The sequence below is a fragment of the Microbulbifer zhoushanensis genome, from assembly GCF_021729055.1.
In the GTDB taxonomy this organism is placed as follows: Bacteria; Pseudomonadota; Gammaproteobacteria; order Pseudomonadales; family Cellvibrionaceae; genus Microbulbifer; species Microbulbifer zhoushanensis.
Genome location: NZ_JAJSAO010000004.1, coordinates 115,344 through 230,686 on the forward strand (window position 1 = coordinate 115,344; position 115,343 = coordinate 230,686).

Sequence of the window (115,343 nt, forward strand, 5' to 3'; positions counted from 1 at the left end):
CGACCGAAGACCACCAGGTCGAGCAGGGAGTTACCGCCCAGGCGGTTGGCGCCGTGCACGGATACACAGGCGACTTCGCCGCAGGCAAAGAAACCGTCAATCACCTGGTCGTTGCCGGCGGCATCCTGGGTCAGGGCCTGGCCGTGCACATTGGTGGGGATACCGCCCATCATGTAGTGACAGGTGGGTACCACCGGGATCGGTGCCTTGACCGGATCCACGTGGGCAAAGGTCTTGGCCAGCTCGCAGATACCCGGCAGGCGGCTGTTCAGCACTTCCTCGCCCAGGTGGTCGAGCTTCAGGAATACGTGATCGCTGTTGGGACCGGCACCACGACCCTCCAGGATCTCCAGCACCATGGAGCGGGCCACCACGTCACGGGAAGCGAGGTCCTTGGCGTTGGGAGCGTAACGCTCCATAAAGCGCTCGCCATCCTTATTAATGAGATAGCCGCCTTCACCGCGGCAACCCTCGGTCACCAGTACGCCGGCACCGGCGATACCGGTGGGGTGGAACTGCCACATTTCCATGTCCTGAACCGGGAAACCGGCGCGCAGGGCCATGCCGACACCGTCGCCGGTGTTGATGTGGGCGTTGGTGGTGGAGGCGTAAATGCGGCCGGCGCCACCGGTGGCAAATACAGTAGCCTTGGACTTGATGAAGACCACCTCGCCATCCTCGATGGACAGGGCGATCACACCTACAACCACGCCGTCCTGGTTCTTCACCAGGTCCACCGCGAACCACTCATTCAGGAACACGGTGTTGTTCTTGACGTTGTTCTGGTAAAGGGTGTGCAGCAGCGCGTGACCGGTACGGTCAGCCGCCGCACAGGTACGGGCAGCCTGGCCGCCGCGACCGAAGTCCTTGGACTGGCCGCCGAAGGGACGCTGGTAGATGCGGCCGTTCTCGGTACGGGAGAACGGCAGGCCCATGTGCTCGAGCTCAAACACGGCCTCGGGACCGGTGGAGCACATGTACTCGATGGCATCCTGGTCGCCGATGTAGTCAGACCCCTTCACGGTGTCGTACATGTGCCAGCGCCAGTCGTCCTGCGGGTCAGCACTGGCAATCGCGCAGGTAATCCCCCCCTGGGCGGATACAGTGTGCGAACGGGTCGGGAACACCTTGGTGATGACCGCGGTCTTGAATCCGGACTGGGCCATTTGCAGGGCCGCGCGCATACCCGCGCCGCCACCGCCGATTACGATCCCGTCAAAGGAAATGGTTCGCATGTTCGCCATAAATTACACACCCCACAAAATTTCAATGCCCCACACCGCGTAGATCACGGCCAGCGCGCCCAGGACTACCTGTGCCAGCACCCGCAGAGTGGTGGCCTTGGGGCCCATCATGCGGTTGGTAATGTAGTCGGTAACCACGGACCAGAGGCCGATCCAGGCGTGCGCGACGGTGGAGAGAAGCGCGACCAGACTGAAGATCCGCATCCAGCGCTGGTCGAAGAGCGCCGACCAGCTCTCGTAGCCGAAGTCGTCGCTGAGAAAGATGAAACCCACAATAAAGAGGGTATAAGCCAGCAGCACCACTGCCGTGACGCGCTGGTACAGCCAGTCAAAGACGCCGCTGCGGCCAAAGCTTGTAACCGTAGTTACCATAACCATACTCCCGTGAGCAGAATAAGGATTACACTGAGTACCAGCACCGCTACGGCGCCGCGACGGCCACCTTCAAGGCTCTCGCCGATCCCCAGGTCCATCAGCAGGTGACGCGCACCCGCCAGTGAGTGGTAGATCAGTGCCGCCAGGGATGCCCACAGCAGGAGCTTGGCGGGAACACTGCTGAACAGCGCTGCCGTATCGGCAAAGCCCTGCTCAGAGGCCAGGCTGGCATCCAGCATATAGAGGAGCAGCGCAACCACAGCGAAGAGAACCACGCCGGAGACACGATGCAAAATGGAAACCAGTGCGGCAGCGGGAAGCTTGATAGTGGAGATATCTAAATTGACAGGTCTGTCTTTGTTCACAGGAAAAACACCTTGTTGCCCTGAACGACCGGGCGCCCGTTAGCTTTTCAATGGAGGGGCGAACTGCTTGCTGGACGTTTCACATCCAAACTGGTGAAGCCTTGTCCAGAACGGCCTTACCATGGCGCAAGCCGCGCGGATTATAGGCATTTGATGGTCAAAACACAATGAAACTGCGCCCCGGCCCCGGCGGCACCCACCGGCCCGGCCGGAAGCATCCCCCGCCAGCATGCCCGGGGAGCCGGCGCCATTCTAACCGAAGATACTGGGAAAACAGCGCTGCAAAAGCAGCCGAATTCTCTCTTTAGTCAGTGAAAGACCGAATATCCTGCCGTTAAGCGACCAGCCGTCCACACGTTTTGGTTTGACAAATGGGGGGCCGCCACTTAAGTTTGGCCCCGCCGAAATGACCGCTAGGCCTCTGTGCAACAGGGAATAAGGCGGCATAAGAACAGTTTTAGGAGTCCGCAATGTCCGATAAAAAAGCGCATCTCACGGTCGACGGTATCGACGGCAGTATCGATATGCCGGTCCTTTCCGGCACCCTCGGCCCCGATGTTGTTGACGTCAGCAGCCTGACCGGCAAGGGCTTGTTCACCTATGACCCGGGCTTTGTCTCGACCGCCGCCTGCGAGTCCAAGATCACCTACATTGATGGTGCCAAGGGTCAGCTGCTGCATCGCGGATATCCCATCGAGCAGCTGGCAGACCAGTCCGACTACCTGGAGACCTGCTACCTGCTGATGAACGGCGAGCTCCCCTCAGCAGAAGAGAAGAAGAAGTACGTCGACACCATCATGAACCACACCATGGTGCACGAGTCGATCGTCAGCTTCTTCAAGGGCTTCCGTTACGATGCCCACCCGATGGCCATGATGTGTGGAGTGGTCGGTGCCCTCGCCTCCTTCTACCACGACTCTCTGGACATCAATGACCCCGAACACCGTCGCATCTCGGCCCATCGCCTGATCGCCAAGATGCCGACCCTGGCCGCCATGTGCTACAAGCACTCCAAGGGCCAACCCTTCATGTACCCGGATAACAGCCTCGGCTATGCCGAGAACTTCCTGCATATGATGTTCGGCAACCCGTGCGAGCCGAGCAAGGTGGACCCGATTGTGGCCAAGGCCATGGACGTGATCTTCCTGCTGCACGCCGATCACGAGCAGAACGCCTCCACCTCCACGGTGCGCCTGGCCGGCTCTTCCGGTGCCAACCCGTTCGCCTGCATCTCCTCCGGCATTGCCGCCCTGTGGGGCCCGGCACACGGTGGCGCCAACGAGGCGGTACTGAACATGCTGCAGGAGATTGGTGACGAGAGCCGCATCGACGAGTACGTGAAAAAGGCCAAGGACAAGAATGACCCCTTCCGCCTGATGGGCTTTGGCCACCGCGTCTATAAGAACTTCGACCCGCGTTCCCGTGTGATGCAGGGAATCTGCGACGAGGTCCTGAGTGCAATGGGTGCCGAAAACGACCCGCTGCTGCGGATCGCCAAGAAGCTGGAGAAGATCGCCCTGGAAGACGAGTACTTCGTCGAGAAGAAGCTCTACCCGAACGTGGACTTTTACTCCGGCATCATCATGAAGGCTATCGGTATCCCCACCGACATGTTTACCGTGATCTTTGCCACCGGCCGCACCGCCGGCTGGATCGCACACTGGAACGAGATGATCTCCAATCCCTACAAGATCGGTCGTCCGCGCCAGCTGTATACCGGCTACACCGAGCGCGACTACGTGCCGCTGGACCAGCGCTGATAGCGACAGGCAACGATTGAAAAACCCGGCCCCTGGCCGGGTTTTTTTATGGCGGCAAGGGCTGGCGCCAGGCTCGCTGCCAGCACTGTACCAACCATCTCCTCCGACCCTGATCAACTTACCTTCCAGCCCCCCGATCCCACCAGTCGCGAACTGGCCCGCTGAAGCTCCTTTCTCAACTGTTAAGAGTGAAGGCACTCAGAAAAGTGCACCATAATCAGGCACAGCACCAAAATTCTGTGACTTGGTTCTCATGTGAGGCAGAAAAGTGGAACTCTGTTCTAAAAAACTGTTTCATCTATACGCCGTCACGGCAAAATCCGCTGTCCACAGCCATCAGTGGCACTCCGGTTCAACAACACTCCAAAAAGACCAAAAAAGGCCCAGACTCATGTTTCGCATCTTTTCCGGCAAATCCCGCAACGAGTCAGCTACTCGGGATGACCGCTATTCAAAGAACAGCACTGGCGGGACCAGGCAGGGACGGACAATCAACTATGACCCCGCACTGATCAATAGACTGAAGGGTGACCATCATGAATTGATCAGCATCTTCCAGCGAATCTGGTCAGAGGGGTATGAACGGCAGGACTTCCGCAAGCTGGCGCAACACCTGACCACATTCAAGTCCAGGTTCCAGGCCCACCTGATCAAGGAAAATGTGAGCTTTTACGTATACCTCGAGCAATCGCTGTCAGAGGACCTCCACACGCGCCAGATCGTCAAGGATTTCCGCACGGACATGAATGACATCGCCAACGCAGTAGTGCAGTTCTGTAAACGCTACTCGCACGAGGCTTTCACCCAGGAGATGGTGCGGGACTTCAAACGCGATTATGAAAAAATCGGCGAGGCCCTGACCCGGCGGGTCACACTGGAGGAAAAAGAACTCTACACGCTGTACCAACCCTCCTGAATTCGCTGGGAACACTACAGCACCCCGGCGCACCTGCACGGCGCCGCGGGCTGTAGTGGCCCGGGCAAATTCCGCAGCACGCCGCGCGGGCTGTGTCACATCCCAGCTGCCTTTCAGACTCCCATTCAATCCGGCCCGTCCTGCCCCTCCGGACGGGCTGCGTTGATACCCCCATCACAAGCCCCGGGTAAATTATTTCACAGTGTTTTATAAAACAGGCCGGCTATGGACCTTCACTGGATTTTGTTTAAATATAGTGGCACTAAAATTCTCCAATAAACAAAATAATTAGAACAATAGATCTCAAGAGGGGCGCGGGGCTCCAGAATAATAATGAAGTACAAGACAGGATTGCGCATGGGGAACGGGCTATATGGGGGAAGGTATGGCTGAACTCGAGGATGCACCTCTACGGCAACAATTGCGGGAGCGCACCGGTTCGGCTGAGAGTGACTACCCGATTTATGTGGTGGTGGGTACCGGCCCGGTGGGTGTGCGCTGCGCACAGAAACTGCTTGAACTCAGTGACGATGCACAGGTGGTCATCTACGGTGCAGAGGCCGAATCCCCCTATAACCGGGTAAAGCTCTCGCAATACCTCTCCGACCAGGTGTCCCTGGAAGATCTGAGCAACCCCATTTGGGGCCAATACGACAGCAGACTGGCCGAGTTTATCGACCGGCGGGTTGTCGCCATCGACCGGGCAGGCAAGACCATCACGGATGCAGCCGGAAACATCCAGCCTTACGATAAGTTAATCCTTGCCACGGGCTCCAACCCGGCTATTCCACAGATTCCCGGGACCGATTTCCCAAACGTCTACCCGTTCCGCAGCCTGCGAAATACCGAAGACCTGATCCGGCTGCGCGAGGGAAACCAGCATATCTGCGTAATCGGTGCCGGCGCCCTGGGGCTCGAGGCGGCTGCAGCGTTAAAAGCGCAGAATAACCGTGTCACACTGCAATCCCGGGCAGGCCTGCTCGGCGGACTACTCAATGAAGAAGCCGAGACATACCTGAAATCAGCACTTGAGGCACTGGGTGTGGAACTCCGGGTTGGTGAGGTGCCAACTGCCATCACGGGTAATGAAAAAGCATCCGAGCTGCATTTTGCCGGCCAGCCTGGATTGGCCGTTGACGCCGTGGTCCTGTGCACTGGCATCCAGTCAGAGATCACCCTGGCCCAACAATGCGGCCTGGATACGGCCCGGGCAATTGTCGTTAACCAGTGGTTGCAGACATCCGACCCGGATATCTATGCAGTTGGCGAGTGCGCTGAGTTCGAACAGGAGGTGTACCAGTTCGTCCGGCCTGGCTACGAACAGGCAGAGAGTTGCTGTGAACACATCTGCCAGAGGCACAACAACCGACTGCAGGCCACTCCATACCGGGGTAGCTACCGGGACATCCAGCTGAAAATCGCCCATATTCCCTGCGCCATCATCGGTGACGTGGATGGCGATGAATATCATATCTATCGCAATCGCTTTAAAGGGCTCTATCGCCAGCTGTTTGTCCGGGATGGGCGCCTGTGTGGTGCTGTCTACATCGGCAGCTGGGATGAAGCCAGCCAGGTGCGACAGGCCGTCGCTGCCGCAGAGGTCGTCACGGCACGCATCACGAAACGTTTTGGGCGGGATGGACACCTGTGGCAAAAGTCGGCCGCCAGGGGGATCAGGGAGCAGCCCGAGCATTACCTGGTTTGCCAGTGCAATGGCATCAGCAAGGGAGAACTCTGCTCTGCCATCTCGCACGGCAAGCGCAACCTGATGGACCTGCAGCAGGCGACTACAGCCGGCTCGGTATGCGGCAGCTGCCGCCCGCTGATAGCCGAGTTGCTGGATGTGCCCGCCCCCAACCTGGTGATGCGCCACGCGCGCGGAATCCTGGTTACCTCATTTGTATCCCTGCTACTGATTACGCTGGCCGTATTCATGCCGCCGGCACCAATTTCGGAAAGTGTCCAGTCAAGCTGGTATTGGCAAAAACTCTGGTACGACAACTTCTGGAAGCAGGTCAGTGGTTACAGTCTGCTCGGCTTCTGCCTGCTCACCGCGTCACTGAGTCTCCGCAAACGCTGGAAAAAATTCACCCACGGGCATGTTGATCACTGGCGCTACGCCCACAGCCTGATCGGCTGTGCGGCACTGGTGGTTCTGGTGGTGCACACCGGATTCCGCCTCGGGGAAAACCTGAACCTGGCGCTGATGCTGGTTTTCCTTGCAGCAACCACCACCGGAGCCCTGGTGGGGGTATTTATGGCACGCAACCACCACTGGACGGATATGAAACTGCGCGAACACCGAAAGTGGTGGTCACGCGTGCACTACGCCCTGCTCTGGACACTTCCGGTTCTGCTCGCGTACCACATACTGGCGGTGTATTACTTTTAGATGAAAAGCTATCAATTCAAATTCTGGCACTTTGGACTGCTGGTGACCCTGGCAATTGGGTCTACTGCTGCGTACAACCTCGAGTACTCGGACAAGACCCTGTTTGTCAGCGGTGAAATGAGCCACGGCCACCACCAGATCGAGCTCGCATGCACCAGCTGCCACGGTGACGGCTTTGCCGGGCAGGAGGCCATGCAACAGGCCTGCCTGGATTGCCACGCCGATGAGCTGGAGCTGGCCAATGACTCCCATCCGCGCAAGAAATTCCTCGATCCACGCAACGCACCGCTGCTGGCCGAGCTGGATGCGCGCCGCTGTGTTACCTGCCATACCGAGCACCAGCCGGAAACCACCAGGGAGATGGGAGTGACCCTGGCCGGGGATTTCTGTTTTCACTGTCATAACGATATTGCCGAAGAACGCAGCAGCCACCAGGATCTCGCCTTCGACAGCTGTGCCAGTGCCGGCTGCCATAACTTCCACGACAACCGCACCCTCTACGAGGACTTCCTGATTGCACACGTGGGGCAGCCGGCACTGCTCCCGGATGCGCAGCTTCCGGCACGCACGGCAATGCAGTCATGGCTTCGGGAAAATCCGCACAGGGAACCGCTGCGACTGCAGCAGGCAGACCTTGATGCCGGCGAACCGCACAAAGGCATCTCCGACTCCTGGGTGGCAAGTAGGCACGCGCAAGCGGGGATAAACTGCAGTGACTGTCACAGTAACGGTCAGCTGCAGTTTTCCAGCCGCGAAATTGTCGAGCAATGTGGCAGCTGCCATGCCGGGCAACGGGATGCCTTCACCAGCGGCAAACACGGAATGCGCTTGTCAGCGGCACTGCCGGAGGACTTTGCGCACAATGGCGCGATGACCCCGGCAGAGGCGCGCCTGCCCATGCGGCCGGGGAGCAAAGGTGCACTCACTTGTATCAGCTGCCATGGACCCCACGAGACCGATACCCGCTTTGCCGCGGTCGAGGCGTGCCTGGGCTGCCACAACGACGAACACAGCCTGGCCTACCGGGAGTCAGGCCACTTCCAGGCCTGGCAACAAGGTGAAGCCGGCGGGGTCAGCTGCGCCAACTGCCACCTGCCAAGGGAAGAGCATGATGGTGAAATCCTCGTCAACCATAACCAGAATCACAACCTGCGACCGAATGAAAAAATGTTGCCGGTATGCCTGAACTGTCACGGCATCGAGTTTGCACTGGCCGCGCTTGCCAGTGAGCGTGTCCTGAAGAGCAACTTTGGCTTATCACCGACAACAGACCACGAAACATTCAGCCTGATCCGCGATCGTATCGCCCGGATCAAATCCAACGAGCCATCCCGTTAGGAGGGAATCCATGCGCATTTTTGCCTTCATCTTAGCTCTAGCCACACTGTTAACCGCCTGTGGCGAAAAAACAGGGATTGCACCCCAGAGAATGGCGGATGCCATTTTCGCGGTCATTGAAGCAGACCGGGCCAGCTATACCAACAATGTGGTCAATCGCCTGCAAAACGAGGAAGGGGTCATCAAGGCCGAGGAGCACTGGAAGGACAAGCAGGCCCTGCCACTTCCGGCCCAGATGCTCCGCATGGGCGCGGAACGGGTGGCAGAACAGGAGGCCGGATTCAATTATGCACTGCTCTCACTCTGGGCCATCAACAAGCAGAACGCGCCGCGCACCGACCTGGAAAAACAGGGCCTGGAATTCGTGATGGATAACCCCGGCCAGAACTTCTACGGCACGGAAAACCTGGGCGGCACCGAGTATTACACCGCGATCTATCCTGACGTCGCTGTTTCACCGGCCTGCGTTAGTTGCCACAACGACCATATCGACAGTCCCCGCACCGATTTTGAACTCGGCGAAACCATGGGCGGCGTGGTCATCCGAATCCCGCTGTGAAAACAGCCTGACCGCACCGAGAGGCTCCGGTACAGCCCGAGCCACACGAAAAAGGGCACCCTGGGGTGCCCTTCTTCTTTTTCCATCCTGTGAGAATGGGATCAGTTACAGCTGGCCTCGCCTATATCTTCCCAGACACTGGCCACGCCGGGCTCCTCGCCCTGGGTCCACCACTGGGCACGGTAACGACGGCCATTGTAGTTAACCTCGTCACCACCGTTATAGGCCTTTGATGCGCTCCAGGGCACCTCCACATCGCTGGCCAGTGACCAGTCGGCAGAATCGAGGCCCGGTTTCGCCTGGGTCCAGTAGTTGGCTTCCCAGACCAGGTCCTCGTGGCTGACCAGGTCACCACCCAGGTAGGTGGAACCGGAAGCCCACGCCGGGTAACTACCCGCATTGGGATCAACAAGCTCGCAGCTGCCCCCACCGCCGGAACCGGAATCGGTCACATTGACCGTCACGGTGGCACTGGCAGAGTCGATACTGTCCGAGACCGTTACCGTAGCGGTATAGCTGGTGTCGCTGCCCACCTGCGGCGCCGTCAGGGTGACAGTGGCGCTATCGCCATTGGCCACATTGAATGCCGGCGCACTCCAGCTGTAGGTGAGGCTGTCACCATCGGCATCGCTGCCCGTGGCAGTTACCTGCACACTTTCACCTTCGACTACCGTCACACTGGCCGGCGCGGAGACCTCCGGTGCCGTATTGGACTGGGGAGGCAGAAGGGTTACGGTAACCTGGTCGGTATCGGTGAGATCGCCGTCATCGACGAACACCTCGAATACCAGGCTCTCTGCAGAGGCAACCTCGGCGGCAGAGAAGCTGGCGGTAGCGCTGCCGGCATTCTGCAGGCTGACGGCGGTACCGCTGACCTGGGTCCAGCTGTAGGTCAGGCTGTCGCCATCCACATCGCTGGAAGCACTGGCATCCAGGGTGACGGTGTCCGGAGTCACTACCGACTGGTCGGCCCCGGCATTCGCATCCGGTGCACGGTTCGGCTGCGGCGCCCGCACCAGTATCTCCACGATATCGCTGTCACTCAGGGGTTCCGCATCGCTCACCGCCAACTGGAATGCCAGGGTTGTGTCGGCTGAGACATCCGGCGCAGTAAAGCTGGCGGTTGCGCCGGCAGCCCCCTGCAGCTGGACAGTAGTGCCGCCCGTCTGGGACCAGCTGTAACTGAGTGGGTCACCGTCCAGGTCATAGGAAGAGGTGCCGTCGAGACTGACAACAGCGCCCGCATCCACGACCTGGTCAGCGCCTGCATTAGCCACCGGTGCGCGGTTGTTGGTGCCGCCCCCGTGGCCCAGGCTCTCATGCATGGCATTGAGGATATCGCCATTATCCGCATCGATTTCCCAGGCGAAGAGACCGGCGAGCCCGTTACTGCGCACATAGGCACCCTTGGTCGCCACCGAGGTGGCGTCGTCGTAGGTGATCAGGTCGCCGTTGGTGGGATTGAAGATGTAGGCACCCTGGGCAGTGCTGTCGTAATGGTATTCATACCCACCGCTGGCCAGGCGCGCGACGATATCGCGGTAGTCCACCACGCCGGCTTCCCAGGTGCCGGAGACTGGCCCGGTGGCGGTACCGGTGAGGTGATTGCCTCCGCTCCAGCCGGAAACCCCGGTCCAGCCACGGCCATACATGGCGGCACCAAGCACCAGCTTGCCCGGGGAAAGCCCCGCATTGAGGACTGCATTGACACCGCTACTGGCATTGAAGTTGTCCGTGGGATCCCAGCTCGGAGCATAGAGTGCGGTCTGGTGACCCAATGAGTCATTACTCCAGGCCCCGTAAAAGTCATAAGACATCAGGAAGATGTAATCCATGTACTGGTCGACGGCACCGTAATCGATCCGGGCAACCTTGGCAGAATCCGCACTGACGGCAGAAGTCAGCTGGTACTCGCGGCCGGTCTCCTGCTCCAGCGTATCGAGCATGGCGCGCAGGTCACGCATCAGGATACGGTAGGTCTCACCATCCTCGGGTGCACCCAGTGCCGTGTTGTAACCACCGCCGCCGGGGTATTCCCAGTCGATATCCACGCCGTCAAAGAATTTCCAGGTACGCAGGAACTCTTCCACCGAATCGACAAAGGTCTGGCGCTTGGTGGCGTCACCGAGGAAGTAGAACGGGTCTGTCAGGGTCCAGCCACCAATTGAAGGCAGGATCTTCAGGTCCGGGTAAGCCTGCTTGAGGGCCATCAGCTGGCCGAAGTTGCCCTTGTAGGGGCTGGAGAAATCCTGGCCCGACTGGGTCTTCTGCACTGCTGCATAGGGATCGTGGATACCCACCTTGAAGTCTTCCCGTCCACTGCAGGATCTCTGCAGGGCCTCGAAACTTCCGGAGATGGACTTGAGGCTGTCATTGATGCCATCGCCACCGCAGATGGGAATAAATCCGTAGAGAATATGGGTCAGGTTGTAAGCGGGAATCTTGTCCACCGGGAACTTTCGACCGTAGACGCCCCACTCCACAAAATACGCGCCCACCACAGAATCACTGGTGTTGGCATAGGGCTGATTGTTCTCGGCCACGGCGGTCTCGAGGGGGTCCAGGCCACTGCCATCAGTGTCCGCCACCACGATTGGGGTGGCAGACGAAGCGCTACAACCGGTGTCGTCACACAGCGCAACCTGCAGGTCATACTTGCCGCCCTGTGAAACCTGCAGGGTGGCAGAGCCACTCTGGCTACCAGTGCCGGATGCCGCCTGCTCCAGTAACACCTCACCATTCAGCAGGTACTGGACCGTATCGCCATCGTCACCGGAATACTTGGTCCATGAGACCGGGACCTCGGCATAGTCACGGATAGTGACAATTTGCTCATAGGCGGTGGCGGTATCATCCACTTCGACCAGTGCGAAGTTGGTCTCCATCCACTCGATCTGTGGCGCGCCGGGTGCGGCCAGTGCTGTCGACGTGCCGGCCAGTCCGAGCGCAAGCAGCGCCCGGCGCCAGCGGGCCGGGTTGATTCTTGTCATGATTTTCACCTTGATGCGTTTTTATTGTTTCCGGGTCGGGCTTCCGAGCCCGCAAGAGCAAACCTCACAAAATGACACCGCTGTCATTAAATTCCGGAAATATGACAGCGATGTCATTTAAGTTTCACCGTATCTTCACATCGGTATCTTTGCCAGCCCGCAAAGCCATACTTGGGATTAATTTCACGGTCTGGTCGTGAATTGCGACCAATCAGCGTCCGGTTATGTAACAAGGGGCATGAAAATTCTTTTTGACCGAGCTTTCCGGGACATATGTTCCCATTGGGGTTCAATCACATGCTGTTTGCTTCAATTCCTGTATGTGGTCGCACAGGACTCGAGGGCCAGCGAAACAGCGGTCCTGAAGTGATACGACGAAAATCCTGATGGGATAAATACAGGGGGAACAAAGGGAGTACAGCAAAGGCAGCCTGGAAGTGAAAAAGTGGAACCCACAAAGAAATAGCGGCCGAATTCATTTCGACCGCTCCCTCTCTTTAAGCTGGTTGGCTCTACTCCCGCTGTTCACCTCGCTGAAGTCGTCTCAGACCAGTGGTCACCCGCTGTGGGTCTATTTACGGGTTAGTCCAACCTCCAGTTACGGACCGCTTTTTCTTGCCGCTTCGCCCTTTAAGGAGGGTCGAAGCTTCTTACCTAGGCACTACATATACTAGTGTGACAGCACCCTTTTCCCCACCCGGAGATAAGCCGCCATGCCCTATCGGAACCGCAACGAATTACCGGAAAGCGTCCGTAATGTACTGCCAGAAAAGGCCCAGGATATTTACAAGGAAGCCTTCAACAGCGCCTGGGAGGAATACGCCCGGCCAGAGGATCGCAGGGAGGGCAAATCGCGGGAAGAGGCAGCCCACGCGGTGGCCTGGTCTGCCGTCAAGCAAAAGTATGAGAAGGGGGGGGATGGCAACTGGCACCGGAAATCGTGACCGGATTGCCGGTCACTTATCCTGCCAACCAACGCTGGTGATATTCAGCCTGCGCTCTCATAGCCACGGGCATTCCCGTGGCGCAACGGGTCGATCAGTCCGGTCAGGCCCTCGATCTTGATCTCCAGCGCCAGGGCCATCAACCGTCCCAGGCGTCCCGCCGGAAACTCTTTCTTGGCAAACCAGAGCAGGTACTCCTCCGGCAGGTCAATCAGCACACGGCCCGAGTACTTGCCAAACGGCATGGGGGTCCTGGCAATGTCCACCAGGTCCTGCTTATCGAACATCCTGAGCCCTTGCTTGTGTCAGTGGAAATACCATTATCCGGCATCGACACCCGCATACCAAATTGGGAGCGGCCGGGACGCCACCATAACATGGGCCTGTGAATTGCTATCCCAGCAGGATCAGGAGTCACTTTATGGCTATGCAATCTTTCAGGCGTGCGGGACTCGCATCCCTGCTCGCCACCGGCCTGGTTTTCACAGGCTGTGCGAATATGAGTGATACCGACCGCCGTATCGGTACCGGCGCAGGCATCGGCGCTGTCACTGGCGCCCTGATCTCGGGCGGTCGTCCGGGCGGCACAGCGGCGGGCGCCGTTCTCGGCGCCGGGGCGGGCTACCTCTACGACCGCAACAAGAAACGGTATTACTACTACGACCGCCACGGCCGTCGCATCTACCGCTAGTCCCCTCCGTAAATAAGAGATCCGGGCATGGGCGATCATGCCCGGGCTCTTGCTGTTATCACCTGACACCACCCACCATTACCCGCTCGATCCCCTGTCGGGTTTGGCTTAGCCTGCAATGACAATCGATGCAAGGTGCCAGTGGCATGCCGGCTCTCGCCGGGGCCGGGTTTTCCTCGATCACGGAACTGTGGGAATATGAATGTCTTGCGGACGGGCTTACCGTCGCACAGTTTTTAGACAACTAATAAAGATTCCTGAGGAAACGCCGTGAGAACAATAAAGCGATCTTCCATGCTGGTCCTGCCACTGGCCGCAGCGCTGTTGGCAGCCTGTGACAAACCCGCCGGCGACAAGCAGGCCGCCGCGGAAACCGGCAAGCCAGACACGGTAGTGTCCACCGAGGGCATGTGGATGCCGAGCCAGCTGCCGCAGCTGAGCGGCAAACTGAAAGACCTGGGTCTGGAGCTGGACCCGAAAACCATGACCGACCTCACCGAGTTCCCCATGAACGCGGTGATCAGCCTGGGTGGTTGTACCGCCTCGTTCGTCTCCCCCGAGGGGCTGGTGGTCACCAACCACCATTGTGCCTATGGCTCCATTTCCTATAACTCCACCGAAGACAACGACCTGCTGGAGAACGGCTTCCTGGCCAAGTCCCTGGACGAGGAACTGCCCGCGGCACCGGGTTCCCGGGTGTACGTCACCGTCGATATGAATGAGGTGACTGACAAGATCGATGCAGCCCTCAGCGAGGATATGGATGGTGCCGCGCGCTTTGCCGCCATTGAGGACGCCAAGAAAGGCCTGGTATCCGCCTGTGAATCCGACCCCGGCCACCGCTGTGAGGTCTATAGCTACTATGGCGGCGCCAGCTACTACCTGATCAAGCAACTGGAAATCCGCGATGTGCGCCTGGTACACGCGCCCGCCTCTTCCATCGGCAAGTTCGGTGGCGATATCGACAACTGGATGTGGCCGCGCCACACCGGCGATTATTCTTTCCTGCGCGCCTACGTGGGCCCCGACGGCAAGCCGGCGGATTACGCCGAGGACAATGTTCCGTACCAGCCCAAACATCACCTGACAGTATCCACCGAGGGCCCACAAAAGGGCGACTTTGTCATGGTGGCCGGCTACCCGGGCAGCACCAACCGCTACCGCACTGCGGCGGAGGTGGACAGCAACTTCAACTGGTACTACCCCACCATGCAGAAAGTACTGGCGGAGTGGTCTGAAACCATCAGCGAGGCCAGCGCGGGCAACAAGGATGCGGAGCTGAAGTACGCCAGCCTGGTGGCCGGCCTCAACAACTACTCCAAGAACTTCACCGGAATGATGGAAGGCTATGGCCGCAGCGACCTGCTACAGCGCAAGCGCCAGCTGGAACAGGACCTGCAGGCCTGGATCGAGGCCAACCCGGAATCCGCCGACAAGTACGCCTCCTTACTGGCGGACCTTCAGGCGCTGATCAATGAGAAGCAGTCCACCCAGGAGCGCGACCTGGTACTGCGCTATATGGACCGCTCGGCCATGCTGAGTGCGGCGCGCAAGCTGTACCGGCTGAGCCTGGAAAAGCAGAAGCCGGATATGGAGCGCGAGCCGGGTTACCAGGAACGTGACATGACCCGCTTTACCGAGGGCATGAAGCGTATCGAGCGCCGTTTCCACCCGGAAGTGGATCAGGCCATCTGGACCTACTTTATCGAGCGCTACAACGCCTTGCCGGCAGAACAGCGCATTGCCAGCTTCGATGAATTCCTGGGCGACGACGCCAGCGGCGATGCCCTGCAGGAAAAGCTGTCCGCGATGTACGAAGACACTGGCCTGACCGAAACCCAGGCGCGCCTGGACTGGATGGAAAAGTCGCCGGAAGACTTCCGCAACAGCGAGGATCCGTTTATCCAGCTGGCTGTTTCCATGTATGAGGACATGCATGCAATCGAGGAAAAGGACAAGGCCATGACCGGCCGCTTTGCCCAGCTGCGCCCACGCTATATGGACCTGCTGATTGCCTACTACAAGGAACAGGGCAAGCCCGTCTACCCGGATGCCAATGGTTCACTGCGCGTGACCTATGGCCTGGTAAAGGGTTACACCCCGCCGGCGGGCACTGTTAAGGCACCCGAAGACGGTAACGATGGCAAGGACAGCTTCGTACCCTTCACCACCCTGCGCGGTATCCAGGCCAAGTACACCGGTGAGGACCCGTTCGACGCACCCCAGGCCCTGCTGGATGCCATCGAGGAAAAAGCCTATGGCCGTTTCTACGATGAGAAGCTGGACTCAGTGCCGGTAAACTACCTCACCACAGTGGATATCACCGGCGGCAACTCCGGATCCGCTACCATGAACGGCAAGGGCGAACTGATCGGCCTGGCCTTCGACGGCACCTACGACAGCATCAATGCTGACTGGGACTTCAATGACAACACCCGGGCAATCCACGTGGATGTGGAATACATGCTGTGGGTAATGGAAAAAGTGGACGGCGCCCACAACCTGTTGGAGGAAATGGGTGTGGCGGAGGAATCGGTTGCGGCACAGGCCGCTGACTGATCACCCTGCCCCGCAAGAACGAAAAAGCCGGCGCATGCGCCGGCTTTTTTTGATTGTCGTCAAGCAGTTCGAGAGTCTGGTAGGTGAGGTCGACAGTAACGGCCGGTTTACCTGGCCGGTTATGCCCTAGAGCAGTTTGGTTTTGGTCTTGCCACAACGCTGGCAACGATACTCGGTTACCAGCTTGCCCTGTTTCACATCGAACTTCCGCTCGGTGACCACCTGCCACTTGTGAAAACCATCCCGGCACAGGCTTTTGCCCTTGTGCTTTTCCCAGGCGGTCTTCTTCTTGAACTGGATTACATCGCCCATAAAGGTAAATCTCCCCACAGGAGAACAATTATTACAGGAGCCTGCCCTGGCACACCAGGCACAGCCCTGGCGCCACCGGGACAGAGCATTCCCCACCCACAAGGGCGAACACAAGGTTCGCCCCTACGTAACGCGCTGGAGCCGACATACACCTATTGGGCAATGCATAACCTGTAGGGGCGCACCTTGTGTGCGCCCGCTCCCGGTATTCCGGCACATGGACGTCATGACGGCCTTGATCCGATCCCGGAATCCACAAACCACCGCGCCCCCCCGAGGGCGAACAGAAGGTTCGCGCCTACAACGGCAATGGAGAAAATGGCCTGCTGGTGGGCCACGGGATTATGCCACCTCCCCGGCCGCGTGCCCGGAAGCCCAGGCCCACTGGAAGTTATAGCCGCCCAGCCAGCCGGTCACATCCAGCACCTCGCCGATAAAGTAAAGCCCAGGCTGCGACTTGCACTCCATGGTACGCGAGGAGACCGCATTTGTATCAACACCACCGAGGGTCACTTCGGCTGTGCGATAACCCTCGGTACCCGCAGGCACCAGCTGCCAAGTCTGCAGTTTCTCGCCAATCGAAGCCAGCTCTGCCGCACTGAACTGCTTCAGCGGGCGACTCTCGATACCCTTCTCAGCGAGGAAATGCTGGACCAGTTTCCTGCTCCACAGTGTCGCGAGTACCGTGTGCAGGTGTGCCTCCGGCTTTTCGGTCCGCTGCTCATTCAGCCAGTGCGCCAGCTCCCGGTCCGGGGCCAGGTCAAAGCTGACGGCCTCGCCCTCCCGCCAGTGGCTGGAGATCTGCAGCACGGCCGGGCCACTCAGCCCGCGGTGGGTAAACAGCATCTGCTCATGGAAACTGCCGTTGCCGCAGCTTGCGGTCACCGCCAGGGCACTGCCGGGCAGGTCTTCCTGCCGCTGCAGCTGGCGCTTGTGCTGGGTAAAGGGCACCAGGGCGGCGCGAGTGGGCACGATACTGAGGCCGAACTGCCGGGCGATGTCGTAGCCAAACCCGGTGGCCCCCATGGTTGGAATCGACAGGCCGCCGGTGGCAACCACCAGGGATTCGCATTGCATTGTGCCAAGGCTGGTATTCACCCGGTAGCCAGTATTCACCGGCTCAATACTTTCAATGCTACAGCGGGTGCGAATCTGCGCCTGGGCCTCACGGCACTCCGCCAGCAGCAAGTCAACGATATCCCGGGACCTGTTATCGCAGAACAGCTGACCCAGGGTTTTCTCGTGATAGGGGATCCCGTGCTTCTCCACCAGCGCGATAAAGTCCCACTGGGTATAACGGGCCAGTGCCGACTTGCAGAAATGCGGGTTGCGGCTGTAGAAGTTTTCCGGCGCGGTGTACAGGTTGGTGAAATTGCAGCGTCCGCCACCGGACATCAGGATCTTCTTGCCCACCTTGTTTGCGTGATCGACTACCAGCACGCTGCGGCCACGCTGGCCAGCCACTGCCGCACACATAAGACCGGCTGCACCGGCACCAATCACCAGTACATCGACCTGTTCGGGCAGTGGGTTGGGACTGGCTTCACTCATGGGGTGGGGAAAGCAGAAGGGACCGGGCACGGCGGGCACCCGGCGCAGGAGCAGGCCATCAGGCCCGCGGCAGGGTCACGCCGCGCTGGCCCTGGTACTTGCCGCCGCGATCCTTGTAGGACACATCGCAGACCTCGTCGGACTCGAAGAACAGCATCTGGGCCACACCCTCGTGGGCGTAGATCTTCGCCGGCAGGTTGGTGGTGTTGGAGAACTCCAGGGTCACATGCCCTTCCCACTCCGGCTCCAGCGGCGTCACATTGACGATGATGCCGCAGCGCGCATAGGTGGACTTGCCCAGGCAGATGGTCAGCACCGAGCGCGGGATGCGGAAATACTCGACTGTACGCGCCAGGGCAAAGGAGTTGGGCGGGATCACGCAGGAATCGCCCACCACGTCGACAAAGCTGTTCTCGTCGAAGGTCTTCGGATCCACCGTGGCGGAGTGCACATTGGTAAAGATCTTGAATTCCGGGGCACAGCGCACGTCGTAGCCATAGCTGGAGGTACCGTAGGAAATCAGGCGTTCACCGCTGCCATTGTGGCGTACCTGGCTCGCCTCGAACGGCTCGATCATGCCATTCTGCTCGGCCATCCGGCGAATCCACTTATCGGATTTGATACTCACTCCGCCCCCCTCATTTGAATCGGCTGTGCTTGTCGTTGTGCAGGTCTGTAAAGAGGCGGAATCATAGCCGGTTTGAACTGTGCAAAAAAGTGTCAATCGCGACTGGCTGGCACCGGAATGCCGCCTTTGCCTGTCCCGGGGTAAGTCCCGCCCACACCGCACCTTCCCCGTCACCACCGGACCTGGTGATGGAACTGGTGGAAATCCATGCCCGATCAAGCCCCATACCCTTGTTGGGGCAGCCCGACTACTGTATAAATCAACAGTACATACTGTACAGATATACAGAAACAGCTCCCAAAGGGACCAGATCGCGAGGGCAGATATCGTGAGCAGTGCCGAAAACCTTATACAAAACAAGCAGTTAACTGATCAGCTCAAGCAGCAACGCCTGGACCAGCTGCTGGCGCGGGCGGATATCTGGCAGGCGGCCAATGAGCATCACCGCCGGCGTAACGGCATCGCCACCGGCTACAGCGGGCTCGATGCCCTGCTGGCCGGACACGGCTGGCCCCGTGGCGCCACCACCGAACTGCTGGTGGACCAGTCCGGTATCGGCGAGCTCAGCCTGTTGCTACCGGCACTGGCGGAACTCACCCGCCAGGAGCAGATGGTCGTGCTGGTCAACCCGCCCCATATCCCCTATGCCCCGGCGCTGGCCAGTGCCGGGGTGCAACTGGAAAAGCTGTTGATCCTGCATCCCCGGGGACCGCGCGACACTCTCTGGGCCATGGAACAAACACTGCAGTCTGGCTGCTGCGGCGCCCTGCTCAGCTGGCAGGAACGACAGCCGCCCGCGGACAGGGACCTGCGCCGGCTGCAGGTGGCCGCACGGGATGGGGAATGTCTGCACTTCCACTTCCGCCCGCAATCCTGTGCCAGCAGCCCCTCACCGGCCAGCCTGCGGCTGCAGCTCGCAAGCGACGGCGACCAGCTGGCCCTGAAGCTGATCAAACAGCTGGGCGGCCGCTCGGGACAGCAGCTGCACCTGGCCCGGGCCGCGGACCTGACCCGCCGCGACGGGCCACTGCACTGATTGCCGGGAAGAGTATAAAGCTCTCTGCAGGAGCGGCCCATGGCCGCGAAAAAACTCTCTGAATAACCAATGCGGTAAGACACGACAGGGAAAATACAATGCTCTGGCTCTGCATACAGTTCCCCAACCTGCCGTTAGAGGCACTGACCCGCGCCCAGCAAGCAGGGCCTGATGGCTCTCCCCGCGCGGTTGTGGAGAAAGAGCAGGTGGTGGACGTCAACAGCAGTGCCCGCGAGCGCGCTGTCACCGGCGGACTGACCATTGCCACTGCCTGTGCGCTGTGCGCGGACCTGGAACTCCTTCCCCGGGATACCGAGCGCGAATCACAGCTGCTGCAGGAACTGGCCCAGTGGGGTTACAGCTTCACCCCGGTGGTTTCCCCCCGCGCGGCATCCCCGCACAGCGATGATGGCAGCTTCGCCTGCCTTTACCTGGAACTGAGCGGCTGCCTGAAAGCCAATGGCGGACTGGAGCCGCTCCTGCAGCAGTTGCGCAGCGAACTGCAACAGATGCATATCAGTGCCTTTATGGGCCTGGGGCACAGCCCCAGTGCTGCCCATATGCTGAGCCAGCTGGAAGAGCACAGGCAGTGGCTGGCCGGGGCCAAGGCACCGCCCTCTCCCCAGCAATGGCGCCAGTGGATCAGCTTTGCCCCCGGCAAACTGCTGGACAGCGACCACAAGACCATAGCCAAACTCTATGCCTGCGGTATCAAGCGGGTCAGCCAGTTACTGGCCATACCATTGTCTGAGGTGGGGACCCGCTTCGGGCGCGACTTTGTCAATTACCTGGCGCGCCTCAACGGCACCCGCCATGACCCGGTCCCCAGTTACCAGCCACCGCCGGAGTTCCACAGTGAGCTGTTTTTTCCCAGCCCGCTGGATAACAGCGAGCAGCTGCTGTTTCCCGCCGGCCGGCTGGTCCGCGAGCTGTGCCAGCAATTGCAGCGGCGACAGCTCTACAGCCAGCAGCTGCGCTGGAAACTGGATTTCGGGCAACAGAGTTGCAAGGTGCTCAGTGTGGAAATCTCGCGACCGCAACTGGATCCCCAGCGCCTGATCGCCCTGACAAAGCTGCAACTCGAGCGGCTCACCCTCGAGCAACCTGTACAGGCAATCGGCCTGACCTGCGACAGGCTGCAACCGCTGGGCCAGGATTCGGTGGACGATGACCTGTTCGGGGAAGCCAGCCGCGTGCAGCGCAGCCACCAGCTAATCGACAAGCTCAAGGCGCGGCTGGGCCACCAGTCACTGTCAGGCGTCACCCTGAAGGAGAGTCACCTGCCGGAGCAGGCATGGCAGAGTGCCGACAACCTGGTGCTGAACAGCCGCAAACGCGGCCACCAGTTGCAACCGGTGAATGCACCGCGCCCCAACTGGCTGCTCCCGCGTCCCGATCGCATCCAGTGCCGCAACCAGCGCCTGTTCTACCGCGGCGAGCTGCGCCTGCTGCAGGGCCCGGAACGCATTGATGGCTACTGGTGGCAACACCGCCGCCACGCCCGCGATTACTACATTGCCCGCGGTGACGAAGGTGCACTCTACTGGGTCTTCCAGGACCTGACCTCGGAGGCCTGGTACCTGCATGGGGTTTACGCGTGACCCAGGTATAAACCTGCCGGCCCCAAGCCTGACCCCGCTCAGGAATAGTCATCACGCTCGGTGGAGCGTAGAGCTGGCGCTCGACGAACGTCCGACAGAATCCATTTAAATACAGGATTGAATACTCGCACAGGGGGAGGTGCAGAGACCAAGACAGCCAGAATTGGTATGCAGTACGCCGAACTCTTCTGCCAGAGCAACTTCTCTTTTCTCCAGGGTGCTTCCCATCCCCAGGAACTTGTTACCCGTGCCCATGAACTGGGCTACCGCGCCCTGGCCATTACCGATGAATGTTCCCTTTCGGGCGCGGTCCGCGCCTATAAACAACTGGAGGAACTGAAAGCTGATGGCAGCAACCTCAAACTGATCTGCGGCAGCTACTTCCGCTTATCTGACATTAATTGTGAACTGGTATTACTGGCACCGGACCGGCAAGCCTACAGCGAGTTATGCCAGCTGATCTCTACCTCCCGCCTGCGCGCGCCCAAAGGCCAGTACGAGACCAGGCTCGACGACCTGCTGCGGATAACCCGGCAATGCATCGCCATCTGGCTACCCCGCCACCAACCACTGGAAATACCTGCAGGCCTCAAGAGTCATTTCCAGGGTCGCCTGTATATCGCCTTCAGCAACCAGTTACTCCCACGCCAGAACGAACATAACCGGGAACTTCTGGCCTTTGCCACCGGGCAACAACTGCCACTGGTGGCCACCAGTGCGGTGCTGATGCACTGTCGCAGTCGCAAGCCCCTGCAGGATGTACTCAACGCCTGCTACCACAACTGCACTCTCGACGAACTGGGCTACCGACTGGAGCAGAACGCCGAGCGTTACCTGCGCCCGCTCGATGAGATTGCCAGCCTGCAGCTGACAGGAGCAATTGCGAACACCATTGAAATCGCCCACCAGTGCCAATTTTCCCTGGATGAACTGCGCTACCAGTATCCGTCGGAGGTACTGCCTGCCGGTAAAAGCCCGGACGGGTACCTGCGGGAACTGGTGGAGGCCGGCAAGGAACTGCGCTGGCCAGGGGGTCCCGAACCACATATTGCCGCACAAATAGAAAAGGAACTGGCACTGATCGCCGAGCTGGGGTACGAACACTACTTCCTTACCATCCACGACATCGTCCAGTTCGCGCGCAGCCAGCATATCCTCTACCAGGGCCGTGGCTCGGCCGCGAATTCGGTAGTGTGCTACTGCCTCTTTATCACCGAAATAGACCCCCACAAGATCGGCCTGCTGTTCGAACGCTTTATATCCCGCGAACGCGACGAACCGCCGGATATCGACGTGGACTTCGAGCATGAGCGACGCGAGGAAATCATCCAGTACATCTACCGCAAATACGGCCGCGAGCGCGCCGGGCTGGCCGCCACCAAGATCAGCTACCGTTTCAAGAGCGCCCTGCGGGATATCGGCAAGGCCCTGGGGCTGGGCAGCGCCACCATCGAGCAACTGATTGCCGAGCGGGCCTGGTGGGACACCATGGAGGATTTCCCCCGGCAGATGCAGAAAGTGGGGATCGACCCGCGGGGCAACGCCGGCCGCATGCTGCCGAAGCTGATGGCACAGGTCCGCGGTTTCCCCCGGCACCTGTCCCAGCACGTGGGCGGCTTCGTAATTACCGAGCAACCCCTGCATACCCTGGTGCCGATCGAGAATGCCGCCATGGAGGACCGCACCATCGTCCAGTGGGACAAGGAGGATATCGAGGACCTGAAACTGATGAAGGTGGACATTCTCGCCCTGGGTATGCTCACGGCCCTGCGCAAGTCGCTGACCTATATCGGCCTTTACGGACCGAGAATGCAGCTACGGGACATCCCCACCGAGGACCCGGGCGTCTACGAGATGATGTGCCGGGCAGATACCGTGGGGGTTTTCCAGATCGAGTCCCGCGCGCAGATGAGCATGCTGCCGCGGCTGCAGCCAAGGAATTTCTACGAGCTCACCATCGAGATCGCCATCGTGCGCCCGGGGCCTATCCAGGGCGGTATGGTACACCCCTACCTGAAGCGCAAGCAGGGACTGGAACCGGTCAGCTACCCGCACGAGAACCTGCGCCCGGTACTGGAACGCACCCTGGGCGTACCCATTTTCCAGGAACAGGTGATCCAGCTGTCCATGGTGGCCGCCGGCTTCAACGGCGGCGAGGCCGACCAGCTGCGCCGCGCCATGGCCAGCTGGGGCAAGAACGGCAATCTTTACCAGTTCCGGGACAGGCTGGTGGCCGGCATGCTCGCCAACGGCTACCAGGCGCAATTTGCCGAGCAGTTGTTCGAGCAGATGAAGGGCTTCGGCTCCTACGGCTTCCCCGAGTCCCACTCAGCCAGCTTCGCGCTGCTGGCCTACTTCTCAGCCTGGATCAAGCACCACCACCCGGCGGCCTTTTACTGTGGCCTGCTCAACAGCCAGCCCATGGGCTTCTACGCCCCGGCCCAGCTGGTCTACGATGCCCAGCGGCACAATGTGAAGGTGCTGCCTGTGGATGTGCTCTACAGCCACTGGGACCACCGGCTGGAATTCGCCGATAACCACGCTTCAATGCCGGAATCCAGCAAAATATCCCTTTCCAGGCCAGCACCAGACTATAGTGGCGGCACACCCATGTTGCGCCTCGGCCTGCGCCTGGTAAAAGGCCTGGAACAGCAGACGGCGGATACCATCACCGGGCTGCGGCACGATCACCACATCACTTCCCTGGCCCAGTTCCGCAGGCTCGCCAAGCTGCACAGCGACCAGCTCGGCCTGCTCGCCAGCGCCAACGCCTTTCACAGCCTGACAGGGAACCGCTACCTGGACACATGGCAGTCGCTGGACCGGGAGGAGCAAGCCCCCACCAGCAATCACATTCCATCCAATAGCCTTGAAGACAACAGTATTAGTGACTATTCCAGTACCGGGCTGACATTGAGGGAACACCCGATCGCCCTTTTACGGAGAAAGGAACGGTTCCGCTTCTGCCGCAAGGCACGCGATCTGGTTTACTGCCAGGATGGTGAAGCGGTTAACGTGATTGGGCTTGTCACCTGCCGACAGCGACCGGGCAGCGCCGCTGGAGTGATGTTTTTAACGCTCGAGGACGAAACAGGGGTTGTTAACGTGGTGATCTGGGAGAATGTTCAGGAACGCTACCGGGCAGAAATTAAACAGGGATATACTTTGCAAATTATGGGCAGGGTTCAAATCAGCCGTGCCAACACAAAAGCCCAACCTGTAATTCATTTGGTTGCACAACAAATCCAGTGCCTGGCGTGGAGTGAAATCCAGGCAGTGAGGAGTTTTCGGTGAACCCTGCAGAAAAGCTCCGAATCATGCGCTGCCGACTACGGGGAAATGATCAGCTGCACCTAGGGAGCCGGGGAGACCCCAGCCAGCCGCTCTTCCATCCCCTGGGATTGCATAAACTCCACGACCGCGGACTTGAGTTGCTCCTTGTGCCCGTCAGCAATCGCAGCACCTGCAGCGACCCATACAAGGACCTGGCCTTCCCCGGTAATCGCCAGTAAGGAGCTGGCCCCGGGCACATACCCCTCCTGCACGCCGGCAATAGCCTCGCCATGGCTATTGAACTGCAATTCAAAATTCCAGGAATAGCAGCGGTCAACGCCACCCTTACCACACCCCGGAACTAAAGGCCCGTTCAGCAGTTTCCCGGCATCATTATGGAAATGCTCCCATACCATTGCCGCAAAAGCATCAGGTGGACCTATCAGGCCGGCGGCGGAAGATAATGCCGAAAAATCCAGCCAATTCACATACTCCCGGCCCAGCTTGAAATCATTGATGAAATCATAATCCGGCTCTTCCGGTAGATATTTCCCGTCCACAAAGTCCAGCTTTGTGCCCGATAAGTAATGTTGCTTTACATATTGGCGATAGGGAACGCCTGTCACCCGGGAAATGACCTCCCCCAGCAGACAATAAGAAACGTTACTGTAAACATGGTTTGTGCCCGGCCGCCCCGCCAGGCGCACCTTTTCAAGCTGGCGGAAATCATACGGGCACCATGGGGTCTCCCCCTGCTTCACCATATTGTCCGAGCCAAATGGACCGCCAAAACCAGAGGAGTGATTGAGCAGGTGGGAGACTGTGACTGACTTCAGCCTGGGATCCCGCAGGGCAGTGACATCCACTTCGGGGAAATAATCCAGCAGGTGGGAATCCAACTCAAGCAGGCCCTCACGGGCCAGCTTGAGTACCGCATGCGCCGTGACCGCCTTTGTCATACTGGCCAGGCGGTAATGGTCGCCGCTACTTTCATCAGGTGCCACCCGGCAGCCGTAGCGATCACCCTGGGAGTTTATGTAGAAGACCTGCCCGGCCAGGGCAAAATCCGGTAAGGCGTGGTATTTCAGCAGGCCGGCAAGGCCCTGTGGTGAGCCCGGCTGGCAGTCCACCCCGGTGAAGGCCAGCTGGTATGCCTGCAGACGGTAGGGAATCTTTTTCCAGAACAGCGGCTGGGTCACCCAGTAGTGTGCCAGGGCCATACAGAGCAGAACAACACTGATGTATACGGCACCTTTTATGGCTACCCGCTTTGTAATAAACCTACTGCCTATCATCACCAGCTCTTGGAGCTTATGTATATACGAAAAAAGGGGAAGAGCCCCAGCTCTCCCCCTTTATAGATACTACAGAAACGAATCTAAACCAAACTGATGATTAGGCAGTCGTTTCAGTAGCAGTCTCGCCAGTGGTATCAGGCGCATCGCCCTGGGCACAGCCGGTCGGACGGTATTTCTGGTCGACATCAGTGGTGCAGGTCCAGACGCCATCGACACTGCGGCCCCAGCCCAGGAACTTGTCAGTCAGGACAGTAGCGGCGTTACCACCAAAAGAGGCGGCCATGGTGGCGGTGCCATCGTCGTTGATGGTTACTTCCAGACCAGTCTGCAGTTCAACACCCAGCAGGTTACTGGCAGTCCAGCCCAGGTTGCAGTCCTCCGGGTTTGCCGGGGCGCCGGTGACGATATTGTCGCGACCTTCCAGCAGGCAGGTTTCCATTGCGGTACGCAGGGCACCTACCTCGCTCATTACGCGGGTAACCTGGGACTTGGTAACGTAGTTCTGGTACTGCGGAATAGCGACCGCCGCCAGAATACCGATGATCGCTACCACGATCATCAATTCAATAAGAGTAAAACCCTGTTGTTTTTTCATTGTAACCGTCTCCATACAGACATTTGTGGTTTGACTGAAATCCCGTGAGGAAGTCGCGGTAAAAGATACAAGCTTTGTGCCAATTCGCGCAAGCGCGTAAATGTAATAAATCCGCAGGGTTACGGCGCAGGCTTACCGCGATTTTTTAACTGGGGTGGCGCTTTAAACCAGAAGGTGACGCAAATTGTCATAATACTCAGTAAAGTGTCGCTCACCCTCTCCGCAATAATGTTGCCCATACTCGCCGTTCAAAAAATCACCAGCCATAATAATGTAAGGAATGTGAACTCCCCCACCCTCAAAGAGCCATCACTAGCCTGCGGCGCGTTTGGCCCACCCCTTTTTCTTGGTTATATTAAGCCCTTGGCGGGAAGTCCCCTCGATACAGCGGGCGGGCTCCGGAAAACCGGTTCCGATGGTCGTAATATTCCACCAGCTCCACAAGAAGAAATAGGCCAATAGTCACGAACGCACACAAAGTCAGAACAAAAAACAACCAAAACGGCGTATTGCCAGCCATTGAGTACTGGCAGTGCCCCCGCAGCAAGAGCGACGCGTCAACATCTTATGAGCAGTATCCCCCTCAGCGGTCTGGCAAAACGCCTGGTGGCCGACAAGCTACTGGACGAGCCAACGGCCATATCCGCCTCCAAGGCGGCAAGGCGAGAGAACCAGTCGTTCGCCCAGCACGCGGTAGAGGCCAAGCTGGTCAAGAGCCGCGAACTCGCCCGCATTGCCTCGCAGGCTTTCGGCTCCCCCCTGTTCGACCTGAGCAGCTACAACTTTGACCTGATCCCCAAAAAAGTCGTTGCCGAAAACCTGATCAGTAAGCATTTTGCCCTGCCTCTGTACAAGCGCGGCAACCGCCTGTTCGTGGCAGTGGCCGACCCCACCAACCTGGCCGCCCTGGATGAAATCAATTTCAATACCGGCCTGAATACCGAAGCAGTTCTTGTAGAGGCGGATAAGCTCGCCAAGGCGATCGACAGCTATCTCTCCAACAGTGGTGATATGGGAGCTGGCCTGCAGGGCATGGATGACGATGAGCTCGATGCCCTGGACGTCGGCGGCGAGGTCGATGCGACAGATGATGATGACCCCGGTGGGGATGAGGCACCGGTTGTACGCTTTGTAAACAAGGTTCTACTGGATGCTATCCGCACCGGTGCATCAGATATTCATTTTGAGCCCTACGAGAAGACTTACCGGGTCCGGCTGCGTACTGACGGCGTACTGCATGAGGTGGCCCGCCCACCGATCCAGCTGGCCCCCCGAATCTCCGCGCGCCTGAAGGTAATGTCCAAAATGGATATTTCCGAGCGGCGGGTACCCCAGGATGGCCGCATCAAGATGAAGCTGTCCAAGACCAAGGCGATCGATTTCCGGGTCAACAGTCTCCCCACGCTCTGGGGGGAAAAAATCGTGCTGCGGATCCTCGACCCCTCCTCGGCCAAGATGGGGATTGACGCCCTCGGCTACGAGGATGAACAGAAGAAAATCTACATGGACGCCCTGGCCCAGCCCCAGGGCATGATCCTGGTCACAGGGCCTACCGGCTCCGGTAAAACCGTATCCCTCTATACCGGCCTGAATATCCTCAATACCTCAGAGCGCAACATCTCCACCGCTGAGGATCCGGTGGAAATTAACCTGGAGGGTATCAACCAGGTCAACGTCCACCCCAGGGTGGGGCTGGATTTTGCCGAGGCGTTGCGCTCCTTCCTGCGCCAGGACCCCGACATCGTCATGGTGGGCGAGATCCGGGACCTGGAAACTGCAGAGATCGCCATCAAGGCCGCCCAGACCGGCCACCTGGTGCTATCCACCCTGCACACCAACTCTGCACCGGAAACCCTGACCCGCCTTATGAATATGGGGGTCCCTACCTTTAATATCGCCACCTCAGTCACCGTGATTATTGCCCAGCGCCTGGCCCGCCGCCTTTGTAGCGAGTGCAAGAAGCCGGCCAGCCTCCCTGACGAGGTACTCAAGCAGGAAGGGTTCGGCGCAGTGGATATCGAACGGAAGGAGTGGAAGATCTACCAGCCTGTGGGCTGTGAACACTGTGCCAAGGGCTATAAGGGTCGCGTGGGTATTTACGAAGTGGTTCGCATCACCGACGGAATCTCGAGAATTATAATGGAGGGTGGAAATTCCATCCAGATTGCAGACCAGGCCCGCAAGGAGGGGTTCAACAACCTCCGCACTTCCGCGCTCCGCAAAGTAGTCACAGGTGTTACCAGCCTGGAAGAGGCGAACAGGGTGACCAAAGACTGACCGGGCTTATACGGGGATCCTGTCCCAGGCGGGCTCCCTATTGAGTTTATTTTTTAATCGACGGTGGCAACAGCCACGAGAATAACAAATACGGGAATAAAAAATGGCCAACGCCTCAGCAGTCGCGTACGTCTACAAGGGTGTGGACGCCAAGGGCAACAAGGTCGAGGGAGAGATCAGTGGTAACAACCCGGCACTGGTGAAAGCCCAGCTTCGGCGACAGGGAATTATTGCCAACCGCGTGCAGAAAAAGCCCAAACCGCTCTTCGGGGGAAGCAAGAAGATTAAACCCGCGGATATCGCCCTGTTTACCCGCCAGATGGCCACCATGATGAAGGCCGGTGTGCCCCTGGTGCAGAGCTTCGAGATTGTTGCCGACGGTCTTGACAAGCCCGGCGTTAAAGAGCTGATTATGAAAATTCGTGAAGACGTTGCCTCGGGCACCGCCTTCGCCGAAGCCCTGCGCAAGCACCCGCTTTACTTCGACGACCTGTTCTGCAACCTGGTCGCGTCCGGTGAACAGTCCGGCTCACTGGAAACCATGCTGGATCGTATTGCCACCTACAAGGAAAAGACCGAGTCGCTCAAGGCCAAGATCAAGAAAGCGATGACCTACCCTATCGCGGTGATCATCGTGGCCATTGTCGTGACTGCAATCCTGCTGATCAAGGTGGTACCGCAGTTCGCGTCAACTTTCCAGAACTTCGGCGCCGACCTGCCGGCTTTCACCCTGTTCGTGGTGAACCTGTCCGAGTGGATGCAGGCAAACTGGTTTTATGCCCTGCTTACCTTGATCATCACCATCGGGGGCACACTCGAGGTCAAGAAACGCAACAAGAAAGTGGCACAGTTTTTTGACCGCCTTTCTCTCAAGATTCCCATTATCGGCCAGATTACCTATAACTCGATTGCCGCACGCTTCGGTCGCACCCTGTCTACTACTTTTGCTGCGGGCGTGCCGCTGATCGAGGCGCTCAAATCCGTTGCCGGTGCCACCGGCAACTGCATCTATGAAGAGGCAACGCTCAAGATCCGGGATTCCGTCTCTACCGGCGTGCCGCTCAATGTGGCAATGCGCCAGACTGGCCTCTATCCCACCATGCTGATCCAGATGGCTGCTATCGGCGAGGAATCTGGTGCACTGGATGAAATGCTGAGTAAAGCTGCCGACTTTTACGAAGAAGCTGTCGACAACATGGTCGACAACCTGACTACCCTGCTGGAACCGATGATCATGGCCGTCCTGGGCGTGCTAGTCGGTGGACTCATGGTTGCCATGTACCTGCCAATTTTCAACCTCGGCAATGTAATTGGATAGGTCACTTGATGTTTGACTCACTGCTTGTACAACAGGCGCTGCTACTTAGCAGCGCTTTTCTTTTGGGTGCCATCCTCGGCAGCTTCCTGAATGTCGTCATCTACCGCCTCCCTATCATGATGGAGCGCGAGTACAAACGGGATTTCTACAGTTACTTTGGCCAGGAGCCCAAGGCGGGCGAGAAAGCTGAACTGGAAGAACCGTTCAACCTGGTGCTCCCCCACTCCCACTGCCCCAACTGCGATACTGAAATCAAGCCCTGGCACAATGTCCCCCTGGTCAGCTATCTGGCGCTGGGCGGAAAATGCAGTAACTGCGCTACGCCTATTTCCAAACGCTATCCGCTGGTGGAACTGGCCACCGGTATCCTGACCGCCATTGTGGTCTGGCAACTGGGCTTTACCTGGCAGGCGCTGGCGGGCTGTGTGTTTACCTGGGCACTGGTAGCGCTGACAGGCATCGATTTTGACAAGCAGCTGCTGCCGGACAACATCACCCTACCCCTGCTCTGGGCGGGGCTGCTGGTGAACTGCTGGGGGCTGTTTGTGCCGCTACAGGACGCGGTGGTTGGCGCCATTGCCGGTTACCTGGCGCTGTGGTCGGTCTACCATATATTCAAGCTGCTGACCGGCAAGGAAGGCATGGGGGCCGGGGACTTCAAGATCCTGGCCGCTATCGGCGCCTGGTTTGGCTGGCAGATGCTGCCGCTGGTAATCCTGCTTTCGGCAGCGGTCGGCGCGGTCGCCGGCCTTACCTGGAGTGCTATTGCCGGGCGCGACAAGAACCTGCCCATTGCTTTCGGACCCTACCTGGCCGGTGCCGGCTGGATTGCGATGCTGTGGGGCGAGCAGTTGATGGGGTGGTACCTGAGTTATTCGGGGCTGGGCGGCTAACTTTATAGAAGCTGGTGGGTCGCGGCCAGCGGCCGCTCCTACGGGTGATGATTGCCGGTTTATTGACTGGTGACTGGTTCGCGGCCATGGGCCGCTCCCACGGGTGAAGGTGGCTCCACATGCTGACAATTGGGTTGACCGGGGGTATTGGCAGCGGCAAGTCTGCGGCAGCCTCCTGTTTTCGCGAGCACGGCATCAATGTGGTGGATGCTGACTGGGCGGCACGGGTGGTGGTGCAACCGGGCATGCCCGCGCTCGAGAAGATTGCTTCCCACTTTGGTGCCGGAATACTGCTGGACAGCGGCGAGCTGGACCGGGCGGGTCTTCGCCAGCGGGTCTTCGCCAGCGAGGTAGAGCGCAAATGGCTGGAGGCCCTGCTGCATCCGCTGATCCGCGAGGAAATTATCCGTGCGCTCCGGACAAGTGACAGTCCCTACGCCATCCTGGAATCCCCCCTGTTGATCGAGTCCGGCCAGTACGAGCTGGTACAGCGCGTCTGCGTGGTGGATGTACCGGAAGAGGTGCAACTGGCGCGCGCGGGCAGCCGCGATGGCAATAGCCCCGAACAGATCCGCAGGATCATGGCCACGCAACTGTCCCGTGAGGAGCGGCTGGCACGGGCGGACGATATTCTGGATAATGCGGGCGACCTCGCCAGCCTTGGCGCCCAGGTTGCCGAGCTGCACCGGAAGTACCTGCAGCTGGCTGAATCCGCCGACCACTGAAGAGTTATGACCAAGAAGACTGCCGACCGCCCTACCGTAAACTGCCCCACCTGCAAAAAGCCAATCGAGTGGGATGCCCAAAAGTACCCCTTCCGCCCTTTCTGCAGTGAGCGCTGCAAGCTGATCGACCTGGGGGAATGGGCCAGTGAGGGCCACAAGATCCCCGGGCAGCCGGTCTATGACGATGTGCTGAGCGAGGACCTGGATCCCAACAAAACCCGGCACTGATACCTCGCCCCGTTTTTCTCCCACCCGGGTATAAGGCATTCCGGCCACAACCAGGCCACCCCTCTCGCGGGTTTAGCCTGGCAGGTTACCGGGTAGCGTCGTGTGCCGACCCAGCGGTGTGCCGGCTGTGTCAGTTGGAGGGTTCGGGAGATCGCGGCCAGCGGCCGCTCCTGCGGGCGAACTCCCAAACTGGGGCCAGTGTCGTGGCTGGAGACTGGATCAGGATGTGGTCGCCGCGCGGATTGCGGTGATGATATCCCGGTTGGCATCCGGGAAGCAGTAATCATCCAGCTCGCCCACTGTCACCCAGCGGACCTCCTGCCCCTCCAGGCCCCGGGCATTGCCGGTAAAGCAATGGACCCACCAGGTATCCAGCAGGACAGTTTTTTCAGGGTATTGGTGGCGGATTTCCGCCAGCGGCTGCAGCCGGGAGACATCGAGGCCCACTTCCTCTCGCAGCTCGCGGGCCAGCGCGTCGCCAACCGGCTCCCCCTCTTCCACCTTGCCGCCGGGAAACTCCCAGCGCCCGCCCATATGCAGGTGATCGGGACGACGGGCAATCAGGATGCGGCCGTCGTCACGTCGCACCACGCCCACTGCCACATGTACGATCTTTTGCCCCGCCGCCATAACTCTCCCCACTTCGCTCAGATACTTGCCCGCACACCTTATACCTGTCCGCAACCGGGTTCTCAAGGGCGCCAGCTGGCCAGGAGAGTCAGGAAAGCTGGTGCCGACAGGCATAGGTTGTAGTAACCGCGACAGGTTGTGAGCTCTCCAGCGCGGCGGTGCTGTCATCCACTGTGGGCACACACGCCCGCATTAAGGCCAATATGATGATGGCGGCAAGGATCGCGTATATCAGCTTTCTCATTCCCGGTTTTCCTCTCTCGGACCCAAATGGATGGGATTTACGGCATTGCGGTAGTTATAGCCGTTAACCTTGCCGTTAACCGAGCCGGTCACCGGGAAGGGGAACCGATATGCGCCTCGTTCCGTGTATCAGGTGCGGTATTCCGCGTTGATGGTGACGTACTCGTGGGAGAAATCGCAGGTCCAGATATGCTCACTGCATTCCCCACGCCCCAGGCTGACGCGAATGGTAAATTCGGGCCGGTCGAAAACAGCCTGGCCTGCTTGCTCTTCGTATCCCGGCGCACGGCCGCCAGCCTCGACCACTTGCACGTCATCCAGGTAGATATCCACCCCGGCCGGGTCCAGTCCATCGATACCGGCATTGCCGACGGCCATCACCAGTCGCCCCCAGTTGGGATCGGATGCGTAGAGTGCTGTCTTCACCAGTGGTGACTCTCCCACTTCAAATGCCACCCGCAGCGCCTCTGCCGGGGTGGTTGCCCCATCCACCTGCACCGTCACGAACTTGGTCGCACCCTCTCCATCGCGGACAATCGCCTGCGCCAGGTCGACATGCACCTCGGTCACCGCCTGCTTCAGGCGCTGGTAATCGGCATTACCCGGATCAGCCATCACCGGTCCTGTGGCGCCGGTCGCGATCAGCACGCAGGCGTCATTGGTGGACGTATCGCCATCCACACTGATGCGGTTGAAAGACGCATCCACCGCCTCCCGCACCAGGGTATCCAGCAGCGCCTGGTCGATAGCGGCGTCGGTAGCCACATAGGCCAGCATGGTAGCCATGTTGGGCTGGATCATGCCCGAGCCCTTGGCAATCCCGGTCACCGTGATCCACTGGTCCCCCACTTGCACCCGGCGGCTGGCGCCCTTGGCGCGGGTGTCGGTAGTCATGATGGTGGCCGCAGCGGCATCCCAGCCCGCCTCTGCAAGTGCGCCGGCGGCTACGGGGATGGCATCGAGCAGCTTCTGCAACGGCAGGTGCTCGCCGATCACACCGGTGCTGAACGGCAATACCTGTTCTCCGTGAAGCCCCAGTGCCTCGCCCACTGCGGTACAGCAGGCGCGGGCATCACTCAGGCCACGCTCGCCGGTAGCGGCATTGGCATTGCCCGCGTTAACCAGTAGTGCACGAATATCCCCATGCTCCAGGTGCTCTTTGGCCACCGTAACCGGCGCGGCGCAGAATGAGTTCTGGGTGAAAGTAGCGGCAACGCTGGCTTCCGCTGAAATTTCCATCAGCAGCAGGTCGTCACGCTGCCAGTCCTTGATCCTGGCGGGCACGCTGGCGAGCCGGATTCCCGGCACGATAGGGAGTGAGTTCTCGGGCATAGCTGTTGCGGCAACGGGCCGCCTCCGGGTCTGGGCACCGCCTGCAGCGGGCTAAAGGTAAAGAGCGACATTATCGACGTCGCCGACACTACCAATCAACTGTTTCTGCGGACTCGGCGAGAAATGCCGCAGATAATTCATCTGCTGAGCAAAAAAATGCCCCGCACTGGCGGGGCATTTCTTCGATCCGGGTCCACCAGAGGGCAGCCCCTGGCCAGGCTCAACTCTGGGTCGAGGAGGTCAGCTTGCCATGGCATTGCTTGAACTTCTTGCCGGAACCGCAGGGACAGGGGTCGTTGCGGCCCACTTTTGGCCCGCGGCGGGCAGGTTCTGGCACGGGCGCTGCTTCGGGGGCTTCAGCCTCCTGGGGCATGGCCGAGGCCTCGGCGTGGCGCAATTCCAGCTCCTGGCGGCGCTGGGCTTCCAGGCGACGCTGCTCCATCTCTTCCATCTGCTCGCGGGTCATGGGCTCCACATGCGCCAGTACCCGGATCACCTCGTGCTTGAGGTTATCCAGCAGGCTCTGGAACAGGTGGAATGACTCGCGCTTGAACTCCTGCTTGGGATTCTTGTTGGCGTAGGCACGCAGGCCGATACCGGCACGCAGGTGGTCCATGCTGGACAGGTGCTCTTTCCACAGCTGGTCCAGCACCTGGAGCATGATCTGGCGCTCGACGGTGGCCATCATATTGGGATCACCGGTGGATTCGCCCACCCGCTTCACTTTTGCGTCGTAGGCTTCCTGGGCCGCAGCGATGATTTTCTCGCGCAGGCTCTCTTCGTGCAGGGTGCGATCCTCATCCAGCCACTTCTGGACCGGCAGCTCCAGGCCCAGTTCACCGGCCAGCTGCTTCTCCAGGCCGGGAATATCCCACTGCTCCTCGACGCTCTGCGGCGGGACAAAGCCGGAAACCAGCTCATTGACCACGTCCTCGCGGATGGCGCTGATGGTGTCACTGATATTCTCCGCCTCGAGCAGCTCGTTACGCTGGCCATAAATGACCTGGCGCTGGTCGTTGGCGACATCGTCATACTCGAGCAGCTGCTTGCGGATATCAAAGTTACGGCCTTCCACGCGACGCTGGGCCTTCTCGATGGCATTGGAGACCATGCGGTGCTCGATGGCCTCGCCCTTTTCCATACCCAGCATCTGCATAAAGTTCTTCACCCGGTCGGAGGCGAAGATACGCATCAGGTTGTCTTCCAGGGACAGGTAGAAGCGGGTTACGCCCGGGTCGCCCTGGCGCCCGGCACGGCCACGCAGCTGGTTGTCGATGCGGCGCGACTCATGGCGCTCGGTACCGATGATATGCAGGCCGCCGGCCTCGATCACGGTATCGTGGCGCTGCTGCCAGCCTTCCTTGAGTTTCTCGATCTCCGCCTCGGTCGGCTCACTGCCCTTCTCCTGGCGCAGCTCCTCAACCTCGGCCTCCCAGTTACCACCCAGCACGATATCGGTACCGCGGCCCGCCATATTGGTGGCGATGGTGACAGTGCCCGGACGACCGGCCTGGGCAATGATCTGTGCTTCCTTCTCGTGGTACTTGGCGTTCAGTACCTGGTGCTTGATGCCGGCCTTGGTCAGGCGCTGGGACATCTCTTCCGATGTCTCGATCGAGGCGGTACCCACGAGGATCGGCGCCTGCTTGTCACGGCAGTACTTGATGTCCTCGATGATGGCATCCATCTTCTCTTCTTTGGTCAGGTATACCAGGTCATTGAGGTCATCCCGCTGCTTCGGCTTGTTGGTGGGGATCACCACCACGTCGAGGCCGTAAATCTGGCGGAACTCGAACGCCTCGGTGTCCGCGGTACCGGTCATGCCGGCCAGCTTGGGATAGAAACGGAACAGGTTCTGGAAAGTGGTGGAGGCCAGGGTCTGGCTCTCACTCTGGATCTGCACACCCTCCTTGGCCTCCAGCGCCTGGTGCAGGCCCTCGGACAGGCGGCGACCCGGCATGGTGCGACCGGTGTGCTCATCGATCAGCACCACCTGGCCGTTCTGCACGATGTAGTCCACGTCGCGATGGAACAGGACATGGGCGCGCAGTGCAGCGTGCACATGGTGCAGCAGGCCCAGGTTGCCGGGTGCGTAGAGGGAGTCATCCTCACGGATATGGCCGCTGCGGGTAAGGAGGTCTTCCACCAGCTGGTGCCCCTCCTCATTCAGCTCCACCTGGCGGGTCTTCTCGTCCACCGAGTAGTGGCCCTCACCGCCCTCTTCGGCGCGCTCCAGCTTGGGAATCAGCTTGTTCATGGCCAGGTACAGCTGCGAAGAGTCCTCGGCCTGCCCGGAGATGATCAGCGGTGTACGCGCCTCATCGATCAGGATGGAATCCACCTCATCCACAATGGCGAAGTTCTGCGGACGCTGCGTGCGGTCTTCCTTGCGCAGGACCATATTGTCGCGCAGGTAATCGAAACCGAATTCGTTGTTGGTACCGTAGGTGATATCGGCCTGGTAGGCGGCTTTCTTGTCGTCCGGATGCTGCTGGGACATGATCACGCCCACAGTCATGCCCAGGAACTCATAGACCGGGCGCATCCAGTTGGCGTCGCGGCTCGCCAGGTAATCGTTGACCGTCACGATATGCACGCCCTTGCCCTCCAGGGCGTTCAGGTAGGCCGGCAGGGTCGCGACGAGGGTCTTGCCCTCACCGGTGCGCATCTCAGCAATATGCCCCTCGTGCAGGGTCATGCCGCCGATCAGCTGCACATCAAAGTGGCGCATGCCCAGTGTCCGCCGACTGGCCTCACGCACGGCGGCAAACGCCTCAGGCAGCAGCTGGTCCAGGGACTCGCCATCGGCGATCCGCTTACGGAACTCTTCTGTCTTGGCTTTCAGGGCGGCATCGTCGAGCTGCGTGTATTCCTCTTCCAGCGCATTGACCCGGGCCACGGCACGGCGCATGCGTTTCAGCTCGCGGTCATTCTTGGATCCAAAGACCGTTTTTATCAGTTTGCCAATCATTCTCTAAAAACCACTCAATCTTTATATTGCGGTGCGGACTTCTGCGGCCCGGTTGTGTCGGTACACCTGTTCTGGCGGTAACCGGGAACTGTCTGCTTATATCGGGGCGCTGGCACCGGATTCCAACAAGGGGTGCAAGTAAACAGGAAGGCGCAACGACTGGCAACTCCCCCGGGGAGGCCCGTCGCTACGCGGTATGGAGAGGATAGTTGTTATCTGCCGTTACGGCGGATGTAGCTGGCCGGATCGACCGGGCGGTCGTTCTTGTATACCTCAAAATGCACGTGGGGACCGGTGGAACGCCCACTGGACCCCATCAGGGCGATTACCTGGCCCTTCTTGACCACCTCGCCCAGCTCGACCTTGATATCACGATTGTGACCATAACGGGTCTTGTAGCCATTGCCGTGGTTGATCTCAACCAGGTTGCCGTAACCGTACCGGTCTTCGGCCCAGGTCACCACGCCCGCTGCCACAGCCACCACGTCGGAGCCGTCCTTGCCGGCGAAGTCCACACCCTTGTGCCAGGAACGGCGACCGCTGAACGGATCGGTGCGGTAACCGTAACGGGAAGACATCCAGCCACGGCTGATGGGACGGCCGGCGAGGAACTGCTCGTCCTGCAGTTGCTGGTTGGCCAGCACTGACTCGATGGTCGAAAGCTGCAGCTGGCGATCCTCGATCTGCTCGGACAGGTCCTCGAATGCGCCCATAAAATCGGGCTGCTGGAAGGGGAATTCGGCAGAGCTTCCCTCGCCCGGCTCTTCCGGGCCGCCCAGCGCCGGTGCAGTGCCGAACTGGAATTCGTTTTCATCCAGCTTGGCCACAGTCACCAACCGTTCGCCCAGGGCATCCAGGCGGGTCAGGCGCGCCTGCATTTCCGCCATTTTGACTGTGAGCGCAGTAAGCTGTTCGCGGGCCTGCTGGTCGGCCTCATCAATTTCCACCTGCTGCTTGCGCAGGGCCTTACCCCAGGCCTTGGCGGTACGGGAATCGAACACATCGGATTCGGCCACCGGCAGGTTGACCCCCACCAGGAAGGCCCCCACCGGCATACCGATCAGGCACAGCCCCAGCAGGGCCTTGCTCAGCCTGCCGAAACGGAAACTGCGGGTTCCCCCACGTTCATTGACAAGAATAATTTTCATAACCGGCGCGTGTGGATTGCAATACGTTATAACTATCGTTTTGTGGTCTGCAGCACCGACTCCCCCGAGCCGGGCTCTCCTCACGCCTTTCCATTGGCATTCAAGTCGACCAGAACATCCACTGTAACAGGGGTCGACATTAAAAGACGGCATGTGGCGCACATTTGCGCCGACCGCCAAAATTCAGACAGTAAAAAGCCGGCAATTTTCGTGCCGGCTTCTGGTTTCCCGCTTAGACAGCCAGTATTGGCTTGACGTATGAGATGGGCGCTTCCTGTTCATCCTCGAAAGTTACCATCTCCCATGCGTCTTCCTGCGCCATCAAGGTGCGCAGGGACTTGTTGTTCAGGGCATGGCCGGACTTGAAGGCCTTGTACTCACCAATCAGGCTGGTACCCAGCAGGTACAGGTCACCGATGGCGTCCAGAATCTTGTGCTTAACAAATTCGTCTTCGTACCGTAACCCACCCTCATTCAGAATACGGTACTGGTCGATAACGATGGCGTTATCCACACTGCCGCCCTGGGCCAGGCCTTTGGAACGCAGGTACTCGATTTCGTGCATAAAGCCGAAGGTGCGAGCACGGCTCACTTCTTTAACGAAGGAGGTGCTGGAAAAGTCCACCGAGGAACTCAGGTTGCGACCCTGGAACACCGGGTGGTCAAAATCGATAGTGAAAGACACCTTGAAGCCATTGAATGGCAGGAAGCTAGCGACCTTGTCGCCGTCTTCAACAGTTACCGGCTTCTTGATCCGCAGGAACTTCTTCGGCGCCGACTGCTCCTGGATCCCAGCGGACTGGATCAGGAAAACGAACGGACCGGCGCTGCCGTCCATAATCGGTACTTCCTGCGCGCTGAGCTCGACGATGGCATTGTCGATACCCAGGCCCGCCATCGCGGAGAGCAGGTGCTCGACCGTAGCCACGCGAGCGTCACCCTTGACCAGGGTTGTGGACAGCAGGGTGTCCCCCACGTTCTCGGCACGCGCCTCAATCTCGACCACCGGGTCGAGATCCATGCGCCGGAACACAATGCCACTGTCTACAGGCGCCGGCTTGAGGGTCAGCACGACCTTCTTACCAGTGTGCAGGCCCACGCCGGTGGCGCGAATAGCATTTTTAAGAGTACGCTGTTTGATCATGTATCGGTCGTATCCCAGTCGGTAAACGGCACAAATGCCGCAGCAAGCCGGCAAGCTTAGCAGAAAAATAACGCCAAAACCACAACTGCCTCGGCAGTCATGGCGCTTCACCGCACCCTATACCCAGAATAGCCTACCGCGCGGCAAACCACGCCAATGCAGAGGCGAATCTACTGTGCATTTTTAATATGGTACAGCGATCTCGCTGAACGCGAGGTTAATAAAGGTAAAGCGGGCCCGGTGGCCTGTGACCACCGGGCCAGCCGCCGGCGCGACGATGCCCGGCCCGAGGGGCCGGGCGGACATGAGCGGTGTGTTTGCCGCGCCGGAGGCCTGGACTGACCGGGGTCAGTCAGCCTGGCGGCGCAGGAAAGCCGGGATATCCAGGTATTCCATGTCGTCGGCCGGGTTCATGGCCGGAGACTGGCGTTTGGGACGCTCGGTCTCCGGGCGCTGGCGCGCGTCACCCGCATCCCGGGCCCCCATACCCTGGCCAGCCACGGACTTCGGCGGCTCGCGGTTCTCCTGGCGACGGGTGTTGTCCACCACCTTGGTGGGGCGCGCAGCCTGCTGCGAACCCTCGCCCAGGCCAGCGGCCACCACGGTAACCCGCATTTCATCGCCCAGCTTGTCATCCACGGCTGTACCAATCACCACAGTGGCGTCATCGGAGGCGATCTCCTGGACGATCTCACCAACTTCAGAGTACTCGCCCAGGGTCAGCTCCTGGCAACCACCGTCTTCGCTGCCGGTGATGATATTCACAAGGATACCGCGGGCACCCTGCAGATTGACGTCATCCAGCAGCGGGCTGCGCACCGCCTTCTCGGCGGCCTCGCGGGCACGGTTCTCACCCACGGCGGCACCGGAGCCCATCATCGCCATGCCCATCTCGGACATCACGGTACGAACGTCGGCGAAGTCTACGTTCATGATGCCCGGACGGATCATCAGGTCCGCAATACCCTGCACTGCACCCAGCAGTACATTGTCGGCCTCTTTGTATGCCGCCTTCATGGTGATCTTGTTACCGAGCACCTCCAGCAACCGGTCGTTGGGGATGGTAATCAGGGAGTCCACCTTGTCCCGCAGTTCGAGGATGCCCTCTTCTGCCACCTGCTGGCGCTTGCGCCCCTCGATCAGGAACGGGCGGGTAACCACAGCTACGGTCAGGATTCCCAGGTCCTTGGCAATCTCGGCGACAATCGGCGCACCACCGGTGCCGGTACCGCCGCCCATGCCAGCGGTGATGAATACCATGTCCGCACCCTGCAGCACTTCGGCGATCCGCTCGCGATCCTCGAGGGCGGACTGTCGCCCCACATCGGGATTGGCGCCGGCGCCGAGACCCCGGGTAATGTTGTTACCCAGTTGCAGGATGGTACGGGCCTCGATGTCTTTCAGAGCCTGCGCATCAGTGTTGGCACAGATGAAATCCACACCTTCCACTTCACTCAGGATCATGTGCTTGACGGCATTACCGCCGCCGCCGCCGACACCGATCACTTTTATGACAGGCTTGTCCTGTACGCTATCGACTAGTTCGAACATCTCTGTTCCCCTTTTTTGCTCATGTCAAAATTTATCGTTCGGTCCTGAATCAATACTTTCTGCAGCCCCTGCGCTTTCTCCCGGGACACGCGGCGCACTTCCCCTGGTGCCGCGTACCCGTCCGGAGCACTTACAGGTTGCCGCGGAACCAGTGCTTGACCTTGTCCCACCAGAGGTTTTCCTGGCGCACCGGGCGGTTCCCGGACAGGTCAACTTCTTCCTGCTGCATTGCGTACATCAGCAGCCCCACGCCGGTTGAGTAGATCGGGTTACTGACAATGTCTGTCAGCCCGGCTACCCCCTGGGGCACCGCGAGGCGCACCGGCATGTGGAAAATTTCCTCGGCCAGCTCGACAGCACCCTCCATCTTCGAAGAGCCACCGGTCAGCACGATGCCTGCAGCACAGAGGTCCTCGAAACCACTGCGGCGCAGCTCCGCCTGTACCAGGGTGAAAAGCTCGTCGTAACGTGGCTCCACCACTTCGGCCAGCGCCTGGCGGGAGAGGTCACGCGGTTCCCGGTCGCCCACACTGGGCACCTTGATCGTCTCACCCTCTCGTGCCAGCTTCGCAAGCGCACAGGCATACTTGATTTTCAGTTCCTCGGCGTGCGGCGTGGGCGTGCGCAATGCCATGGCAATGTCGTTCGTCACCTGGTCGCCGGCAATCGGGATCACGCCCGTGTGCCGGATAGAGCCCCCGGTAAATACTGCGATATCGGTAGTGCCCCCACCGATATCCACCATGCAGACCCCCAGCTCTTTCTCATCGTCAGTGAGCACGGCATAACTCGAGGCGAGCTGCTCCAGGATGATGTCTTCCACTTCCAGGCCGCAGCGCCGGATGCACTTCTCGATATTCTGTGCCGCGTTAACTGCGCCGCTTACCAGGTGCACCTTGGCCTCCAGGCGCACGCCGGACATACCCAGCGGTTCTTTCACACCTTCCTGGTTATCGATCAGGAATTCCTGCGGCAACGTGTGCAGGATTTTCTGGTCTGCGGGAATTGCCACCGCGCGCGCGGCATCGATTACCCGGTCCAGGTCCTGCTGGGTTACTTCGCGGTCCTTGATGGCGACAATCCCGTGTGAATTCAAGCTGCGGATATGGCTTCCGGCGATACCTGCATAGACCGAGTGAATCTCACAGCCCGCCATCAGCTCGGCTTCCTCGACCGCGCGCTGTATCGACTGCACCGTGGACTCGATATTCACCACCACACCTTTTTTCATACCGGTGGAACGGTGGGAGCCGATACCGACAATATTCAGCTCGCCGCCGCCGCTGACTTCGCCGACGATGGCGACGACCTTGGAAGTGCCGATATCCAGTCCCACGATCATGCGGTGATCGGATGCTTGTGTCATTTTTGTACCAACCTCGCTGAACAGTGTTCCGGGGCGCATTCCCAATAACGTCCCAGGACCCTGTACTCGCTTTTAAAATTGTTATCCCGGCGGCGCGAGCGCCGCGTTCATTCACTCAGTTCTTTATCTTTCCACTGCACCGCCACGGCATTGCTGTAGCGCGTATCCACCCGCGTCACCCGCTCCAGGTGGGGAGCCAGGACGCCCCGACTCAAGCTGAGAAAACGATTCACCCTCTCCAGCAGTTCATCGTGCCCCAGGTGCAGTTCAATGCCGGAGACCAGTTCCAGGTGCCATCCGGCCAGGTCGTCAAAAGACAACCGCTTAACTTCCATATCCCGCGTGGTCAGTAACCGCGCAAGTGCCTGGTATTGCGCCATGATGCGCTCCACCAGCTCCTCGTCACCCGCCAGCTCCGGCAGGCGACGTGTCTGCATCTGTTCGGGCCGCGGCAGCAGGTGACCACTGGCCACGAGCAGCCGCTCGCCACCCCAGGACGCCAGCGGTGTGGCCTCCTCGATTTCTATTTCCACTCCACGGGGCCAGCGTCGGCTGACCGACGCCCGGTCGATCCATGGGTGCTCCAGCAGCGCCGCGCGCATGCCCCTGATATCCAGGGCAAAAAAGCCGCGCTGCAGGAACGGCAACATCAGTTCCTCTACCTGTTCCCGCGTCACCGCCCGGAAGGGCGCCCTGACACGGACATGCTCCAGCGCGTCGACCCGGCTCAGCTCCTGCACCGGCAGGCGCTGCCAGCTCCACACCGCACCGTATGCCAGTGCGGTAACTGTTCCCAGCGCAAGCAGCATTGCCAGGGCAGGCAACAGCCGAAGCGAGGAACGCTGCTCATCATCCCGTCGCCGGGCACCGCGCTGGGCCTTTGTCTTACGGCCGGATTGGGCTTTCTTCTTCAGTTTCGGTGCTGCACTCCGCACCGCACCCCGCGCCGCGCTCTTCGCCTTTGCCGACTTAGCCCTGGTCCGAGTCATCGCCAAGCCGCCACGTTGCCAGTTGCTGCGCCAGGGCCCCGACATTGCCGGCACCCTGGGTCAGTACGATGTCGCCCGGCTCCAGCAGGTCCGCCAGTACCGGCGGTACCTGTTCGATGGACTCGACAAAAATCGGGTCCACCTGTCCGCGGTTGCGCAGGCTGCGAGCCAGGGTACGACCGTCGGCACCTGGAATGGGCGTCTCACCCGCACTGTAAACATCCAGCAGCACCAGCTTGTCGACCTTCGACAGGACCTGTACGAAATCCTCGAACAGGTCGCGGGTGCGCGTGTAACGGTGCGGCTGGTAAATCATTACCAGGCGCCGGTCCGGCCAGCCATCGCGCACTGTCTGGATAGTGGCGGCCACTTCCCGCGGGTGGTGGCCGTAATCGTCCACCAGCATCACCTTTTCGGCTTCCGCGTCGTCGCTCACTGCGTAGTGACCGAAAATCTGGAAGCGGCGGCCTACCCCCTGGAACCCCTCCAGGCCCTGCTGGATCGATGCATCGCTGATGCCCTCCTCGGTTGCCACCGCAATGGCGGCCGTGGCATTCAGCACGTTGTGGATGCCGGGGGTGTTCACGCACACATCCAGTACACTGCCGTCCGGGCGCAGCACACTGAAATGGCTTCGCAGCGGCTCCTGCTTCACCCGGGTGATCCGGAAGTCGTTGCCCTCCTCGAAACCGTAGGTGGAGATCGGGCGCGACATCTGCGGTATCACTTCACGGATATTGGCATCGTCGCCGCAGACCACAGCCAGGCCATAGAACGGCAGGTTGTGGACGAAGTCGACAAAGATCTGCTTGACCTTCTCGAAATCGCCACCGTATGTCTCCATATGGTCGGCATCGATATTGGTGATCACGGTCACCATCGGCTGCAGGTGGATAAACGAGGCATCACTCTCGTCCGCCTCGGCTATCAGGTATTTGCTCTCTCCCAGCGCGGCGTTGGCCCCGGCGGCATTGACCAGGCCACCGATCACAAAGGTGGGATCCTTGTGATCCGCGGCAAAGATCGACGCAATCAGGCTGGTCGTGGTCGTTTTGCCGTGAGTCCCCGCCACGGCAATCCCATAGCGATACCGCATCAGCTCGCCGAGCATCTCCGCCCGGCGCACGACCGGGATCCGGTTTTCGCGCGCCGCTAGTAGTTCGGGGTTGTCCCCGTGCACTGCGGAGGAGTTCACCACCACATCCACGCCGCGAATATTGTCCGCGCTATGGCCGATATGGATCACAACACCCAGTTTGCGCAGGCGCCCGGTCACATTCGATTCCTTCAGGTCGGAACCGGAGACCTCATAGCCCTGGTTGTGCAGCACCTCGGCGATACCGCTCATCCCTGCACCACCGATGCCGATAAAATGGATACGGCGTATCCGCCGCATGGTGGGCACGCTGAAATTCTGTTGCTGTACCTGTTCGCCGGCCGACATATTCAATTTACCTCATCGCCCTTTGATTTCTTCTGCGCACGCCACCAGCACACGCTCGGTGGCGTCAGTCACCGCAACTTTACGTGCCGCCTGTGCCATGGCCACCAGTTTCTGCGGCTGCGCAAACAGCCCGCCCATAATCCCTGCCAGTTGTTCTGCGGTCAGGGTGTCCTGCTGTACCACCAACGCACCACCGGCCTGCTGTAACCACTCGCCATTTTTTGTCTGGTGGTCATCGATGGCGAATGGGAACGGCACCATGATCGCGCCCACGCCGGCTGCCGCCACCTCGGAAACGGTCAGCGCCCCCGCGCGGCAAACCACCAGGTCCGCATTGCCGTAGGCCGCCGCCATATCGCTGATAAAAGGCACCACCTCGGCTTCCACGCCGGCCTGCCTGTAGGCTTCACGCGCCAGGTCCAGATGCCTCTTACCCGCCTGGTGCACAATCCGCGGACGCTCTTCCGGTTGCAGCATCAGCACTGCCTGCGGCACCAGCTCATTGATGGCGACCGCTCCCAGGCTGCCGCCAAGAACCAGCAACCGCAGCGGGCGCTCACAGGCCACGCGCTCTTCCGGGGCCGGCAGGGCGACAATCTCCTCGCGCACCGGGTTGCCTACCTGCTCCGCGCCGCGCAGGCCACTGTCAAAAGCCTCGAGCACACGATTGGCGATCTTTGCCAGCAACCGGTTGGTGGTACCGGCCACGGCATTCTGCTCGTGGATAATCAGCGGTACCCGACAGAGTTTCGCTGCCACCCCGCCTGGTCCGGAGGCAAAACCGCCAAAGCCCAGCACTGCGTCTGGCTTTACCTTCCTGACCACTCCGCGCGCCTGCATGACTGCCCGCGAAACCTGCAGGGGCGCCTTGAGCAGGGCCAGCTTGCCCTTGCCCCGAATCCCCTCGACAGAAATCACGTTCAGCGGGATATCGGCTTCCGGAATCAGCTGCGACTCAATACCCCGCGCCGTACCAAGCCATTCGACGCGTGCACCGCGTTCGATCAGGGCGCGGGCCACCGCCAGTGCCGGAAACACATGGCCGCCGGTCCCGCCGGCCATTACCAGGAAGGTCCGGCCACTGAATGACAAATCAGTCGCTGTCATTACGCCGCCTCCCCTTTGATTTCCCGGTCACCCAATTGCAGCGGATTGAAAATCGGCAGGTGCCGGATCCTGCCCATCGCCGACTGTTCCTGCTCTTCATCCCCGCGCAGCTCTGCCTGGATTCGCAGCGCCAGCGCGAAGAGTGCACAGCACACCACCAGGCTGCTGCCGCCGGAGCTGACGAACGGCAGCGTCAGTCCCTTGGTGGGCAGCAGGCCCGAGGCCACGCCCATATTCACGAATGCCTGCCCCGCCAGCAGCACGGCGATACCGAATGCCAGCAGCGCGGCAAAAATCTTCTGCCGCTCCAGCGCTTGCCGAACCAGCCGCAACAGCGACAGCGTCATCAGGCTGAACAGGCCGATGACCACCATTCCGCCAAGCATGCCCCACTCTTCCGACAGGATGGCGAAAATAAAATCCGTGTGTGCTTCGGGCAGGTAGAACAGCTTCTGGACACTGTTACCCAGCCCAACGCCAAACCATTCGCCACGGCCAAAAGCGATTAGTGACTGGGTCAACTGGTAGCCACCGGCAAACTGGTCGCCCCACGGATCCAGGAATGTGGTCAGTCGCTGCAGCCGGTAAGGACTCAGCATCGCCAGCAGCGCCAGTGCGCTCGCCGCCAGGCCCACCAGCAGGAAGGTGTGCGGCAGGCGCGCACCGGCGAGAAATACCATCGCCAGTACTGTCCCGGAAATCACCACCACCGAACCAAAGTCCGGCTGCATCAACAACAGCAGTGCAACCAGGCCCAGGATGACCACCGGAATCATGAAGCTGCTCCAGTGGCGCAACTGCTGGTTGCGGCGCGTGAGGAAACTGGCGAAGAAAACCAGCAGGCAGAACTTCGCCACCTCGGCCGGCTGTACCGTGATCGGGCCGAATGCCAGCCAGCGGCGACTGCCGTTCACTTCGCGGCCCACGCCCGGCACCAGTACCGCCAGCAGCAACAGGCACGAAAACAGCAACAGTGGCCAGGACAAACGCGACCACGCCGACAGGGATACCTGGCTCACCACGAGGGCCGCCACCGCGCCCAGGCCCAGGAACACCAGGTGGCGCTTCAGGAAATACCAGCCATCGCCGTACTGGTCCGCGGCGAATGCAATCGAAGCGGACCCCACCATAACCACGCCGATACTCACCAGCGCCAGGACGCAAAATGGCAACGCCCAGTCCAGGTTCAACTCTTTCTGCCCGACGGTCTGCGGGGTCCGGCTCATGCCACGCCCCCCGCCTGCCCTTCCAGCAGTGCGTTCACCGCGCGGCGGAAATCCTCACCGCGGGCTTCAAAATTGCGGTACATGTCGAAACTGGCACAGGCCGGCGACAGCAATACGTAGTCACCCGGCTGCGCCAGTCGGCCAGCAGCAGTAACAGCTTCGTCCATATCCGCGGCCGACTCGGCATCTACCCGGCCACGGAATGCCTCGGCAATGCGCTTCCCATCGACGCCGATGGTCACCAGCGCCCGCAATGTCCCCGCCGACTCCGCCAGCGGGGAAAAGTCTGCACCCTTGCCTTCACCGCCAGCAATCAGGACGATCCTGCGACTGCCACTGGCAAGCCCGTCGAGGGCGGCGCGGGTCGCGCCCACGTTGGTGCCCTTGGAGTCATTTACATAAGTCACGCCATCCGCGTCGGCCACTCGCTCACAGCGGTGCGGCAGCCCGCGGAAATGCCCGAGGACCGCCAGCATCGCCTTCATCGGCAACCCTACAGCGCTGCCCAGCGCCAGCGCTGCCAGGGCATTGGCGGTGTTGTGACTACCCACCATCGCCAGCTCACTCATCGGCAGCAGTTTTTCCTGGCCCCGCACCAGCCACACGCTGGCGGAATCACCGGCACCATCCGGCAGCAGGCCGAACTGCCCCAGGTCAGGGCGGTCGAGCCCGAAACTCCACTCGCGGCTATCGCGGGACAGCGGGCCGCGTGTCAGCGGGTCGGCGCGGTTGATCACCAATTGTTTCGCATGCCGATAGATTCGCTGCTTGGCGCGATGATAGGCAGCCATATCCGCATAGCGGTCCATATGGTCCGCGCTGAGGTTGAGTATGGTCGCCACATCAGCTGCCAGCGAAAATGTGGTTTCCAGCTGGAAGCTGGAAAGCTCCAGCACAAACAGCTCCGGCAGCCCTGCCTCGCCTTCTTCGGGCACCAGTAAATCCAGTACCGGTACGCCGATATTTCCGCCCACGCGCACTGCGACACCAGCCTGCTCCGCCATCATGCCGACCAGGGTTGTGACCGTGCTCTTGCCGTTCGAACCGGTAATGGCGACCACCTTCGGCGGCTGCTCAAGTGCCGCCAGTTCCCGCGCAAACAATTCGATATCACCGATCACCGGGATACCTGCGGCGGTTGCCCGCTGCAGTGCCGGCTCGGCCAGGGCCACACCGGGGCTGGCCACGATTTCGCTCGCGGCCAGCAGGGTCTCGGGGTTCAGCTCGCCGGTCTCCACCGGAACATCCGGGAAGGTCGCCCGGAACTCTTCCAGGCCCGGCGGCTCGCTGCGGCTGTCCACCACCACGGGGGAAAAACCGGTACGCAGCAGGTAGCGCACCACCGATTGACCGGTAGCGCCCATGCCGATTACCACTTTTTTCTCCGAGGTTGCGATCAGCGTCATAATTCTCTCAGCGCACTGTCCGTATTCAGCGCAGTTTCAAAGTCGCCAGGCCGGCGAGTACCAGCACCACCGTGATGATCCAGAAACGCACGATCACGCGCGGTTCGGGCCAGCCTTTCAGTTCAAAGTGGTGATGCAGAGGTGCCATGCGGAAAATGCGCTTGCCGGTGAGCTTGAACGAGGCCACCTGCAGGATTACCGATACCGTCTCCATCACAAACACGCCGCCCATGATGAACAGTACAATCTCATGCCGGGTGATCACCGCAATCACACCCAGTGCCGCACCCAGGGCCAGCGCACCCACATCGCCCATGAAAACCTGTGCCGGGTAAGTGTTGAACCACAGAAACCCGAGGCCTGCGCCACCCAGTGCGGCGCAGAACACCGCCAGTTCACCGGCACCACTGATCGAGGGAATATGCAGGTACTCGGCAAACTCCACATGGCCGCAGAGGTAGGCGATGACACCCAATGCGCCCCCCACCATCACCGTGGGCATGATCGCCAGTCCATCCAGGCCGTCGGTCAGGTTTACCGCATTACTGGTTCCCACAATCACGAAATAGGTCAGGGCGATAAAGAACACCGGCCCCAGGTCAAAAATCACGTCCTTGAAAAAGGGCACAAAAAACTGTGTCTCCGCAGGACTGGTAGCACTGAAATACAGGTAGATGGCGGCCCCCAGGCCGGCCACCGACTGCCAGAAGTATTTCCAGCGCGCGATCAGCCCGCGCGGGTTCTTTTCCACCACCTTCTTGTAGTCATCGACAAACCCGACAGCACCAAAGACAAAGGTCACCAGCAACACCACCCACACATAGCGGTTGCTGAGGTCGGACCAGAGCAGTGCGCCGGTAAAGATCGCGGCGAGGATCAGGGTTCCGCCCATGGTCGGGGTACCGGATTTGCTCAGGTGCGTCTGCGGGCCATCATCGCGCACAGCCTGGCCCACCTGCAGGCGGTTAAGCCAGGTAATCATGCGCGGCCCCACCAGCAGTGCCATACCCAGCGCAGTGAGCGCACCCAGGATTGCCCGCACGGTGAGGTAGTTGAACACCGCAAAGGCGCTCACGTGTTGCTGTAAAAGTTCTGCCAGCCAGAGCAGCATCAGTTATCCCCTTTCTCGTTCCCGGTCTGTGTCAGAGCCCGTACCACCTCTTCCATACGGGCACTGCGGGAACCCTTTACCAGCACCGTGGTGTCTTCGGTCAGATCCCTCTCCAGAGCCGCGACCAGACGCGCGCGCTCGGAAAAATTATGTGCGCTGCCGTCCCGGGCAGACGCGAATGCTTCTGTGGCTGCCGCACCCAGCGGGCCAAAGGTATAAAGTCCGTCGAGGCCGCGCTCCGCTGCCAGCTCCCCGACTTCACGGTGCATCGCCTCGGCATCGGCACCCAGCTCGGCCATATCACCCAGCACCAGGATCTTCCTGCCCGGCCGCTGGGCCAGCAGGTCGATCGCGGCCGCCACCGAGCCGGGGTTAGCGTTGTAGCTGTCGTCGATCACGGTCACGCCGGCGTGGCCGCGCAACATCTGCAGGCGTCCGGATACGCCACCGGCCTGCGCCAGTCCCGCCGCAATCTCTGCTGCAGGGATACCGGCGGCAAATGCACACCCAGCCGCCACCAGGGCGTTATGTACGTTGTGCTCGCCCATCAACTGCAGCTCAACCCGGTGTGCAACGCCCTCGATTACCAGGTCGAAGGACGGGCAGGCATCGGCGCCCACCTCGATATTGCCGGCAAAAATTGCGCAGTCCTTGCCCAGGCCAACGCTGAGGGTCTCCACGTCATCCGGCATATTGCGCAGCCAGTAATCGGCAAAGTCATCGTCGGCGTTAATCACCGCGGTGCTGCCCGGCTCGAGGCTGGTATAGATCTGGCCCTTGGCCGCGGCAATGCCGGCCACAGAGCCGAAACCCTCGACGTGCGCCGGCTTGACGTTGTTCACCGCCGTTACCTGCGGCAGGCCAATACTGCACAGGTAGCCGATATCGTCGGGACCATTGGCCCCCATCTCGAGAATCAGCACATCGTGCTCGGGTCCCAGCCCGAACAGGGTCATGGGCACCCCAAACTGGTTATTCAGGTTGCCCTGCGTCACGCAGGGCGTATGCCGCTGGCCAAAGATCGCCGCCAGCATCTGCTTGACTGTGGTCTTGCCGCAGGAGCCGGTAATTGCCACCACCGGGCCATGGAACTGTTCGCGGCACAGGCGACCGATATGGCCCAGCGCCACCGTGGTGTCCCCGACGATCCACTGCGGCAGGTTGCAACCCTCGATACGATGCTCGACGACCAGGCCCAGCACCTTGCCCTCCAGGTCGGCGACAAAATCATGTGCATCGAAGCTCTCGCCCACCAGCGCCACAAAAATCGCGTCGCTGTCGAGCTTGCGGGTATCGGTGCACACGCGATCGAATTCCACCGAGCCGTTGACCAGCTCGCCGCCGAAGCGCTGCTGCAGTTGTTGCAGGGTCAGCGGTGCGATCACGATGCCTCCCCGGCGCTACCGGCCATCCGCGCCTGCAGCGCATGCGCAGACTGCTCGCGGTCACAGAAATGTATCTTTTCGCTACCGATAATCTGGTAGTCCTCGTGCCCCTTGCCGGCAATCAGGACGATATCGCCGGGCGCCGCCGCACTGACCGCACGGCTGATGGCCGCGGCCCGGTCCACTTCCACCTCGATATTGCTCGCCGCTCCCTCGAGGATGTCGTCAATGATCTTCTGTGGATTCTCACTGCGCGGGTTGTCACTGGTGACAATGGCTCGGTCCGCCATCTCAGAGGCAATACGGCCCATGGGTGCGCGCTTGCCGGTATCGCGGTCACCGCCGCAACCAAACACACACCACAGTTTGCCGCGACAGTAGGGGCGCGCGGCTGCCAGCGCTGCACGCAGCGCTTCCGGGGTGTGGGCATAGTCCACCAGGACGCTGACATCGGCCTCGCCGGATACCACCCGCTCCATACGACCGGGTACCGGTTGGATGGTGGGGAACGCCGCAAGAATCTCTTCCAGTGGTACGCCCGCCGAGGCCACCGCGGCCACCACAGCCAGGGCGTTGTGGATATTGAAGTCGCCGATCAGCGGGGCCTTCAGTTCGCCACTGCCCCAGGGGGTGGTGAGCTGCACGGAAAAACCGCCCTCGTCGCGACGCAGGTCGGTGACATGCAGGTCGCCCTGCTGCAGGCCGTAGCTGACCACCCGCAGGTTGCGCAGCTTGCAGCGTTCGATCAACTGCGCACCGAACGGATCGTCGATATTGATCACACCGCGCTTGAGCTTGGGCAGGCCGAACAGCTTCTCTTTTGCCGCCCCGTACGCTGCCATATTGCCGTGGTAGTCCAGGTGATCGCGGGACAGGTTGGTAAAGATCGCGGTATCGAACACCAGCCCGTGCACCCGACCCTGGGCCAGGGCGTGTGATGAAACCTCCATTGCCGCGGCGCGCACGCCGTCATCGCGGAAGCCGGCGTAATCCGCCTGCAGGCGCACCGGGTCCGGCGTGGTCAGCCCGGTTTCCTCCAGCTGGATCTCACCATCCTGCCAGATGCCGTTGCCGATAGTGCCCATCACTGCGGCCTTGCCGAAGTGGCGCGCCAGCAACTGTGCGGTCAGGTAGGCGCAGGTGGACTTGCCGTTGGTACCGGTAACACCCACCAGGTACATGGACTCGGTCGGGTGTTCGTAGAATCGCGCAGCGATTTCGCCGACGCGTTTGCCCAGGCCCGGCACATAGGCCACCTCAACACCGTCACGGGTCTCGGTGCGCAGGGTGTCGCCATCGGCCAGCACGGCAGCGGCACCGTCGGCAATAGCACTGTCGATAAACTCGCGCCCGTCGGCCACGCTGCCCCGCAGCGCCATGAACAGGTCACCTTTCTTGACCGCACGGCTGTCCAGCGCCACACCACTGACCGCCACATCGGGAATGCCCGCATAGCCCGGTACCAGCTGCTGCAGTGAAACTTTCCTGCCTGTCTGCTTTTCTGTTTGCCTGCGCTGACTCACGATTTATTACCTCTCTCGCTCAACTGCACAGCGAGCTGCCGTTCAGCCGATTCAATCTCTTCCGGCGGCACCTGCAACAGGCGCATGGCGCCGGCCATCACTTTGCCGAATACCGGCGCGGCCACTTCACCGCCGTAATATTTGGCGTGGCTGGGATCATCGATCACCACCACTGCCGCCAGCCGCGGCTGGTCCGCGGGAATAAACCCTGCGAATACCGAGCGGTAGCGATTGTCGACATAGCCATCGCTGCCCACCTTGTGCACCGTGCCGGTCTTGCCGGCCACGCGATAGCCATCCACTGCCGCCCGCTTGCCGGTGCCCTCGGCGCCGATTACCGTCTCCAGCATGGCGGTCACTTCCCGGGCCAGCGGCTCTTCCACGACCCGCTCCGGGGTGCTCTCGCCGGCGCCAGACAGAACGAGCGAAACCGGGCGCTTGAGCCCGGCGTTGGCCAGCACACTGTATGCCTGTGCCAGCTGCACCGCGTTCACCGTCAGGCCATAGCCAAAGGCGAAGTTGGCCCGTTCGATCGGGTGCCATCGACTGCGACTGGGCAGTACGCCCGCCGCCTCCCCCGGGAAACCGCTACCGACCGCTTCGCCCAATCCCAGGCGGTAAAAGAGTTCGCGCAGGGAGTTTGGTTCCAGATCCATCGCGATTTTCGTGATCCCCACCTGGCTCGACTTGGTAATGACACGGGTGAGGTCAATCTCGCCGTAGTTGACCGGGTCCACCAGGGTCTTGCCCGGCAGGCGGATATAGCCCGGACTGGTATCGATCTTTGTGTGCGGCTGGTAGCGACCACTCTCGAGTGCCGCCAGTGCCGTGATCGGCTTCACGGTGGAACCCGGCTCAAACTGGTCGATCAGGGCGCGGTTACGCATCGCTGCCGATTTGACCCCGGCGCGGTCGTTCGGGTTGAACGAGGGCTGGTTGGCCATCGCCAGCACGTCGCCGCTGCGGGTGTCGAGGATCGCCATAAACCCAGATGCCGCGCCATTTTCAGTGACCGCACGCTTCAATTCACGATAGGCCAGATACTGCAGCCGCATATCGATGCTCAGACGCAAATCGCGCCCGGGACGGGCCTCGCGCTGGGTGGCCAGGTCCCGGACCACGCGGCCCTTCAGGTCCTTGACCACCTGCTGGCGCCCCGGCTCGCCGGTCAGCCAGTCGTTATAGGCGAGCTCCAGGCCCTCCTGGCCCCGATCGTCGATATTGGTGAAGCCCACCAACTGGGCCACCACCTCACCGGCCGGGTAGAAACGGCGGTACTCCTTCTTGCTGTAGACACCGGCAACATCCAGCGCCAGCACGTCATTGGCTTCCTCCGGCGCCAGGTGGCGACGCAGGTACATGAACTCCTTATTGCGGTACTTTTCCAGTCGCTTCGCCAGCGACGCCGGCTTCGCCCCCAGGGAGCGGGCCAGCCGGCGCAGCTCTTCAGCACTGGCCTCACGCAGCACCTGTGGGTTCGCCCACAGGCTGTGTACCGGCGTGCTCACTGCCAGCAGCTCGCCGTTGCGATCCAGGATGGCGCCACGGTAGGCGGCAATTTCCTCGGTACGGATGGTGCGCTGGCGCCCCTGGTCCTGCAGGAAGCGGTAACCGCGCTCGGCCTCCGGCACCACCTGCAGGCGCGCCAGGTGCAGCACCAGCGCCAGCGCCAGCAGGCACAGCAGTACCGCCACCAGCGCGAAGCGCCAGCGGGCAATACCCGGCTGCGGTTGCTGTTTCTTCACTGCGCCCATGAGGCTCCCTGTACGCGTCGTTTATTATCTGGCCGGGTTTCCCGCCCAGGCGGCCCAGCTCTTCGGCCGGCTGTCGTTCGCGCCGGTCCATTGGTATTCAAGCTATTCAACGGGGACGATAATCCGCTCGCCGGCTTCCGGCGCCCGCATCCCCAGTTTGTCGCGCGCCTCGCGTTCGATCCGGCTGTAGGCCGACCAGGCGCCCCGCTCCAGGAGCAGCCGCTCCTGTTCATAGCGCAGTTCATCCCGCTGCTTCTGTGCCTGCACCAGTTCGGCGGTCAATGCGCGGCTGCTCTGGGTGGTGTGAACCACACCAAGGGCGGAGACCAGAGTCGCCACCCAGAGAAAAGCCACGATCAACATGCGCCGGTTATTCATCAGAGTTTCTCCGCCACGCGCATCACCGCACTGCGGGAGCGCACGTTTTCACCGACCTCCTGCGCTTCAGCCTTGACCGCCTTGCCCACCGCGCGCAGCGTCTTCTCGATTTCGCTGTCCATTACCGGCAGCCCTCTGGGCAACTGCGGGCCGCGCTCCTTATCCCGGATAAAGCGCTTCACCATCCGGTCCTCGAGCGAATGGAAGCTGATCACCACCAGGCGACCGCCGGGAGCCAGCAATTCCATCGCGCTATCCAGCACCCGTTTCAGGTCTTCCAGCTCCCCATTGATATGGATGCGAATCGCCTGGAACACCCGTGTGGCGGGATGCTTGCCCTTCTCCCATGCCGGGTTGGCCGCCTTTACTACCTCGGCCAGGTCCAGTGTGCGCTCAAACGGCTTCTCTTCACGCCGGCGCGCAATGGCCGCAGCCATCCGGCGGGCAAACCTTTCCTCACCATATTCGCGAAAAACCCGCGCCATTTCGGCTTCGGATTCACTGTTAACCCAGTCGGCAGCACTAAGCCCCCGACTGGTATCCATACGCATATCCAGCGGGCCATCCTGGACAAAACTGAAGCCCCGCTCGGCCTGGTCCAGCTGCGGCGAGGACACACCAAGGTCCAGCAGGATGCCGGTGACCTGCCCCTCGCGCCCGGCAACAGCCTCCGCCATATCGGCAAACGAGCCGTGCCAGATTGCAAAGCGGTCATCGCCGGCAAAGCGCTCACGCGCGAACTCCACTGCCTGTGGGTCCTTGTCGATACCCAGCAGCTGGCCGCGCTCATCCAGTTTTTCCAGGATCGCGGCGCTGTGCCCACCGCGACCGAAAGTGCCGTCGATGTAAAAGCCGCCCGGATCGGTGACCAGGGCGTCCACGGCCTCGCGTAACAACACACTGCGATGCAATTCTTGCGACACCCGGGTCTTCTCCTATCGGTTTACAGGGAAAGCGAGGCCATTTCCTCCGGCATCTCCCCCTCTCCTTCGCTATCGTCGAGCCAGGACATCCAGCCCTCTTCACTCCAGAGCTCCAGTTTCTTGCCCTGGCCTACCAGCATCAGTTTCTTTTCCAGCCCGGCGTATTCGCGCAGGGTGGGCGGAATCAGCACACGGCCATTGCCGTCCACCTGCAGCTCGCAGGCGTAACCGATCAACAGCCGCTGCGCGCGACGCGCCACTTTATTGAAACTGGAAAGGGATTCGATTTTGGGCAGGATTTCCTGCCACTGCGGCTCCGGGTAAACCAGCAGGCAGCGCTCCTCAGTGTGCGCGGTCACCACCATGCGCCCACCACAATCCTCCAGCAGCGTGTCCCTGACCCGCGCCGGAATCGCCAGACGCCCCTTGGCGTCCATATTGATTGCGTGGCTGCCTAAATACACTTTGGTTCCAAGTGCGCGGTCGAACCACCCGCGAATGCCCCGTTATTGCCGTTTATTTCTGGTGAAAATTTGCGCGCTTTTCATTCATCTGGTGTAAATACCCACTCACAAACACGAATAAACCACCAAAACCCACAAATTTCCACTTTTCTCCACCTTCGACACTATAAATCTGGCTTGCCTAAAGTCAAGGAAATCGAAAGTAAAACCCCCCGAAATGCCAGTAATTTCGCGGCCTGCAGCCATACCGCTTAAAAACCGCACAGTTTTTGGCGGCACATTTGCCCGATGGAGCAAGTACTTACTTTTTGCACTTAAGAGAACACTTTAAGTTCTCGTGATTAATTTCTGCTCCACCTCTCAGCACAAGGTTAGCGAACACTTACCCTCTTAAGACGAAGGAGCGCCGGCTTTCCGGATTAGGGGCGGAGATTCGACAAAGAAAAGAGAGAGTAATGACATTACTGGCGAATTTGACAGGATGCCGCCTCGCGAATCAGGACGGGTATGGGAACAGGCATGCACCGCGGAACGTGAATGGGCAATAATGCCCGTCAACTGAATGCGGAGATCCCCACAGATGAAATCTTTTATGTTCGGACTGGCCCTGTTATTTGCCTGCCTGGAGGCAGTCGCGGACGAAAGCTCGGGGCGTGTTTATCAACCAGTTACCGACACCATGGCACAGGTGGACCGGGCCCTGGCCCGCGCCAACGAGGAGGGCAAAACCGCTCTGATCGTCATGGGCGCCAACTGGTGCCACGACAGCCGTGCCCTGGCCACCCACCTGCAGGAGCCGTCGATCGCGCCGGAGCTGGAGCAGGAATTTGTCATCCAGTATGTGGATGTCGGCTACCTGGAGCGCAACTTTGACGTGAACCGCCGCTTCGGCCTGCCGGTGATCTTCGGCACCCCCAGCGCCCTGCTGGTGGATCCTGCGACCGGCAAGTTACTGAACCGGGACAGCGTCCATATCTGGGGCAACGCCGCCAGTTTCAGCGCCGGGGAAACCCGGGACAGGCTCCGGCGGCAGGCAACGGCGCCAGATAATTCCATCGAAACAGGGGGTCACCTGGCCGCCCTGCTTGAGGACATCGACAGTTTCGAACAACGGCAAGCCGGGCGTATTTACGCCGGCTTCAAGGTCGTTGGCCCGATGCTCGCTGCCTATAAAGAGGGGGAAGAGGCCGGCGAGTTCGAGCACTACTGGAAGCAACTCTACGAAATGCGCACCCGGCTGCCCCGGGACCTGCAGCGGCTGCGCCGCGAGGCCCGGCAACGGGTTGCCGACGGCGAGACAGATATCCAGCTCGACTTCCCGGTATACGCTGCATTCGACTGGGAGTGACTGACGTCCGGGTATCCGCAGCGAGCTCATCGTGACAGATTGGCCCACTAAACCAGGTCGCGGGGAATCTCCACATCCCAGTTTTCGGAGAAGACCCGCTTCTGCCCCTCATAGGCATCCAGCTGAGCGTGGATATTGAAGTGCGAAGGCGTCGACTCCAGCACGGTCCGCGTCACCGTCCGGACTTCCCAATTGTTCCGCCGATATCCCCACTCCCACAGGGTCTCCCCCTGGGGTGAGGAGTAGTCGTAGCCCCGGTAGCTGTACCACTCCAGGGCCTTGCGCTGCATCTCCACCCCCACCGGCTCGATATAAATCACGCCGTCGTCATTGATCACCTCCAGGGTGGAAACATCGGTCTCCAGGTCACGAACCACCCGCCACTTGTGCTGCCCGGCCTGGACTGTCCTGGTGGCGAGTGGTCGCGCACCTTCCGGGGGCAGGAAGACGATCTCACTATCCTCCGTATCCCGGCGCGGGCGTTCGGGCAATACCAGGCGGCTGGTACCCGTGAAGATTGTCAGCCGCACCGGTACGGGTGCGGGCCAGGCCAGGGGAAAGTAGGAGGTGGATATCGACACTCGCAGGCGGTTGCCGTCAGGAAATACATGCCCGATATCATTGAGGATCACCTTGACCCGGTAGCGCTTGCCCGGCTCCAGCGGGGTGGGCTCCGCTGAGCCATCGCGATGGGTGAGGTTCAGCAAGCCGTAGGTCACCCGGGTCACCTTGTCGTCAGGGGCAACATCCGACAGGCGCACCGCCACCATCGCCACCGGCCGGTCGGCGGCCAGTTCCAGTTCCACGACGGGCGACCCGAGGATCTCCAGAGGCCCGTCCAGCTGGGTGGAATCAAACACCAGCGCGCCCCCGTCCTCCTCGCGCTGGTCATGGGGAAGGTCCGGGGTGGCGGCGTAGGAACACCATTTTCCGGCGAACAGCCCGACTGACAGCGGCGACTGGATTGTCATCACCGCCTCGCCCACTTCCGATTCCTGCGGCTCCAGGGTGCCGGGACTGGCCAGCGTCAGTATCCGCTCGCCAATATTTGGCGACGGCCATTGGGGCTCGCCCACCCAGCGACCGGGACGCTCCTGGTAAAAGGTGGTGGGAGGCTGGTGCTCCTGCATCCAGGCCCGGAGCATGGGCTCGCCCATGATCCCGGTCTCCTCCCCCTTCAGCCACTGGTCCCACCAGCGTTTGCACTCCTGCAGAAAACCGATCGCAGGGCCCGGCACCCCCTGGTGGGGATACTTGTGGCTCCAGGGCCCCACCAGCCCCAGGCGGGGCACCTGCAGGTTGGCCAGCAGGCGGAAAACCGCATTTGTATACCCGTCTGCCCAGCCGGATACCGCCATCACCGGGCACTGGATGGCACCCCAGTCCTCGCAGACGGAGCCATGCTGCCAGTAATCATCCCGGCGCTGGTGGCGCAGCCATTTCTCCAGCCACAGGCCACTGCCACGCAGGCGCTGGAACCACATCTCGCGCCAGCGCTCGCCCACCATTTCCGGGTCCGGCGGCAGGGAGTTGAAGGCGAACATGGTGGAAGCCCAGGAAAGGTTATCCCCCAGCAGGCAGCCGCCCATATGGTGGACGTCGTCGGCGTAGCGATCGTCGGTGGAGGCGACACTCACCACGGCTTTCAATTCAGGCGGGCGGAGCGCGGCGATCTGCAGGCCGTTAAAGCCGCCCCAGGAAATACCGATCATGCCAATATTGCCGTCGCACCAGTCCTGCTGCGCAATCCAGCGGATGATTTCCACCCCGTCGTCCAGCTCCCGCTGCAGGTACTCGTCCTCGAGCACACCCTCCGAATCCCCACTACCGCGAATATCCACACGCACACAGGCGTAGCCATTGCCGGCGAACCACGGGTGCATGATGTCATCGCGGGCCCGGGTGTTATCCCGCCGGCGGTAGGGAATAAACTCCAGGATGGCCGGTACCGGGGCAGATTCGGCATCCTCCGGCATCCAGATCCTCGCCGCCAGGTGAATACCGTCACTGATCGGTATCCAGGCGAGCTCGATTTCCCGAATGGGCCGCGGCAGGGGATCGATGATTTTCACGGTTGCGCTCCCTTTTCGGCAGCCTGCGGTCCCGGCGGCGGACTGAACTCCAGTGGCAGCTTTTCCAGCAGTGCGCGATAGCGCGCCTCGAGCTCTTCGTGATTGCTGCCGCCCATAAAAATCACGGCAACCTCGTAGCTGTACACTTCATGCCCCCGGAGTTTCGAGAGCCGGTCGCCCAGCTCCACATCCACCTGGATGCGCGAGCCGGGGAACTCAGACTCCAGCGCCGCCAGCTCGGCATCAGTGGGTACCCGGGTGACAATGCCATCCTCGAAGCGCCGCAGCATAAACTTGGTGGCCGCGGGGTGCTCCCCCTCCCGGCGGAAAAAGTCCGGTTTCCGACCGAGGGCCACGTCCACCGCGACCTCGTGGTGAGAGGCGCCCACCACATCGGTAAACAGGGGGCAGTGTGACTTGGAGATGCGGGTGTTTACCTCCAGTAACCAGATGCGGTCACTGTCCTGATCCCAGAAGTACTCCACGTTAAAAGGCGTATCATCCAGGCCCAGTACGGGGATCACCCGCCCGGTAATATCCACCATCCGCTCGATGACGGGCTCCGGCAGGTCCGAGGGAAATTCATAGCGTGTGAGAGAAGAGCGCAGCGGCCCCTCGCGGATGGAATCCACGGTACCGTAAACCACCACCTCCCCGCCCTGGATATAGCCCTCCAGCGTGCACTGCCAGCCGTCGATGGGCTTTTCCAGTATGCAGTAGTGGGCGTCGATTTCCCGCGGGATATCCGCCGGGATCTCCGTGAGTCCCATCAGGTGTGCAAATGGCTCGCCGAAGCGGCGGATGCCCTGCCGTAGCCCTTCCAGCGCATGGTGCAGCTCGCGGGAATCCGCCACCCGGTAGACCAGCTGGGAGGAGAAGCCGATCACCGGTTTGATCCAGAATGGATAATCCAGTTCGACGTGATCTTCCGCATCGGGGGCGAACGGATCCAGGCTCTGGAAGGCGGGAATATGTTCCGGGATTACCTGTTGCTGGCGCAACCGGCTCCAGTACTTGTGATCCGCGATCAGCGTGGCGGCGAGCCCCGGCCCGGGCAGGCCATATTCCTGGCGGAACACCGCCAGCAATGCCGTGGTGGGAAAGTCCCAGTGACCGATAATGGCATCGACAGGAACGCCGGCCCCGGCCAGCTCCCGCCGTCCCTCCTCAATCATTTTCTCGATCGGGTAACTCTCGGGGTTGACCACCATGTCATACGGCAACAACCCGTGGAAGGTGTAGTTCCCCGCATCGCGAATGGTCTGCAACTGCCCCAGGTGGAAGTCATCCAGGCCGATAACAAAGACATGGGTGGTCATGCCTGCCCCGCACAGTTTGGTTATGGGTGCCGCAATGGGCCCTGAACTATGGAGACTAGCCGTTTTGTGCGGGGGCGATGCCCAATAGCGGCGCCGGAATGTTCCGGTTGGGGCTGGCAAGAGTGGGCAGCAGGGGTGAACAGGAAATCCGCCGCCTGCGCACGGTCGCACGCAGCTGCCACTAAAGACGGAACCGGGGAAGCGATGGAAACAAAAGGAATCACCGGCTGGCACGCCAGCCTGTTGACTCAACCATCCCGCCACCGACAGCACGGCGCGGGATGGAGGAAGGTAATTTGTCGAGCTGGCCTGTAAGCCGGGTTCTGTCGAGGACAATCATTCATCTGGGATGCCTGTCACCAGACACCTCAAGCGACCTACCCGCCCTCGGTGCGGGTCACACCTGTAGAGGGCCTATTTGGTCTTGCTCCGGACGGGGTTTACCATGCCACGGACTGTTACCAGCCGCGCGGTGCGCTCTTACCGCACCCTTTCACCCTTACCTGTGCTCCCGAAGGAGCCATCGGCGGTCTACTCTCTGCTGCACTTTCCGTAGGCTCGCGCCCCCCAGGCGTTACCTGGCGTCCCACCCTATGGAGCCCGGACTTTCCTCCATCCCCCCGAAGGGGAACAGCGATTGCCGGGCCAGCTCGCGGCGAAGATTAATCTGGCGCAGGTGGCATTGCAAGGCTGCTGTGCGGGCAACCGCTGTGACCATTGGCCCTGCCCTTCCCCAGTTCGGTTCCCGAAGACATTGGCACTGTGGCAACAGGCGTTCATCGCGGTTTTACGGCTGTGCGCCTCACCAGAGAGCGATCAAACTTTACACAACAGAGTGGCTTTCAATATCCTAAGCGACTGGTTTATCGCGGCACCGGGCGCGCGATCATGCAGTTCTACAGGTTAATCAATTATGAGAATAAAAGTTCAAGGACTCGCCCTGTCGGCGCTGGTGCTCCTCTCCAGCCCGGGCCGGGCTGCCGAGGACCCCTATCTCTGGCTCGAGGACGTCGAGGGTGAGCGCGCGATCGAATGGGTCAAGCAACAGAACGCGGAGACCCGGGGCCGGCTGGCCGGGGGCGAGCTGTACCAGTCGCTGTATAAAGATGCCCTGGCGGCACTCAGCGCCGAAGACCGCCTGCCGGAAATCAGCCAGAAAGGCGAGTGGCTCTACGAGAACCACCACAGCAAGGACAACCCCCGTGGCCTGTATCGCCGGATCAAGGCCGACGCATTCGACCGGGGCAGCGAGAAATGGGAAACCGTGCTGGACATCGATGCCCTCTCCCGCGACGAGGGCAGGAAATGGGTCCTGAAGGGCATGACCTGTGAGGACGACGCCCAGACCCGCTGCCTGGTCTCCCTGTCCGCGGGTGGCGGCGATGCCGTCGAGCTGCGGGAATTCAACGCCCGCAAGAAGGCATTCATCAAGGGTGGCTTTTTCTCCCCCATGGCCAAGCAGTCCGCCGTCTGGGTCGACGCCGACCAGCTGCTGATTGCCACCGCCGGCGGCGAGCACGGCGCCACCAACTCCGGCTACGCCCGCACCGTCAAGCTGTGGCAACGCGGCAAGAGCCTCGACAAGGCCCGCACGGTGCTTGAAGTCCCGAAGGAATCCGTATGGGTCAGCCCGGCCTCCGTCGGCACTGGCGAAGACAGCCTGATCCTGCTGGGCGAGGGCCTGGATTTCTGGCACCAGCGCAGCTTTGTGTTCCGCGATGGCAAGGCCGTTCCACTGCAGCTGCCGGAGAGCGCCGAGATCAAGGGCGCGCTGGGTGAACAGCTGGTAGTGAAGCTGAACAGGGACTGGAAAGTCGAAGACAGGACCTGGCCGCTCGGCAGCCTGGTCCTGGTTACCCTGGAGTCCCTGCTGGATGGCGCCACCACAGTCGCACCGCTGGTCATGCCCGGTAAGAGCGAAGTAATCGATTCTGTCGTGGTATCCGCGGCCGGCGTGCTGGTGACCATGCTGGACGACGTGAAAGGACGGGCATATTTCTACCGGCAGGATGACAAGGGCTTTACCCGCACCCCCATTGAAGTGCCCGACAACGGCCAGCTGTCCATCGCCGCCTACGACGAGGAAAGCGGCAACGCCTACCTGAGCTGGCAGAATTTTGTCACCCCGCCCACGCTCTATCGTTACCACCCGGCAGCCGACGAACTGGACCGCATCCTGGTGCAGTCACCGACCTTTGACGGCAGCAAGTTCAAGATCGAGCAGTATTTCGCCGAATCCCGCGACGGCACTCGCGTGCCCTATTTCGTGGTGATGCCGAAAGATATCGAGCTGGATGCCGATAACCCCACCCACATCTTCTCCTACGGCGGCTTCCGCAATGCCCTGCTGCCGTCCTATTCCGGCTCCTACGAGCCGCTGAACGGCGCCTACGGCAGGCTGTGGCTGGAGCGCGGCGGGGTCTATGTACTGGCGAACATCCGTGGCGGCGGTGAGTATGGCCCGGCCTGGCATGCGGCCGCATTGCGTGAAAACCGGACGAAGTCCTTCGAGGATTTCGCCGCGGTTGCCGAGGACCTGATCGAGCGCCGCATCACCCGGCCCCAGCGCCTCAGCATCGAGGGCCGCAGCAATGGCGGGCTGTTGGTGGGCGCCAGCATGACGCGCCGGCCGGACCTCTTCAATGCCGTGATCTGCGGCGTACCGCTGCTGGATATGAAGCGCTACCACAAGCTGCTGGCGGGCGCCTCCTGGATGGGGGAGTACGGCAACCCGGACACCGACGACTGGGACTTCATCAAGGAGTACTCGCCCTACCAGAACCTGGAGCCCGGCACCGAGTATCCCTCCGTGTTCTTCTTCACCTCCACCCGCGATGACCGCGTACACCCGGGCCACGCCCGCAAGATGGCGGCGCGGATGAAGGCCATGGGCCAGGACGTGGAGTACTTCGAGAACCTGGAGGGTGGGCACAAGGGCAGCGCCACCAATGAACAGCTGGCCCACCGGGTAGCGCTGATGTTCGCGCACCTGTGGACCTCGCTGGAGCCGAAACCGAAGCGCGAGGGCTGAGCCGGCCATCGCTCGTAACTCCCTGCACCGGGCTCGCCGATGTGTTCGGCGGGCCCGGGTTATTTGCGGGACAGGCTCCAGTTGTACAGCACCTTCTTGTTGACCCCGGTGATCTCCGCGGCCACTGCCGCGGCGCGTTTGGGCGGCAGCTCCCCCAGCAACAGGCCCATGACACGCTCCGCCTCGCTGTCCAGTTCGTCGGCTTTGCGCTTCTCAGCCCCGCGGACCATCAACACGATCTCACCCCGCTGCTGGTTGCTGTCCGCCCGTACCCACGCCGCCAGCTCCGCCAGCGGCGCCAGGTGGAAGGTCTCGAAAGCCTTGGTCAGCTCACGGGCAATCACCGCCTCGCGCTCATCGCCAAAGGCCTCCGCCATGGCGTCGAGGGTATCGGCCACCCGGTGCGGGGCCTCGTAGAACACCATGGTGCGCTCCTCCCCGGCCAGCTGCTCCAGCGCCCGCGCGCGGGCACCGGACTTGGCCGGCAGGAAGCCCTCGAACGTGAAGCGGTCGCTGGGTAGGCCGGCGGCGCTCAGGGCGGCGACAAAGGCGCAGGCCCCGGGTACCGGTACCACGCGGATACCCCGGGAACGCGCCTCGCGCACCAACCGGTAGCCCGGGTCGGAAATCAGCGGCGTGCCCGCATCTGAAATGAGCGCTACCGTCTCGCCCGCCTCCAGGCGCTCGAGGATACGGGCAGTGCGCTGGTCGTCCGAGTGGTCGTGATAGGCCACCAGGGGCGTATCGATATCGAAGTGGGAAAAAAGTCTCTGACTGTGACGCGTGTCCTCTGCCGCCACCAGATCGGCGCATTGTAGAACTTCAATCGCTCGCGGTACCATATCGGCCAGATTACCGATGGGTGTAGCGACCACGTAAAGCGCCTGATCCGGCCCCATAGCACACTCCATGATTCAAGATTTGTGGGAGAAATGTATGTCCGCCCTCAACCGGCGCACGCCCCCTGTTGTTACCAGGCTTGCCGCCAGTGTGCTGGCCCTGGCCCTGGCTGCCTGCCAGACCCCGACCCCGAAACCCGATACCGGGCTGGCCAGCGGGCCGGTGACCGCCGAAGCCAGTCGTGGCACGGCGATGGAAATGCTGCAAAGTGCCAGGGACATGGACGCGCCGCAGCGCGACCAGCAGACGGTCAAGGCTGCCGCCATTCTATACGGACTGGGCGACAATGCGACCGCCCAACAGGCCCTCGATGGGGTCGAGCCAAAAAACCTGGACGATGTGCAGTACGCGCAGTACGCCCACGTATACGGCAATGTGCTGGCCGCGCAGGATGAATTTTTCCGCGCCCTGGACCTGGCCACCGCACCGCGCCTGGATGGCAACTGGCTGCGCCTGCCGCCGGATACCTCCCTGCCCCTGCGCAACCTGCGGGCCCAGCTCTGGGGCCTGCTGGGTGATATCGACAGCGCCATCGAGGAGCGCCGCCAGATCGCGCACCTGGCCCGTACCCCCGAGGAGATCGCCGAGAACAACAACGGCTTCTGGCAGCTGCTCACCCAGCTGCCCTCCAGCGAGCTGCAGCAGCGTGCCAGCCAGAGCGCCAACCATATGATGCGCGGCTGGTACCAGCTGGCCCTGCTGGGCCGCAGCACCCAGACCGATGTGAGCGGCCAGCTGACGGAATTCAGCCGCTGGCGCCAGCAATGGCCGCGCCATACCGCCGCCATGTACCCGCCGCGGGCCATGCAGCTGCTGGAACGCCTGGCCGCACAGCGGCCCCAGCGCGTCGCGCTGCTGCTGCCACTGTCCGGGCAACTGGGCAGCGCCGGCCGCGCCATCCACGACGGCTTTATGGCCGCCTACTACACCGCGCTGGAAGCGGGAGCGCCCACCCCCGCGGTAGAGGTTTACGATACCGGCACCGCGCAGCCCTTCGACGAGGTCTACCAGGCCGCCGTTGACGCCGGTGCCGAGGTGATTGTGGGGCCGCTGGACAAGGGCAAGGTCGCCAACCTGCTGGCCACCGAGACCCTGCCGGTTACCACCCTGGCCCTCAACTACGGTGACAGTGGCCGCCTCACCGATGACCTGGTGCAGTTCGGCCTGGCGATCGAGGACGAGGCCCGCCAGGTGGCGCGCCATGCCTATCGCCAGGGCCACCGCCAGGCCCTGATCATGGCTTCCGACGCCGGCTGGGGACAGCGCGGCGCCCAGGCTTTCCAGGAGGAGTGGCAACGCCTGGGCGGGCTGGTCAGTGGTCGCAAGACGTTCCACGACAAGAGCAACTTCTCCAAGATGGTCAGTGATGCCCTGCTGATCTCCGACAGCACTGCGCGCGAGGCAGCCCTGCGCCGCACCCTGGCCGCGCCGCTGGAGTTCACCCCGCGCCGCCGGGACGATGCCGATATGCTGTTCCTGGCGGCACAGCCGGGCCAGGCACGCCAGATCAACCCGATGCTGACGTTCCACTACGCCAGTGACCTGCCGGTGTACGCCACGTCGCACGTCTTCGAGGGCAATATCAACCCGCAGCGCGACCGGGATATCAATGGTATCCAGTTCACTGCCCTGCCCTGGCTGTTCGAGGATGAGAACCGCACCAAGCAGAACATCGTCAGCCAGGCCGCACCATCACCCGCGTTCGCACGGCTGTATGCCCTGGGCGCCGATGCCTTCCGCCTCTACCCGCGCCTGCCCATGCTGCGCGAGTTCCCGCAGCAGCGGGTGCACGGCCTGACCGGCGCGCTGCAACTGAGCGATGACGGCCGCATTGTGCGCGAGCAGATCTGGGCGCGGATGGATGAAGGTTCACCGGTACCGGTGACCACGGCCGGCGAACCGCTTGGCGAGGCCGGCAGCACAGGGATTGGCGGCGCCCAGTGAGCTTTTTTCGCCGCGGCGACGCCCCGGGCAGCATCGGCTCCCGGATGGAAGCGCACGCGGCACAGTTCCTGCAGAAGGCCGGATTGAAGGTTGCCACGCGCAACTTCCGCAGCCGCCGGGGCGAGATCGATATCGTCGCCTGGGATGGCGATACCCTGGTGTTCGTGGAGGTTCGCTACCGGCGCAACAGCCGCTTCGGCTCGGCCGGTGACTCGGTAGACCGCCGCAAGCAGCGCAAGCTGATGTCCGCCGCCGAGAGCTACCTGCAGGCCCATAAACTGGACTGTCCCTGTCGCTTCGATGTAGTGGCGATAGAGGGTGAGGACGGGCAGGTCGAATGGATTACCGGTGCTTTCGCCGGCGAGACAAGCTGAATAGTCAGCGGTAACGGCAGGGGCCGCTACCCGAGGAGATTACCCAGACGGGATCGATGGAACAGAGAGTTGTAACCCTTTTTCACCGCAGCCTCGAGGCAACCATGAACGGTGGCGAGATACTCGCCCCGCTGATCGCCGAGGCCAGCGATATGATCGTCCATACGCTGCTGGAAGAGCGCAAGCTGCTGATCTGTGGCAACGGTGTCAGCGGCGCGCTGGCACAGAGTTTCTGTGCCCAGCTGGTGGGCGGTTTCGAACGTGAGCGGCCGGGCCTGCCGGCCATCGCCCTGAGCGGTGACGCGGTCTCCCTGAGCACCGTGGCCCGCAATCATGGCCGCGCCGAGTCGTTTGCCCGCTCGGTGCGGGCACTGGGACAACCTGGTGACCTGCTGGTGATCGTCAGCAACGACGGGCGCGACTCCAACCTGGTGCAGGCCATGCGTGCCGCACGCGACCGTGATATGGGCATTCTCGCCCTGACCGGCGGCGACGGCGGGGACTGTGCGGCCCTGCTGGATAATCACGATATTGAACTGCGCGTGCCTTCCGAGGTCGCAGCGGAGGTGCACCAGGTACATCTGTTAACCATTTTCTGTCTGTGCGATCTCATCGACAGCAGTTTGTTCGGTGGCTACGAGGACTGAACCATGACCATCAAGCTTTTCAACCGCAACCTTAACCTGGCCCTTGTGCTGGTGCTCAGTACGGCTTTCGCCGGCTGTGCCTCGGTACTGGAAGCCACCAGCGACGGCCCCATCCAGCAGGATCCGGGCAAGCGCTCGCTGGGCACCTACATGGACGACCAGAAGATCGAGACCGTCACCACGGTCAATATCAACAAGGCGCACCCCGCCCTCAAGGAAGCCAACATCAACGTCAACGTGTTCAATGGCGTGGTGCTGCTGACCGGCCAGGTCAATGATCCGGAGATGCGCCTGCTGGCCGGGCGCACCGCACAGCAGGTGAAAAACGTGCGCCAGGTCTACAACGAAATCCAGGTGCGCGGCAATGTATCCCTGCTCGCCAGCAGCAGCGATGCGTGGCTCAGCACCAAGGTGCGCAGTGCCCTGCTCGCCGACAAGGAAGTGGACAGTGGCCGCATCAACGTCGTCACCGAAAACGGCGTGGTCTACCTGATGGGCCTGCTGACCCGTGCGGAGGCAGAAATGGCAGCGGACGTTACCCGCAGTATCGGCGGTGTCCAGAAGGTCGTGAAGGCTGTGGAGTACGTGGACTGAGGCGGTCTCCCGCACCGGCAGTGACCGGAGCCGCATAAAAAAACGGAGGCAGGGCCTCCGTTTTTTTTATGCCTGGATTCAGTGCCTGCCACCCACCCCGCTGTCCCGCCACGGCCGGGCGGGACAGGGGCTGGTGCGCAGGGCCAGGTCAGACCCGCTCGATGGCAATGGCGGTCGCCTCGCCACCACCAATGCAGAGGCTGGCCACGCCCTTGTTGAGCCCGCGCTTCTCCAGCGCCCCCAGGAGGGTAACGATGATGCGCGCACCGCTGGCGCCCAGCGGATGGCCCAGGGCACAGGCGCCGCCATTCACATTGACCTTGTCGTGCGGCAGGCCGAGTTCCTTCATGGCCGACATGGTGACCACCGCGAACGCCTCATTGATCTCGAATAGGTCGACATCGCCGGTACTCCAGCCGGTTTTTTCCAGCAGTGCCTGCATGGCGCCCACCGGCGCAGTGGTGAACCACTCCGGCTCCTGGGCAAACTGGGTCTGGCCGCGCAGTACCGCCAGCGGCTTCAGGCCGCGGCGCTTCGCCTCGCTCTCGCGCATCAGCACCAGTGCCGCGGCACCATCGGAGATGGAGCTGGCATTGGCCGCAGTCACAGTGCCGTCCTTGCGGAACGCCGGCTTCAGCTGCGGAATCTTGTCCGGGCGGACACTGCCCGGCCCCTCATCCACGCTGACCTCCACATCGCCACGGCGCGAGGAAATGGTGACCGGGGTAATCTCGCGCTCGAAAGCGCCCTCTTCAATCGCGGCATTGGCGCGCGCCAGGGATTCCAGGGCGAAATTGTCCTGTTCCTCGCGGGTGAATTCATACTTGTCCGCGGTGCACTCGGCAAAGTTGCCCATCAGCTGGCCGTCATAGGCGTTTTCCAGGCCGTCGAGGAACATGTGGTCCATTACCTTGCCGTGGCCCAGGCGCATGCCGCCGCGGGCCTTGGGCAGCAGGTAGGGGGCATTGCTCATGCTTTCCATGCCACCGGCCACCACCACACTGGCATCACCCACCAGCAGGGCATCGCGGGCCATCATCACGGTTTTCATACCCGAGCCGCATACCTTGTTCACGGTGCTGGTCGGGGTGCCCTCGGGAATACCGGCCCCCAGCGCCGCCTGTCGCGCCGGTGCCTGGCCCACGCCCGCGGGCAGTACACAGCCCATCAGCACCTCATCGACGTCGCTCCCGGAAATCCCGGCATCCGCCAGCGCCGCGCGGATCGCCGCGGACCCCAGTTGCGGAGCACTGAGTGCAGACAGGGCTCCCTGCATTGCGCCCATGGGCGTGCGCGCCATTCCGACAATGACCACTGGATCCGAATTTACATCACTCATACGCTGCTCCGATTCTGTGCCGGCGTCCTGGTACGCGCCGGCGATCTATTTATTGCGGCGGCATTATAACCGATCCGCGGGCCACTGCCGCCATGCGTCCCTGGTCGGGTCTCCCCCACCCGGTCACCGCCCGGGTGAGCGCAGGATTGCGGCCTTGCTCAAGTCACCGGCAACCCGGGCCATGCTAGTATCGGCGCCACAAAAACCGCGATAACAATAGGATGACAAATGGAATTCTCGGGAATTTTCTGGATCGTGGCCATCGCCGCGCTGCTGTTCTACGTAATCAGCATCTACAACAAACTGGTTTCACTGAAAAACCGCTACCAGAACGCCTTTGCGCAGATCGAGGTGCAACTGAAACGCCGCTATGACCTGATCCCCAACCTGGTGGATACCGCCAAGGGCTACCTGAAGCATGAACGTGACACCCTGGAAGCGGTGATAAGTGCCCGCAATACGGCCCTCAGCGGCCTCAAGTCCGCCGCTGCGGACCCGGGCAACCCCAAGGCGATGGCTGACCTGGGGCACGCCGAGGGAGCCCTGGCCGGGGCGCTGGGCCGCCTGAACGTGGTCATGGAGGCCTATCCCGACCTCAAGGCCAACCAGAACATGATGCAGCTGAGCGAGGAGCTGACCAGCACGGAAAACAAGGTCGCCTTTGCCCGCCAGGCGTTCAACGATTCGGTCATGGCTTACAACATTTACCGCCAGAGCTTCCCGCCGGTTTTCTTTGCCGGCTTTTTCGGCCACCGGGACGACGCACGCCTGCTGGAGTTTGAAGACTCGGCAGAATTCCAGGCAGCGCCACGCGTGGAGTTTTAAATGAACTTTTTCGAGCAGCAGGACCGCGCGCGCCGCAACAGTACCCTGCTGGTGGGCCTGTTCGCCCTCGCCGTTTTCCTGCTGATTGCCATCACTACCCTGCTGGCAGCAGCGCTCACCGCCTACAGCCGCGGGCAGGATTTCAGCCTCGCCAGCGCGATACCGCAACTGGGCTGGGAAACCGTGGCGATGATCGCCCTGTCGATTCTCGCTGTTATCGGCCTCGGCAGCCTGTACAAGCTGCGCCAGCTCGCCGCCGGCGGCCAGGCCGTGGCGGAGTCCCTGGGCGGGCGCAAGATCAATCTCTCACCAGACGGTGTGGCAGAGCAACGGGCACTGAACGTGGTGGAGGAAATGGCCATCGCGTCCGGTACTCCGGTCCCGGATGTATATGTCATCGAGGACCCGGCCATCAATGCCTTTGCCGCCGGGATAAAACCCGCCGACGCGGTGATCGGACTGACCCGCGGCAGTATCGAGCGCCTCAGCCGGGCTGAACTGCAGGGAGTGGTAGCCCACGAGTTCAGCCACATCCTCAACGGCGACATGCGCCTCAACCTCCGTATTGTCGGCCTGCTGCACGGTATCCTGATCATCGGCCTGCTCGGCTACTGGCTGCTGCGGGGCTCTCACCTGGGCTCCACGCGGGATAACCGCGGCCGCGCGGCGCTGCTGGGTATCGGCGCCGGGCTGATGGTGATTGGCTATACCGGCACCTTTTTCGGCAACCTGATCAAGGCTGCGGTCAGCCGCCAGCGGGAGTTCCTTGCCGACGCCTCCGCAGTGCAGTTCACCCGCGACAATACCGGCATCGCCGGGGCCCTGAAGAAAATCGGCGGCCACAGCGACAGCTCGACCCTGGCTTCCCGACAGGCTGCAGAATACAGCCATATGTACTTCGCCAGCGGGTTGCGTCGCTCTTTCGCGAACCTGTTCGCCACCCACCCCCCGCTACCGATACGTATCCGGCAGCTGGACCCGGCCTGGAATGGCCAGTTCCCCGCGGCTCCCGCAGCGCCCCCGCCGGCGGCGGTATCCTCACCACTGGCGGCCGGCATTGCCGGTGAGGCGCCACTGGAATCAGTGGCCGCGGCGGTGGATAACAGTATTGCCAATCCCGGCGAGGAACACACCGACTACGGCCGCCAGCTGCTGGCTGCGGTGCCCCCGGCCCTGCACGCCGCGGCCCACGATCCATTTGCCGCGCGGGCCGTGGTGTACCGCCTGATGCTCCACCGGGACCAGGCTCGGCGCGAGGAGCAGTACCAGATGCTGCGCAAGCTCGCCCATCCCGCAGTAATGCGGGAAATGGACCGGCTGGAGGGGGATTTCAGCGCCATGCCGGAATGCTCACGACTGCCCCTGCTGGACCTCTGCGTGCCGGCCCTGCGGGGCCTCGTGCCCCAGCAGTACCAGGTTTTTAAACGCAACCTGATCAAGCTGCTGCGCAGTGACAATCGGGTCGACCTGTGGGAGTGGGCCCTCTACCGCTTGCTGATGCACGCCCTGGAGGACAGTCCGGACCGGCAGCGACTGGCTTCCGGGCCCCGCGCGCACCGGCACGCTGCGGGCTTCCTGCTCGCGGCCATGGCACATGCCGGCAACCCCGACTACCTGGAGGCCAAGCGGGCGTTCGAGGCGGGAATGAACGCGCTGCAACTGGAGCGCATCCCCCTGCCGGCGCGACGGGATATCACCCTCGCACGGCTGGACAAGGCCGTGGCCATCGCCGCGGGCGAGCGGCCCCTGCGCAAGCCCGCCCTGCTCAAGGCCATGGCTACAACCATGGCCCACGACGGCCTGATCGCAGCCGAGGAAATCGAGCTGCTGCGGGCGGTGGCGGACAGCCTGGACTGCCCGATGCCCCCCATCTGCCCGCAGGTGGTAGACCGGAGTCTCTCCAGGGGTGCGCCGGCCGGCGCCACCGGCCGCCAGGCAACGCCGACAGGCTGAAACAGAAAAGCCGGCCCTGTGGCCGGCTTTTTTTATTCCCGTTAAACACCCGCAAATAACATTGGGCGGCATTCCCCGGTAGCTGCGGTACTCTCAAGAGGCGGCGCCAAGAGGCACTGCAGCTCACCCCGCTCGCATCGGTGTTCCGGCAGGTCAATTCTGGTAGATCGGTCCCACGCCCATACTCCAGAGAATCACGGACCCCACCCGCACTGTCACCAGCAGGACCAGCCCTACCGTCACCACCGATGTGGCGTACATAAACGACTGCTCTTTACTCAGGTTCATCAGTATGGGAATGCCCTCGTAGATCAGGTAGATCGAGTAGCAGGCGGCGAGCATGGTCACCCCCGCGTTTACCCACAGGTTGGGATAGAGCCCGATAAAGCCCACCAGGAAAATGGGTGTGGTGACGAAAACCGCAAGCGCCGTACCCTCGTAATGCCGGGTTTCCTCGTTACCCTCGACCATATATGTCTTTGCCATCCAGTTGATGAACTCGCCGAACAGGTAGACCCCGATCAGCATGGCCAGGTAGGTGAGAATGGCCAGGGTCGCGGCACTCGCCGGGGTGAGCTTGGCGACGTTATCCCCGACCCGGAAACCGAACTGGGTAACACCGATGTAACCGCTGATACAGGGAATCAGGGCGAGGAAGGGCACATGGCTGAGGAAAACCTGGGCAAAAGAGTGCTTGTCGGCACGGATTGCCTTCCACTCCTTGTCCGGGTTGGTGAGGATGCCGAGGGTATGACTCAGGATTCGCACGCTTCTTCTCCCTATTTCGCTTTTGCTAGCAGTATCGGGGGACAGCACCCGATTCACCAACACTTAAGAAGAATAGCACGCCAATTTTCCGCGGAGCCGATAGCGTCGAATACTAGCGGTGGGCACATACCCGGTTGCGACCGCCGCGCTTGGCCCGGTACAGGGCTTTGTCGGCCGCCGCCAGCACCTGGTCCGGAGCCCGCATCTCCCGGGATGCGGACGCCAGCCCCACGCTCACCGAAGTCTTGATCGCCTGGCTGCCGCCGCGCCCCCGCAGGCGCTTGCCTTTTGCCTTCTTGGCCGGCCGGCCGGCGCCACGGATACGCAAGGGATAGGCGGCAATTTTATCGCGCATCCGCTCCAGCGAGCGCTCGGCGCGCTCGCCATCACGGCCCCGGAACACCACCACAAATTCCTCGCCGCCATAACGGAACGCCCTGCCACCGCCGTACCGGGCAATCTTGCCCGCCACCATCCGCAGCGCCTGGTCCCCTACCTGGTGTCCATGGCGGTCATTGAGCTTCTTGAAGTGATCGATATCCACCACGGCGATACTGTAGTTGCGTCCCAGGGTGAGCAGGTAACGGCTGTAGGCGCGGCGCGAGGGGATACCGGTCAGCTCATCCCGGAAGGCCAGCTCGTATGCGCTGCGCAACGCCAGCAGGGCCAGCAGCAGCCCGGCACAGACCGCCAGGATCAACAGGGTACGGCTCCCACCACCCAGCACGTATACCGACAGGGCGAGGAGAATACAGGAGAGGAGGCCCAGGTTAACCGGGTCCCGGTGCACCATGGACACCGCTACACCCAGCGGTACAGCCAGCAGGAAAGCCAGGTCAGCCCAATTGAGCCCCGCCAGCCAGCCACCCGGCATGCCAGGTGACAGCCCGGAGACCAGTGCCGCCAGTGGCCTGGCCGATGAGAGGGCAGAGCTGCAACACTCGTACAGGGATACCAGCCCCAGGGCCTCGCCCGCCAGCACTGCCGTGAGCAACAGGCCAAAGCCGCTGAGCACGCTGCGATCACGCAGGCCCATAATAAGCGCGGTATTAAGAGACACCAGCGCCAGGCCGTGCACGGTCAACCATGGACGCGACGAGGCGGGCAGCTGCTCCAGCAGGATAAACCCTGCCAGTAACTGGCCCGCGACAAAGGCGAGCCGGCTGGATTTGAAATAGACGCCCAGCGCCAGCGCGGCTGCCAGCAACAACATCGCCAGCCGGGGCGCAAGGTCCAGGTCGATGGAAACGGGCTGGAAATAGAGCGCCGCAGCCAGGCCCAGGGCCAGTGCGGGCACCCAGCCCTGGCGGAATATATGCAGGATTTGCGATATCAACGGCATCGTCACTTCACAGTCCAACGGGGATGCCGATTATAGGGATTGGGTCACGCGCCATCCGGCACTGGGTCGCAGACTGGAATGTGAGGGAGTCAGGCAGGGATATGGCCAGTGGACCCGGAGGGGGGAACCGGTCGACAGCCGCGAACGGCTGCCGGCGGAATTACTTGACCACGCGCAGGGAGGGTTTTTTGGCGGATTTCTTGCCCAGGCTGGTGGGTGGCGTGGGCTCCGGCGGTTCGGGGGTTTCCTCAGCCTCGAACACCATGCCCTGCCCGTTCTCCCGTGCATAGATGCCCACCACAGCGCCCACAGGCACCTGGATGTCAGTGGGAACACCGCCGAAACGCGCATTGAAGCGGATTGCGTAGTTATCCATGGTCAGCCCGACCACGGCACTCTCGGAGATATTGAGTACTATCTGGCCATCTTCGTTGACGTGCTGCTGGGGCACCAGCACCCCGGAGAGATGGGTATCCACCAGGATGTAGGGCGTACAGCGGTTGTCGCTGATCCACTCGTAAAAGGCCCGCAGCACATACGGACGATTGGATGTCATGGCCGGTTTACTCAACGATCACCTCAACGCATTTCCCGTTCGAATTCGGTCAGGCTCTGCTGGAATGCCTCACGGGTAAACAGGCGATCCATATAGTCCAGCAACGGCTTGGCCTGCTTGGTCTTCGGCAGGCTGATTTCGAACTGCTCCAGGCGCCACAGCAGCGGGGCCATGCAACAGTCGACCAGGGAGAACTCTTCATTGAAGAAGAACGGCAGGTCGTTGAACAGCGGAGCGATACCTACCAGGCTGTCGCGCAATTCCTTGCGGGCCGCCGTCGCCTCTTTGCCCCCGGCCAGGATCTTGTCCACCAGCGGACACCAGTCCCGTTCGATACGATACATGATCTGGCGGCTCTGGGCGCGCGCCACGGGATAAACCGGCAGCAGTGGCGGGTGCGGGAAGCGCTCGTCCAGGTACTCCATCATGACCTTGGTTTCAAACAACACCAGGTCCCGGTCAACCAGGGTGGGCAGGGAGTTGTAGGGGTTGAGGTCCGCCAGCTCGGCCGGCTTGTCTTCCGGGTCCACATCGATGATATCGACAGAAACCCCTTTCTCCGCGAGCACGATACGCACGCGATGACTCAAATGACTACGACCATCGGAAAAGAAGGTCATGGAGGAGCGCTTGTTGGTGGGCACACCCATCTTGTAACTACCTCAAACTGGCGGCCGGCAATGCGCCGGCCGGGGATCCGAAAAACGAAAGGGTGATGGAGCAGCTCCACCACCCAGACACGGCGCCCGCTACTGGCTGGCGCCGGATAACTTTTGGCGATCGACCGCGGTTCAGTGCCCGATGTCTTTCCAGTACTCGCGGTTCAGCAACCAGGCGAACGCGAAGAATACGAGGATGAAGGCCAGCACATAGAAGCCCACGCGCTTGCGATCTTCCGCCATCGGCTCGGCGATGTACTCCATAAAGTTCACCAGGTCATACATGGCCTGGTCGAACTCCGCGTCGGTCATGGAACCCTTGACCTCGCCCACCTGCAGGCTGCCACAGTCGGCATCCATGATCGGGTTACCCAGCTCATCGCGCACTACATGGCCGTGGTCACGCTTCGGACCCGGGGCGCATTCCGGCAGGCCCTGCAGCTCCATCAACACGTGCGGCATACCCACGTTCGGGAAAACCTTGTTGTTCACGCCGGTCGGGCGGCTGTCATCCTTGTAAAAACTGCGCAGGTAAGTGTAGAGCCATTCCGGGGAGCGGGACCGGGCCACCAGCGTCAGGTCGGGCGGCGCGGCGCCGAACCAGACCTTGGAATCCTCCGGCCGCATGGAGATCTTCATCAGGTCGCCGATCTTGTCGTCGCCCAGCACCAGGTTCTGCACCATCAGCTCATTGGGGATTTCCAGATCGCTGGCCACCCGCCCCCAGCGGGAAAAGTTGGCGCTGTGGCACCCCATGCAGTAGTTGACGAAATACTTGGCGCCGCGCTGCAGGGACGGCTTGTCCTGCAGGTCGATATTGATGTGGTCCAGCTCCACGGTGCTCTCCGCACCCACTGCCTTGATCGGCAGGAAGGCCAGCAGGAAGACCACCACGATACCCATAAACAGGACCCCGAACGTCTTCTCACCCGACGGGCTGGTAACCCGGGTCGGCGGCTCGCCGATGTGGTCGCGGCTGGTCAGCCACGGCAGCGCCGCGAACAGGCCAGCCAGGACCAGGGCTGAAATGCCCACGAACAGGCTCGCCTTGAAGTTGCTGACCGCCATCCACAGGAACAGCAGGCCGAAAATACCGCTCACCACCCAGGACGCCATGCTCTTGCGCTCGGTCGGGTTGGACCAGATAGGCATGGTGATGAAGTAAGCGAAGTAGAACAGCGTCGCTACCTGTGCCAGGAAGTTACGGCCCGGGGTCGGCGACTTCACACCCAGGTAACCCAGGATGATGAACACCGCGGCAAACACCAGCAGCAGCGCTTTCGGCAGCACGCCCTTGTAGCGGATGGAGCGCACAGGGCTCTTGTCCAGCCAGGGCAGCACGAACAGGATCGCAATCGCCGCGCCCATGGCCACCAGGCCCAGGAACTTGGCGGTCAGCGGGCCGATATCGATGGTTACTGCACGCAGGATGGCGTAGAAGGGCGTGAAGTACCATACCGGGGCAATATGCGCCGGGGTCTTCAGCGGGTTTGCCTCCTCAAAGTTGGCAAATTCCAGGAAGAAGCCGCCCATCTCCGGGAAGAAGAACACCACTACACAGAAGATAAACAGGAATACCGCAATACCCACCAGGTCGTGCACGGTGTAGTACGGGTGGAAGGCAACACCGTCTTTCGGCACGCCATTCTCGTCCTTCACCTTCTTGATATCGATACCGTCGGGGTTGTTGGACCCCACTTCGTGCAGCGCCAGGATGTGCAGCACTACCAGCAGCACCAGTACCAGCGGCAGCGCGATCACGTGCAGCGAGAAGAAGCGGGTCAGGGTGATACCGGAGATCAGGTAGTCACCACGAATCCACTGTACCAGGTCCTCACCAATCCCGGGGATGGCACCAAACAGGGACACGATCACCTGGGCACCCCAGTAGGACATCTGGCCCCACGGCAGCACGTAGCCCATGAAGGCCTCGGCCATCAGGACCAGGTAGATACACATACCGAAGATCCACACCAGCTCGCGCGGCGGCTTGTAAGAGCCGTACATCAGGGCGCGGAACATATGCAGGTAGACCACCACAAAGAAGGCGGATGCGCCGGTGGAGTGCAGGTAGCGGATCAGCCAGCCCCATTCCACGTCACGCATGATGTACTCGACGGAAGCGAAGGCGCCGTCAGCGGACGGGTTATAGCTCATCACCAGCCAGATGCCGGTCAGCAGCTGGTTGGCCAGCACCAGCATCGACAGGACGCCGAAGAAGTACCAGAGGTTGAAGTTCTTGGGCGCGTAATACTTGCCCATATGGGTATCCCAGGCGCGATAAATCGGCAGCCGCTGGTCTACCCAGTCACCCAATGCCGTTAGCCAGTTCATGCGCTGCCCTCCTGGTCCACACCGATTACGATCACATCATCATTTTCATAGGAGTAAGGCGGCACATCCAGGTTGGTCGGGGCCGGCACTCCCGTGTACACGCGACCAGCCATGTCGTACTTGGAGCCGTGGCACGGGCAGAAAAAGCCACCCAGCCAATCAGCACCGCCCAGGTCGGCGGCACCCACCTCGGGGCGGAACATCGGGGCACAGCCAAGGTGCGTGCAGAGTCCTACCAGCACCAGCAGCTGCGGTTTGATGGAACGACTCTTGGGATCGACGTATGCCGGCTGGTTGGACTCCTCAGAATCCGGGTCTCGCAGCATCGGCACAACCTTCTCCAGGTTCTGCAGGGCCTCCTCGCTGCGACGCACCACGTAGACCGGCTTACCACGCCACTCAACGGTGACCATCTGGCCCGGCTCGAGCTTGCTGACATTGTATTTAACCGGGGCGCCGGCCGCCTTGGCCTTGGCACTCGGATTCCAGGACTTAACAAATGGCACGGCAATTCCCACCGCCCCGGCACCACCTACTACAGAGGTGGCAGCGGTCAGGAAACGGCGCCGGCCTACGTTTACACCGTCATCACTCATGACGTAGTTCTCCCATCACAGCTTCTCCCCGGGGGAAGATTGGCTGACCCAAACCCAAAAAAGTTGTAGAAAAGGTCCCTTAAAGGTTCCCCCGGAAAGATTGCCCGGGCGGATTAACCCCAAAAATCAAGCGGATACAAATTCGCGCAATGTTAAAGAAAATGCCATTTTGATACAAGGTAAACACGGAAGGGAACGTCGGGCATCGCGTAGCGAACTGGCCACAAATTAACCAAAACCTGTGACAACTGGCCGACTCCCGCAGGAGACAGGAATAAAAAAGCCCGGCAGGAGCCGGGCTTGAAAAAGCAGATTAACGCTTGGAGAACTGCGGTCTCTTGCGCGCCTTGCGCAGACCCACTTTCTTCCGCTCAACCGCACGCGCATCGCGGGTTACGTAACCCTCTGCACGCAGCGGCTCACGCAGCGCCTCGTCGTACTGCATCAGTGCGCGGGTCAGACCGTGACGGATAGCGCCCGCCTGGCCGAAGGAACCGCCGCCCTTCACAGTGACGTGGATATCAAATTTTTCCACCATATCGACCTTTTCCAGCGGCTGGCGCACGATCATGCGAGCCACTTCGCGGCCGAAATACTGGTCCAGGGTGCGACCGTTCACGGTGATTTTGCCTTCACCCTGCTCGATGAATACACGGGCAGTGGAGGTCTTCCGACGGCCGGTACCGTAATATTGAGTAGTTGCCATAAGAGTATTTCCGTTTAGATCGCCAGTTCAATCGGCTGTTGCGCCGCGTGAGGATGTTCGCTGCCTTTATACACTTTCAGCTTTTTGAACATCGCACGACCCAAAGGACCTTTCGGCAGCATGCCCTTGACGGCGCTCTGGATAGTGCGCTCGGGGGCTTTTTCGATCAGTTTCTCAAAGCTGATGGACTTGAGACCACCGGGGTAGCCGGAGTGGCTGTGGTAGATCTTGTCCTGCGCCTTGCGACCGGTCACGCGGACCTTTTCGGCGTTGATCACAATGATGTAATCACCGGTGTCCACGTGGGGCGTATACTCAGGCTTGTGCTTGCCGCGCAGACGGGTGGCGATCTCGGCGGAAATACGCCCGAGGGTCTTGTCCGCAGCGTCGACAATGTACCAGTCGCGAGTTACCGCTTCCGGCTTGGCACTGTAAGTCTTCATGTTATAAAACACCTGCATTGGGCCCCCGGAATGGAGGCCGTCCCACAAAAGAGCGCGAATACTACATAAGCGCCCGGGGCATTTCAAGGATTATCTGGGTGATTTTTAACCCGCCTGACATCAACTTAGTCTGGACGGTGGGGCCGCGCCAGATACTCCCGCGACTGCATCTCCAGCAGGCGGCTGACCGTGCGTTCAAACTCGAACCGCAGGTGCCGACCCTGGTACAACTCCGCCACTGGCACCTCCGCCGAGATGACCATCTTGACACAGCGGTCATAAAACTCGTCCACCAGATTGATAAAGCGGCGGGCCTGGTTCTCCATGCGCCCATCCATCCGGGGCACATTGGCCAGCAACACGCTGTGATACTCCCGCGCCAGCTCTATATAGTCGTTCTGTGAACGGGGTCCATCGCAGAGTTCCGCGAACTCGAACCAGGCCACATCATCCGCCTCCTTGCGCGCCACGATCGAGCGCCCCTCTATATCCAGTGCCTCGTACTCACGGATCTCGGCCCCCTCCACGATCAGGCTGGCAAAGCTCTCCTCCAGGCTCCGGTCCGCCTCCGCATCGAGGGGACAATGATACAGCTCGGCCCTCTCCAGCGCCCGCAGCCGGTAGTCGGTGCCGCCGTCCACATTCAGCACCCTGGTATGCCGCCGCAGCAGGTCGATGGCCGGCAGGAAGCGCGCCCGCTGCAGGCCATTGCGATACAGGCCCTCTGGCTCGATATTGGAGGTGGCCACCAGTGCCACCCCGCGCCGGAAAAGCGCGTCCAACAGGCTCGCCAGGATCATCGCGTCGGTAATATCGGACACGAAGAACTCGTCAAAGCAGAGAACCCGGGTACGCGCGGCGATACCGTCGGCCACCAGCTCCAGCGGGTTCTTCTCGCCATCGAGGCGCTTGAGCTCGCGATGCACCTCGCGCATAAAGCGATGGAAGTGCGTGCGCTGCTTCTCGGCAAAGGGCAGTGACTCGTAGAATGCGTCCATCAGGTAGGTCTTGCCGCGCCCTACCCCACCCCAGAAATAGAGGCCGGTTTCCGGCTCGCGCGCGGGCCGCTGCCACAACCCTTGCAGGCGCTGCCACAGCCCCTGCGCCTGCCGCTCAGAACACAGTCGCTCATAGAGGTCCTGCAGTTCCTCGACAGCGGCTTCCTGCGCAGGATCGGCGACAAAATCCGGTCGCTGCAGGTCCCGCTGGTAACGCTCGATCGGCGAGAGCCGTGATGGCCGCTGGGTAGAGATGTCGGCAGGCATGGTTCGCTGTTGGACCCTGGGTGGTTGCGAGGGGCGCCACTTTACCAAAATACGCGCAATCCCGCCTAGCGCGGGGACGACCGAGTAGCTGGACCCGATACGGGCTGACCAGCCGGCCATTATTTCCAAATCGCCCCGACGCCAGCGCCTGAATTGCGTATACTAGGCCCTGGACGGCGCCACGGACGGCGCAGACATTCGCAATCCGGGAGACTGTATTCGTGCACTCTACATCCATTCTTATTCTGGTCGGAATTCTGGGACTGGCGCTGGGCGCGCTGCTGGCATTTCTCGCCACCCGCAACCGCGGCGGTATCGACCGCACCCAGGAACTGGAGCTGCGCCTGAAGGAGTCCAACCGCAAGCTCGAGGACTTCCAGCTGCAGGTCAACGAACACTTTGACCAGACTGCCCAGCTGGTCCACAACCTCACCGAGAGCTACCGCGAGGTGCACGAGTACCTGGCGAACAGCGCCATGCGCCTCTCCAGCCAGGATATCGGCCGGCAGATGCTGGAGGCCGGTAGCGGAAAGCTGAGCGAAAACGACGAGAGCCTCAAGAGCGTCGAGCCCCCCCGGGACTGGGCCCCGAAAGAGCCCGGCGCCAAGGGCACCCTGGCCGAGGATTACGGCCTGGACAGGGACCAGCACGAGCGCTCCGAGAGCGTGGCCAATCGCTAACCGGCTCCCTGGGCGAAGAAAGCCAGGAAACAGCACGGCAAGGGCCGCGCGGCGGCAATAAAAAAGGGCGGGTATCAACCCGCCCTTTTTCGTTTCACCTTTCCCGGTCAGATGCTCTGGTAGTAATCCATCAGGATCTGGGCAACCTCCGGGCGGGAGAACTCCGGGGGCGGCGCAATGCCGTCACCCAGCATTTCACGCACCTTGGTGCCGGACAGCAGGATGAAGTCCTCTTTGGTGTGATCCGGCACGTCCCGCATCATCACCACCTTATTCAGCTTTTTTGAGTAGGCCGTGTGATCCGCGCGGAAGATTTCGATCTCCAGCGCCCCTTCCGGTACCTTCTCGTCGAAAATGGTCTGCGCATCGAAGGCGCCGTAATAGTCACCCACGCCGGCGTGGTCGCGGCCCACGATCAGGTGGCTGCAGCCACAGTTCTGGCGGAATACCGCGTGCAGCACAGCCTCGCGCGGCCCGGCATAGAGCATGTCAAAACCATAGCCGGTCACCATCACGGTGTTCGCGGGGAAGTACAGTTCGACCATCTTGCGGATTGACGCATCGCGTACCGGCGCCGGGATATCCCCGGGCTTCAGCTGGCCCAGCAGCATATGGATCAGCACACCATCGGCGTCCACCGACTCCAGGGCCATCTTGCACAGCTCCTCGTGGGCGCGGTGCATCGGGTTGCGGGTCTGGAATGCGACCACCTTGTTCCAGCCGCGCTCGGCGAACTCATGGCGAATCTCCACTGCAGTGCGGAAAGTATCCGGGAAGTCGCTCTGGAAGTAGCTGAAGTTCAGCACCTCGATTGGCCCGGAAATCAGCTTGCGCCCGGCGGACTTGAAGGTGGCCACCCCGGGATGCTTGTCATCCAGCGTGCCGTACACCTCCTCTACGATAGTATTGACCTGCTCGTCAGTGACGGTTTCGATGGCCTCCACATCTATGATCGCGACGACCGGATTACCTTCCACATTGGGGTCGCGCAGCGCAATTCGGGACGCGCCCTCAATGGCGCTGGTGTCCTGCACCATGTTGACCACCGGCACCGGCCAGAACAGGCCATCGGAGGTACGCAGGGACTTCGCCACGCTCAGGGTATCGGCCAGGTTCATATAGCCGTGCAGCGGGTTGAAGTAGCCGGCCCCCAGCATTACCGCATTGGCAGCTGCGGCTGAACTTACCACGATTGACGGCAGGGACTCCGCCTCGTGCATCAGCTGGTGGTGCCGTTCACTGTCGTAGACAAAGCGGGGCTGCAGCTCGACGCTGCCGTGGGGGCGAACCAGGGACATACGGGTCTCCGAAAGTTTATCGTTTCTTGCCAATGGAATAATCAGGAGCACGCATTATACGGAATCCGAGCGTGCACCCAAGGGGCAGCGAATTTGCGGCACGCGATGAATCCGGGCGCCAAACCCGTATAATGGCCGCAAATTCAGGAGGCAAGAGTGTCCTTACAACGATTTCTGCAAGACTGGGCCATCCCCGCAGGCATCGGCCTGCTGCTGGCAGTGGGTGCCCTGCTGCTGTTCCCCCAGCTGCGTGATGGGGCATTCGGTCCCGAGCGGGACGAGTGGAGCGGCCCCGTGTCCTATGCCCGGGCGGTCAATAATGCCAGCCCGGCGGTGGTCAACATTTATACCCGCAGCGCCGTGCCCCAGCAGCGCCACCCGCTGCTGGACAACCCCGCCTTCCGCGCCCTGCTCGAGAGCACCGAGCTTCCCCACCAACTGCGGGACCGCATGCAGGCCAACCTGGGCTCCGGCGTTATCGTGAGCGAGGATGGCTATATCCTCACCAATCACCACGTGATCAACCAGGCCGAAGCGATCACCGTCTACCTGGCCGACGGGCGCGAGGCCCGCGCGGAACTGGTGGGCACCGAGCCAAACTTCGACCTCGCCGTGCTCAGGGTCGACCTCCCCGACCTGCGGACCATCGAGGTGGGCGACCCGGAACAGGCCCAGGTGGGCGATATTGTGCTGGCAATCGGCAACCCCTTTGGCGTCGGCCAGACTGTGACCCAGGGCATCATCAGCGCCACCGGCGCCCGCAACCTGACCAACTACGGCGCGGGCGGCTGGCTACAGAGCTTCCTGCAGACTGATGCGGCGGTAAACCCCGGCAATTCCGGCGGTGCCCTGGTGGATACCCGTGGCCGGCTGCTGGGCATCAACACATCGATCCTGGACAAGAGCGGCTACACCGGCGGTATCAGCTTTGCCATTCCCGCCAACATCGCCCTCAAGGTGATGGAGGACATCATCGAGTATGGCCGCGTGGTGCCGGGCTGGCTGGGGATCGAGGCCGCCGACCTGCGGCAGTTACCGCAGCTGGCCCCCACCCTCAAGCTGCCCCCGTCGACCGAGGGTATCGTGGTGCTCGCCATCTATAACGAGGGCCCGGCCTTCAAGGCCGGCCTGAAGCCCGGCGACGTGCTCACCCATATCAATGGCCTGCCACTCAACAACGGTATTCGCGGCCCGGCGACCATGTTCACCCTGCGCCCGGGCGACACGGTCACCATCAGCTACATCCGCAATGGCATCGAGTCGACCACCGAGGCTATCGTTGCAGAGCCGCCGAAGTCCCAGGGCGAGGACCCCGGCCAGGCAGCGCCACCGCCCACCCAGGAATAACAACCACAATGAGGACGCTAGCCATGCGTATATCCCTGATTCTCGCAATAGCAGTCACCACCCTCCTGGGCACACCGGCAATTGCCGACGATCGCGCCGCCCTGGATAAGCAGCTGGACAACTTCCTCGCCGCCACCCACAAGAAACAGGCACACCAGCGTTTCTGGGCGGAGGACCTGGTCTACACCAGTTCCAGCGGTGCCCGCTTCGGCAAGGAGACGATCCTGCAAGGATTCGAGGGACAGGAACAGCAACCGGCTACCGCCGCTTACCGGGCAGAGGATGTGGATATCCGGCTGTTCGGGGACACTGCTGTCGTGGCCTTCCGGCTGGTGGCCGAGGAAAGGGCGCAGCCCGATGCCGGTGACAAGCCAGGGGACAGCGCCCCGACCTCCTACTTCAACACCGGCACCTTCGTGAAACGTGATGGCGAATGGCGCGCCGTGGCGTGGCAGGCGACCAGGATCCCGGCACAGGAAGACTGACGCGGGTCACTCCTTTACCCGGTACTCGGCCGAACGGGCATGGGCCTCCAGACCCTCGCCGCGGGCCAGGGCCCCGGCTACGCGACCAAGCTGGTCGGCGCCTTCCGGGGAGCAGTGAATAATCGAGCTGCGCTTCTGGAAATCGTACACCCCCAGCGGCGAGGAAAACCGTGCAGTGCCACTGGTAGGCAGTACATGGTTGGGACCGGCACAGTAATCCCCCAGTGCCTCGGCGGTGTGGCGCCCGAGGAAGATCGCCCCCGCATGGCGAATCTGCGGCAGGTAGCTTTCCGGATCCGCCACAGACACTTCCAGGTGCTCGGGGGCGATCCGGTTGGCCACCTCGATGGCCTGCTCAATCGAATCCACCGCGACCAGCGCACCGCGTCCCGCCAGCGATGTGGCAGCGATATCGCGGCGCGGCAATTCATCGAGCAGCTTTTCCAGTGAGGCCTCCACCGCACCAAGGAAACCCCGGTCGGGACTGAGCAGGATCGACTGCGCCTGCTCATCGTGCTCCGCCTGGGATAGCAGGTCCATGGCAATCCAGTCCGGGTCGGTCTGGCCGTCACAGATCACCAGGATTTCAGACGGGCCGGCAATCATATCGATTGCCACACGCCCGAAAACGGCCCGCTTGGCACTGGCAACGAAGATATTGCCCGGACCGACAATCTTGTCCACCCGCCCCACTGTCTCGGTACCATAGGCCAGCGCGGCCACCGCCTGGGCCCCGCCGATGGTGAAGACCCTGTCCACACCCGCAATCGCCGCTGCCGCCAGCACCAGGTCACTGACCTGGCCATCGGGCGCCGGCACCACCATGGTGACGGAATCCACACCGGCCACCCTGGCCGGCAGTGCATTCATGAGCACCGAGGAGGGGTAGCTGGCCTTGCCACCGGGCACATAGATACCCACACGCTCCATCGGCGTGATTTTCTGGCCCAGCACCGTGCCATCGGACTCTGTGTACTGCCAGGATTCCTGCCGCTGGCGCTCGTGGTAGGCACTCACGCGCTCCGCGGCCACCTCAAGGGCTCCGCGCTCGGCCGCGGATATTCTCTGCAGGGCTGCCTGCAGGGCCTCGGCGGACAGCACAAAACCCTTCGCGGATTGCAGGTCGCGGCGATCGAAACGGTTGGTATATTCGATCAGGGCGGCGTCGCCACGGGTGCGAACATCCTGCAGGATGGCAGCTACAGTCTGCTCGACAGCATCATCGGCAACCGATTCCCAGGCGAGCAGATCGTCGAGCTGCCGGTCGAAATCGGCACTTGCGGCATCCAGCCGGCGGATCAGGGCGCTGCTCATATCGGCCACCTCAGCTTGCATCCCGCGCGCTCACAGCGGCGGAGAGTTTCTCGATCAGGGCATTGATGGGGCTGTATTTCATTTTCATCGACGCCTTGTTCACGATCAGGCGACTGCTGATATCCGCGATCTTGTCCCGCGCCTCCAGGCCGTTGGCCCGCAGCGTATTGCCGGTATCGACGATATCCACGATCTCATCGGCCAGCTCCATCAAAGGCGCCAGCTCCATCGCCCCGTACAACTTGATGATATCCGCCTGGCGCCCCTGGGCCGCATAGTAGCGTCGCGCACTCTGCACAAATTTGGTCGCAACCCGGATCCGGCCACGCGGCAGTGCTGCACCGGCGATTCCCGCCGTCATCAACTGGCAGCGTGCGATTCCCAGGTCGAGCGGTTCGTAGAGCCCATCATTAGGATGCTCCAGCAACGTATCCTTGCCCGCCACACCAATGTCAGCGGCCCCGTGCTGCACATAAGTGGGTACATCCACACCGCGCAGGATCAACAGGCGTACGCCATCCTGGTTGGTGGGGAATATCAGCTTGCGGCTCTTGGTGATGTCTTCCTGCGGCTCCAGGCCGGCGGCCGCCAGGAGCGGCAGGGTTTCCTTGAGGATCCGCCCCTTGGTAAGCGCTATTGTGATCTGCATCGTTATGACAGTTATTCAGGTATGTTTTGGGCCACAGGGCCGGGTCCACCCCGGACCCTGTGGTAACTCACTGGGAGTCAGCCGGGCACGCGACGGATGTTGGCACCGAGCTGCTGTAGTTTTTCCTCGATACATTCGTAGCCGCGGTCGATATGGTAGATCCTGTCCACCACTGTGGTGCCCGTGGCCACCATTCCGGCAATCACCAGGCTGGCGGAAGCCCGCAGGTCCGACGCCATCACCGGAGCCCCATTCAGTTGCTCCACACCGGTGACGATTGCGGTATTACCCTCGAGGCTGATATTGGCCCCCATACGATTGAGCTCATGCACCTGGATCAGGCGATTCTCGAAAATCGTCTCGACCACCGTTCCCTTGCCCTCGGCGACAGCGTTGACCACCATCAGCTGCGACTGCATATCAGTAGGGAATGCCGGATACGGGGCGGTGCGGAAACTGACCGCCTTCGGGCGATTGCCCTTCATGTCGAGCTCGATCCAGTCATCACCGGTGCTCAGGTGCGCGCCGGCCTCCTCGAATTTGAGCAGTACCGCATCGAGGATGTCGGCGCGGGTATGGGTCAGGTGCACCTTGCCCCGGGCGGCGGCGGCCGCCGCCAGGAATGTGCCGGTCTCGATCCGGTCGGGCATCACGCTGAAAGTGCAGGAATTCAGCCGCTTGACGCCATGCACCCGCAGGGTATCGGTGCCCACACCCTCGATCTGGGCGCCCATGGCGATCAGGAATTCGGCCAGGTCGACAATTTCCGGCTCCCGCGCAGCGTTGTGCAGAACAGTGGTTCCTTCGGCCAGTACCGCAGCCATCAGCAGATTCTCGGTGCCGCCAACAGTGACCTTCTCCATCACGATATTGGCGCCCTTCAGGCGGCCATTGGAGCGCGCGCGAATAAACCCGCCGTCTATGGTGATCTCGGCACCCATGGCCTCCAGGCCCTTCAGGTGGATATCCACCGGGCGGCTGCCGATGGAGCACCCCCCCGGAAATGACACATTTGCCACCCCGTGGCGGGCGAGCAACGGCCCCAGCACCAGGATGGACGCGCGCATGGTTTTCACCAGCTCGTAGGGTGCCGTCAGCTCATTCACCGAACGGGGATCAATCTCCACCGCCAGTTTCTCGTCCACGGTCACCTCGCACCCCATGCAACGCAGCAGCGTAATCATGGTGGTGATGTCGTTGAGGTGCGGCAGGTTGTGAATATGTACCGGGCCATCGGCCAGCAACGCCGCGGCAAGGATCGGCAGTGCGGCATTCTTGGCTCCGGAAATCCGCAGCTTGCCGGAAATGGGGCTACCGCCCTCAATAATCAGTTTATCCATTCAACCGCGGTCCTATTTACCGGCTTCTGCCGGCGTCAATGTCTGCATCTGCACGGCGTGCAGGGTGCCATCGGCGATCTTTTCACCGAGCGCACCATAGACCAACTGTTGTTTTTTTAGCCGGCTCAACCCCTCGAAAGAGGCGCTCACGACGGTAACCATCAGGTGGCTGCCCTCGAATGCGACATCGGCATGACTATCGGGAATATGCCCTTCGATCAGGGCCTTGATTTCTTCAGGTTGCATAGGCGGGGAAACTTGGAATTGAAAAGCGGCAGTGTACTGAAATCGGTGGGCGGGTGCAGCTTTCCGCCGCACCCACCGGGAATCTGCTGGTTAACCGACCTGGTTGGCGACATTGTCCGCCGCGGACCAGTTGGCAATCACCTTGTCGATATCACCCTCGTGGGTCTGCATCGCCTGGGCAAACTGGCTGCGGAAAGTCTTTCCGAGGTTCACACCATTGAGGATCACATTGATCAGCTTCCACTGGCCGGCGCGATTGCGCACCAGCGTATAGGACACCTTGGTGATCCCCTCCTGGCTGCGCACCTCCTGCAATACATTCACACGGCGGCCTGACACCGGCGTGCCCGGGTTGACCACGCGCACCTCCATATCACCAAAGCTGGCCACACCGCGGGCGAACGTTGCCACCAGGTCCTTGCGGAAGGCACTGGTGAAGCGCGAGCGCTGGGCGGTGGTGGACTGCTTGGCGTAGCGCCCCATAACACCGCGGGCAATGAAGTTGAAATCCACCACCGGCTCGAGGACACTGTCCACCGCACTGTAGTAACGCTGCGGATCGGAATTCATATACTGCGCATTGGCGCGAATCACACCCAGCAGCTTCTGGGAAACCCCCTCGATCATGGCGTAGGGATCCTGGGCCGCACTGGCGAACGGGGTCCAGGCTGCAACCAGCAGGGCACACAGGACCAGGCGGGCACGCCGGGTAAAGCTCTGGCGGGCGTTGTTCATAGAGAAGCTCACAAATAATCTCCCATTGGCAAATCGATCCTTGGACGCACGTGGCGGCAAAAAGTGCCATACGACCATCTGGCTCCCGCAGCATCCTGCCTACGGCCAGCGCAACCCCGTCGTCACCCGATCACTGAACCACACGGACAAAGAGGACGGAGCTGACAGTGACGGCGGCAGACTATACCATGGCCGCGGCCCAAGTTGGGGCGATGTAATGACATGAAATCAGTGACAGAGGCCTCGCTTTGGTACATGGATGGGCGCCTGATGCAACTCTTCCCGATAACAAGAGGTTAGCATGCCGCAAGTCTGGCTGGCGGTGATTGCCGTCCTCGGTGGCGCAGCCGGGCTCATCTGGAGCGCCGATCGGTTTGTCGCCGGCAGCGCAGCCCTGGCACTTCGGATGGGGCTCTCCAAGCTGGTGATCGGGCTCACCATTGTCTCACTGGGAACTTCAGCCCCGGAAATCATGGTCGCCGGCAGTGCCGCCCTCAAAGGTGCCGGCGAAATCGGCGTCGGCAATGCACTGGGCTCCAACCTGGCCAATATCGGCCTGGTGCTGGGCGCCACCGCGCTGGTCGCCCCCCTCCCCGCCCAGCCGCACCTGCTGCGCCATGAGATTCCCGCGCTACTGGCGGTCACAGGCCTCGCGGGCCTGGTCCTGGCTGATGGCTACCTGTCCCGTACAGAGGGCCTGTTCATGCTGGGCCTGATCCCGCCGCTGCTGTGGCTGACGGTGCACTTCAAGAAGCGCCACCACGGCCCGGAGGAAGAGGACCTGGACATCCAGGCCTACACCACAGCCCGCGGCTTTGCCCTGTTCACCATCGGCCTGGCAGCCCTGCTGCTCAGCTCGGAAATCCTTGTCTGGGGCGCGCGTCACCTCGCCCTGGCGGCCGGCATCAGCCCCCTCGTGATCGGTCTCACGGTGGTCGCGCTGGGCACCAGCCTGCCCGAGCTGGCCGCCTCACTGGCAAGCGTGATCAAGGGGCATTTCGACCTGGCTCTGGGTAACATCATCGGCTCCAACATCATCAACCTGCTCGCGGTCATGGCACTGCCTGGCGCCATTGCCAGCATCCAGATGGAGATTGAGGTATTCTCCCGCGATTATCTCGCCATGCTGGCGGTCACGCTGCTGCTGGTGGCAGCGGTCAGCGCCAGTCTCTGGCGCAGGCCCACACGGGCACGCCTGGGCCGCACACTGGGCATCGTGCTGCTGGCGAGCTACTGCGGCTACTATTGGCTCCTGTTCCACAACTGAAACAGGGCACCCCGGAATTCCTACAATTGATTGAGCTGTAAACAGAGATTCACAATGACCCAGGACCTGATACTGCAAGCCGGCCGTCGCACCGTGTTGATGGAAAACGAGGCCGTCGCGGCACTGGAAAACCGTATCGACGAGGGCTTCAAGCGCGCCTGTGAGCTGATCCTGCAATGCCGCGGGCGAGCCATCGTTACCGGCATGGGCAAGTCCGGCCATATCGGCAACAAGATTGCCGCCACCCTGGCCAGCACCGGCACACCCAGTTTCTTTGTGCACCCGGGCGAAGCCAGCCACGGCGACCTCGGCATGATCACCCGCGAGGACCTGGTGATCGCCATTTCCAATTCGGGCTCCTCGGCCGAGGTGCTGACCCTGCTGCCACTGCTCAAGCGACTGGGCATCCCCATGATCAGCATGACCGGCAAGGCCGACTCTCCGCTGGCCCAGGCCGCTGAAGTCAACCTGGACATCTCGGTGGAGACCGAGGCCTGCCCGCTCAACCTGGCTCCCACCTCCTCAACCACCGTCACCCTGGTGATGGGCGACGCCCTGGCCGTGGCCCTTCTGGAGGCGCGCGGCTTTACCGCCGAGGACTTCGCCTTCTCCCACCCGGGCGGCGCGCTGGGCCGGCGACTGCTGCTGAAAGTAGAAGATGTAATGCATGCCGGCGAGGAGCTGCCCCGGGTCTCGCCGGAAACCCCGCTATCCAAGGCCCTGCTGGAAATGACCAGCAAGGGCTTCGGCATGACCACGGTGGTGGATAACAAGGGCACCCTGCTGGGCGTATTTACTGATGGCGACCTGCGCCGGGTAATCGACCAGAAAGTGGAACTGGACAAGGCCACCATGGACGTGGTCATGAGCCGGCGCCCGAAAACAGTCTCCGCCGACACCCTCGCCGCCGAGGCACTGCGGATAATGGAAGATAACAAGATCACCGCGCTGGTGGTGGAAGACAGCGCCCGCCACCCCATCGGCCTGCTGCATATGCACGATATACTGCGCGCCGGCGTAATCTGATCCCACGACTGCCTGCGACTGAATGAGAGAAGGACAAGAAACTGTGAGTTCCAGCGAAAAGCAGCAAGAGAAAATCGACCGCAAACTGGCGCAGGTGCGCTGGCTGGTCCTGGACGTCGATGGCGTCCTCACCGATGGCCGCCTGTATTTCGACAACAGCGGCAATGAACTGAAAACCTTCAATACGCTGGATGGCCACGGCATCAAGATGCTGCAAAAGTCCGGCGTCCAGGTGGCGATCATTACCGGGCGTCGCAGCAGTGTGGTGGAGCGCCGGGCCCACGACCTGGGCATCCACAAACTGATCCAGGGTCGCGAAGACAAGTTTGCCGCCCTGCAGGAGCTGCTCGACGGGGACAGCTGCCGACTGGAGGACATTGCCTATGTCGGTGATGATTACCCGGACCTGCTGGTAATGACTCGCATCGGCTGCCCCATCTCGGTCCCCAATGCCGCATCACCGGTGCGTGAGCGGGCGATCTGGGTCACCAGCAGCCGCGGCGGTGAAGGCGCAGTACGCGAGGTCTGCGACCGCATTATGCATGTCCAGGGCACCTTCGCCGCCGCGTTGGCACCGTATATCGGGGAGTACTGATGCGGACCTGGCTCCCCCTGTTTGTGATCGTGGCCCTGATCAGCGTCGCCGCCTGGTTCGCCGAGAGCCCACCCCCGGAGCTGCTGGGCAAGCGCCCGACCCCGAAACAGCACAAACGCGCCCCGGACCTGGTGATCCGCGATGCACGCACACGCCACTTTAACCTGGAGGGCAACCTGGCCTATCGGGTGGACGCGGAGCGGATTACTTTCTTCCAGTATGCCCGCAGTGACCGCGCCAACCTGAAGGAGCCACGCATCCTGTTTTTCCAGGGAGACCAACCCAAGTGGCGCACGGAGTCACGGACCGGGGTGGCCTTTAACAATGGCGAACGGGTGGTCCTGCGCGGCGACGTGCATATCAATGAACTCCCGGAGCCCGGCGGCATCGTACTGGATACCGAGAAAATCACCATCAAGCCCCGCCAGGAATACGCGGAAACAGACAAACTTGTTACTATTGCCGCCGGCCCGAACCGGACGCAGGGAAAAGGCCTGCGCGCCTTCCTGAAACAAGACCGGGTAGAGATACTCTCCGAGGTGGAAAGCACCTATGAAACTCAATAACTTCCTGTGCGCCCTGGCAGCTACTACGCTACTGCTGCAGGGAATGCACGCCACAGCACTGCCGGCCGACCGCCAACAGCCGGTCAAGGTCAATGCGCAGAAACTGGAAGCCAACCGCGGCAAGAACCTGTCGGTCTACAGCGGCAACGTGGTCATCACCCAGGGCTCGCTGCAGATCCGCGCCGATCGCGTGGAAGTACACGGCAACCCGGAAGGGGAGATCCGCCGCGTCATCGCCACCGGCAATCCGGCCCACTTCCAGCAACAGATGCAACAGAGCCAGAACCTGGTCAAGGCCCGCGCGCGCCGCATCGAGTTCAAGGTCAACTCCGACGAACTGCAGCTGACTGGCAACGCCCACGTGGACCGTGACGGCAACACCCTGGCCGCAGAGCGGATCGACTATGACCTCAACAGCGAAAAAATGCAGGCCCAGGGCCAATCTGGCGACGGCCGGGTCGAGATGATCTGGAAACCGGAGCGCAAGCCCGAAGGGACAGCCCCGGCCGACAGCGCAGAAGATAACAAGGATTCGACGGAAGGCCAGTAACCCCTTCCCACCGGGGCCGCGCCTCGCAATCCCCAGATCCAGCGCGGGATGCCGCCACGGCATCTCGCGCCCAGCAGGAATTCAGTATGCCAACGCTACAGGCGTTACACCTCGCCAAACAGTACAAGAAGCGCAAAGTCGTACGGGACGTATCCGTCAGCGTATCGAGCGGCCAGGTCGTGGGCCTGCTGGGCCCCAATGGGGCCGGCAAAACCACCTGCTTCTACATGATCGCCGGCCTGGTGCGCGCGGACGCGGGCCAGGTGCTGATCGATGAAGAAGACATCACGCGGTTATCCATGCACGGCCGGGCCCGCAAGGGCATCGGCTACCTGCCGCAGGAGGCCTCGGTATTTCGCCGCCTCAGCGTCCGCGACAACATTCTCGCCATCCTCGAGACCCGCAAGGACCTTACCCGGGCGCAGCGGCAGGAGCGGGCCGATGAGCTGCTGAACGAATTCAATATCACCCACATCTCCGGCAGCCTGGGCATGTCCCTGTCCGGCGGCGAGCGACGCCGGGTGGAGATTGCGCGAGCCCTGGCCACCGATCCGGCATTCGTCCTGCTCGACGAACCCTTTGCCGGCGTCGATCCCATTTCGGTCAACGATATCAAGCAGATCATCCAGCACCTGCGCCAGCGTGGCATTGGCGTCCTGATCACTGACCACAACGTGCGCGAGACCCTGTCCATTTGTGAGACCGCCTATATCGTCAGCGAAGGCCACATCATCGCCGCCGGCGCACCGGATGAGGTGCTCTCCAACCAGCAGGTACGCGAGGTTTACCTGGGCCACGAATTCACCATCTGATGCGGACCGGGCGCCGAAAACCGTCCTAGGCAGAGGGGGCAATCTGCATATCTGTCACCTCCATCGCCGGCGGAGGCAATACGGTCATCATTTTCGGCACACTTATTGCTTGTAATCGCGCCCACAGCAGGTTAGTCTGCCGCCTTATCGAAATTCGGAAGAATATTTCGTTCTAGCGGTTCTCTACCCTGTATGAAGCAATCCCTCCAGCTCAAGCTCGGCACCCAGCTGACGATGACCCCGCAGCTGCAGCAGGCGATTCGCCTCCTGCAACTGTCGACGCTCGACCTGCAACAGGAGGTCCAGTCGGCCCTGGACAGCAACCCGCTGCTGGAGACCGATACCGGGGAGCATGGCGAACATGAAGCCTCCGCGGATGAGGCCAAGGGCGAGGATCACCCGACCCCCGGGCCCGATGACCGCACGGCCAGCGCCAGCGAATCCGGTACAGATGCCGCGAGCGAGAGCGAATGGAACAACGACATTCCCGACGACCTGCCGGTCGATACCCACTGGGATGACATCTACAGCGGTGGCAGCTACAGCGGCCCGACCGGCGAGGACAACCTGCTGGAGCAGCGCAATGCCACCTCCGAAAGCCTCCACGACCACCTGCTGTGGCAGCTGAACCTCACCCCACTCTCCCGGCACGACAAACTGATTGCTGAAACCCTGATCGACGCGATCGATACCCGGGGCTTCCTGCAGTCGCCACTGGCGGAGCTGGCCGAGGCGCTGGAGGTCGGTGAGGATGAAATCCTGGCGGTCCTGAAAACCATCCAGCAGTTTGAGCCCGCCGGATGTGCGGCGCGCGACCTGCGCGAGTCCCTGCTGCTGCAGCTGCTGCAGATGCCCGCCGAGACCCCCTGGCTCGCCGAGGCCCAGGCCATCGTCGACTTGCACCTGGACCTGCTGGGTAAACGCGACTTTCGCCAGCTGGGGCGCCGCACCCGGCTGAATGAGGCCCAACTGGGTGAAGTGATGCGGCTGATCCAGTCGCTCAACCCGCACCCGGGCGAGGCCTTTGGCGGCGATGAGCCGCAATATGTCGTACCGGATGTGATCGTAACCCGGCGCCAGCAACGCTGGCAGGTGGAGCTGAACCCGGAAACCACCCCGCGCCTGCGCATCCATGCCGGTTATGCCTCCATGATCAAACGCGCGGACAACTCCGCCGATAACAACTTCCTGCGCGATCACCTGCAGGAGGCACGCTGGTTCCTCAAGAGCCTGCAGAGCCGCAATGAGACCCTGCTCAAGGTGGCCTCGAGCATCGTCGAGAAACAGCAGGGCTTTTTCGAGCAGGGCCCCGAGGGAATGAAACCCATGGTGCTGGCGGATATTGCTGAAACCGTGGGCATGCACGAGTCCACTATTTCACGGGTCACCACGCAAAAGTATATGTTCACACCCCGCGGGGTCTTTGAGCTCAAATACTTCTTTTCCAGCCACGTCAGCACCAATTCCGGTGAGGATGCCTCGTCTACCGCGATCCGCGCACTGATCCGCAAGCTGGTCGACGCCGAGCAGCCACGCAAGCCCCTGTCCGATAACAAGATCACCCAGGAGCTGGCCAACCAGGGAATCAAGGTTGCCCGCCGCACGGTCGCCAAATATCGCGAATCCATGGGCATACCCTCTTCCAGTGAGCGCAAGCGCCTGATCTGAGACCACTGCAGGCCCCGCCAACCGGGCCCTAGCGGCGCAACCTGACCCCATCGAAAAATACGGTCACCACCACTTGCCGGGCATGCAATCCCACGCGGCCCGCAACCAATACCTCAAGTTTGAGTGTATCCTTCCAATCTGGCGTACTTCCTAGTAGGGTTGCCGCCCTGACAGGGGGTGCTGCCGGTTCAAACCGCGCTTTCGATGCACTCGAACAGGAGAATTCCATGCAAGTCAACATCAGTGGCCGCCACCTGGAAGTGACTTCAGCCCTTCGCGATTATTGTCTCGAAAAACTGGATAAACTCTCCCACCACAATGACCTGATCACGACGGGACAGGTAACCCTGTCAATGGAAAAGAAAGAAATACAGCGCGCCGAGGCACTGTTTCACGTCAATGGGCGGGAGATCTTTGCGGATTCGGAAGCGGATGATATGTACGCGGCAATTGACGCCCTCACGGACAAGCTCGATCGCCAGCTGATAAAACACAAAGAGAAGTTGCGAGCCCATCGTTAAGCTATGACATTGGAAGCATTACTCTCGCCCAGCCTCAGCCTTTGCCGGGTGGCGGGCAGCAGCAAAAAGAAGCTCTTGCTGAATATTGCCCAGGCGATAGCCGAGCAGTATCCACACCTGGACGCAGACACGATTTTCAACCAGATGATCGCGCGCGAGCGGCTGGGCTCCACCGGCATCGGGGATGGTGTCGCCATCCCCCACTGCCGCCTGCCGGGCTGCCAGGAGGCCATTGGTGTACTGTGCACCACTGAGCCGGCGATCGATTTCGATGCTGCCGACCGCCAGCCGGTCGACCTGCTATTCGCCCTGCTGGTGCCGGAAAACGCGGAGCAGGAACACCTGGACACCCTGGCGGAAATCGCCGCCCTGTTTAACGACAGCAGGGTCAGGGAGAAGCTCCGCCAGGCGGACTCCAGCGACGAGCTCTACGCCCTGGCCATCGACAGCGCTGCCGCAGCCTGAAGCACACCAGCGCCGTCCCACTGCGATCCTTCACAAACATCCGTTATCGTTGTGCCGGACGCCGCAATGGCGGATCATTGGCCAATGCGACCGGAAGCCCGCCGGTCGCTCTTGCCCGGGCAGGTAGCAAACGGCCGGCAGTCGATCAAACATTACGAAACGGACCTCGAAACTTATGCGCCTGGTGATCATCAGCGGCCGCTCCGGCTCCGGCAAGAGTTCAGCCCTGCAACTGCTGGAAGACGTCGGCTTCAACTGTATCGACAACCTGCCCGCCAGCCTGCTGCCGGAGCTCGTGCGCAGGGTCCAGGAGCAGCCGCGTGTGGAGAGCGCCCGGCTGGCCCTGGGGATCGATGCCCGCAACCTCTGGCAGGACGTGCAACAGGCACCCCGGGTTATCGATGAATTACGCGAAAGCGGCATCCAGTGCGACGTCATATACCTGGACGCGCGCTCTCCCGTGCTGGTCCAGCGTTTCAGTGAAACCCGGCGCAAGCACCCGCTCAGCGACAACCGCACCCACCTGCTGGAAGCCCTGAACCGGGAAAAGGAATTACTGGCCCCGCTGGCCGGCATGGCCGACCTGGTGATCGATACCAGCAGCCTGAGCCTGCACCAGCTGCGCGACCAGGTTAAGACCCGGGTTGTCGGGCGCGACTCTCCTGGCATGGCGATCCTGTTCCAGTCTTTCGGCTTCAAGCACGGGGTACCGGTTGATGCGGACCTGGTGTTTGACCTGCGCTGCCTGCCCAACCCCTACTGGGTTGCCGAACTGCGCCATAAGACCGGCCTGGACCCGGAAGTGGTTGAATTCCTGCGTTCCCACGAGGAAACCGGCGAGATGCAGCGGGACATTACCAGCTTCCTCGGGCGCTGGCTGCCCTCCTACCAGCAGAGCAACCGCAGCTATACCTGTGTCGCTGTCGGCTGCACCGGCGGTCGCCATCGTTCCGTATACATGGTTGAGCAGCTGGCCAGGACGTTTGCCGGCCAATTCGATAATATCCAGGTTCGCCATCGCGAACAGCAGCCGTAACGTATAGACGGAGAACGCGACACCGCCATGCAGAAGTGCCGCCTGACCATCATCAACAAGCTGGGCCTCCACGCCCGCGCCGCCAGCAAGTTCGCGCAGACCTCAGCCCGGTTTTCCGCTGACATCCGCGTCCACTGCCAGGGCAAGTGCGTCGACGGCAAGAGCGTAATGGCACTGATGCTACTGGCCGCGGGCAAGGGAGTGGAACTGGAGCTGGAGGCCACAGGTGGCGATGAGGAAGCCGCACTGGAAGCCATCACCACCCTGATCAACGACCGCTTTGGCGAGGGCGAGTAATCCCGCGCCCACTGCCCCGCTGGCAGCACGGCACCGATAGGCATAAAATCCCCTCCCTGCGGCCCCCGAACGCCGCCCGACCCCGAACCTCTCAGTGCAGTAAGGAAACGCCGTGTCCAACCCGCCACCAGCTGAAATCCAGTTCCGCGCGCAGAACCAGCTCAGTGAGTTGTTTGCCGCCCTGGACAGTGGCACCGGCCGCGAGGTGCAGCGCATGCTGCACACCCTGTCGCCGCAGAGTATTGCCCAGCTGCTGGAAAGCTCCCCACCCCGGATTCGCCAGGTGCTCTGGAAACTGGTCGACCCCGAGGTCGAAGGCGAGGTGCTGCCCGAGCTGTCATACGAGGTGAAAAGCCAGATCCTCGCCACCATGGACACCGAGGAAATGGTCGCTGCGATGGAGGGCCTCGACGCCGACGACGTCGCCGATATCCTGCAGCAACTCCCCGAGCGGGTCATGGGCGAGGTGCTCGCCGCCATGACCGAGGCCGATCGCCTGCGAGTCGAGCGGGTGCTGGCCTTCGATGAGGAGACCGCCGGCGGCCTGATGGACACGGATACCATTTCCGTGCGTCCCAACCTGACCCTCGACGTGGTGTTTCGCTACCTGCGCCGCCACGAGCAGTTGCCGCCCTCCACCGACACCCTGTTCGTGGTCAACCGCAGGGACCAGTACATTGGCCTGCTGCCGCTCTCGCGGCTGCTTACCACCGATCCCTCGGTCACCGTGCGCGAGGTGATGAACACCGATGTAGAGCCCATTCCAGCGGACTTTCCCGATACCGAGGTGGCGCGGCTGTTTGAGAAATACGACTGGATTACCGCGCCGGTGGTGGATGACAACAACCGCCTGCTGGGGCGTATTACCATTGACGACGTGGTTGACGTGATCCGCGAGGATGCCGACCACTCACTGATGAGCATGGCCGGTCTCGACGAGGAAGAGGACACCTTCGCCACCGTGCGCCGCACTGCCCCGCGGCGGGCGGTCTGGCTGGGTATCAACCTGCTTACCGCCCTGCTCGCGTCCTGGGTCATCAACCTGTTCCAGGGCACCATCGACAAGGTGGTGGCGCTGGCTGTACTGATGCCCATCGTGGCCAGCATGGGTGGCGTTGCCGGTAGCCAGACCCTGACCGTGGTGATCCGCGGCATGGCCCTGGGCCAGATCGGGCGCAGCAACCTCAGCTGGCTGTTGACGCGGGAGCTCGGCTCCGCGGTGCTCAATGCGCTGCTCTGGTCCGTGGCAATGGCCGTGATTGCCGCCCTCTGGTTCGACGACATCACCATCGCAGTGATCATCCTCGCCGCGATGGTAATCAACCTGATCACCGCAGCCATTGCCGGCGCCATATTGCCGGTGGCACTGCGCGCCATCCGCGTCGACCCGGCACTGGCCGGCGGGGTCGCGCTGACTACTGTTACCGATGTGGTGGGCTTTATGTCCTTCCTCGGGCTCGCCACCCTGTTTTACGCCTGAGCGCCCACCCGGCTGGTAGCGGATATAACCATGTACCGGCCCCGCGGCGCCTGAATTAGCTGGAATACCAGAATGCAAGAATACGACGATTTCGATGAGGACCAGCCCAAGAGCAAAACCCGGGTCAAGCAGGAGATGCATGAACTGCAGGACCTGGGGCGCCAGCTGACCGAGATGGGCAAGGCACAACTGGCGGAAGTGCCGCTGGATGAGGATATCCGCGAAGCGATCGCCACCCTGCACCGGATCAAGTCCAACGAGGCCCGCCGGCGCCAGATGCAGTACATCGGCAAGCTGATGCGGGGCGCCGACCGCGAAGCGATTGAGGAAGCTCTGGCACGCTTCCACGAGCGAGACCAGTTGCACGTACGGTTTGACCGTATGGCGGAGGACTGGCGCAAGCGCCTGCTGGACGATGGCAAACAGGCACAGAGTGATTTCTTCGACCAACATCCCCACGCCGACCACCAGCACCTGCGGCAGCTGGTGCGCGACTCCCTGCGCGAGCGGGACAAGCAGAAGCCCCCCACCCAGCAGCGCAAGCTGTTCCGTTACCTGCGCGACTTCTTCATGCAGGAGCAGAACAGCCAGTGACGGGAAGGGCGGACACAAGGTCCGCCCCTAAGCGCATGCTGGTCCTGAAGCGAGGCTGACGCTACCAGACCTGTAGGGGCGATCCTTCTGACCGCCCGGCTGATCGCCCGGCCCTATCACTCACTCAGGCGGCGCTCTGGCCGGTTTTCTCGGCGGCGGTCTCGGCCTGCCACTCGAACAGGTTCAGCTCGATGAAGAAGAAGGCCACCAGCCACAGGAAGGCATCCCAGAAGTCCAGGAAGCTGCCGTTGATCCCCCAGTAGATGGCACACAGCAGCAGGGTGAAATACAGCACAGCCTTGATCACCTGCGAGTAACGCATGATGGCATTGGACAGCTCATGACGCAGCTGCAGCCATACGTCGAAGGCAAGGATCACCACTACCAGCAGCCAGGCACCGGCATTGATCACGTCAGTCCAGGCCAGCCACTTGATCTCGTTCCAGGTAGACACCGCACCCAGGACCTGGGCATCAGCCAGTCGCAGTACCTGGGTGTCCGCCAGCGCGGCACAGTTCTGGGCGGTCAGGGCGACATAGTCATCCTGGCCCACCACCAACTGCCAGCCACCACTGGCCGCCAGCTGGCAGGCAGATTCGGATACCGGCAGCAGGTGTGTCAGCGACGCCATCTCGGCCACATAGCCGTAGAAGGAATAGGCGATAAACAGGTAACAGAAAGCGGACACGCCGTTCAGGGCCCACTTCACGCCGCCACGGATCCTGTCATCTGCCAGGACAAAGGTTTCCAGCTCAAAAACCAGCAGCAGCAACACCCACGCCAGGGTATCGATAGAGTCGTTGTAGGCCTCAATAATACGGCCCAGCTGCACACCGTCGGCAAATACCGCCCCGGCAGCAGCGTGATTCTCAACAAAGAACGCGTAGACGTTGTACGCGAGCAACAGGTAAATGGTGTATTTAAACACCCGGAACAGGGCGTAGCGGTTGACGGAAAACCCACCCAATGTGGCCACCTCGGACATCAGCTCGAACCTCTATTGATTATTGTTCTGCATCGGTTCTGCCTGACCGCGCACCGACGCCTGCGGGACACGGGTCCGGGAACCTCGCACTCGAATCGATACATCCTGCCGGCACCGCCCTCCCCACAGCTGCAGGGTGGCGGTGCCGCACGGCAGAGCCGCAAAACACAATATCGAACAATTATTCGGTTTTTTCAACCGCCGGGACAAAATCCAGGGCCAGTGAATTCAGGCAGTACCTGAGCCCCGTAGGCGGCGGGCCGTCTTTAAAGACATGTCCCAGGTGTTCACCGCATTTCGACAGTACTTCGGTGCGTTTCATGCCCCAGCTGTAATCCTCTTTCAGGATTACATTTTCCGGGTGGGCCACGTCCCAGAAGCTGGGCCAGCCGGTTCCCGACTTGTACTTGTGCTCTGAACTGAACACCGGCAGGCGACACCCGGCACTGACATAGGTGCCCTCGGTCTTGTTCTCCAGCCATTTGCCGGTAAAGGGCCGCTCGGTGTCCTTCTCCCACAGCACCTCGTACTGCTCCGGTGACAGGATCTGTTTCCAGGCGGAATCCGGTATCGTCGACAGGTTGGTACCCGCCTCGATATTCGCGCGGGCCTCGGCCACGGTCATCTCCTCGTTGGTGGCACGTTTTTCATCGGCCTCAGTGCAGGCCGGCAGGCCGATGACCATTGCCAGCAACGCAGTTCCCAACAGGCGCTTGTGCATATCTATTCTCCTCTCTGTGCAGAACTCCATGGTCTTACACTTTTAGTCGGAGATCCGGTGTTCAGATTACACCTGTCCGTTCGTCACCCTCGCCCTCACCGGTAGCGGGAGGGGGCGAACCGGACACCGCTTCGGTCTCTGGCCCGGGAGCCGGGCCTTCAGGCTCGGGGCGCTTCTCGGAGGGCGGGGGACGCTGGAACCCCGCCTCTTCGGCGCCCTGGCGTTCGGCGCCATCGCCATCAAACAGCTTGTCGAACCGCACCTGGGGCTCTGACCAGTCACCGCTGATACGGTAACTGACGCTGGCCATCTTGTTGACCTGCTTCTTGAACGCCTTACTGATCAGGTAAACCCCTGCGGCGGCGGGCAGGCCGCCAGCCAGTGCCGCCACCAGCGCCAGGTTATTGCCCACCGGCAGGGTGGCCACCAGGGTCAGGTTGAGGTCCTCGCGTTTCAGGTTGACCCGCCCCGCCATCTGCAGCTCACTGGTGGGGCCCTCCACCTGGATCGGCACCGCGATCAGCAGGCTCCCGTCCCCCTCGAAAAATACCTCGCCCCGCACCCGGTCGAACGCCATGCCGCTCTGGTAGAGATCGGAAAAGTCCAGTCGCAGCCGACGTGCCCAGGTATCGAAATTGAACAGTGACAGCAGTCGTAGCAGGGCCGAGCCGGCGTTATCTGTGGCGCGCAGGAAACGACCATCCTGGATATCGATTTCCAGGTCGCCGGTCAGCGCATCCGCCGCCACCTGTGCCGGCGAGCCGTCCCAGCGCAGGGCGGTATCAAAATTGGCTGACTCGCTCTCGATCACCGGCTCCTGTCCCCAGGCGCGCTGCACCCCGGCCAGGTCGCCGGCGCTCAGGCGGCCGATAAACTGGGAGGAATCCCTGCCTTCTTCATCGCGCATCCACATCAGCTGGGCGCCGAGGCGGTTGTCCCCCTCACCGCGCCCCTCGACGCGGATGCCCCGTGCGGCGCCGCGGATATCACTGACCACCAGGCGTTGCGCGGACGGGCGCAGGTTGAACGACCAACGGCCGAAATCCTCGTCGCCGAGATAGAGTTTGTCGGTACTGAAATCCAGCGCCGGCAGGTCAGCAAATTCGAACCCGGCCCAGGGGTCAGCAACTGGCGCCCCCGTCCCGGCCGGGGCAGCGGTCGCTTCGACTGCCGCGCCGGCCTTGGCCTCGCCTTCTTCACCGGACTTGCCGGGCAGGCGCAGGTGATCCAGCTCCAGCGTCAGCGGGGTCTCTGCATTGAGTACACCGCTCAGGTGCCCCGCGGCAGTTTCACTGTCAAAATCGAGTTCCCAGCTGGAACCCAGCCCGCGTCCACGAATATGTATATGGCTGATATCGGTCTTGCCCAGCTTGAGCCGGTCGGTACTCAGGTCCAGCATCAGTGGCAACGGGCGCTGTACCGTCCCGTCTTCCGGAGCGGGCTGCTCTGGCGTCGTGTCGTAAATCTTGAGTAACTGGCGCCAGTGGGGGAAATCCACCTCGGACACGTCACCGCTGATCGACAGGCCCCGCTCGCTGGGCAACCTGGCCTCGGCATTCAGGGCGATAGCGGCGCGCTCCACCGCACCTTCGACCTTCCAGAAGCGCGCGGCCAGGTGCTCGCCATACTCCAGGTTGTAGAGGCTGCCCTGCTTTCCAATCGGCACCCGCAGCACCAGCTCCGACGCCTGCTCTGCGGATTTGCCCAGTGGCGGCGGCAGGTTCACGGCGACCCCTTCAAGGTCCGATGTCACTTCCACCATCGCGCGATAGGGCTTGTCTTTCACCGGAGCCGGGATGGTCACCAGGGTGCGGTAGTCGAATTCGCCCTCGAGCCAGGCAAGCTCGGGCCGGCCGGTCCACTCACGCAGGGCCTGGGTGGTATTGCGACCACTCACCACGACCTGGGTATCCCGGTTTTCCCCCTCGCCCTGGTGGTGAATGCTGGCCCTCAGCGGCCGCCCCCAGAGGCGCCCACTGAGGGCTGACCCCTCCAGGCCAGCCTCGCTGTCATAGTGCATATTCCCGGACAGGGACTGGATCACCAGGCGGGTGTCGTCCATATGCAGGTCAGCGCCTGCCAGTTCCAGGTCGACCCGCTGGCGCGGCTCAATATCTGCCCCGCCCAGAGGCTGCGACAGGGTCAGGTGGCCCTGCATCTGTCCGCCCAGGCGCCAGTCGTCAAAGCCATCACCGAGTTTCTCACGCAACGGGGACTCCTGCAGCAGGCGCAGGCCATCGGCTGCGGGGCCCGCCAGGCTGGCACGGACACCGAGTAGCGCGCCCTGCCCGGCCGGATCGGGGGAAACGCCCACCTCGATATCGCGGGCATCGATATTCCAGAGCCGGGCACGCCCGGCGTTGACCATCACGTGGCCATCGTTGATTGCCAGGTGCGCGTCCACCTCCCGAGCCGCCGGCCAGCCAGGCAGGTAGTCGATGCGTCCCTGTTCCAGCTGTGCGGCCAGCTGGACGGTCTGGCGTTCCTGGCGCTCGCCCAGGGCCAGCAGGTCAGCGTTCTCGCCCTCACCATAGCCATAACCACGATAGAGGAAACCGGCCCGCGCCACCCGGCCGGGGTTTTCCTCACCAAGCGCACGGTCCAGCCATTCGCGCAGGGACTCGCTGACGGTGTAGGGCACCAGTGACGCCTGGGCAGAGACAGGCGCGTCACGCAGGCCCAGCGCCAGGGTCAGTTGTGCTGCCCGCGTATGCGCCTCAAACGGCAGCTGCAACAGGAACTGGCCGCGGATCGCGCCCTCTTCACTTTCGAGCTCCAGGGGGCCGGAGTTGACCTGTACGGAATTATTCTCCTTGTCGACATGCCAGGCGACGGTACCGCGGGCACGGGCAAAGCTGAAGGCCTGTTCGTAGAGCTTCGGGAAGTGCAACCGCAGGTCCCCATCACCCGCCAGCTGCAGTTCTCCATCACTACCGCGCACCTGGAGGTAACCGTCCAGGCCCTCCACGGCCGGGGCGGCCTTATGGGCAGCGGCCCGTATGTCGCGGAGGTTGGCACGAAGTGATACCAGCCCGTCACTGTCGCGGCCAAAGCGCAGGTTTTCCAGGGCGCCGGTGGGCTCCAGTGCTTCCAGCCAGGTCCCGGCCTTTTCCGGCAGCAACTGCAGGCGTGACAGGATACGATTCCAGGCCTCCAGCTCCAGGTAGTCGAGGGAGAGCTGGACACCCTCGCCGTCACCGCCGCTGGCCTGGATGTTCAGGGCCGGCATGGCGACATCGCGCCAATCCAGCTCGATGGACTGCAGGGCGAGTCGCCACTGTCCGCCAGGCAGCCACTGGCCGGAAATGTCGCCACCCAGCGAGCGCAGCGGGTCCAGCGTGCCCGCCACGGCTTCAGCTTCGCCCGCGCCCGGATCACCCTGCCCGGTTTGATCCCCATGTACTTCTGGGGTCCCGCTGCCATCGCGGCCAGCTGCCAGCTCCCCCTCCAGTTGCAATAGGTCGAGGCGCCCGCGCAGGCGGTAGCCGGCCTCACTGTCGCTGCGCAGCCACAGGTTGCCGCGGGCTATCTTCCTGCCCTGCCAGTGGTAGCGCTCGGGGACCGGGGTCAGCTGCTGCAACAGGGCCACGGTGTCGTCATTCACCTGCAGCTCATTCAGCTGCAGGTAGCCATTGAGGGTGAAGTGCTCTCGATCACGCGGGTTGCCGCGTCCCTCCAGGATCAATCGGAGTGTCTCGGTACCCGCAGGGGCCTTGGCCACCGGCAGGTTTTGTGCGTTGGCAGGGGAATCGGTATTCGCAGAGTCGGCTTCATTGGTGTCAGCAATAAAGGCACGCGCGCTCAACCGGTGGAATGCACCACTGTTCTCCAGAAGTACCTGCGGCAGGCTGATGCGGGCCCGCTGCCCATCGGCAAGCTGCAGGGTGATATTGGCATTGCGGACCTGCACCTTGGGGCCCAGCTGGAAAATCCGTGCCGGGTCCCCGAGACGCTCGCCGGTAACCGCGCCATCGGTGTCGGCGTCCTGCAGGGCCGCGGGGAAACCGTGCACATGCCAGTTGCCGCGGCCGATACGGTTCAGCTGTGCAGAGAAGTCGTGCACCTGCAGGTTCTTCCATACCAGCTCGCGATTCCACAGGCTGGCAAGCAGGTCGAGGTGGAACAGGCCGTAGCCCATATGCACCTCACCGTTCTCCCCCAGGCGCAGCCCGTCGAGCTGCAGCGCGACCTCGAGCGCCTCCCAGCGCAGGGCAATGCGATCCATCTGCACCGGCGCACCCAGGCGCTCTGACAGCAATGCACTGATCTGCGGACGGTACTGCTCCACCTGCGGCGACAGCATGCGCCCGGTCTGTACCACTATCGCCAGCAGGATTACCACACTGACGGTCAGTAACCAGAACTTCCGCGCCAGCCAGCGCACCGCACCCATCATCGGCGCCCCCCCCGCAGCCCGCCTGCAGGCAGGCGCCCGGGAGCGGCCATCGCGCCGGTGGGCGCGAAGACGCAACTCGGGCGGGCGCGGCAATGGGCATCAGACAAGAACAATGTCGTACTGCTCCTGGTTGTAGATGGGCTCCACCTGGAACTGGATCGGGCGATCGATAAACTCCTCCAGGTCGGCGACGTTGGCCGATTCCTCATCGAGGAGCAGGTCGATCACCACCTGGCTGGCCAGCACCATGATCTTTTCACTGTCATAGGCCCGGGCCTCGCGAATGATCTCGCGGAAAATCTCGTACACCACCGTCTCGGCACTTTTCAGGGTGCCGCGGCCCTCGCACACCGGGCAGGGCTCACAGAGGATCTGCCCCAGGGATTCCCGCGTGCGCTTGCGTGTCATTTCCACCAGGCCCAGTTCGGACACCCCGGTAATACTGGTCTTGGCGTGGTCGCGCTCCATGGATTTCTCCAGGGTGCGCAGCACCTGGCGCTGGTGCTCGGCCTCTTTCATATCGATAAAGTCGATGATGATGATGCCGCCCAGGTTGCGCAGCCGCAGCTGGCGGGCGATGGCAGTGGCCGCCTCCAGGTTGGTCTTGAAGATGGTCTCTTCCAGGTTCCGGTGCCCCACGAACGCACCGGTATTCACATCGATGGTACTCATCGCCTCGGTCTGTTCAACGATCAGGTAGCCACCGGACTTCAGGGTCACCTTGTTCTGCAGCGCCTTGCGGATTTCCTCCTCGACACCGTAGAGGTCGAACAGCGGGCGCTCGCCGGGATAGTGCTCCAGGCGACCGGCGATCTCCGGGGCGTATTTGCCGGAAAATTCCGCCGCGCGGACGTGGGCCTCGCGCGAATCAATACGGATCTTTTCCGTGTGCGGGCGGGCCAGGTCGCGCAGGGCGCGCATGAACAGGGGCAGGTCCTCGTAAATCACCGAGGGCAGCGGGCGCGAGCGGATACGCTGTTCCAGCTCGGACCACAGCTTGTAAAGAAACGGGATATCCCGCAGCAGCTCCTCTTCACTGACGCCCTCGGCAACAGTGCGCAGGATAAAGCCGCCATCGCCGGACTGGCCCTCGTCCGCCAGCTTGGCCGCAGCCTGCTCCACCAGCTCCCGCAGGCGCTCGCGCTCGCCCTCGTCCTCGATACGGTTGGAAATGCCGATATGGCGGGTCTGGGGCATGTAGACCAGGTAGCGGGCCGAGACGCTCAGGTGGGTAGTGAGGCGCGCGCCCTTGGTGCTGATCGGATCCTTGACCACCTGCACCACCAGTGACTGGCCCTCGCGCACCAGTGCGCGGATGTCCGCCACCTCGGCCTCGCGTGATTCCATGCCCTCCTCGTCCAGGGGGGCGATATCGGAGGCGTGGATAAAGCCGGCGCGCTCCAGGCCGATGTCGACGAACGCCGCCTGCATGCCCGGCAGCACGCGCACTACCTTGCCCTTGTAGATATTGCCGACAATACCGCGGCGCGCACTGCGCTCCAGGTAGACCTCCTGCAGCACACCGTTTTCCACCAGCGCCACCCTGGTTTCGGTGGGAGCCACGTTGATCAGCAGTTCCTCGCTCAAGATGCCTCCCCGGCCTGCCAGTATGGGATTCCGGTTTCTTCGAGCATCGGCACCAGCGCCTCCAGGGGCAAGCCCACCACATTGCTGTAGCTGCCACTGATGGCCTCAACCAGCACCGCACCCAGGCCCTGGATACCGTAACCGCCGGCCTTGTCGACAGGCTCCCCGGTCTCCCAGTAGGCCTCGACTACATCGTCGCGCAGCGGGCGCAGGCGCACCCGGGTTTCCTCCACCCGGGTCAGGCTGCGATCGCCCCGGCACAGGCAGATGGCGGTGAGCACCGAGTGCTCGGAAGCTGAAAGTGTCGCCATCATGCAGCGAAAATCATCGAAGTCCCGGGGTTTTTCCAGAACATTTTCACGTGACACAACCACGGTATCCGCCCCCAGGACCCAGGTCCCGGCATCGCCCTGGGCGGCAAATCCGGCCGCAGCCTTCTCGCACGCCAGCCTCAGGACATAGTCGCGGGGTGCCTCCCCGGCAGCCCTGACTTCGGGAACGTCAGTCTTGGCCCGGGTGAACGGCACCCCAATCTGCGCCAGCAATTGCGCGCGGCGCGGGGAGCCGGAAGCAAGGATCAATCTGCTGTGTTCGGCGGTATCTGGCACGGTACTGCTTTATTGTTGGTGAATCAGCCGCTGATTATAGCGGTATCGCTCGAAAAATGAGCATTTCTTTACCGGACTTAACCAAAAATGTGACGTGGAGGCCGGTTCACGCACCCCGGTTTCTACGGGCTTCAGCGCACCTGCAGGCGACCGGCCATGCGGTCGAGCCAGGGCGTGACCAGTGGCCACAGCAGGGCTGTGGTGAGTGCCGGCCAGAGAAAAGTCAGGCCGGGCACAGGCTTACCCGCCAGGCTGTGTACCCAGTTGCCCACCACCTGGTGAATACCCACCAGCACAAACACCCACATGAGCTGCTGGGCCGGGTTGAAGGCGCGGGTGCGCTGGTAGGTCAGCAGGCTGAAATAGGCCAGCGCCCCGAGCGCCAGGGCGTGGGTACCCAGCACCGAGCCGGTGACGAAATCCTCCAGCAGCCCGACCAGCCAGGCAAACCCCACCCCCAGGCTCTGTGGCATGCGGTTGATCCAGAAGATCACCAGCAGCGCCATGAAGGCGGGCCGGAACCAGAGCCACTGGTACGGCAGCGGCATCACCGAAAGCAACAGGGCCACCAGCACCGTCGCGGCAATAAACCAGCGATTATTCGGTTCCAACGGCCTCATCCCCTTCGGTGATCACCGCCAGCACGAAACGACTGCGGTTCATGCGGCCGCGCGGCTGCACCTCCACATCGGCGAAGGCGCGACCGGGATCCCGCTCGACGGAAATCACCTCGCCCACCGGGTAGCCCGACGGGAAGCGCCCCCCCAGGCCGGAACTCAGGAGCAGGTCACCCTCCCGCACGTCGCTGGTATTGGCCACATGGCGCAGCTTGAGGCGGTAGAGATCACCGGTGCCCTCGGCCACAGCGCGCACACTGTTGCGCAGCACCTGCACCGGCAGGGCGTGGCTGGCGTCGGTAATCAGCAGGACGCGGCTGGCACCGGGGCCCGCCTCGATCACCTGTCCCAGCAGGCCGCTGGCATCCATGATCGGGGTACCCAGGCGCACGCCGTCATCACGCCCCTTGTCGATCACCAGCACATGCTCCAGGGGGTCCGGCGACACGCCGATAATCTCGGTAACGAGCACCCGCTCATCCACCGACTCGGCGGAGTTCATCAATTCCTTCAGCTGGGTATTTTCCGCCCTGGCGGCGGCAAGCAGCTGGCTGCGCTGCTCCAGCAGCAACACCTGGCGCCGGAGGCGGCTGTTCTCCTCCTCCAGCTCATCGCGCGAACGCAACTGGTCCCCGGCCCACTCGCCCATCCGGGCGGGCGCATCGGTAATCCAGTAGAAGGGTTCCGCCAGGCTGGCCACGCGGTCGCGTACCGGCTGCAACCAGTCGGTATAGATATTGACGACGATGAGCGCGGCCGCCACCAGGCCCAGGACCAGGATGCGGGATTCCGGCGACGGGCCGCGGGTAAATAGCGGTTTAATGGGTAACCCCCATTAACAGGTCAGTTTGCTTTGTTGTTATCGATATCGGGTACAAGGGGTGCCGAACTCAGTTCGACACCAGGTACAGGCGGCTCTTGTCCATCATGTCCAGTGCCTTGCCGCCACCGCGGGCAACGCAGGTGAGGGGGTCGTCGGCGACGATCACCGGCAGGCCGGACTCTTCCATCAGCAGGCGGTCCAGGTCACGCAGCAGCGCACCGCCACCGGTCAGCACCATACCGCGCTCGGCGATATCGGAAGCCAGCTCGGGCGGGGACTGTTCCAGCGCGCTCTTAACTGCCTGCACGATACCGGTCAGGGGCTCCTGCAGGGCCTCGAGGATCTCGTCGGAATTCAGGGTGAAGCTGCGCGGCACGCCCTCGGCCAGGTTGCGGCCACGCACGTCAATCTCGCGCACCTCGCTACCGGCGTAGGCACAGCCGATCTCCTCCTTGATGCGCTCGGCAGTGGCATCGCCGATCACGCTGCCGTAGTTACGGCGCACATAGTTCACAATCGCCTCATCGAAGCGGTCACCGCCGATCCGCACGGAATCGGAGTAAACCACGCCGTTGAGGGAGATGATGGCGATCTCGGTAGTGCCACCACCGATATCCACCACCATGGAGCCGCTGGCCTCCTCCACGCGCAGGCCGGCACCGATGGCCGCAGCCATGGGCTCCTCAATCAGCCAGACCTCGCGCGCACCGGCGCCCATGGCCGATTCGCGGATCGCACGGCGTTCCACCTCGGTGGACTGGCAGGGCACACACACCAGCACCCGCGGGCTGGGGCGCATCCAGCTGTGCTCATGCACTTTCTTGATGAAGTGCTGCAGCATTTTCTCGGTGACCTGGAAATCGGCGATCACACCATCCTTGAGGGGACGAATGGCAGTGATATTGCCCGGGGTCCGGCCGAGCATGCGCTTGGCCTCGACACCGACGGCCTCGACAATTTTCTGGCCGTTGTAGTGGCGAATGGCAACGACGGAGGGTTCGTCGAGCACGACCCCGCGATCGCGCACGTAGATCAGCGTGTTGGCGGTTCCCAGGTCGATGGAGAGATCACTGGAGAACATGCCCCGCAAACGTTTAAACATGGAATTCGATTACCTTGTACTAATAGCAACGGCGCCCCGGGCGGGCGCTGTCAGCGCAGACTCAAGCATGCTGTGTAAAGCTTATTTAGTCAGCGCGAATAATTCTGAGTTCCGGGCCGCATTATCCGAAATGATCGCAGGCCCCTGGCTCTCCCGACACCCACCCGTCGGAAGCTGGCACACAGTCCACCGCCAGAATCGGCAAACTCTAACAACGGCGGGGGTTCAGGGCAAGGCTGAATCCGCCTGAATACCGCAATAGGCCGAACTGGCGCGGCCCCGCCACGCAACGTTCGGTGCCCGTTTATGAGAATCGTGGCCGCCTGTGCTAAATTTGCGTCCCTCCTGCCCCGCTTTGGAGTCCGGTTTACCGGTCACCGGGCAGTCCCCATTCCATCCAAGCTGGAGCCCCGATTGTCATGGCCGTGGACAAGCAAACCGTAGAACAGCTGGCCGAGCTGGCCCGCATCGCCATTTCAGAGGAAACCGTTGACGAGGTCGGCAAGCGCCTGGGCAATGTCCTGCAGCTGGTCGACCAGTTGCAGTCTGTGCATACCGAGGGCGTCGCGCCGATGGCCCACCCCCTCGACGAGGTACAGGTGCTGCGGCCGGATGCAGTTACCGAGCCGGACCAGCGCGAGGCCTTCCAGGAACTGGCACCCCAGGCGGAACAGGGCCTCTACCTGGTTCCCAAGGTAATCGACTGACTGATCCCTGGCCACCACCCGCAAAGAGACAACACACCGGGAATACCATGCACCAGTTAACCATCGCCGAAATCATTCGCGGCCTGCGCGAACGCGAGTTCTCCAGCGTCGAGATCACCCGCCAGTTGCTCACCCGCATCGAACAGCTGGACGGCGACCTGAACAGCTTTATCACCACCACCCCCGAGCAGGCACTGCAACAGGCCGGGGCCGCCGACCAGCGCCTGGCGGCCGGCGACGCGCCGCTCCTGTGTGGCGTGCCCATTGCCCACAAGGACATTTTCTGTACCCACGGGGTGCGCACCAGCTGCGGCTCGAAGATGCTGGACAACTTCGTGCCGCCCTACGACGCCCACGTGGTGGAACAGCTCCAGGCCGCCGGCGCGGTGAGCCTGGGCAAGACCAACATGGACGAGTTCGCCATGGGCTCCTCCAATGAAACCAGCTTCTACGGTCCGGTAAAGAACCCCTGGAACCCGGAGCATGTACCCGGCGGCTCCTCCGGCGGCTCCGCTGCGGCTGTGGCGGCACAGCTGGTACCGGGCGCCACTGCCACCGACACCGGCGGCTCCATCCGCCAGCCGGCGGCCCTGACCGGCACCACCGGCCTCAAGCCCACATACGGCCGGGTCTCCCGCTGGGGCATGATCGCCTTCGCTTCCAGCCTCGACCAGGGCGGCCCCATTGCCCGTACCGCCGAGGATGTGGCCCACCTGCTGACCGCCATGGCCGGCCACGATCGTCGCGACTCCACCAGCCTGGACCGGCCGGTGCCGGACTTTGCCGCCTCCCTCAACGACGATATCCGCGGCCTGCGAATCGGCGTGCCAAAGGAGTATTTCAGCGAGGGGCTGAACGCGGAGGCCGCGGCGCGGGTACAGGATGCCCTGAAGGAATACGAGAGACTGGGTGCGCAGCTGGTGGAAATCAGCCTGCCCCATACCCACCTGGCCGTGCCAGCCTATTACGTCATCGCACCGGCGGAGGCCTCCGCCAACCTGTCGCGCTTTGACGGCGTGCGCTATGGCTATCGCTGCGAAAACCCCGCCGACCTGCGTGACCTCTACATGCGTTCCCGCGGTGAGGGCTTCGGCGAGGAGGTCAAGCGCCGCATCCTGGTGGGCGCCTACGCCCTGTCCGCCGGCTACTACGACGCTTACTACAACAAGGCCCAGCAGGTGCGCCGCCTGATCAAGCAGGACTTTGTGCAGGCCTTCGAACAGGTGGACGTAGTGATGGGCCCAACAGCGCCCAACCCCGCTTTCCGCCTGAACGAGAAAACCGACGACCCGGTGGCCATGTACCTGGAAGATATCTACACCATTTCCGCCAACCTGGCGGGACTTCCGGCCATGTCCCTGCCCTGCGGGCAGGCAGGCGGCCTGCCGGTGGGCCTGCAGATTATCGGCAACTACCTCGACGAGGGGCGCATGCTCAACGCTGCCCACCAGTTCCAGCAGGCCACTGACTGGCACCGCGCGACCGCGCCCTTTGCACAAGCGGCAGGAGAACAGTAAATGGAATGGGAAGTCGTCATCGGGCTGGAAGTCCACGTCCAGCTCGCCACCGAATCGAAGCTCTTTTCCGGGGCCAGCACCCGCTTTGGTGCGGCGCCGAACACCCAGGCCTGCGCCATCGACCTGGCCATGCCGGGCACCCTGCCGGTGCCCAACAAGGAGGCGTTCCGCCACGCGGTGATGTTCGGCCTGGCCATGAACGCCGAGATCGGCCGGCGCTCCGTATTCGAGCGCAAGAACTATTTCTACCCGGACCTGCCCAAGGGCTACCAGACCACCCAGCTGGCGGAACCCATCGTCGGGCCCGGTGAGATCGAGATCCACCTGGAAGACGGCAGCAGCAGGAAGGTGCGCCTGCACCATGCCCATCTGGAGGAGGACGCCGGCAAGTCCCTGCACGAGGACTTTCATGGTATGTCCGGTATCGACCTGAATCGCGCCGGCACACCCCTGATCGAGATTGTCTCGGAACCGGACCTGCGCAGTGCCGCCGAGGCCGTGGCCTACCTGAAAAAGCTGCACAGCATCGTTACCTACCTGGGCATCTCCGACGGCGACATGTCCCAGGGCTCCATGCGCTGTGATGCCAATGTCTCGGTGCGCCTCAAGGGCGAGAAAGAACTTGGCACCCGCACCGAGATCAAGAACGTCAACTCCTTCCGCTTCGTGGAGCGGGCCATCAAGGTGGAGGCGGAGCGCCAGATCGACCTGCTCGAGGACGGCGGCACCGTGACCCAGGAAACACGCCTGTACGATGCCGATAAAAACGAGACGCGCTCCATGCGCAGCAAGGAAGTGGCCAACGACTACCGTTACTTCCCCTGCCCCGACCTGCTGCCGGTGGAACTGTCCGAGGACTACATCGAGCAGCTGCGCGGCGAGCTGCCGGAACTGCCGGATGCCAAGAGTGCGCGCTTTGCCAGCGAGTATGGGCTGTCCGCCTACGACGCCGACCAGCTGACCCAGGAACGCGTACTCGCGGATTACTTCGAAACCGTGGCCGGGAAATCGGGTGAGCCCAAGCTGGCCGCCAACTGGATGATGGGTGAGCTCGCAGCACTGCTGAATCGCGAGGAGAAATCCATCGGCCAGTCACCGGTCAGCGCCGAACAGCTGGCGGGCCTGATTGCGCGCATCGTGGACGGCACCATCTCCAGCAAGATTGCCAAGCAGGTGTTCGAGGCCATGGCCAATGGCGAGGGCGATGCCGACACAGTAATCGAGCAGCGTGGCCTGAAGCAGGTTTCCGATACCGGTGCGATCGAGCAAATGATCGACGAGGTAATCGCCGGCAGTGCCAAGCAGGTGGAAAATTACCGCAATGCCGACGAGGCCAAGCGCCCGAAAATGATGGGCTACTTTGTCGGCCAGGTGATGAAAGCCTCGAAGGGCCAGGCCAACCCGCAGATGATCAACAAGATCCTCAAGGACAAGCTGGACGCCCTGCTCTGATCGCCAGCCGCATTTCCCTTTACGTGGCCATGGGCCGCTCCTGCGGGTAGGACCCCGTAACCCGGGTTGACTACCATTGCCCGTAGGAGCGGCCGCTGGCCGCGACAACCCTGAGTCCGGCGCAGTGCGCTGCGCTTATTGCGCCCTACGCCCCGCCCAATGCCTGCGACTCACCCTCGCTCCATCTCGCGGCCAGCGGCCGCTCCTACGCATTGCTTTCCGGTACACACAACTTTCCGTAGAAGCGGCCCATGGCCGCAAAACACCTCCACCGAAAAACACACCCCCCACTCCGGTCACAAAAATTCGCCCCACCCTCTGGACAAAAGGGACGCAAGTCAGGAAATTAAGGACCAGCAAGCAATAACAAAGATAACAACGGAGAGATACAAGCGATGACAGAAAGGCGCCCTAGCTATACCCGCGGCGAGGCCAGCCAGCCGCTGATCGAGACGACCATCGGCGATACGCTGGATGAAACCGCCACGCGCTTCCCGGACAACGATGCCCTGGTGGTGCGCCATCAGGACATCCGCTGGAGTTACCGGGAATTCGTGCAGCAGGTGGACACCTGCGCGCGCGCCCTGCTGGCCATCGGAATCGGCAGGGGCGACCGGGTGGGAATGTGGTCCCCCAACAATGCACAGTGGACTACGCTGCAGTTCGCCACTGCCAAGATCGGCGCCATCCTGGTAAACATCAACCCCTCCTACCGCCTGCACGAACTCGAATACGCCCTCAACCATTCCCAGGCCCGCATGCTGGTGATCGCCGAGCAGTTCAAAGCCTCCGACTACACAGGCATGCTCTATGAGCTGGCACCGGAGCTGAAGACCTCGCCCGCCGGGAAACTGCGCTCCGCCAGGCTGCCGCACCTGG

At 61.8% G+C, this 115,343-nt stretch carries 100 protein-coding genes and 1 other RNA gene (2 of these 101 cut by a window edge); 44 read left to right on the forward strand and 57 right to left on the reverse strand.

Going from position 1 to position 115,343, the window contains the following annotated elements:
• The 3 genes in view from sdhA to sdhC are tightly spaced (at most 3 nt apart) and all read right to left on the reverse strand, a layout consistent with a single transcriptional unit that may run on beyond the window.
• Nucleotides 1–1,244: the 5' portion of a succinate dehydrogenase flavoprotein subunit gene (gene sdhA, locus LVD10_RS09195; protein ID WP_232941345.1), read on the reverse strand. It extends 529 nt beyond the left edge of the window; only the first 1,244 of its 1,773 coding nucleotides appear in the window; it begins with the start codon at nt 1,242–1,244; its stop codon lies off the left edge, out of view.
• A gap of 3 nt (nt 1,245–1,247) precedes the next feature.
• Complete coding sequence (gene sdhD, locus LVD10_RS09200) at nt 1,248–1,616, reverse strand: succinate dehydrogenase, hydrophobic membrane anchor protein (protein ID WP_232941344.1); 369 nt, start codon at nt 1,614–1,616, stop codon at nt 1,248–1,250.
• The gene (gene sdhC / locus LVD10_RS09205) at nt 1,610–1,984 is read right to left on the reverse strand and encodes a succinate dehydrogenase, cytochrome b556 subunit (protein ID WP_232941343.1); all 375 of its coding nucleotides are present in this window, start codon (nt 1,982–1,984) and stop codon (nt 1,610–1,612) included. The genes sdhD and sdhC overlap by 7 nt, the downstream gene beginning before the upstream one ends.
• 470 nt (nt 1,985–2,454) lie before the next feature.
• Here sdhC and gltA point away from each other — a divergent pair, with 470 nt between their 5' ends.
• The 5 genes from gltA to LVD10_RS09230 all read left to right on the forward strand — a co-directional run bounded on the left by gltA (nt 2,455) and on the right by LVD10_RS09230 (nt 8,949).
• Nucleotides 2,455–3,744, forward strand: a complete 1,290-nt coding sequence (gltA, locus tag LVD10_RS09210) for a citrate synthase (RefSeq protein WP_232941342.1) — start codon at nt 2,455–2,457, stop codon at nt 3,742–3,744.
• Nucleotides 3,745–4,135: 391 nt separating this feature from the next.
• On the forward strand, nt 4,136–4,660 hold the full coding sequence (locus LVD10_RS09215) for a hemerythrin domain-containing protein (protein ID WP_232941341.1): 525 nt from the start codon (nt 4,136–4,138) through the stop codon (nt 4,658–4,660).
• A gap of 385 nt (nt 4,661–5,045) precedes the next feature.
• Entirely contained in the window at nt 5,046–7,052 is a 2,007-nt protein-coding gene (locus LVD10_RS09220) for an FAD-dependent oxidoreductase (protein ID WP_232941340.1), read from the forward strand.
• Nucleotides 7,053–8,390, forward strand: coding sequence for a cytochrome c3 family protein (locus LVD10_RS09225; protein ID WP_232941339.1), 1,338 nt, complete (start codon nt 7,053–7,055; stop codon nt 8,388–8,390).
• Between the two features lie 91 nt (nt 8,391–8,481).
• Nucleotides 8,482–8,949: a Tll0287-like domain-containing protein gene (locus tag LVD10_RS09230; protein WP_232941338.1), complete on the forward strand. Its 468-nt coding sequence runs from the start codon at nt 8,482–8,484 to the stop codon at nt 8,947–8,949.
• A 101-nt stretch (nt 8,950–9,050) separates the two neighbouring features.
• Here LVD10_RS09230 and LVD10_RS09235 read toward each other — a convergent pair whose 3' ends face one another.
• Nucleotides 9,051–11,939 carry a glycosyl hydrolase family 18 protein gene (locus LVD10_RS09235; RefSeq protein WP_237063344.1) on the reverse strand — a complete coding sequence of 963 codons (2,889 nt, stop codon included), beginning with the start codon at nt 11,937–11,939 and terminating at the stop codon, nt 9,051–9,053.
• A gap of 713 nt (nt 11,940–12,652) precedes the next feature.
• Between LVD10_RS09235 and chaB the strand changes: the two genes are divergently transcribed.
• Complete coding sequence (gene chaB, locus LVD10_RS09240; protein ID WP_232941336.1) at nt 12,653–12,883, forward strand: putative cation transport regulator ChaB; 231 nt, start codon at nt 12,653–12,655, stop codon at nt 12,881–12,883.
• A 44-nt stretch (nt 12,884–12,927) separates the two neighbouring features.
• Here chaB and LVD10_RS09245 read toward each other — a convergent pair whose 3' ends face one another.
• Nucleotides 12,928–13,170, reverse strand: a complete 243-nt coding sequence (locus LVD10_RS09245) for a DUF3820 family protein (protein ID WP_232941335.1) — start codon at nt 13,168–13,170, stop codon at nt 12,928–12,930.
• A 134-nt stretch (nt 13,171–13,304) separates the two neighbouring features.
• On the opposite strand from LVD10_RS09245, the gene LVD10_RS09250 reads away from it, so the two are divergent.
• Together LVD10_RS09250 and LVD10_RS09255 are read left to right on the forward strand one after the other, a co-directional pair.
• The gene (locus LVD10_RS09250) at nt 13,305–13,574 is read left to right on the forward strand and encodes a YMGG-like glycine zipper-containing protein (RefSeq protein ID WP_232941334.1); all 270 of its coding nucleotides are present in this window, start codon (nt 13,305–13,307) and stop codon (nt 13,572–13,574) included.
• A gap of 279 nt (nt 13,575–13,853) precedes the next feature.
• The gene (locus LVD10_RS09255) at nt 13,854–16,133 is read left to right on the forward strand and encodes a S46 family peptidase (RefSeq protein ID WP_439651238.1); all 2,280 of its coding nucleotides are present in this window, start codon (nt 13,854–13,856) and stop codon (nt 16,131–16,133) included.
• A gap of 126 nt (nt 16,134–16,259) precedes the next feature.
• On the opposite strand, the gene LVD10_RS09260 is transcribed toward LVD10_RS09255, so the two are convergent.
• The 3 genes from LVD10_RS09260 to dcd form a co-directional block, all read right to left on the reverse strand.
• The gene (locus LVD10_RS09260) at nt 16,260–16,445 is read right to left on the reverse strand and encodes a hypothetical protein (RefSeq protein WP_232941333.1); all 186 of its coding nucleotides are present in this window, start codon (nt 16,443–16,445) and stop codon (nt 16,260–16,262) included.
• 342 nt (nt 16,446–16,787) lie between these two features.
• A complete protein-coding gene (locus LVD10_RS09265; protein ID WP_237063346.1) occupies nt 16,788–17,996 on the reverse strand; it encodes a BaiN/RdsA family NAD(P)/FAD-dependent oxidoreductase in 1,209 nt (402 codons plus the stop codon).
• 58 nt (nt 17,997–18,054) lie between these two features.
• On the reverse strand, nt 18,055–18,624 hold the full coding sequence (gene dcd / locus LVD10_RS09270; RefSeq protein ID WP_232941331.1) for a dCTP deaminase: 570 nt from the start codon (nt 18,622–18,624) through the stop codon (nt 18,055–18,057).
• Nucleotides 18,625–18,952: 328 nt separating this feature from the next.
• On the opposite strand from dcd, the gene imuA reads away from it, so the two are divergent.
• From imuA to LVD10_RS09285, 3 genes are all read left to right on the forward strand, one after another.
• Nucleotides 18,953–19,660: a translesion DNA synthesis-associated protein ImuA gene (gene imuA, locus LVD10_RS09275; protein ID WP_232941330.1), complete on the forward strand. Its 708-nt coding sequence runs from the start codon at nt 18,953–18,955 to the stop codon at nt 19,658–19,660.
• A 98-nt stretch (nt 19,661–19,758) separates the two neighbouring features.
• On the forward strand, nt 19,759–21,261 hold the full coding sequence (locus LVD10_RS09280) for a Y-family DNA polymerase (RefSeq protein WP_237063348.1): 1,503 nt from the start codon (nt 19,759–19,761) through the stop codon (nt 21,259–21,261).
• Nucleotides 21,262–21,429: 168 nt separating this feature from the next.
• Nucleotides 21,430–24,555 (forward strand): error-prone DNA polymerase, encoded by a 3,126-nt coding sequence (locus LVD10_RS09285; RefSeq protein ID WP_237063350.1) that lies wholly within the window; start codon nt 21,430–21,432, stop codon nt 24,553–24,555.
• A gap of 59 nt (nt 24,556–24,614) precedes the next feature.
• Here LVD10_RS09285 and LVD10_RS09290 read toward each other — a convergent pair whose 3' ends face one another.
• Nucleotides 24,615–25,829, reverse strand: a complete 1,215-nt coding sequence (locus LVD10_RS09290; RefSeq protein ID WP_237063352.1) for a serine hydrolase domain-containing protein — start codon at nt 25,827–25,829, stop codon at nt 24,615–24,617.
• A gap of 100 nt (nt 25,830–25,929) precedes the next feature.
• Complete coding sequence (locus LVD10_RS09295) at nt 25,930–26,427, reverse strand: pilin (RefSeq protein WP_237063354.1); 498 nt, start codon at nt 26,425–26,427, stop codon at nt 25,930–25,932.
• A 567-nt stretch (nt 26,428–26,994) separates the two neighbouring features.
• Here LVD10_RS09295 and pilB point away from each other — a divergent pair.
• The 5 genes from pilB to yacG all read left to right on the forward strand — a co-directional run bounded on the left by pilB (nt 26,995) and on the right by yacG (nt 31,868).
• On the forward strand, nt 26,995–28,704 hold the full coding sequence (gene pilB, locus LVD10_RS09300; protein WP_237063356.1) for a type IV-A pilus assembly ATPase PilB: 1,710 nt from the start codon (nt 26,995–26,997) through the stop codon (nt 28,702–28,704).
• A gap of 103 nt (nt 28,705–28,807) precedes the next feature.
• Nucleotides 28,808–30,022, forward strand: coding sequence for a type II secretion system F family protein (locus LVD10_RS09305; protein ID WP_237063358.1), 1,215 nt, complete (start codon nt 28,808–28,810; stop codon nt 30,020–30,022).
• 8 nt (nt 30,023–30,030) lie between these two features.
• Nucleotides 30,031–30,915 (forward strand): prepilin peptidase, encoded by an 885-nt coding sequence (locus LVD10_RS09310; protein ID WP_237063361.1) that lies wholly within the window; start codon nt 30,031–30,033, stop codon nt 30,913–30,915.
• Between the two features lie 119 nt (nt 30,916–31,034).
• Complete coding sequence (coaE, locus tag LVD10_RS09315; RefSeq protein WP_232941316.1) at nt 31,035–31,640, forward strand: dephospho-CoA kinase; 606 nt, start codon at nt 31,035–31,037, stop codon at nt 31,638–31,640.
• A gap of 6 nt (nt 31,641–31,646) precedes the next feature.
• Nucleotides 31,647–31,868 carry a DNA gyrase inhibitor YacG gene (gene yacG / locus LVD10_RS09320; RefSeq protein WP_232941315.1) on the forward strand — a complete coding sequence of 74 codons (222 nt, stop codon included), beginning with the start codon at nt 31,647–31,649 and terminating at the stop codon, nt 31,866–31,868.
• 219 nt (nt 31,869–32,087) lie between these two features.
• Here yacG and mutT read toward each other — a convergent pair whose 3' ends face one another.
• The 19 genes from mutT to mraZ all read right to left on the reverse strand — a co-directional run bounded on the left by mutT (nt 32,088) and on the right by mraZ (nt 55,963).
• The gene (mutT, locus tag LVD10_RS09325) at nt 32,088–32,498 is read right to left on the reverse strand and encodes an 8-oxo-dGTP diphosphatase MutT (protein ID WP_232941314.1); all 411 of its coding nucleotides are present in this window, start codon (nt 32,496–32,498) and stop codon (nt 32,088–32,090) included.
• 372 nt (nt 32,499–32,870) lie between these two features.
• The gene (argJ, locus tag LVD10_RS09330; RefSeq protein WP_232941313.1) at nt 32,871–34,073 is read right to left on the reverse strand and encodes a bifunctional glutamate N-acetyltransferase/amino-acid acetyltransferase ArgJ; all 1,203 of its coding nucleotides are present in this window, start codon (nt 34,071–34,073) and stop codon (nt 32,871–32,873) included.
• 220 nt (nt 34,074–34,293) lie between these two features.
• Nucleotides 34,294–37,044 carry a preprotein translocase subunit SecA gene (gene secA, locus LVD10_RS09335; RefSeq protein ID WP_232941312.1) on the reverse strand — a complete coding sequence of 917 codons (2,751 nt, stop codon included), beginning with the start codon at nt 37,042–37,044 and terminating at the stop codon, nt 34,294–34,296.
• A 212-nt stretch (nt 37,045–37,256) separates the two neighbouring features.
• Complete coding sequence (locus LVD10_RS09340) at nt 37,257–38,192, reverse strand: M23 family metallopeptidase (protein WP_232941311.1); 936 nt, start codon at nt 38,190–38,192, stop codon at nt 37,257–37,259.
• 232 nt (nt 38,193–38,424) lie between these two features.
• A complete protein-coding gene (lpxC, locus tag LVD10_RS09345) occupies nt 38,425–39,336 on the reverse strand; it encodes a UDP-3-O-acyl-N-acetylglucosamine deacetylase (protein WP_232941310.1) in 912 nt (303 codons plus the stop codon).
• Between the two features lie 348 nt (nt 39,337–39,684).
• Entirely contained in the window at nt 39,685–40,887 is a 1,203-nt protein-coding gene (gene ftsZ / locus LVD10_RS09350; RefSeq protein WP_232941309.1) for a cell division protein FtsZ, read from the reverse strand.
• A gap of 130 nt (nt 40,888–41,017) precedes the next feature.
• On the reverse strand, nt 41,018–42,253 hold the full coding sequence (gene ftsA, locus LVD10_RS09355) for a cell division protein FtsA (RefSeq protein WP_232941308.1): 1,236 nt from the start codon (nt 42,251–42,253) through the stop codon (nt 41,018–41,020).
• A gap of 107 nt (nt 42,254–42,360) precedes the next feature.
• Nucleotides 42,361–43,242, reverse strand: coding sequence for a cell division protein FtsQ/DivIB (locus tag LVD10_RS09360; protein WP_237063363.1), 882 nt, complete (start codon nt 43,240–43,242; stop codon nt 42,361–42,363).
• Entirely contained in the window at nt 43,223–44,686 is a 1,464-nt protein-coding gene (murC, locus tag LVD10_RS09365; RefSeq protein ID WP_232941306.1) for a UDP-N-acetylmuramate--L-alanine ligase, read from the reverse strand. Before murC ends, LVD10_RS09360 begins: the two co-directional genes overlap by 20 nt.
• Before the next feature lie 12 nt (nt 44,687–44,698).
• Nucleotides 44,699–45,793, reverse strand: coding sequence for an undecaprenyldiphospho-muramoylpentapeptide beta-N-acetylglucosaminyltransferase (gene murG, locus LVD10_RS09370; protein WP_237063365.1), 1,095 nt, complete (start codon nt 45,791–45,793; stop codon nt 44,699–44,701).
• Nucleotides 45,793–47,019 carry a putative lipid II flippase FtsW gene (ftsW, locus tag LVD10_RS09375; RefSeq protein WP_237063368.1) on the reverse strand — a complete coding sequence of 409 codons (1,227 nt, stop codon included), beginning with the start codon at nt 47,017–47,019 and terminating at the stop codon, nt 45,793–45,795. The genes murG and ftsW overlap by 1 nt, the downstream gene beginning before the upstream one ends.
• Nucleotides 47,016–48,425 (reverse strand): UDP-N-acetylmuramoyl-L-alanine--D-glutamate ligase, encoded by a 1,410-nt coding sequence (murD, locus tag LVD10_RS09380; RefSeq protein ID WP_237063370.1) that lies wholly within the window; start codon nt 48,423–48,425, stop codon nt 47,016–47,018. Before murD ends, ftsW begins: the two co-directional genes overlap by 4 nt.
• Nucleotides 48,426–48,450: 25 nt before the next feature.
• Nucleotides 48,451–49,536, reverse strand: coding sequence for a phospho-N-acetylmuramoyl-pentapeptide-transferase (gene mraY, locus LVD10_RS09385; RefSeq protein WP_232941302.1), 1,086 nt, complete (start codon nt 49,534–49,536; stop codon nt 48,451–48,453).
• Nucleotides 49,536–50,921 carry a UDP-N-acetylmuramoyl-tripeptide--D-alanyl-D-alanine ligase gene (locus tag LVD10_RS09390; RefSeq protein ID WP_232941301.1) on the reverse strand — a complete coding sequence of 462 codons (1,386 nt, stop codon included), beginning with the start codon at nt 50,919–50,921 and terminating at the stop codon, nt 49,536–49,538. Before LVD10_RS09390 ends, mraY begins: the two co-directional genes overlap by 1 nt.
• Nucleotides 50,918–52,444, reverse strand: coding sequence for a UDP-N-acetylmuramoyl-L-alanyl-D-glutamate--2,6-diaminopimelate ligase (locus tag LVD10_RS09395; protein ID WP_232941300.1), 1,527 nt, complete (start codon nt 52,442–52,444; stop codon nt 50,918–50,920). Before LVD10_RS09395 ends, LVD10_RS09390 begins: the two co-directional genes overlap by 4 nt.
• Nucleotides 52,441–54,198 carry a peptidoglycan D,D-transpeptidase FtsI family protein gene (locus LVD10_RS09400; protein ID WP_237063372.1) on the reverse strand — a complete coding sequence of 586 codons (1,758 nt, stop codon included), beginning with the start codon at nt 54,196–54,198 and terminating at the stop codon, nt 52,441–52,443. Before LVD10_RS09400 ends, LVD10_RS09395 begins: the two co-directional genes overlap by 4 nt.
• 102 nt (nt 54,199–54,300) lie before the next feature.
• Nucleotides 54,301–54,576 carry a cell division protein FtsL gene (gene ftsL, locus LVD10_RS09405; RefSeq protein ID WP_232941298.1) on the reverse strand — a complete coding sequence of 92 codons (276 nt, stop codon included), beginning with the start codon at nt 54,574–54,576 and terminating at the stop codon, nt 54,301–54,303.
• Complete coding sequence (gene rsmH / locus LVD10_RS09410) at nt 54,576–55,499, reverse strand: 16S rRNA (cytosine(1402)-N(4))-methyltransferase RsmH (RefSeq protein ID WP_237063374.1); 924 nt, start codon at nt 55,497–55,499, stop codon at nt 54,576–54,578. Before rsmH ends, ftsL begins: the two co-directional genes overlap by 1 nt.
• Nucleotides 55,500–55,519: 20 nt before the next feature.
• A complete protein-coding gene (gene mraZ / locus LVD10_RS09415; protein WP_232941296.1) occupies nt 55,520–55,963 on the reverse strand; it encodes a division/cell wall cluster transcriptional repressor MraZ in 444 nt (147 codons plus the stop codon).
• Nucleotides 55,964–56,543: 580 nt separating this feature from the next.
• Here mraZ and LVD10_RS09420 point away from each other — a divergent pair.
• Nucleotides 56,544–57,311, forward strand: a complete 768-nt coding sequence (locus tag LVD10_RS09420; protein ID WP_232941295.1) for a thioredoxin family protein — start codon at nt 56,544–56,546, stop codon at nt 57,309–57,311.
• Nucleotides 57,312–57,358: 47 nt separating this feature from the next.
• Here the strand turns inward: LVD10_RS09420 and LVD10_RS09425 are convergent, their stop codons facing one another.
• The 3 genes from LVD10_RS09425 to rnpB all read right to left on the reverse strand — a co-directional run bounded on the left by LVD10_RS09425 (nt 57,359) and on the right by rnpB (nt 61,355).
• On the reverse strand, nt 57,359–59,383 hold the full coding sequence (locus LVD10_RS09425) for a CocE/NonD family hydrolase (protein ID WP_232941294.1): 2,025 nt from the start codon (nt 59,381–59,383) through the stop codon (nt 57,359–57,361).
• Nucleotides 59,380–60,702: an ATP-grasp domain-containing protein gene (locus LVD10_RS09430; protein ID WP_237063376.1), complete on the reverse strand. Its 1,323-nt coding sequence runs from the start codon at nt 60,700–60,702 to the stop codon at nt 59,380–59,382. The genes LVD10_RS09425 and LVD10_RS09430 overlap by 4 nt, the downstream gene beginning before the upstream one ends.
• 296 nt (nt 60,703–60,998) lie before the next feature.
• Nucleotides 60,999–61,355, reverse strand: an RNA gene (gene rnpB, locus LVD10_RS09435) — RNase P RNA component class A.
• A 260-nt stretch (nt 61,356–61,615) separates the two neighbouring features.
• Here rnpB and LVD10_RS09440 point away from each other — a divergent pair.
• A complete protein-coding gene (locus tag LVD10_RS09440) occupies nt 61,616–63,733 on the forward strand; it encodes a prolyl oligopeptidase family serine peptidase (protein ID WP_237063378.1) in 2,118 nt (705 codons plus the stop codon).
• 59 nt (nt 63,734–63,792) lie between these two features.
• On the opposite strand, the gene rsmI is transcribed toward LVD10_RS09440, so the two are convergent.
• The gene (gene rsmI / locus LVD10_RS09445) at nt 63,793–64,632 is read right to left on the reverse strand and encodes a 16S rRNA (cytidine(1402)-2'-O)-methyltransferase (protein WP_232941291.1); all 840 of its coding nucleotides are present in this window, start codon (nt 64,630–64,632) and stop codon (nt 63,793–63,795) included.
• Nucleotides 64,633–64,669: 37 nt separating this feature from the next.
• Here rsmI and LVD10_RS09450 point away from each other — a divergent pair, with 37 nt between their 5' ends.
• Genes LVD10_RS09450 through LVD10_RS09465 form a run of 4 tightly spaced genes read left to right on the forward strand, consistent with a single transcriptional unit; the run spans nt 64,670 to nt 68,192 of the window.
• The gene (locus LVD10_RS09450; RefSeq protein ID WP_232941290.1) at nt 64,670–66,577 is read left to right on the forward strand and encodes a penicillin-binding protein activator; all 1,908 of its coding nucleotides are present in this window, start codon (nt 64,670–64,672) and stop codon (nt 66,575–66,577) included.
• On the forward strand, nt 66,574–66,951 hold the full coding sequence (locus LVD10_RS09455; RefSeq protein ID WP_232941289.1) for a YraN family protein: 378 nt from the start codon (nt 66,574–66,576) through the stop codon (nt 66,949–66,951). Before LVD10_RS09450 ends, LVD10_RS09455 begins: the two co-directional genes overlap by 4 nt.
• 56 nt (nt 66,952–67,007) lie before the next feature.
• Nucleotides 67,008–67,598 carry an SIS domain-containing protein gene (locus LVD10_RS09460; protein WP_232941288.1) on the forward strand — a complete coding sequence of 197 codons (591 nt, stop codon included), beginning with the start codon at nt 67,008–67,010 and terminating at the stop codon, nt 67,596–67,598.
• Between the two features lie 3 nt (nt 67,599–67,601).
• On the forward strand, nt 67,602–68,192 hold the full coding sequence (locus LVD10_RS09465) for a BON domain-containing protein (RefSeq protein WP_232941287.1): 591 nt from the start codon (nt 67,602–67,604) through the stop codon (nt 68,190–68,192).
• A 148-nt stretch (nt 68,193–68,340) separates the two neighbouring features.
• Here LVD10_RS09465 and LVD10_RS09470 read toward each other — a convergent pair whose 3' ends face one another.
• Nucleotides 68,341–69,531 carry an acetyl-CoA C-acyltransferase gene (locus tag LVD10_RS09470; RefSeq protein ID WP_237063380.1) on the reverse strand — a complete coding sequence of 397 codons (1,191 nt, stop codon included), beginning with the start codon at nt 69,529–69,531 and terminating at the stop codon, nt 68,341–68,343.
• Between the two features lie 228 nt (nt 69,532–69,759).
• Here LVD10_RS09470 and LVD10_RS09475 point away from each other — a divergent pair, with 228 nt between their 5' ends.
• Together LVD10_RS09475 and LVD10_RS09480 are read left to right on the forward strand one after the other, a co-directional pair.
• Nucleotides 69,760–70,356, forward strand: coding sequence for a LemA family protein (locus LVD10_RS09475; protein ID WP_232941285.1), 597 nt, complete (start codon nt 69,760–69,762; stop codon nt 70,354–70,356).
• Entirely contained in the window at nt 70,357–72,309 is a 1,953-nt protein-coding gene (locus LVD10_RS09480) for a M48 family metallopeptidase (protein ID WP_237063382.1), read from the forward strand.
• A gap of 153 nt (nt 72,310–72,462) precedes the next feature.
• Here the strand turns inward: LVD10_RS09480 and LVD10_RS09485 are convergent, their stop codons facing one another.
• The 9 genes from LVD10_RS09485 to zapE all read right to left on the reverse strand — a co-directional run bounded on the left by LVD10_RS09485 (nt 72,463) and on the right by zapE (nt 80,978).
• On the reverse strand, nt 72,463–73,077 hold the full coding sequence (locus tag LVD10_RS09485) for a Yip1 family protein (RefSeq protein ID WP_232941283.1): 615 nt from the start codon (nt 73,075–73,077) through the stop codon (nt 72,463–72,465).
• Nucleotides 73,078–73,189: 112 nt separating this feature from the next.
• Nucleotides 73,190–74,419 carry a GGDEF domain-containing protein gene (locus tag LVD10_RS09490; protein WP_237063384.1) on the reverse strand — a complete coding sequence of 410 codons (1,230 nt, stop codon included), beginning with the start codon at nt 74,417–74,419 and terminating at the stop codon, nt 73,190–73,192.
• A 160-nt stretch (nt 74,420–74,579) separates the two neighbouring features.
• Complete coding sequence (locus LVD10_RS09495; protein WP_232941281.1) at nt 74,580–74,975, reverse strand: ClpXP protease specificity-enhancing factor; 396 nt, start codon at nt 74,973–74,975, stop codon at nt 74,580–74,582.
• A 23-nt stretch (nt 74,976–74,998) separates the two neighbouring features.
• Nucleotides 74,999–75,625 (reverse strand): glutathione S-transferase N-terminal domain-containing protein, encoded by a 627-nt coding sequence (locus LVD10_RS09500; protein WP_232941280.1) that lies wholly within the window; start codon nt 75,623–75,625, stop codon nt 74,999–75,001.
• 141 nt (nt 75,626–75,766) lie between these two features.
• Complete coding sequence (locus tag LVD10_RS09505; RefSeq protein WP_232941279.1) at nt 75,767–77,968, reverse strand: ubiquinol-cytochrome c reductase; 2,202 nt, start codon at nt 77,966–77,968, stop codon at nt 75,767–75,769.
• Nucleotides 77,965–78,564 (reverse strand): ubiquinol-cytochrome c reductase iron-sulfur subunit, encoded by a 600-nt coding sequence (gene petA / locus LVD10_RS09510; protein WP_232941278.1) that lies wholly within the window; start codon nt 78,562–78,564, stop codon nt 77,965–77,967. The genes LVD10_RS09505 and petA overlap by 4 nt, the downstream gene beginning before the upstream one ends.
• Before the next feature lie 313 nt (nt 78,565–78,877).
• Complete coding sequence (gene rpsI / locus LVD10_RS09515) at nt 78,878–79,270, reverse strand: 30S ribosomal protein S9 (protein ID WP_232941277.1); 393 nt, start codon at nt 79,268–79,270, stop codon at nt 78,878–78,880.
• A gap of 14 nt (nt 79,271–79,284) precedes the next feature.
• Nucleotides 79,285–79,713 carry a 50S ribosomal protein L13 gene (gene rplM / locus LVD10_RS09520; protein WP_232941276.1) on the reverse strand — a complete coding sequence of 143 codons (429 nt, stop codon included), beginning with the start codon at nt 79,711–79,713 and terminating at the stop codon, nt 79,285–79,287.
• Between the two features lie 125 nt (nt 79,714–79,838).
• On the reverse strand, nt 79,839–80,978 hold the full coding sequence (gene zapE / locus LVD10_RS09525) for a cell division protein ZapE (protein ID WP_237063386.1): 1,140 nt from the start codon (nt 80,976–80,978) through the stop codon (nt 79,839–79,841).
• A gap of 221 nt (nt 80,979–81,199) precedes the next feature.
• Here zapE and LVD10_RS09530 point away from each other — a divergent pair, with 221 nt between their 5' ends.
• Nucleotides 81,200–81,658, forward strand: a complete 459-nt coding sequence (locus LVD10_RS09530) for a Z-ring associated ZapG family protein (RefSeq protein ID WP_232941274.1) — start codon at nt 81,200–81,202, stop codon at nt 81,656–81,658.
• A gap of 107 nt (nt 81,659–81,765) precedes the next feature.
• Here the strand turns inward: LVD10_RS09530 and sat are convergent, their stop codons facing one another.
• Nucleotides 81,766–82,956: a sulfate adenylyltransferase gene (gene sat, locus LVD10_RS09535; RefSeq protein WP_237063388.1), complete on the reverse strand. Its 1,191-nt coding sequence runs from the start codon at nt 82,954–82,956 to the stop codon at nt 81,766–81,768.
• Nucleotides 82,957–83,112: 156 nt separating this feature from the next.
• On the opposite strand from sat, the gene LVD10_RS09540 reads away from it, so the two are divergent.
• Nucleotides 83,113–84,303, forward strand: coding sequence for a S1C family serine protease (locus tag LVD10_RS09540; protein WP_232941272.1), 1,191 nt, complete (start codon nt 83,113–83,115; stop codon nt 84,301–84,303).
• Nucleotides 84,304–84,326: 23 nt separating this feature from the next.
• Nucleotides 84,327–84,788, forward strand: coding sequence for a nuclear transport factor 2 family protein (locus LVD10_RS09545; RefSeq protein WP_232941271.1), 462 nt, complete (start codon nt 84,327–84,329; stop codon nt 84,786–84,788).
• 6 nt (nt 84,789–84,794) lie between these two features.
• Here the strand turns inward: LVD10_RS09545 and hisD are convergent, their stop codons facing one another.
• From hisD to LVD10_RS09570, 5 genes are all read right to left on the reverse strand, one after another.
• Nucleotides 84,795–86,102, reverse strand: a complete 1,308-nt coding sequence (gene hisD, locus LVD10_RS09550) for a histidinol dehydrogenase (RefSeq protein WP_237063390.1) — start codon at nt 86,100–86,102, stop codon at nt 84,795–84,797.
• A 10-nt stretch (nt 86,103–86,112) separates the two neighbouring features.
• On the reverse strand, nt 86,113–86,751 hold the full coding sequence (gene hisG, locus LVD10_RS09555; protein WP_237063392.1) for an ATP phosphoribosyltransferase: 639 nt from the start codon (nt 86,749–86,751) through the stop codon (nt 86,113–86,115).
• Nucleotides 86,752–86,828: 77 nt separating this feature from the next.
• Nucleotides 86,829–88,091 carry a UDP-N-acetylglucosamine 1-carboxyvinyltransferase gene (gene murA / locus LVD10_RS09560; RefSeq protein ID WP_237063394.1) on the reverse strand — a complete coding sequence of 421 codons (1,263 nt, stop codon included), beginning with the start codon at nt 88,089–88,091 and terminating at the stop codon, nt 86,829–86,831.
• 12 nt (nt 88,092–88,103) lie between these two features.
• Complete coding sequence (locus LVD10_RS09565; protein WP_232941267.1) at nt 88,104–88,337, reverse strand: BolA family protein; 234 nt, start codon at nt 88,335–88,337, stop codon at nt 88,104–88,106.
• A gap of 90 nt (nt 88,338–88,427) precedes the next feature.
• Nucleotides 88,428–89,084 (reverse strand): MlaC/ttg2D family ABC transporter substrate-binding protein, encoded by a 657-nt coding sequence (locus tag LVD10_RS09570; RefSeq protein ID WP_237063396.1) that lies wholly within the window; start codon nt 89,082–89,084, stop codon nt 88,428–88,430.
• Between the two features lie 289 nt (nt 89,085–89,373).
• On the opposite strand from LVD10_RS09570, the gene LVD10_RS09575 reads away from it, so the two are divergent.
• The 13 genes from LVD10_RS09575 to yjgA all read left to right on the forward strand — a co-directional run bounded on the left by LVD10_RS09575 (nt 89,374) and on the right by yjgA (nt 99,949).
• Complete coding sequence (locus LVD10_RS09575) at nt 89,374–90,339, forward strand: calcium/sodium antiporter (RefSeq protein WP_237063398.1); 966 nt, start codon at nt 89,374–89,376, stop codon at nt 90,337–90,339.
• Nucleotides 90,340–90,393: 54 nt separating this feature from the next.
• Nucleotides 90,394–91,365 (forward strand): KpsF/GutQ family sugar-phosphate isomerase, encoded by a 972-nt coding sequence (locus tag LVD10_RS09580; protein WP_232941264.1) that lies wholly within the window; start codon nt 90,394–90,396, stop codon nt 91,363–91,365.
• A 43-nt stretch (nt 91,366–91,408) separates the two neighbouring features.
• Nucleotides 91,409–91,960 (forward strand): KdsC family phosphatase, encoded by a 552-nt coding sequence (locus tag LVD10_RS09585; RefSeq protein WP_237063400.1) that lies wholly within the window; start codon nt 91,409–91,411, stop codon nt 91,958–91,960.
• On the forward strand, nt 91,960–92,526 hold the full coding sequence (gene lptC, locus LVD10_RS09590; protein ID WP_237063402.1) for an LPS export ABC transporter periplasmic protein LptC: 567 nt from the start codon (nt 91,960–91,962) through the stop codon (nt 92,524–92,526). The genes LVD10_RS09585 and lptC overlap by 1 nt, the downstream gene beginning before the upstream one ends.
• Entirely contained in the window at nt 92,513–93,076 is a 564-nt protein-coding gene (lptA, locus tag LVD10_RS09595; protein WP_237063404.1) for a lipopolysaccharide transport periplasmic protein LptA, read from the forward strand. Before lptC ends, lptA begins: the two co-directional genes overlap by 14 nt.
• A gap of 86 nt (nt 93,077–93,162) precedes the next feature.
• Complete coding sequence (lptB, locus tag LVD10_RS09600; RefSeq protein ID WP_232941260.1) at nt 93,163–93,888, forward strand: LPS export ABC transporter ATP-binding protein; 726 nt, start codon at nt 93,163–93,165, stop codon at nt 93,886–93,888.
• Nucleotides 93,889–94,080: 192 nt separating this feature from the next.
• On the forward strand, nt 94,081–95,556 hold the full coding sequence (locus tag LVD10_RS09605; protein ID WP_232941259.1) for an RNA polymerase factor sigma-54: 1,476 nt from the start codon (nt 94,081–94,083) through the stop codon (nt 95,554–95,556).
• A 227-nt stretch (nt 95,557–95,783) separates the two neighbouring features.
• Nucleotides 95,784–96,077: a ribosome hibernation-promoting factor, HPF/YfiA family gene (gene hpf / locus LVD10_RS09610; protein WP_232941258.1), complete on the forward strand. Its 294-nt coding sequence runs from the start codon at nt 95,784–95,786 to the stop codon at nt 96,075–96,077.
• 3 nt (nt 96,078–96,080) lie between these two features.
• Nucleotides 96,081–96,542: a PTS IIA-like nitrogen regulatory protein PtsN gene (ptsN, locus tag LVD10_RS09615; protein ID WP_232941257.1), complete on the forward strand. Its 462-nt coding sequence runs from the start codon at nt 96,081–96,083 to the stop codon at nt 96,540–96,542.
• A 175-nt stretch (nt 96,543–96,717) separates the two neighbouring features.
• Nucleotides 96,718–97,578 (forward strand): RNase adapter RapZ, encoded by an 861-nt coding sequence (rapZ, locus tag LVD10_RS09620; RefSeq protein ID WP_232941256.1) that lies wholly within the window; start codon nt 96,718–96,720, stop codon nt 97,576–97,578.
• Nucleotides 97,579–97,605: 27 nt separating this feature from the next.
• Complete coding sequence (locus tag LVD10_RS09625) at nt 97,606–97,875, forward strand: HPr family phosphocarrier protein (protein WP_232941255.1); 270 nt, start codon at nt 97,606–97,608, stop codon at nt 97,873–97,875.
• Between the two features lie 112 nt (nt 97,876–97,987).
• Nucleotides 97,988–99,355 carry a magnesium transporter gene (mgtE, locus tag LVD10_RS09630; protein WP_439651232.1) on the forward strand — a complete coding sequence of 456 codons (1,368 nt, stop codon included), beginning with the start codon at nt 97,988–97,990 and terminating at the stop codon, nt 99,353–99,355.
• A gap of 72 nt (nt 99,356–99,427) precedes the next feature.
• Nucleotides 99,428–99,949 (forward strand): ribosome biogenesis factor YjgA, encoded by a 522-nt coding sequence (gene yjgA, locus LVD10_RS09635; RefSeq protein WP_237063406.1) that lies wholly within the window; start codon nt 99,428–99,430, stop codon nt 99,947–99,949.
• A 124-nt stretch (nt 99,950–100,073) separates the two neighbouring features.
• Here the strand turns inward: yjgA and LVD10_RS09640 are convergent, their stop codons facing one another.
• From LVD10_RS09640 to LVD10_RS09675, 8 genes are all read right to left on the reverse strand, one after another.
• Nucleotides 100,074–100,934, reverse strand: coding sequence for a hypothetical protein (locus LVD10_RS09640; protein ID WP_232941253.1), 861 nt, complete (start codon nt 100,932–100,934; stop codon nt 100,074–100,076).
• 181 nt (nt 100,935–101,115) lie between these two features.
• Nucleotides 101,116–101,655, reverse strand: coding sequence for a peptide-methionine (R)-S-oxide reductase MsrB (gene msrB / locus LVD10_RS09645; protein WP_237063407.1), 540 nt, complete (start codon nt 101,653–101,655; stop codon nt 101,116–101,118).
• A gap of 61 nt (nt 101,656–101,716) precedes the next feature.
• On the reverse strand, nt 101,717–106,051 hold the full coding sequence (locus tag LVD10_RS09650) for a YhdP family protein (protein WP_237063409.1): 4,335 nt from the start codon (nt 106,049–106,051) through the stop codon (nt 101,717–101,719).
• A 99-nt stretch (nt 106,052–106,150) separates the two neighbouring features.
• A complete protein-coding gene (gene rng / locus LVD10_RS09655) occupies nt 106,151–107,638 on the reverse strand; it encodes a ribonuclease G (RefSeq protein WP_232941250.1) in 1,488 nt (495 codons plus the stop codon).
• On the reverse strand, nt 107,635–108,219 hold the full coding sequence (locus tag LVD10_RS09660; RefSeq protein ID WP_232941249.1) for a Maf family protein: 585 nt from the start codon (nt 108,217–108,219) through the stop codon (nt 107,635–107,637). Before LVD10_RS09660 ends, rng begins: the two co-directional genes overlap by 4 nt.
• A 158-nt stretch (nt 108,220–108,377) precedes the next feature.
• Nucleotides 108,378–108,857, reverse strand: coding sequence for a rod shape-determining protein MreD (gene mreD, locus LVD10_RS09665; RefSeq protein ID WP_237063411.1), 480 nt, complete (start codon nt 108,855–108,857; stop codon nt 108,378–108,380).
• The gene (gene mreC / locus LVD10_RS09670) at nt 108,844–109,686 is read right to left on the reverse strand and encodes a rod shape-determining protein MreC (protein ID WP_255701183.1); all 843 of its coding nucleotides are present in this window, start codon (nt 109,684–109,686) and stop codon (nt 108,844–108,846) included. Before mreC ends, mreD begins: the two co-directional genes overlap by 14 nt.
• A gap of 67 nt (nt 109,687–109,753) precedes the next feature.
• The gene (locus LVD10_RS09675) at nt 109,754–110,788 is read right to left on the reverse strand and encodes a rod shape-determining protein (RefSeq protein WP_091507849.1); all 1,035 of its coding nucleotides are present in this window, start codon (nt 110,786–110,788) and stop codon (nt 109,754–109,756) included.
• A gap of 419 nt (nt 110,789–111,207) precedes the next feature.
• Between LVD10_RS09675 and gatC the strand changes: the two genes are divergently transcribed.
• From gatC to LVD10_RS09695, 4 genes are all read left to right on the forward strand, one after another.
• On the forward strand, nt 111,208–111,495 hold the full coding sequence (gene gatC, locus LVD10_RS09680) for an Asp-tRNA(Asn)/Glu-tRNA(Gln) amidotransferase subunit GatC (protein WP_232941246.1): 288 nt from the start codon (nt 111,208–111,210) through the stop codon (nt 111,493–111,495).
• 47 nt (nt 111,496–111,542) lie between these two features.
• A complete protein-coding gene (gene gatA, locus LVD10_RS09685; protein ID WP_232941245.1) occupies nt 111,543–113,012 on the forward strand; it encodes an Asp-tRNA(Asn)/Glu-tRNA(Gln) amidotransferase subunit GatA in 1,470 nt (489 codons plus the stop codon).
• Nucleotides 113,013–114,464 carry an Asp-tRNA(Asn)/Glu-tRNA(Gln) amidotransferase subunit GatB gene (gene gatB, locus LVD10_RS09690; protein WP_237063413.1) on the forward strand — a complete coding sequence of 484 codons (1,452 nt, stop codon included), beginning with the start codon at nt 113,013–113,015 and terminating at the stop codon, nt 114,462–114,464.
• 395 nt (nt 114,465–114,859) lie between these two features.
• Nucleotides 114,860–115,343 carry the 5' end (the start) of an AMP-binding protein gene (locus LVD10_RS09695; protein WP_237063415.1) on the forward strand. The gene runs 1,205 nt beyond the window's last position, so 484 of the gene's 1,689 nt are visible here — the first part of the coding sequence; its start codon is at nt 114,860–114,862; its stop codon lies beyond the right edge, outside the window.

Bases quoted from the DNA above. Each gene is read 5' to 3' on its own strand.
- yjgA (WP_237063406.1), top strand. From the start codon at position 99,428: ATGCAAGAATACGACGATTTCGATGAGGACCAGCCCAAGAGCAAAACC.
- LVD10_RS09235 (WP_237063344.1), bottom strand. From the start codon at position 11,939: ATGACAAGAATCAACCCGGCCCGCTGGCGCCGGGCGCTGCTTGCGCTC.
- LVD10_RS09465 (WP_232941287.1), top strand. From the start codon at position 67,602: ATGACCATCAAGCTTTTCAACCGCAACCTTAACCTGGCCCTTGTGCTG.
- yacG (WP_232941315.1), top strand. From the start codon at position 31,647: ATGACCAAGAAGACTGCCGACCGCCCTACCGTAAACTGCCCCACCTGC.
- hisG (WP_237063392.1), bottom strand. From the start codon at position 86,751: ATGCAGATCACAATAGCGCTTACCAAGGGGCGGATCCTCAAGGAAACC.
- LVD10_RS09310 (WP_237063361.1), top strand. From the start codon at position 30,031: ATGTTTGACTCACTGCTTGTACAACAGGCGCTGCTACTTAGCAGCGCT.
- lptA (WP_237063404.1), top strand. From the start codon at position 92,513: ATGAAACTCAATAACTTCCTGTGCGCCCTGGCAGCTACTACGCTACTG.
- sdhD (WP_232941344.1), bottom strand. From the start codon at position 1,616: ATGGTAACTACGGTTACAAGCTTTGGCCGCAGCGGCGTCTTTGACTGG.
- LVD10_RS09440 (WP_237063378.1), top strand. From the start codon at position 61,616: ATGAGAATAAAAGTTCAAGGACTCGCCCTGTCGGCGCTGGTGCTCCTC.
- LVD10_RS09565 (WP_232941267.1), bottom strand. From the start codon at position 88,337: ATGCAACCTGAAGAAATCAAGGCCCTGATCGAAGGGCATATTCCCGAT.
- coaE (WP_232941316.1), top strand. From the start codon at position 31,035: ATGCTGACAATTGGGTTGACCGGGGGTATTGGCAGCGGCAAGTCTGCG.
- murG (WP_237063365.1), bottom strand. From the start codon at position 45,793: ATGACAGCGACTGATTTGTCATTCAGTGGCCGGACCTTCCTGGTAATG.
- LVD10_RS09215 (WP_232941341.1), top strand. From the start codon at position 4,136: ATGTTTCGCATCTTTTCCGGCAAATCCCGCAACGAGTCAGCTACTCGG.
- LVD10_RS09295 (WP_237063354.1), bottom strand. From the start codon at position 26,427: ATGAAAAAACAACAGGGTTTTACTCTTATTGAATTGATGATCGTGGTA.
- lpxC (WP_232941310.1), bottom strand. From the start codon at position 39,336: ATGATCAAACAGCGTACTCTTAAAAATGCTATTCGCGCCACCGGCGTG.
- secA (WP_232941312.1), bottom strand. From the start codon at position 37,044: ATGATTGGCAAACTGATAAAAACGGTCTTTGGATCCAAGAATGACCGC.
- LVD10_RS09230 (WP_232941338.1), top strand. From the start codon at position 8,482: ATGGCGGATGCCATTTTCGCGGTCATTGAAGCAGACCGGGCCAGCTAT.
- LVD10_RS09675 (WP_091507849.1), bottom strand. From the start codon at position 110,788: ATGTTTAAACGTTTGCGGGGCATGTTCTCCAGTGATCTCTCCATCGAC.
- LVD10_RS09495 (WP_232941281.1), bottom strand. From the start codon at position 74,975: ATGACATCCAATCGTCCGTATGTGCTGCGGGCCTTTTACGAGTGGATC.
- petA (WP_232941278.1), bottom strand. From the start codon at position 78,564: ATGAGTGATGACGGTGTAAACGTAGGCCGGCGCCGTTTCCTGACCGCT.
- LVD10_RS09500 (WP_232941280.1), bottom strand. From the start codon at position 75,625: ATGGGTGTGCCCACCAACAAGCGCTCCTCCATGACCTTCTTTTCCGAT.
- murD (WP_237063370.1), bottom strand. From the start codon at position 48,425: ATGACGCTGATCGCAACCTCGGAGAAAAAAGTGGTAATCGGCATGGGC.
- LVD10_RS09250 (WP_232941334.1), top strand. From the start codon at position 13,305: ATGGCTATGCAATCTTTCAGGCGTGCGGGACTCGCATCCCTGCTCGCC.
- msrB (WP_237063407.1), bottom strand. From the start codon at position 101,655: ATGCACAAGCGCCTGTTGGGAACTGCGTTGCTGGCAATGGTCATCGGC.
- LVD10_RS09260 (WP_232941333.1), bottom strand. From the start codon at position 16,445: ATGGGCGATGTAATCCAGTTCAAGAAGAAGACCGCCTGGGAAAAGCAC.
- LVD10_RS09305 (WP_237063358.1), top strand. From the start codon at position 28,808: ATGGCCAACGCCTCAGCAGTCGCGTACGTCTACAAGGGTGTGGACGCC.
- LVD10_RS09450 (WP_232941290.1), top strand. From the start codon at position 64,670: ATGTCCGCCCTCAACCGGCGCACGCCCCCTGTTGTTACCAGGCTTGCC.
- LVD10_RS09625 (WP_232941255.1), top strand. From the start codon at position 97,606: ATGCAGAAGTGCCGCCTGACCATCATCAACAAGCTGGGCCTCCACGCC.
- LVD10_RS09575 (WP_237063398.1), top strand. From the start codon at position 89,374: ATGCCGCAAGTCTGGCTGGCGGTGATTGCCGTCCTCGGTGGCGCAGCC.
- LVD10_RS09490 (WP_237063384.1), bottom strand. From the start codon at position 74,419: ATGCCGTTGATATCGCAAATCCTGCATATATTCCGCCAGGGCTGGGTG.
- gltA (WP_232941342.1), top strand. From the start codon at position 2,455: ATGTCCGATAAAAAAGCGCATCTCACGGTCGACGGTATCGACGGCAGT.
- lptC (WP_237063402.1), top strand. From the start codon at position 91,960: ATGCGGACCTGGCTCCCCCTGTTTGTGATCGTGGCCCTGATCAGCGTC.
- mraY (WP_232941302.1), bottom strand. From the start codon at position 49,536: ATGCTGCTCTGGCTGGCAGAACTTTTACAGCAACACGTGAGCGCCTTT.
- LVD10_RS09605 (WP_232941259.1), top strand. From the start codon at position 94,081: ATGAAGCAATCCCTCCAGCTCAAGCTCGGCACCCAGCTGACGATGACC.
- LVD10_RS09225 (WP_232941339.1), top strand. From the start codon at position 7,053: ATGAAAAGCTATCAATTCAAATTCTGGCACTTTGGACTGCTGGTGACC.
- ftsZ (WP_232941309.1), bottom strand. From the start codon at position 40,887: ATGTTCGAACTAGTCGATAGCGTACAGGACAAGCCTGTCATAAAAGTG.
- chaB (WP_232941336.1), top strand. From the start codon at position 12,653: ATGCCCTATCGGAACCGCAACGAATTACCGGAAAGCGTCCGTAATGTA.
- ptsN (WP_232941257.1), top strand. From the start codon at position 96,081: ATGACATTGGAAGCATTACTCTCGCCCAGCCTCAGCCTTTGCCGGGTG.
- rsmI (WP_232941291.1), bottom strand. From the start codon at position 64,632: ATGGGGCCGGATCAGGCGCTTTACGTGGTCGCTACACCCATCGGTAAT.
- LVD10_RS09460 (WP_232941288.1), top strand. From the start codon at position 67,008: ATGGAACAGAGAGTTGTAACCCTTTTTCACCGCAGCCTCGAGGCAACC.
- LVD10_RS09430 (WP_237063376.1), bottom strand. From the start codon at position 60,702: ATGACCACCCATGTCTTTGTTATCGGCCTGGATGACTTCCACCTGGGG.
- LVD10_RS09400 (WP_237063372.1), bottom strand. From the start codon at position 54,198: ATGGGCGCAGTGAAGAAACAGCAACCGCAGCCGGGTATTGCCCGCTGG.
- LVD10_RS09280 (WP_237063348.1), top strand. From the start codon at position 19,759: ATGCTCTGGCTCTGCATACAGTTCCCCAACCTGCCGTTAGAGGCACTG.
- gatC (WP_232941246.1), top strand. From the start codon at position 111,208: ATGGCCGTGGACAAGCAAACCGTAGAACAGCTGGCCGAGCTGGCCCGC.
- LVD10_RS09580 (WP_232941264.1), top strand. From the start codon at position 90,394: ATGACCCAGGACCTGATACTGCAAGCCGGCCGTCGCACCGTGTTGATG.
- rplM (WP_232941276.1), bottom strand. From the start codon at position 79,713: ATGAAGACTTACAGTGCCAAGCCGGAAGCGGTAACTCGCGACTGGTAC.
- zapE (WP_237063386.1), bottom strand. From the start codon at position 80,978: ATGCCTGCCGACATCTCTACCCAGCGGCCATCACGGCTCTCGCCGATC.
- mutT (WP_232941314.1), bottom strand. From the start codon at position 32,498: ATGGCGGCGGGGCAAAAGATCGTACATGTGGCAGTGGGCGTGGTGCGA.
- LVD10_RS09420 (WP_232941295.1), top strand. From the start codon at position 56,544: ATGAAATCTTTTATGTTCGGACTGGCCCTGTTATTTGCCTGCCTGGAG.
- LVD10_RS09650 (WP_237063409.1), bottom strand. From the start codon at position 106,051: ATGATGGGTGCGGTGCGCTGGCTGGCGCGGAAGTTCTGGTTACTGACC.
- rpsI (WP_232941277.1), bottom strand. From the start codon at position 79,270: ATGGCAACTACTCAATATTACGGTACCGGCCGTCGGAAGACCTCCACT.
- argJ (WP_232941313.1), bottom strand. From the start codon at position 34,073: ATGCCCGAGAACTCACTCCCTATCGTGCCGGGAATCCGGCTCGCCAGC.
- LVD10_RS09545 (WP_232941271.1), top strand. From the start codon at position 84,327: ATGCGTATATCCCTGATTCTCGCAATAGCAGTCACCACCCTCCTGGGC.
- murC (WP_232941306.1), bottom strand. From the start codon at position 44,686: ATGTCGGCCGGCGAACAGGTACAGCAACAGAATTTCAGCGTGCCCACC.
- rapZ (WP_232941256.1), top strand. From the start codon at position 96,718: ATGCGCCTGGTGATCATCAGCGGCCGCTCCGGCTCCGGCAAGAGTTCA.
- LVD10_RS09265 (WP_237063346.1), bottom strand. From the start codon at position 17,996: ATGAGTGAAGCCAGTCCCAACCCACTGCCCGAACAGGTCGATGTACTG.
- ftsA (WP_232941308.1), bottom strand. From the start codon at position 42,253: ATGACACAAGCATCCGATCACCGCATGATCGTGGGACTGGATATCGGC.
- LVD10_RS09360 (WP_237063363.1), bottom strand. From the start codon at position 43,242: ATGACTCGGACCAGGGCTAAGTCGGCAAAGGCGAAGAGCGCGGCGCGG.
- LVD10_RS09220 (WP_232941340.1), top strand. From the start codon at position 5,046: ATGGCTGAACTCGAGGATGCACCTCTACGGCAACAATTGCGGGAGCGC.
- gatB (WP_237063413.1), top strand. From the start codon at position 113,013: ATGGAATGGGAAGTCGTCATCGGGCTGGAAGTCCACGTCCAGCTCGCC.
- lptB (WP_232941260.1), top strand. From the start codon at position 93,163: ATGCCAACGCTACAGGCGTTACACCTCGCCAAACAGTACAAGAAGCGC.
- sat (WP_237063388.1), bottom strand. From the start codon at position 82,956: ATGTCCCTGGTTCGCCCCCACGGCAGCGTCGAGCTGCAGCCCCGCTTT.
- LVD10_RS09640 (WP_232941253.1), bottom strand. From the start codon at position 100,934: ATGTCCGAGGTGGCCACATTGGGTGGGTTTTCCGTCAACCGCTACGCC.
- ftsL (WP_232941298.1), bottom strand. From the start codon at position 54,576: ATGAATAACCGGCGCATGTTGATCGTGGCTTTTCTCTGGGTGGCGACT.
- LVD10_RS09290 (WP_237063352.1), bottom strand. From the start codon at position 25,829: ATGATAGGCAGTAGGTTTATTACAAAGCGGGTAGCCATAAAAGGTGCC.
- murA (WP_237063394.1), bottom strand. From the start codon at position 88,091: ATGGATAAACTGATTATTGAGGGCGGTAGCCCCATTTCCGGCAAGCTG.
- LVD10_RS09285 (WP_237063350.1), top strand. From the start codon at position 21,430: ATGCAGTACGCCGAACTCTTCTGCCAGAGCAACTTCTCTTTTCTCCAG.
- ftsW (WP_237063368.1), bottom strand. From the start codon at position 47,019: ATGAGCCGGACCCCGCAGACCGTCGGGCAGAAAGAGTTGAACCTGGAC.
- pilB (WP_237063356.1), top strand. From the start codon at position 26,995: ATGAGCAGTATCCCCCTCAGCGGTCTGGCAAAACGCCTGGTGGCCGAC.
- gatA (WP_232941245.1), top strand. From the start codon at position 111,543: ATGCACCAGTTAACCATCGCCGAAATCATTCGCGGCCTGCGCGAACGC.
- LVD10_RS09340 (WP_232941311.1), bottom strand. From the start codon at position 38,192: ATGAAAATTATTCTTGTCAATGAACGTGGGGGAACCCGCAGTTTCCGT.
- hisD (WP_237063390.1), bottom strand. From the start codon at position 86,102: ATGAGCAGCGCCCTGATCCGCCGGCTGGATGCCGCAAGTGCCGATTTC.
- hpf (WP_232941258.1), top strand. From the start codon at position 95,784: ATGCAAGTCAACATCAGTGGCCGCCACCTGGAAGTGACTTCAGCCCTT.
- LVD10_RS09245 (WP_232941335.1), bottom strand. From the start codon at position 13,170: ATGTTCGATAAGCAGGACCTGGTGGACATTGCCAGGACCCCCATGCCG.
- LVD10_RS09505 (WP_232941279.1), bottom strand. From the start codon at position 77,968: ATGAACTGGCTAACGGCATTGGGTGACTGGGTAGACCAGCGGCTGCCG.
- LVD10_RS09475 (WP_232941285.1), top strand. From the start codon at position 69,760: ATGGAATTCTCGGGAATTTTCTGGATCGTGGCCATCGCCGCGCTGCTG.
- LVD10_RS09480 (WP_237063382.1), top strand. From the start codon at position 70,357: ATGAACTTTTTCGAGCAGCAGGACCGCGCGCGCCGCAACAGTACCCTG.
- LVD10_RS09470 (WP_237063380.1), bottom strand. From the start codon at position 69,531: ATGAGTGATGTAAATTCGGATCCAGTGGTCATTGTCGGAATGGCGCGC.